Raw genomic sequence first — 108,376 nt, 5'->3', positions numbered from 1 at the left:
ACCTCCAACGATCCAACCGCTCATTTATAAACGGTCAATTACGGATTGTCGGTGGACACCTCCAAAGCCCCAGCCGCACCGCAACTACGCCTCGCACCTCCCCAGCCTCGCGGTTCGCGCTCTTCGAGCGCTCACCGCGTCCCTCGCACGCGCTCCTCACGGTCGCCGCTGGCGACCGCTCGGAGGCGCGCGCCACCGCGGCGTTCATTTATAATGTGTCGTCGGTGTCGCAGTTCTATTTAAATACTACGTCGCTGCCAGCGGTCCATGGCACCGACGAAAAAGAACTGATACTCGCGTTGTGGGGCCGTCCCTCTCTCAGAGCCGTCGCAGCCGCTCTTCGAGACACACCGTCACGACGGACTTCGCGATGGCGGCGCCGCCCTCGATCGGGTCGAGCTTCGTCTCGCCGAGGCGCTCGGCGTAGTCGATGGGGCGCTCGCGCACGTCGCGGCCGCGCATGAGGGGTCGGATGAGCAGCTCGGCGGAGAGGCCGGTGTTCTCTGTCCAGTCGATGTCCTCGACGACCTCGCGGCGGTACGCGCGCATTCCGGTGGTGGTGTCGTGGACGCGTTCGCCCATCAGGAGGCTCGCGAGCGTCGCGAACGCGTGGTTGCCGAGGCGGTTGAACGCGGGCATCGCGTCGGCGCCGTGGTAGAGGCGGTCGCCGCTGACGACGTCGGCGCCGTCGTTGATCGCCTCGAGGAACTCCGGGAGCTGCTCCATCGGGTAGGTGTCGTCGCAGTCGGTCGTGACGACGACGGGCCGATCGGGCGCGAGGATCGCCTCGCGGACGGCGACGCCGTACCCCTGCGGCTCCTGTTCGATCACCGTCGCGCCGTGCTCGCGGGCGATCTCCGGCGTTTCGTCGGACGAACCGTCGACGCAGACGACCTCGGCGCGCCCGCCGGTGACGTCGTCGATGTCCTCGAGCACCGTCCCGATCGCCTCCGCCTCGTTGTACGTCCCCATCACGACGCTGACGTCGTCGAAGGTGTAGTGCTCCTCGGCGCCCTCGGCGGCCGCGTCTCTCTCGCCGGTCGCCGCGTCGCCGTCGGTCGCGGTCGCCACCCCGTTCTCCGCCTCGTCGATCTCGTCGGCCGACCCGTTCGCGCTGAGTGATCCGCTCATTACCTCGTACGGGCCGCTCCACCCACTTGAGTTTTTAGGTTTACCTAAAACAGAATTCAGAGTCGGCGCTCGATGTCGTCGGCGACGCGTAGCGCCAGCGCGGCGATCGTGAGCGTCGGGTTCATCGCGCCGCCCGTGGGGAACACGGAGCTCGACGCGATCCAGCAGTTGTCTAGGTCGTGGGTCCGACACTCGGCGTCGACGACGCCCGCGTCGGGGTCGGCGCTCATCCGGGTGGTGCCCATGTGATGGTAGGCGGGGCCGGTGGCGTCGGGGCCGGCGACCCACTCGATCTCCGCGCCCAGCTCCTCGAGGATCGACCGCTGGACCTCGTTGGCGCGCTCGACGGTCCGGAGCGCCCGGTCGCCGACGTTCCAGTGGACCTCGGGGACGGGGTTGCCGTGATCGTCGGTGCGGTCGGGGTCGAGCCCGACGTAGCTGTCCGATCGGGGGAGCTGCTCGACGAGCCCGCCCATCGCCACGTGGGTGCCGTAGCCGTCGCGGAGCCGCCCCAACAGCTCGTCCCCCCAGTCGTCGCCGGTCAGCGCCTGCTCGACCGGCGAGGGGCCGGCGTAGTTGAAGAACTCCAGCTTGAACGGGGCGACCTCCGCGTCGGCCTCGTCGTAGAACTGATCGCAGGCGCTCGTGTAGAAGCCGACGTGGTTCTGTCGCGTCGGCTCGTCGAGGGTGCCGCCGACGCCCGCGAACAGGTGGTCCATGAAGAACTTCCCGACCGTTCCGCTGGAGTTCGCGAGCCCGTCGGGATACTCGTCCGACTCCGAGAGCAGGAGGAGCCGCGGCGTCTCCACGCCCCCGCAGGCGACGACGAAGGCGTCGGCCGCCTGCCTGTGCTCTTCGCCGTCGGGCGTCGCGTACACCGCGGCGGTGACGCGGTCGGCGTCGTGCTCCAGCCGCTGGACGGGCGCGCGGTCGATCACGGTCGCGCCCCGCTCTTCCGCGCGCTCGGCGTGGACGGTCGCGTCGTACTTCGCGCCCGCCGGACAGACGGGCTGGCAGGTGCCGTAGCCGACGCAGGCGGAGCGGTCGTCGTACGGCTCGGAGTTGCGCGCGTTCGGCACCGAGTGCATGTCGATCCCGAGCTCCTCGCACGCCTCCGCGAACAGCGAGTCGCTGTAGGAGGGCTCGAACGCCGGCATCGGGTGCGGCTCCTCGCGCGGCGGCGCGTAGGGGTTGTCCGAGGCGCCGGCGACGCCCAGCTCCCGTTCCGCCTCGGCGTAGTACGGCCGCAGGTCGGCGTACTCGATCGGCCAGTCGGGGCCGATTCCCCGAGTCGTACCGGAGTTGAAGTCGTCCTCGTGGAGCCGCATCACCATCCCCTGCCAGTGGAGCGTCGACCCGCCGACCCCCTTGACGCGGGCGTGATTCAGCGGGTAGAACCGCTCGCCGTCGTTGCTGTGGGCGTCGCGCTCGCCGCCCACGTCCCACACGTCGGGTCGGTCGTAGCTCGGGCGGATCGCCCGCTCCTGGCGCGCGAGGCGGTCCGCGGGGTCGAATCGAGGGCCGGCGTCGAGGACGACCACCTCGCGGTCGGCGGCCAGCCGGTCGGCGACGAGCGCGCCAGCGGGACCGGCGCCGACGACGCAGACGTCGGCGTTCGCGACGGGGGAGCGGTCGATGTCGCGTTCGACGCCCTCGCGTCCGGCGGCCGCCTCGCGCCCGCCCCCCGCGCTCATCGCGGCCCCCGCCGGTAGCTCTCGGCCCCGCCGGGGTGTCCCTGCGGGTTCTCCAGCCCGACCAGCTCGCCGCCCGTCGGCGAGGCGTACAGGGCGAGCAGCAGCTCGTTGACGACGTAGTAGCGCACCCGCTCCGCGAGCGTCCCGTCCGGGTCCTCCTCCGCGACGTCGGCGCCGACCTCCCGGAGGAGGCGGTCGCGGTCGCCCTCGGTGAGCTCGGTGATCGGCGCGCCGTGCCACGACCGAGCCGCCTGGTCGAGCTCGCCGACCGCGGTGCGGACCCCCTCGGCGTGGGCCGCCCCGTCGAGGCGCCCGTCGAGGAAGCGGCCGACGAACGCCTCGACGCCGTCGACCTCGCTCGGATAGAGGACCGTCGCGACCGCGGTCATCGACGCGCGGACGGCGGCCTCGTCGGGGAGCGCGTCGTCCCCCTCGCCGCCGTCGGCCGCGTCTCCCCCGGCTTCGGGACCGTCGCTCGTCCGCCGGGCCGCGAGGGCGACCCCGCCGGTCGCGCCGACGGCGGCCAGCGCGGCCGCCGCGTCGCGACGCGTCAGTTCCATATCCGATTTAGGCCTCCCTAAACTATTATATCCGTCGGACCCGATCGACGACCGGATCGGAACTGCTAACGGTCGGTGCCACGTCTCTCCGATAACGCACCCCGCCTCCCGGACCATGAGCCTGACACGCCGGATCCGCGATTTCCTGACCGACGGCGACGACCGCCTCCCGCCGGGGCTGACCCTGTTGTCCGCGGCGATCGCCGCGACGATGGTGTTCCCGCTCGCGTGGCTGGTGATCGAGGCAGTCACCGTCGAGCGAGCGCGGGCGACGGAGCTGCTCTTCAGCGCCGCGACCGCCGAGGTGCTGGGTAACAGCCTCCTCCTCATGGCCGGCGTCACGGCCTTCTCCGTTCTGTTGGGCGTCCCGCTGGCGTACCTCACCGCACGCACCGACCTCCCGTTCCGTCGGTTCTGGTCGGTCGTCGCCGCGCTCCCGCTGGTCGTGCCGAGCTACGTCGGCGCGTTCGCGTTCGTCTCCGCGTTCGGCCCGCAGGGGGAGTTCCACGACGTGCTGGCGCCGTTGGGGATCGAGCGATTCCCGGAGATATACGGGCTTCCGGGCACGGTCCTCGTCATCACGCTGTACACGTACCCGTACGTCTACCTGACGACCCGGGCGGCGCTCCTCTCGTTCGACACGACGCTGATCGAGGCCGCCCGGACGCTGAACCACGGCCGGCTCGAGGCGTTCCGGCGGGTGACGCTCCCCGTGATCCGGCCGGCGATCGCCGCCGGATCGCTGCTGGCGGCGCTGTACGCGGTCTCCGACTTCGGCACCCCGTCGATCATGCGGCTGCCCGTGTTCACCCGACAGATCTACGTCGAGTACAACGCCTTCGGCCGGGACTACGCCGCGCTGCTCTCACTCCAGCTGCTCGGAGTCGTACTCGTTGTGCTCGCGTTGGAGTGGCTGGTCCGGTCGAGCCGCGACGCGCCGGGCGACGACGCGGGCACCACCGACCGCCCCGTGAGCCTCGGCCGGTGGCGCTGGCCGGCGACGCTCCTGCCCGCGTCGGTCGCCGGGGTCGCGCTCGTCGTCCCGCTCTGGATCCTCCTGTTGTGGCTCGTGCGCTCTGAGGCCGGACGCCGCCCCTCGATGGCGTTCGAGCCGATCCAGGTGGTCAACTCCGTCTCGGTCGCCGCCGCCGCCGCGGTCGCCGCCGCGCTGGCGGCGATCCCCGTCGCGTACTTCGCCGCGAACCACGACTCGCCGCTGGCGACGCTGTTCGAGCGGGCGACGTACGTCGGGTTCGCCGTGCCGGGAATCGTGTTGGCGCTCGCCTTGGTCTACTTCGGTTCGGGGTACCTCCCGTGGCTCTACCAGACGCTCCCCCTGCTGGTGTTCGCGTACGTCGTCCGCTTCCTGCCGCAGGTCGTCGGCTCGACGCGGACCGCGATCCTCGGCGTCGACCCGAAGCTCGTCGAGGCCGGCCGGACGCTCGGCGAGTCCTCGATGGGCGCGTTCCGCCGCGTGACGTTCCCGCTCACGCGGTCGGGGATCGTCGCCGGCGCCGCCCTCGTCTTCCTCACGACGATGAAGGAGCTCCCCGTCACGCTGATCTTACGCCCGTCCGGGTTCGAGACGATCGTCACGCAGATCTGGCGCGCGCAGGAGACGGCGCTGTACCAGTACGCGGTCGTCCCGACGCTGATCCTGCTCGTCATCTCCGGGCTCTCGATGGTCGTCATCCTCGCGCAGGAGGGCGGCAGAGAGGGGCTCTGAGAGCGACGCGGACCGCGGGAACGGCGAGACCGACCGATGCGTACTTACCGACGTGAGCCGACCGGCCCGTATGCTCGACGATTCGACCGCACTCGTCACCGGCGGCGCGGGGCTCGTCGGGAGCCACCTCGCCGCCCGGCTCCTCGACCGCGGCGCGTCGGTCCGCGTCGCCGACGACCTCTCGAAGGGCGACCGCGACCGCGTCCCCGACGGCGCCGACTTCGTTGAGGCCGACCTCACCGACCCCACCGACGTCGCCGAGGCGGTCACCGACGATCTCGATATCGTCTTCCACTTCGCCGCGTACACCGACACGAACTACGACGACGACCGGGAGCTGTTCGAGGCGAACACGGCGATGACGTACAACGTCTTGGAACGCATGCACGAGGTCGGCGTCGACCGGCTCGCCTTCACCTCCTCCTCGACGGTGTACGGCGAGGCGCCTCGCCCGACGCCCGAGGACCACGGCCCCCTGGAGCCCATCTCCATCTACGGCTCCTCGAAGCTCGCCGACGAGGCGCTGATCTCGACGCACGCTCACTCGTACGGGGTGCGGTCGTGGGTGTTCCGCTTCGCGAACATCGTCGGGCCGCACCAGCGCGGCAACGTGATCCCCGACTTCATCCAGAAGCTCGACGCCGACCCGAGCGAGCTGGAGATCCTCGGCGACGGCCGGCAGGAGAAGTCGTACATGCACGTCTCGGAGTGCGTCGACGCGATCCAGTACGTCGTCGACAACGCGGACGAGGACCTGAACGTCTTCAACCTCGGGACGCGGACGACCACGTCGGTCACCGACATCGCCGACATCGTCGCCGACGAGATGGGCGTCGACCCCGACTACGCGTACACCGGCGGCGACCGCGGCTGGACCGGGGACGTGCCGAAGATGCGCCTCTCCATCGAACGGCTCGCCGACCTCGGCTGGGAGCCGGCGATCGAGAGCGACGAGGCGGTCCGGCGGAGCGCCAGCGAACTGATCGACGAGATCGTCGAATAGGGTTCGGTCGGTTCGGCGTCACTCCTCGCTGTCGCCGTCTGCGTCCCACTCCAACCGGACCTCGTGAGTCGTGCCCTCGTCGGTTTCTCGCGCCCACTCGGTGACGGAGATAGCGCCGCTCGGCGAGTTGCGTTCGGCGACGGCCCCCTCACTCGTCGGTCGCATCCCCTCGAATCGAGCGGTGAGGTCCTCGCGAAGCCGCCGGAGATAGGTCGCCGCCTCGCCGCGGGTCATCTCGGTGTCGACTACCCGCGCCTCCGCTCCCGTTTCGGCGCGGTCGCGGGCGACCGCGTTGACCGTCGCACCGAGAAGCAGGACGACGCCGCTGAAATACAGCCAGGTGACCAACAGGAGGATGCTCGCGATGAGATTGCCACCGCCGCCGCTCAGGGAGACGTACTGCTGGAAGAGCACTTGCAGCGCCGCCCAGCCGACGGCCCCGACGACCGTCCCCGGAAGCACGTCCCGCGGGGCCACGTCGAGATCCGGAAACAGGTAGTACATCGGGAAGAACGCGGCACAGAGGCCGACGACGAGTAGCAGGGGGACCAACACCCCGAGGTACGGGACCGACGAAAAGAACGCGACGACGGTCGTCGCGCCGACCATCGCGACGACCCCCAGCGTGAGGGTGAACAACACCACGAGACTCTTCTTGATCTGGCCGAGGAAGGACTCGCGGGCGGTCGTCTCGTAGACCGCCGAGAACGCCGTATCGAGCCCGCGGAACACCTTTATCGCCCCCCAGACGAGCGTGAGCACCCCGATCAGGGAGGCGCTGATCGTCGAGCCGGACCCGGCGTCGCGCTGCTGTTCGATCATCACCTCGATGACGCCACCGACCGACGGAGAGACGTTGTCGGTGGCCAGATCGATTATCTCCTGTTGGAGCTCGGGAGCGCCCAACACGGACACCGCGAGGAGAAAGAACATGACCAGCGGAACGAGAGAAACGAACGCGCTGTACGCGATACTGCCCGCGAGAAACGTCACGTTCTTCTCGCTGAACACGCTCAAAACCGGTTTCACCCGCGAGATAGCCGACTGAATGTTCATGGGGCCGTATCGCGTTCTGTCACCGTAATAGGAGTGGCTCGTTCGGGTCGGCTGACTCGGAAGAACCTCTGAACGAATCCCCTCTCTCGATCGGCCTCCCGAACGGACCCGCTGTGCAGGTCACGCCGCACTCATCGGCCTCCCGGGCGTTCAACGGCGCCGTCGGCTCGCGAATCGCCGTTGCTGGCGCGACGGCGACTCCTGGCGTGCGCTTCACGCCCGACGGGCGCTCGTCGGCACGCGCCACCTCCCGGAGAGGGGAGCCGACCCGAGTCACGTCTCCGGACCGCCGCGCCCTCCCGCGCGCCGCTTCGGAAGGGCCTTTTAGGCCGACCGACGAACGGACGGTATGTTCAGGCAGTTCCGGTCGGAGGTCGAGGCGGCGCTCGCGGACGCGCTCGCCACGCTCGACCTCCCGACCGACGACCTCGGCATCGAACGCCCGCCCGACGACATGGACGCGACGCTCGCCTCCAGCGTCGCCTTCCGACTCGCGGGCGCGGTCGGCGACGCGCCGCCGAACGTCGCGAGCGAGGTCGCCGCCGCGGTCGACGTCGCCGGCTACGACTACCTCGACTCGGTCGACACCGCGGGGCCGTACGTCAACTTCCACGCGGGCGAGCGCTACCTCGTCGACGCGCTCGACGCGGCCGCCGCCGACGCGGGCTACGGCGCGCTCCCCGACCGGGACACCTCGGTCGTCGTCGAGCACACGAGCGCGAACCCCACCGGCCCGGTCCACGTCGGCCGCGCGCGCAACCCGATCGTCGGGGACGCAGTCGCGAACCTCATGGAGTACGCCGGCTACGACGTCGACCGCCACTACTACGTCAACGACGCGGGCCGCCAGATGGCGGTGTTCACCTGGGCGTACGAGCGGTTCGACGAGTCGGACCTCGACGAGGAGCCCGCGCGCGACCGCGCCGAGTACGACCTCGTCCGCTACTACCGGAAGGGGAACGCGTTCCTGGAGGAGGCCGACCCCGACGACGTCGAGGCCGCGGAGGAGGAGATCGCCGCGATCCTGCAGGGGCTCGAGGCCGGCGACGAGGAGACGTACGAGCGCGTCGGCGAGGTCGTCGACACGGTGCTCGGCGGGATGAAGGAGTGTCTCGCGCGGCTCCCGGCGGAGTTCGACGAGTTCGTCAAGGAGACGCGGTTCATGCGCGACGGCTCCACCGACGAGATCGCCGCACGGCTCAAGGAAACCGAGCAGGCCGTCTACGAGGAGGACGCCTGGCAGCTGGAGCTCGACGAGTGGGGGATCGAGAAGAACCTCGTCTTCCTGCGCTCGGACGACACGAGCCTCTACACCACCCGCGACCTGGCGCACCACGAGTGGAAGTTCGACAACTACGACCGCGCCGTCACCGTCCTCGGCGAGGACCACAAGCTGCAGGCCGACCAGCTCGACGCGACCCTCGAACTCCTCGGCAACGACGCGGGCCGGCTCGGCCACGTCATCTACTCGTACGTCAACCTCCCCGACGGGAAGATGTCCACCCGACGCGGGACCGGCGTGATGCTCGACGACCTGCTGGACGAGGCGATCGACCGCGCCCGCGAGGCGGTCGAGAGCCGGATGGACGACCGCATCCGCGACGACGACCTCACCGAGGAGGACGTCGAGCGCATCGCCCACCAAGTCGGCATCGGCGCGGTCCGGTACGACATCGTCTCGAAGCAGCCCGCGAAGGCGATCACCTTCGAGTGGGAGGACGCGCTCGACTTCGAGGCGCAGTCGGCCCCGTTCGTCCAGTACGTCCACGCGCGCTGTGCCGGGATCCTCGACGAGGCCGCGGCCGAAGGCGTCGACGTGCCGGGCGTGACGGGCGGCGCCGGCGGCTCCGAGAGCGCGGTCGACCCCGACGCCCTCGACGTCGACGCCGCGGTCTTCGACACGGAGGCGGAGCGCGAGCTCCTCCGCGAGGTCGCCCGCTTCCCCGCCGTCATCGAGGAGGCCGCCGACGACTTAGAGCCGCACACGGTGGCGACGTTCACCCGCGAGTTCGCCGACGCGTACAACGCCTTCTACCGGGAGTGCCCGGTCGTCACGGCCGAGGACGACGAGCTCCGCGCCGCGCGCGTCGCGCTCGTCGCGGCCGCGAAGCACACGATGGCGAACGCGCTCGACGTGCTCGGGATCGAGGCGCCCGAGTCGATGTAGGATCGGGGCGACGATTCACCCGTTTCCGGTTGGAGTGCTGTCGTGGACGGTACTGTGAGATTCCCTCTAACGTTGATGGACTGGTTATAAACGATTACTGACGGATCGGCGGAACACGTTCAAAGCCCCAGTCGCGACGACTCGCGCGGCTTGCTGCGCTCCTCACTCGGTCGCTCACTTCGTTCACTCCGTCGTTGCGGTGCTTACTACGCCGTGCTTCGTCCTCGCGACTGCCCCTTTGAGCCCCGCCCCGACCACGCCTCACGCCTCCCCAACCTCGCCGCGGCCGCCATCGGCGGCCGCGGGCTCCCTCGCACGCGCTGTTCGCGCCCTCCGGGCGCTCACAGGCGCGCGCCACCGCACGCCGTTTATAAACATCCCCGTAACCGCCGGCCCGTGCGACTCGATACCGCCGCGCTAGCGGGGAGGTCAAAGCTTACTTACACGCACGCCGCCGTAGTTCAGGTAATGAGTAGCGACGCCCAAGCGGCGAGCGAGGACCGACGGAAGTACGAGTTCCGGAAGGTCATCGAGGAGCTCAAGGACTTCGAGGGCTCCGGCACGCAGCTCGTCACTATCTACATTCCCGAGGACCGGAAGATCTCCGACGTGGTGGCCCACGTCACCCAGGAACACAGCGAGGCGTCCAACATCAAGTCCAAGCAGACCCGGACGGCCGTGCAGGACGCGCTCACGTCGATCAAGGACCGCCTCCGCTACTACGACACCTTCCCGCCCGAGAACGGGATCGTGATCTTCTCGGGGGCGATCGACGCCGGCGGCGGCCAGACCGACATGGTCACCCGGACGCTGGAGTCGCCGCCACAGCCCGTCGAATCGTTCCGCTACCACTGCGACTCCGAGTTCCTCACCGAGCCGCTCGAGCACATGCTGGAGGACTCCGGGCTGTTCGGACTCATCGTCTTAGACCGCCGCGAGGCCAACGTCGGCTGGCTGAAGGGCAAGCGCATCGAGCCCGTCAAGTCCGCCTCCTCGCTCGTCCCCGGCAAACAGCGGAAAGGGGGTCAGTCCGCGCAGCGGTTCGCCCGCCTCCGGCTGGAAGCGATCGACAACTTCTACCAGGAGGTCGCGGGGATGGCCAACGACCTGTTCGTCGACAAGCGTCACGAGCTCGACGGCATCCTCGTCGGCGGCCCCTCGCCGACGAAAGACGAGTTCCTCGACGGCGACTACCTCCACCACGAGCTCCAGGACAAGGTGCTCGGCAAGTTCGACGTAGCGTACACCGACGAGTCCGGGCTGAAGGACCTCGTCGACAACGCCAGCGAGGCGCTCGCCGACCAGGAGATCGTCGAGGACAAGCGTCACATGGAGGAGTTCTTCGAGAAGCTCCACACCGGCGAGGAGGCCACCTACGGCTTCGAGCAGACCCGCCGGAACCTGATCATGGGCTCGGTCGACCGGCTGCTCATCTCCGAGGACCTCCGCTCGGACGTCGTCGTCTACGAGTGCCCGAACGGCCACGAGGAGTACGAGGTGGTCGACTCGCGGCACTCCACCCCGGACCACGAGTGCGCCGAGTGCGGCGAGCCGGCCGACGTCGACGAGCGCGACGACGTCATCGAACACCTGATGAACATCGCCGAGCAGCGCGGGACGGACACGAAGTTCATCTCGACGGACTTCGAGAAGGGCGAACAGCTGATGGACGCGTTCGGCGGCATCGCGGGCATTCTGCGGTACTCCACGGGCGTGTAAGCTCGCGGGCGTCTAAACAGACGGCCGCCCCGGCGACCGCGGACCCGACTCACTCGGACTCGACCGGCGCCATCGCGACTTCGAGGCACGCGCAGGCGTCGGTCTCGGGGTCGAAGCAGTCCGGACACTCCGGCTGTCGGTCGATGATCGTGTCGAGCCGCTCGGCGACGGTGTCGTCGATGACGGCCTCCAGCTCGCGGGCCTCGGCGCGGAACTCCTCCACGCCGAGGACGTTCGCGAGGAAGCGCTCGATGATACAGTAGGTCTGGAGCGCGTCCCGCGCTCGGATGATCCCGTCGTCGGTGAGCCGGACCCCCTTGTACTTCTCGTGTTCGGCGAGCCCGCGCTCCTCCAGCTTGCCGATCATCTCGTTCGCGCTCGCCGGGCTCACGTCGAGGGCGTCGGCTATCGACCCCGTCGAGGCCGGGCCGTCCTCCTGCTCCTGTACGACGTATATCGTTTTGAGGTACTGGTCTGCGGTGTTCACGGCTCTCCTCCGTCGGGGACCGTCGTCGGTTCGATGCGTCGGTTCATCGTCGCTCCATGACCTCCGTGACCTCGCTGACGCCCTCGGCCTCCTCCTCCCGGATCGTCCGCAGCGTCTCCAGGAGGCGTTCCCGGTCGATCGAGAACTCCGCGTCGGACGCCTCGATCGCCTCGATGAGGTCGTCGTAGAACTTGTAGGCCGTCTCCTCGTTACACAGCTGATCGTACAGGATCCCGTCGAAGTCCTCGGGCTTGGTCCGGCCGTAGCGGGCGTCGACGAGCGACTCGATCTCGTCGAACGGGACGCTGTCGACTCCGAGCCCGGAGATGAGCGATTCCAACCGCTCGCGGTGGTCGGCGGACTCCTCGGCCGCGTCCGCGAGCAGCGCCTCGATCTCGTCATCGAGATCGGCTTCGACGCCCCGATAGTGGTGATGCGCCCGCGCCTCGACCACCTCCTCCAACACGATCCCGATCTGTAACAGCCGGGCGAGCTGGTCGTCGGAGGCGATCCGCTGGCTCACGCTCACGGCCACCACCCGTCACCGCTCGATACGCCCGTTCGCATACACTCGCATTCGGGCGCAGGCCGACTTAAGGTGTTCCCCTTCAGCCCCGGGTCGTTCGCACGGGCCGGCGCGTCGGGAGGGTCGCCGACCGCCTATATCCCGAGCCAGTCGCTGTTCCGGATCTGGTGTCCCTCTCGCCGCGAGACCTTCGCCGCCTGTCGACGGATCCCCCGCGAGGTCGGGAGCTTCTCCTTGTCGCGGATCCGCTCGACGACCCAGTCGCGAACCTCCGCGATCGCCTCGTCGTCGTCGTCGGGGCTGACCCGCTCCAGTTCCTGGAAGGTCCGCTCGTAGGCGTCGTACTGCGACCCGCCGAGCTCCTCGTTCGGGAGGGCCTCGCTGGCCTCCATGATCCGCTTCATCGCCGTGGCGACCGTGGGTCGCTGTATCCGAGCCCGCACGCGGTCAGGGGAGTCGAACACCGCTAGCTCCGTGTTCGGGACCAGCTGCTCGACGGTGTACCGCTCCGTGGGGGACGCGACCTCGCGGTCGCCGATCGTCGAGACGATCTCCGCCCCCGTGACCGGGAACTCCAGCCGTTCGAGTTCGGTCTCGATCTCGCCGAGCTCCGCGTCGTCGATCTCCGGTTCCAACTCGTCGCCGCGTTCCAGCTCCGCGTCGACGTCGCGCCGTCGCTGGCGGTTGTCCTCGTTCCGCGCCTGTTTCTCTCGTCCGTCTTTGTCGTCTCCCATTTTTCGATCTACGAGATGTGTACGTATAGTCCTGTAGGTAATATGAAAATACAACAGTCTCGAAATGATGAACGTCTGCCGTCGGCCTACCCGTTTCGCGTCTCCGCGGCGTGCTCGTCGACCGCCGACCGCAGCTGCCGGGCGAACGTCCCCTCGACGCTCCGCACTCGCTTCTCGTCTGGGTCGTACTCGACGAGACCGGCGGCCTCCAGCTTGGGCAGGTCGACGTGATGCAGCCCGGTTCGGATCCGCCGCCGCTCGGCGTCCGTCACCGCGCCGTCGCGTCGGGCGTCGCTGTAGACCTCGTCGACGAGCGCGTCGAGGTCGGCGGCGTCGCCGTCGTCCCTGCGCAGCGATCGGAGGACCGCCCGTCGCCGTCCGTCGGCGATCGCAGCCAGGACCGCGTCCGGGTCGAAACGCTCCGCACCGATCGACCGCTCGCGTTTCGGATCGTCTTTCCTCACGCGATCTCCCCGATCTGTGGACGTGTCGCTCTCGATGAATTTCGCACGACAGATATACTCTCGTTATCCGTATTCCACTTTTCCATGGTACACCATGTCTCTCTCGATCGCGGGGCGACGAGGGCGGTGAGATTCAGCGCTCGGCGTCGCCGACCGGGAGCGTGTACGTGACGAGCGCCGCGATGGCGCGCCGGAGCCGCTCGGTGACGGCCTGGTCGGAGATGCCCAGCTCGTCGGCGAGCTCCTTCGTCGTACACCCTCGCGGGATGTCGTAGTATCCCGTCCGGACCGCGAGCGTGAGCGCCTCGAACTGCGGTTCGGTGACCCCGTACCACGGCTGGACGTCCGGTTCCGAGGGGTTGTACACGCGCGTCACCGCCAGCTCGATGCCGGCCTCCTCGCAGTCGGTCGAGAACGCGCTGAGCGCCTCGTGGCTCGGGAACCGGACTTCGAACGTCCACGTCGCCGGAGTCCCGACGCCGTCCAGGATCTGGCCCCCGTTCGCCCGCACCGCGCCGATGAGGTCGTCCCGGTTCGCGTCCCAGTCGAGCGTGAACAGCGTGCGGTCCTCGAACACGTCGACCGCGGTGGCCCCGTCGACGGTCGGGTGCCGTTGGACCCCGTCCACGAACGAGTCGCGCGAGGCGTTGTGGATCCAGAACAGCGGAACGGTGGTCCCTCCGAGGGGGACGAGCGTCTCGAGTTCGACGGTGGAGTTCCCCTCGACCGCGAGTATCCGTCCGAGTTCGAAGTCCCCGGACGACACCCGGAACTCACGATCACACTCATTAATCGATTCCGACTAAGTAGTTCTCGATCCCCGTATAAAGAAGACGGCCATGGTATACCATGTTTGTGCTGGGCGTGGCGTTTCAACCCCCGTTCCGTCAGGCGGTCGGCTGCTTGGCACACCATACTCGCGGGTTATCTCCGTTCGGACCGATCGGCCCGTATGGCCACGGTCATGCAGTTCACGAGCCCGGCGGACGAGTTCCCGCTGGGGACGGTGTTCGAGAACCTACCGGCGGTGACGGTGGAGTTGGAGCGACTCATTCCGGACGAGTCGTTCATCATCCCGTACTTCTGGGTGCGCGGTGCACGCGCGTCAGACATCGAAGCCGCCTTCGACGCGCATCGGGGCGTCGTGAGCATCGAGCTCATCGACGACGTCGACGGCGAGTATCTCATGCGCGCGGAGTGGAACGACGACTACTACGGCGTTCTGAACGCCCTCGCGCACGCCAACATCGTCGTGCTCTCGGGTATCGGCACCAAGGAAGGGTGGCAGTTCGAGGTCCGCGGGGAGAGCCGCGACCGGATCGGCGAGTTCCGAACGGACTGCCAGGCTCACGACATCCCGATCGAGATAACCGCCGTACACTCGCTGTTACCGGTGCAGGGAGCCGGGTACGAGCTCACGGACACGCAGCGAGAGGCGCTGGTGTTGGCGTACGAGATGGGGCACTTCGACTCGCCGCGAACGGCGTCGCTGGAGGAGGTCGCGGCGGAGCTCGGGATCTCGCAACAGTCGCTGTCTTCCCGACTCAGACGCGGCCATCGCCGACTGATCGCGAAGACGCTGATCACGCCGTGACGCGTCGCCGCTCGCTTCGGGATCGGGCGACGCCGAGAATCGCCCGTTCTCTATAAATACCTTCTGTACTATCAGTAGTACAGTTGAACCGACGCAGACTGTTACACCGTTATATGTCCATCAGAGGCCCCGGAATCATTCTCGAGTCGTTCGTTTTTCGTCCGGGGTCAGAGACGTATCTGGCACGGTACGACCGGATGAAGACATCGGCCAGTATGGCGGTCATCGCGACCCTCGCAGAGATTTTGGACGTCGATCCGACCGAGATGGACCCGCTGTTTCAATCGATCGACGTCGAGTCGCTCGACGCGCTCTTCAGGGGTTCGACCGACGGCGACGTTCGCGTCACCTCCACGGTCGCGGGACGCGAGGTCACCGTCACCGACGACGCGGTGATCGCGAATCGCACGCTCGACGACGACGGCAGCACCGGGAGCGAGGGGCTCCCGTCCGCGTGAGCTCCGAGGACGAGGCGCCGTCGGACGAGGCGGGGTTCCGCACCGAACTGCAGGCGCTGCTTCGCCGCGCGCACCGGACGGGCGTCGACGTCGAAGGCGGGTGGGAGTGCCGAAACGGCGCGGAACACCCCGACTGGGACGTCGTCGTCGCCGAGGTCGAGAAGCCGGGCGGCTCCGAGTAACGGGATCTATCTCGGCGAAAAAGCGGCGACTCCGCCTACCGGAGCCGCTGGAGGACGAGCTCCTGAACGTCGTCGCGGAACTCGTCGACCGCGATCTCCTCTAACACGGGGACGAAGAAGCCCTCGACGAGCATGTTCCGCGCCGTGCGGGAGTCGATCGAGCGGCTCTCGAGGTAGAACAGGTCCTCGGCGTCGACCTGCCCGACCGTCGCGGAGTGCGACGCCTCGGTGTCGTGGTTGTGGATGATCAGCTTCGGCGACGCGTCGGCCTCGGCGTCGTCCGACAGCATCAGCGTGTTCTCGCGCTGGTAGCTGGACGTGTTCCACGCGTCCTCGCCGACGTCCTGGACGCCCTCGTAGACGGAGCGGGCCACGTCGTCGAGCACGCCGCGCGTGACCAGGTCGGCCGTCGTGTGCTCGGCCTGGTGCCAGACGCGAGCGTTCAGGTCGAAGTGCTGGTCGTCGGTGCCGAAGAACGTCCCGACGATCTGGCTCTCGGAGCCGTCGCCGTTCAGCTCGGTCTCGACGTCGGAGCGGGTGAGCTTCGAGCCGAAGTTGCTCTCGATCCAGTCGACCGTCGCGTACGCGTCCGTCTCGCCGCGCTTCAGCGAGTAGGTGTACGAGTCGTCGTCGAGATTCTGGAGCGAGCCGAACTGGACGTTCGAGTTCTCGCCCGCGGCGATCTCGACGAGGTTCGAGAAGTACCGGTCGCCGTCGACCTCGCTGTCACCGCTCTCGATCGATTCGAGGATCGTCACCGACGACGACTCCTCGGCGACGACGAGCGTCTGGCTGAACAGCGAGCGGGAGTTCATCTCCGCGCGCACCGTCACGTCCTCGACGTCGACGCCCTCGGGGACGTAGACGAACGTGCCGGTGGTAAAGAGCGCGACCGAAAGCGCCGTGAGGTAGTTGTGCTCGGGATCGAGCACCGAGCCGAAGTTCGCCTCGATGACGTCGCCGTACTCGTCGAACGCCTCGGTGAAGGGGAGGACGACGACCTCGTCGTCGCCGGCCGCCCGCTCCGTGGCGTCGGACTGGTTCAGCGGGTCGACGAGCGACTCGAAGTCGAGCGACTCCAGGTCGGTCCAGCGGCGCCCGGGCGTCTGGATGACGTCGGGCAGGTCGGCCGTCTCCAGCGCGGCGAGCGCGTTCAGGCGGGTCTCGAGGAGCCACTCGGGCTCGTCGCGTTCGTCGGCGATGCGTCGTACCGTGTCCTCCGAGAGGCTCTCGATTGCTTTCGTGCTCATGTTATCCGAGCGAGCCCTCCATCTCGAGCTCGACGAGCCGGTTGAGCTCGACGGCGTACTCGATAGGCAGCTCCTCCGTGATGGGCTCGATGAAGCCCGAAACGATCATCTGCTTGGCGTCGTCGTCGTCGAGGCCGCGCGACTGCAGGTAGAAGATGTCCTCGTCGCCGATCTTCCCGACGGTCGCCTCGTGGGCGACGTCGACCTTCGACTCGTTGATCTCCATGTACGGCATCGTGTCCGACGTCGACTCGTTGTCGAACATCAGCGCGTCGCACTCCACGGCTGTCGAGGAGTTCTCGGCGCCGTCCGCGATGTGGACGAGGCCGCGGTAGTTGGTGCGGCCGCCGTCCTTCGCGATCGACTTCGACTCGACGGTCGACTTGGTGTCCGGCGCGTTGTGGTACACCTTCGCGCCGGTGTCGATGTCCTGGCCCTCGCCCGCGAAGGCGATGGTGATGTGGTTGTCGGAGGCGCCGCGCCCCTTCAGGATCGTCGAGGGGTACAGCATCGTCGCCTTCGACCCCATCGACCCCGAGATCCACTCCATGCGCCCTCCCTTCTCGGCGATGGCGCGCTTCGTGTTCAGATTGTACGTGTTCTTCGACCAGTTCTGCACCGTGGAGTACTGGACGTGCGCGTCCTCCCCGACGAACACCTCGACGCCGCCGGAGTGGAGGTTGAACGCCGAGTACTTCGGCGCGGAACAGCCCTCGATGTAGTGGACCTCCGACCCCTCCTCGGCGATGATGAGCGTGTGCTCGAACTGGCCCATCCCCTCGGAGTTCATCCGGAAGTACGCCTGCACCGGCATGTCGACGGTGGTGTTCTCCGGCACGTAGACGAACGAGCCGCCGGACCAGATGGCGCCGTGGAGCGCCGCGAACTTGTTGTCGCTCGGCGGGACGCACTTCGTCATGAAGTGCTCGCGGACGATCTCCTCGTGCTCCTGGACGGCCTCGTCCATGTTACAGAAGATGACGCCCTTCTCCTCCCAGCGCTCCTGCATGTTCTGGTAGACGACCTCCGACTCGTACTGCGCGCCGACGCCGGAGAGCGCGTTTTTCTCGGCCTCCGGGATGCCCAGCTTGTCGAAGGTGTCTTTGATCTCGTCCGGGAGCTCCGTCCAGTCGTCCACGCCGGCTCGGACGTCGACGTCCGGCCGGATGTACGGGATGATCTCGTCGACGTCGACCTCGCTCAGGTCCGGCTGTCCGGGCCAGTCGGTCGGCATCGGCATCTCCTGGAACTGCTCGAGCGCGCGCAGGCGCCGCTCCAGCATCCACTCCGGTTCGTCCTTGTCCTCCGAGATGACGCGGACCGTCTCCTCGGTGAGGCCCTTCTCGGTCTGGAAGGCGGACTTCTCCTCCTTCTTGAACTCGAAGCGGGCCTCGGTGTCTGTCTCTTTGAGGTCGTCTTGTTGTGAACTCATGATAATGTCTTACGTGCTCCCCCGTTTATTCCTGTTGCGTGACCATTTGTGGTTACGCCGTCTCGAACGCGTCCTCGCGGACCCAGTCGTACCCCTTGTCCTCGAGCTTCTCGGCGAGCTCCGCGCCGCCGCTCTTGACGACCTGTCCGTCTAACATTACGTGGACGTGGTCGGGCTCGACGTAGTCGAGGATCCGCTGGTAGTGGGTGATCTGGAGGACGCCCGTGCCCTGCTCGTCGCGGAGCGCGTTGATGCCCTCGGAGACGTCCTGGAGCCGGTCGATGTCGAGCCCGGAGTCGATCTCGTCGAGCACGGCGATCGCGGGCTCTAACATCGCGGCCTGCAGGACCTCGTTCTGCTTCTTCTCGCCGCCGGAGAAGCCGGCGTTGAGGTAGCGCTGCATGAACTTCTCGTCCATGTCGAGCAGCTCCATCTTCTCCGAGAGGATCTGCTGGAACTCGGCGACGCCGATCTCGCCGTCGTCGGCGGGGCCCTCCATCGGGGAGGTCTCGTACCCGTCGTCGTCCTCGTCGGCGTCGGCCTCCTCGCCCTCCTCGTCCTCGAACAGCTCCTCGCGCTCGTCCGCCTTCGCGTTGAGCGCCTGCCGGAGGAAGTTCGTCATGGTGACGCCCTCGATCTCCGCCGGGTACTGGAAGCCGAGGAAGATGCCGAGCGCGGCGCGCTCGTTCGGCTCCAGCTCCAGCAGCTTCCAGTGGTAGTCCTCGTCGTCGAGGTCGTCGTCGAGGTCGGCGACGTCCTCCTCGTCGAGGTGGAGCAGGACCTCGCCGTCGGTGACCTCGTACGCCGGGTGGCCGGCGATGACCTTCGCGAGCGTCGACTTCCCGGAGCCGTTCGGCCCCATCAGCGCGTGGATGTCGCCGGACTCGACGGTCAGATCGACCCCGCGAAGGATGCGTTCGCCGCCCTCTTCCGCCACTCGTGCGTGAAGATCGTTGATTTCGAGAGTAGCCATGTGTATTCTCGTGCCTCGTACGTTGACGGTGGTGGTTGAGGGGGTTAATGGTTACGACTTTCCCTGCCAAAACTCTCGAATTCAGTAAGAATTTTTCCAACGATCGAAAACTCCTTTCCCCGAAACGATTCGCCTACATGAACGAGCCGAGTCCGGTCTGTTCCTGGCCGGTTTTGACCTCCTCCCAGGACATGCCGAGCGCCTCGATGACGCGCTCGATGGGCCCTTTCAGCGTCTTGTCCAGCATCTTCTCCCAGTCGACCTCGAACTCGTCGGGGACCTGGTCGGCGTACTCGAAGCAGATCACGTCGGGGTCGCGCTTGAACTCCCCGTACAGGTGGTCCCGCTGCGGGTCGAGTCCCTTCTCCTCTTCCATCCGCTGCCAGAAGTCGGGGTGGACCTTCTCGATGTAGAGCCGCTTCGGCTTCGACCCGCTGCCGAAGTTGGTCCCGAGCATGCGGTTCGCGTACTTCGCGCCCCGGACCTGCGCGGTCGGGGTGTCGTAGGCGTCCAGCTTCTTGCCGATCCCGCCCGGAATCCCGATCTCGTCGAGGTCGACGTCGCCGTCGAGCACGCGCGCGATGACGTCGACGAGGTACGCCTTCACCTCCTCCATGTCCTGGTCGATGTCGTCGCCCGTCACGATCGTCTCGATGACGTTCTGCTGGACCTCCTTCGTAATCTGTGCGATGTCGGAGCGCTTGTACTCGAAGCCGGTGATGTCGATGTCGTCGACGTCTTTCCCCTCCTTCCAGATGATGTGGCCGGCGTATCGCTTCTTCTTGCCCGCCTGGAAGAACCGCCGGTAGAGCTTCTCGAACTCGATCTGGAAACGGTGGAACTCGGCGTTGAGCTCGTCGCGCGCGAAGTCGTCGTAGCGCTCGTTGATGTGGTCCTCTATCTCGAAGGAGGTCTCGATTGCCTCTTCTTTCGACATGTCAGACAGAGACAACATCACTGAATCGGTGTCACCATAAGATACCTGATAATTAAGCTCTTCTGCTGCCTCCTCCGTGAAGTCGATAACTTCCCGACCGGTCGCTGTGACGGCTGCGGCGCCCTCCTTGTCGTACAAGCGGAACCGATCCCATCCCGTCACGCCATATAACGACTGCCCGACAAATTGGAACTTCCCGTTCCGTCCCGCGAGGAGCGTGTGGTTGTCCTCGACGGTCACGCAGTAGACGCCGTCTTCGGCCTCGCTCCGCGATCCGCTCCGATGCATCCGCAGCGTGTTCTTCGCGTCTTCCGTCACGTAGATCCGCCAGCTCCCGCTGTCACGGTTGTAGCTCGCAGTCAAGCCGAGGTGTGTGCACAGTCGGAGCACGTCGTCTCGTAACTCCTCGCTCGACGTCGTGTACCGCCACGATTCCGACTGTCGATCCCCGTCGCCGTCGATCAGCGTTTCCAAGAAGCGGCGCTTCTGTGTCCGGATCGCATCGAACACGATGTCCGGAATCCGTTTCTCGAAACTGTCGCCGCCGCAGATCTCTCGGAGCAGATCTCCGAGGAGCTCCGACGTGAACTGGTAGCTGCGGTCGTCGACGTAGTAGTCCAACCCCATCCCGTCGAGCAGTTCGCCGATGCTCGCGTGGTGGCCGCCCCCGTCGGCGATGGCGTTCTGTGCGATCTTCACCGTCGTCGCGGAGCCCCGGTGATTCTCACCGAAGGTCTTCTCCTCTGAGGTGTACACGTTTCCTTCGGTGACGTACCACGCGAGCAGATTGAGGAAATCGTCGCCGTCGTAGGTCCGCGGGATCCACTTCCGGCCGGACTCGCGGTGAACGAAACTCGTCTCGCACACCGACTCGACGTACTCGCGGTGTTCCTCGAACTCCTCTGCCGTGAACACGTAGCCGGTCTGGCCGACGTCCGCTTTCGGGACACGCCGCGGCGTCCAGCCCAGCTCGGCGGTGAACGTGTGGCCGTGGACGCTTGGTCGGACCCACACCTCGTACTCGCCGTCGACGAGTTCGGTCAGATCGACCTCGTCGATCCGTTCGCCGTCCGGTCCCTCCCAATCGTGTGGCAGTTCGTAGTTTGTCGCCCGGTCGAGGTCGCCCGCCTCCACGAAACCGTACCCGTCTTCGGTGATACCGTTCGTCTTGTTCTTTCGGACGAGCATCCGGTGGTTCGGCGTCACGCGAAAGTCGATCTTCGAGGTCTCGACGTCAACGAGTTCGCCCCGATAATCAGGGTACGCGTGGGTCTCCTCGACGGTCTTGATTTCCATTTCCTCGGTGTCCGGATCGAGGGAGTACACTTCGTCGCCGACATCGAGGTCCGTGATCGACCGCACGCCGTCGGGGGTCACGACCTCGGTATCCGGCGTGAAGCAGTTCATAATCACCTTGACAGCTCCCTGCTGTCGGTCGTACTGCTCGTACGGCTCGGTGCCGGGGTCGTGGTCGTTCCGGAGCGCCTTCTTCTCCTCGCGCTCGGAGAGGAGCTCGTCGACCATCTCGCGCATGATCCCGTCCGGCTCCTTCTGGAAGTGCGTCCCGTTGGGCGCGACGTACGTCTCGCCGTCGTACGCCGCGGGGTCGACCTTCGTCTCCGGGCCCGCGTTGATCGTCACCATGCACATCGGGTAGAGGCTCTTTAAGTCTTGGACCGTCACCATCTCCTTGACGCCGGTGATCGGGTCGAAGACGGCGCCGCCCTCGAAATCCTCCGACTCCTGTTGGCCCTTCGTGGGGAGCGCGAACTTCCCGAACGCCTTGTGGAGGACGTACATGTCGACCGTGTCGCCGGGGGTCGGCGCGTCCTCGATCTTGCAGCCGACGAAGGTGCGCACCTCGTCCCAGAAGGCGATCACGTCCTGTTTTCGGTCGATCTCGACGCAGAGCTCCACGTCGCGGATGCTGTACTCCAAGAGGCGCTCGGGGTCCTGCTCCCAGAGGTCGCCGATGTCGCCCGTGTACCGCTCCTTGCCGACGCCGAGCTCGCGCTCGCCCACGGCGTCGAGGCGGTACGACTCCAGCTCCGTGAACATCGTCCGCTTGTACGCGTACAGCAGGTCGAAGACGACGCGGCCCTTGATGTCGGGGCCGCCCCAGCCGGAGCGCCACACCTCGCCGATCCGGGAGAGGCGATCGACGGAGAGGTCGTACTGGCTCCCGTCGTCGAGCACCTCCATCCGATCGAGGACGTACGGCGCGTCGAAGTCCTCGAAGTTCCACCCCGTCAGGAGGTCGGGGTCGGTGTCGTCGATGTAGTCGACGAACGCGTCGAGCATCGCGGCCTCCTCCTCGAACGTGCGGACCCTGAAATCGAGCTCCCCGCCGTCGTCGACGATCCCCTCGTAGTCGGGGAGGTCCTCGGGCGGCGGGATCTCGGCCTCGGGGGCGTCGTACAGCCAGACGACGTACTCGTCGTCGTAGGAGTCGTGGCTCGTGAGACAGATGATCGGCTCCTCGCCGTCCTCGGGGAAGCCGCGCCGGTCGTCGACCTCGATGTCGAAGGTGTTCACGCGGAGGTCGGCGTCGACCTCGGCCGGCTCCAGCTGTCCCTCGTGGACCTGCATCGTCCCGGAGCCGTCGTCGAGCCGGCGCTCCTCGACCCGCATCCCGCCGTTGATCCCGTTGTCGATCAGGAAGCGGTTCGGGAAGAGGATGTCCGCCTCGAAGCTGGTCTCGAAGTCGTCGCGGATGTTCCCGACGTCGCGCGGCGTGCGAGTGACGATCCGGGTGAGCGGCTCGCCGCGGATGCTCTCGTACGGCTCGCCGTCCGGGCCCTCCTCGCGCGTCCCGATCACGACGTCGTACGCCTCGACGGGGTCGCGGTCGAGGTCGGCGGTGGGGACGTAGAAGTACGGCTCGACGCCGAGCACGCGGACGTGCTCACGGACGTCGTCCTCGCCGTCGACGCTCTCCGCCGGGCGCCGGCCGAAGACGTGGACGACGGGGTACTCGTCGCTCCCGTACCCCTCCACGGCGTAGTCGATCTGGGTGATCATCAGCTCGACGGTCCCGGTCGACTCCGGGAACTTCGCCTCGTCGACGTCGACGACGTCGCTGACGCGGCCTCGCCCGCCGCCGGCGACGACGGCCGCCTCCCGCGCGGCGAGGTCCTCTCGTTCGGTTTCCGTGCCGCCGTCCTCGCCGTCGTCCGCGTCACCGGTCGACGGGAAGTCCGACAGCCCCGACTGAGTCATACACGTCCTTCGGCGGCACCCGGCTAAAAAACTCGGCTTTCGGGTGCGGCGAGGAGTCCCGCCACGGAAAGGCATTTAATGTGTGATGACTTACCACGGTCCATGTCTTCGGACCCACGTTCGGAACCCGCGGTGGCTCGCCCGGCCGGTCGCGACGCGGTCGACGCCGAGGTCGAGGTGTACGAGGACGACGGGAACGTGGTGTTGTTCGACGCCGCGAACCCCCTGGCGTGGGTCGAGGCGAGCCGAACGGTTCGGCTCGCAGACGCGCTCTGAGGCGGCGCGATCGGACGGAACTCCTTTGCCCCGTCCCCGCGTACGGTCGGTCGTGTTCAGCCTCGACGAGGACGACGAGGGAGAGGTCTCCTTCGGCGAGAGCTCCGACGCCGAGCGGGAGATGACGCCGGACATCCCGAAGGCGCCCTCGGTGAAGACGTTCGACGACGGCGGCGACTTCGAGGGCGCGAGCGACGTCGACTCCGACACGCTCCGCGCGTTCGTCGCCGCCGTGATCTACGCGAACGCGGCGGTGCTCCTCGTCGCGCTCGGCCCGATGGTGTGGTACTTCGAGGGGTGGTCGCGGGTCGGGCCGGTCCTCCTCGCCGCCGGGCTCCTCGCCGGCGTTCGGACCTACCAGACGTACCGCGCCTGGGAGCGCTCGCGGGACGAGTCCGACGCCGACGAGGCGACCGCAGACGATCCCGACGGCGACACCGACGGCGACACCGACGGCGACGGTGACACCGACGGCGACGACCGGGACGCACCCCCGGAAACGTAATACCTCGCGGCCGCGCTCTTTCACCCATGCAGACGGTCCGCGACGCCGACGGCGACACGTACCTCCTCGTGAAGCGCTCGGCGGAGTCGAGCCGAGTCCGCGACCCGGCCACGGGCGCGGAGCGCTACGTCGACAACGACGAGCTCCGCGTCGTCGACGGCGAGTCGCCGCTCGCGACCGCGGCCTCCGGGATCCCCGCGTCGGTCCGCAAAGCGATGCGCGCGGTCCACGACGACCGATCTCTCGGCCTGCTCGCCGTTGTCGTCGACGAGGGGCCGCTCCCCGTGATCGAGCTGCTCGACGCGACCGACCTGTGCGAGTCCGACCTCCACGGAACGGTCACGGAGCTCCGCGCGGCCGGCCTGATCGACGAGGTCGACGTCGACGGCCGGCGGGGATACGTCGCGACGGACGACGCGAGCGAGGCGATCGCACTCCTGCGGGGCGGATCCGAGGCGGACGCTGCCGCGGGGCGCGACCGCGCCGAGGGCGGCTGAGGGACGGCCGCGATCAGTCGTCCGCGAGCGACGCGACGTCGAGCTCGGCGGCGTCCGCGCGGCGGGCCGTCGAGCGGTTCGAGCGCGGCTCCTTCTCGACGGTGACCAGCTCGTCGGCGGCGCCCACCAGCTCGTCGTCGTGGCTGACGATGAGGATCTGCTCGACGCCGAAGCCGCGCATCTCCTCGACGAGCCGGACGAGTCGGGAGACGTGCCCGGAATCGAGGAAGACGGTCGGCTCGTCGAGGATGAGCGGCGGGGTCGGCGCCGCGCCCTCGATCCCCTCCGAGAGCAGCCGGTAGATCGCGCATCGCAGCGAGAGGTTGAACAGGGCGCGCTCGCCGCCGGAGAGCTGCCCGGGGTCGAGCGCCTCGCCGTCTTTCTGGTAGACGGTGAGCGCGTACTCGCCGTCGAGCTCGATGTGCGAGTAGGCGTCGTTGCCGTACACCAGATCGAACGTCTCGTTGAGGGTGCGCTCTAACTCGGCGACGTTGCGCTGCCGGAGCTCCGCGCGGAGGTCGCCGTACATCGCCTCCAGCTCGCTCGTCTCCTCGTGGAGCCCCTCGAGCGCCTCGACGGTCGCGGCCAGCTCCTCGCGCTCCGAACGGAGGTTCTCCAGCTCCCGTATCTCGCCGTTGACGCCGCCGATCGCGTTCTCCAGCTCCGTCCGCCGTTCCGCGAGCCGGTCGAGCTCCCCGTCGACGCGCTCGAGGTACTCCTCGGCGTCCTCCTTCCGCTTTTTCGCCTCGTCGACCGCCGCCTCGTCGACCGCGGCCGCGAGCTCGTCGCGCCGCTCGCGCTTGTCGGCGAGGCGGTCGCGCCGCTCGTCGTTCAGCTCCTCGAGGGTCGCCCGCCTCTCGCGGCGGCGCTCGATCGCCGACTCCGCGTCGGCGACCGCCGCCGTCCGCTCCTCGACCGCGTCCACCGCCTCGCGGGCGTCGTCGACCTCGGCGAGCGCCTCCTCGAGCTCGGTCACCCGATCCGCGGCCGCCTCGGCCTCCTCGCGCTTCTCCGCGGCGACCTCTCGGGTCTCCTCGGCTTCTTCGCGCTTCTCGGCCGCGGCCTCCCGCTTCTCCGCCGCCGCCTCTCGCTTCCGCTCCGCTTCCTCCCGCTTCTCCTCGACCCGCTCCTCGAGCATCTCGACCGTCTCGTCGATCTCGTCGAGCCGGTCCGCGGCCTTCGCGAGCCCGTCCAGTCCCTCGATCCGCTCGTCGAGTTCCGTCTCGCGTTCGCGGGCCGCCTCGAGCGCGGACTCCAGCTCGTCGACGCGCTCGCGGTCCTCCTCGATCCCGGTCGCGTGCGGCGAGTCCTCGACGGGCTGGCCGCACTCGGGACACTTCCCGGCCGCGAGCAGCGCCTCGGCCTCGTCGACGCGCTCGCGGGCGTTCTTCAGCTCCGCGGACAGCTCCGCGATCCGCTCGCGGACCTCGCCGCGTCGCTCGCGACGCGCCTCGCGCTCGTCGGCGACCCCGTCGCGGTCGACGTCGGCGGTCGCGAACCGCTCGCGGAGCCCCTCGGCCTCTGCGCGGAGCTCCTCGATCGAGAACTCGCGCTCCTCGGCCTCCTCGGCGGCCGCGTCGGCCTCGTCGGCGAGGTCGTCGGCCTCGCCCTCCAGCTCCGCGGCGCGGTCGGCGAGGTCGTCGGCCTTCCCGGCGAGGTTCGTCGCCTGATTTCGGAACGCCTCGGCGCTCACCCGCTCCTCGTCGAGCGCCTCGCGGAGCTCCGCCTCGCGGTCGTCGAGCGCCTCGCGGCGGGCCGCGACGGCCTCTTCGTCGGCCGCATCGAGGCCGGCCTCGTCGAGCCGGTCGTCGATCGCGGCCTCGGTCTCGTCGATCCGCTCGCGGGCCTCCCGGATCGCGTCCCGGTGTTCGTCGCGCTCGCGCTCGGCCTCGCGGATCGCTTCCTCGATCTCGTCGATCTCCGCCTCGACCGCCTCCAGCTCCTCGCGCTTCTCCGCGTGGGTCGAGAGCGTCTCCGCGGCGGCCTCTCGCGTCTCCCTCGCCCGCTCGCGCTGGTCCTCGTAGCGGTCGATCTCGTCGGTGACCTCGGAGAGATCGCTCTCGAGCCCGTTGAGCCGCTCGTGGAGGTCGCGCTCCTCCTTCGCCGCGATCTGATCGTCGAGCTGGTCGAGCCGCCCGCGGCGGTTCTCCAGCACGTCCTCGACGCCGAGCCGGGCGTCCCCGGCGCGCTCGCGGTACTCCTCTAGCTTCCCGAGCTGGAGCAGGTCGTCGATGGTGTCCTGCCGCTCCCGCGGGGTGGCGTCGATCAGCTCGTTCACCTCGCCCTGTCGCACGTACGCGCAGCCGACGAACGCCTCGGCGTCCATCCGGAGCAGCTCGGTGACGAACTCGCGCACGGCCCGCGCGCCGTCGCGACTCGCGTCGGTCCCGTCGGTCGATTCGAGCGTGCACTGGTGGTCGATCCGGTCGTCGTACACCCGGAGCCGCCGCTCGATGCGATACGGCGTCCCGTCGTGGGTGAACCACAGCTCGACCTCCGTCTCCTCCTCGCCCTTCGTGACGACGTCGTCGAGGGTGCCGTCGAGCGCCTTCGACCCGTACAGCGCGAAGAAGCAGGCCTCCAGCAGCGACGACTTGCCGCTGCCGTTGAGCCCGTGGATGACCGTGACCCCCTTCGTCAGCCGGAGGTCGGCGTCGCCGTACGGCTTGAAGTTCGAGAGGCGGATTCGGTCGAAGTTCACAGGTAGTCCTCCATGGACACTTGGCCGTCGGTTGCGGTCTCGCCGTCCGTCTCGTCCGCGTCGCTCTCGCCGTGCTCTCCTCCGCCGCCGGCGTCGTCTGACTCGGCGTCGACACCTCCTTCGTCGTCGCTATCGGCGTCGTCGCTGCCTGCGTCGCCGCCCGCGAACGCGTCGAGGTCGTCGATCCGATCCTCGACCCGCCCCTTCACCGTCTCTCGGACGTTGCTGTCGGGGAGCGTGTCGGCGCGGACCGCCTCGTCGACGTCGCGGGCGGCCTCGGAGAGCGCCATCTCCTCGATCCGCTCCCGCACGGCGTCCTCGGGGTCGGCGAAGCTCACGTCGACCTCGGCGTCGGTCTCGACCTCGCGGCGGTCGGTGACCCGGGCGATGAGCGCCCCCTCCTCGGTCGCGAACTCCTCGATCGCGGCCGGGGTGACGGGGTCGCCGTCGCCGGTCACGCTCACGAGCACGACGGCGTCGTCGAGGTCGTGTTGGCGGACGCGCTCGCGGACCCGCGCCGCGCCCTCACCCTCGCGGAGGTCGACGTCAACGAAGACGAACGGGCGCGTGTCGAGCGCGCGCCGGCGGATCTCCACGCGGTCGTCGCCCCCGGCGGCGTCGGCGTCGAACGTCACGAGGTTGTAGCCGCGTCCCTCTCGCTCGCTCGCGCTCGCTCGCTCGGTGGATCCCGGGTAGGTGACCCACGTGTCCGCGACCTCGGCGACGTCGGGCGTGTGGTTGTCGCCGAGGAGCATCGCGTCGAACGCGACGTCGCTCTCCGCGAGCACTTCTTCGGTGTCCCAGTCGGCGTAGCCGAACGGCTCGAAGAGGCCGTGCGCGACGAGTGCCGCGTACTCCGCGTCGTGGTCCGCGAACGCGTAGTCGAGGTCGTCACGGCGGGAGACGGGGACGTGGTCGAGCCCGTAGAAGGCCGTGTCGCCGACGACCGTCGGCCCGTCGCCGAGCCGGGTCGCGAGCCCCAGCCGCTCGAACAGGTCCAGCCACTGGCCGCCCCGCGTCGACTCGTGGTTCCCGACGACCGCGAGGAAGGGGACCCCGGCGTCGTCGAGCCGACGGAGCACGGAGATCGTGCCCATCAGGTCGTCGAGCTCGGGCCGTCGGTCGTGAAAGAGGTCGCCCGCGTGGACCACCGCGTCGACGTCGCCGTCGACCGCGTCGTCGACCACGGCCGCGAAGGCGTCGAGGAAGTCCTGTCGTCGGACCGGCGAGTGGTACTGCGCGTACCCGATGTGGGTGTCGCCGGTGTGGATCACCCGCGTCATCTGCCCGGCTCTTGGCCGGTGTCGGGTTTAGGGGTTCCGGGGGCGGGGCGGAAGTGGTCGGCGGCCCGGGGAGCGGGCGGCGGTCCGACCACCGTTCACCGGTCCCCGCCGGCCGCCGCCTCTCGAAATTCCCGGTAGGCCGCGAGCGCGGCGCGACCGCGTTCGGCCGCGGTCTCGTTCCCGTCGCGCTCCGCGGCCGTGACCGCCTCCGACAGCCGGTCGAGCCCGACCGAGTCGACGAAGGCGGCGGCGCGACGCAGGTCGGTTCGCGCGGCCTCGGCCTCGTCGATCACGGCGACGTACGGCCGGGTCGCGGTGTCGGTGCGCGTCGCCAACGCGGTCAGCGCCCGTTTGACGGCGGCGGTCGAGACCATGGCGCCTCTGCGTCGGCATCGCCGATAAGGAGGGGGATCCCGGTCGGCGACGGTGACCGCTCCGGCCGTGACCGCTCCGGCCGCGTCCGCCTCCCCGACTCACACCGCGAGCGTGTACAGCCGCTTCCGGGCGTCGGTGAAGGAGAACCGCGAGTCGACCACGTCCTCCTCCTCCAGCCGCGAGAGCGCGTACCTGACGGTCCGGGGCGGTAGCAGCGTCTCCTCGGCGAGCTCGCTCTGCGTCAGCGTGTCGTTGTAGTCGAGGACCTTGGCCACGAGCTTCGCGCTCGGGGGCAGATCGCGGACGGCGTTCCAGCGGTCCGTGACGTCCTCGTCGGCGGTGACGGCGTCGGTGGTGCTCATGCGTACCTAGCCTTATCTCATGCCGTTAGATAATATTTACTATCCTGTTTAATTACCACTAGGAATTACTCCGTCGGTTCGTCTCGCTCTACTCTCCCCCACCCGAAACCTCTTACGCGCGAGACGCCTTATTACGGACAATGACTGACACCGTCGACGACGTCGAGATGCCCTACGAGGGGTCGGCGTCGAGACAGGAGAAGATCGAGTCCCTCCAGGAGGAGCTCGACGTGCTGGAGTCGCAGAACGAGGAGATGCGCGACAAGCTCCTCGACGCGAACGCGGAGAACAACAAGTACCAGCAGAAGCTCGAGCGGCTCACCCACGAGAACAAGAAGCTGAAGCAGTCCCCGCTGTTCGTGGCGACCGTCCAGGAGATCACGCCCGACGGGGCCGTGATCAAACAGCACGGCAACAACCAGGAGGCACTCACGGAGATCACCGCGGAGATGCGCGAGAAGCTCGACCCCGACGACCGGGTCGCGGTCAACAACTCCCTCTCGGTCGTGAAGAAGCTGGAGAAGGAGACGGACGTCCGCGCCCGCGTCATGCAGGTCGAACACTCCCCGGACGTCACCTACGCCGACATCGGCGGACTCGAAGACCAGATGCAGGAGGTCCGCGAGACCGTCGAGATGCCCCTCGAACACCCCGACATGTTCGAGGACGTCGGGATCACGCCGCCCAGCGGCGTCCTGCTGTACGGCCCGCCGGGCACGGGGAAGACGATGCTCGCGAAGGCCGTCGCCAACGAGACGGACGCGACGTTCATCAAGATGGCCGGCTCCGAGCTCGTCCACAAGTTCATCGGCGAGGGCGCGAAGCTCGTCCGCGACCTGTTCGAGGTCGCCCGCGAGAACCAGCCCGCCGTCCTCTTCATCGACGAGATCGACGCGATCGCCTCGAAGCGGACGGACTCGAAGACGTCGGGCGACGCCGAGGTCCAGCGGACGATGATGCAGCTGCTCTCCGAGATGGACGGCTTCGACGAGCGCGGCGAGGTCCGCATCATCGCCGCGACGAACCGCTTCGACATGCTCGACCCCGCCATCCTCCGCCCGGGCCGGTTCGACCGCCTCATCGAGGTGCCCAAGCCGAACACCGACGGCCGCGAGATCATCTTCCAGATCCACACCCGGAAGATGAACCTCGCGAGCGACATCGACTTCGACGAGCTCGCCGAGATGACCCCCGACGCGTCCGGCGCCGACATCAAGGCCATCTGCACGGAGGCCGGGATGTTCGCCATCCGCGACGACCGCACCGAGGTCACGCTCGACGACTTCCTCGAGGCTCACGAGAAGCTCCAGCAGGACGACGAGAGCGGCGCCGACGACTCGCTCGCGTTCGCCTGATCCCGGTTACACTCCGGTTTTCCGCGCTTACAACGCCTGCACGACGAGGTACGGCACCGCGAACAGCAGGAGGAAGACCAGCCCGGTCGCGAGCGCGTAGCCGACGCCGACGCCCGCGAGCGCGCGCCAGCCGTCGTCGGTCGGGATATCGAGGTTCATACCGCCCACTCCGCGGCCCGACAATTAAAAACTGGCACCCGACGCCGCGCCTCTCCCCGCTCCCCGACGACGGTCACACGTCGCCGGCCATCGCTCGGAACAGCGCGTCGGCCAGCTCGTCCCGGTCGACCGCCTTCGGACCGTCCTCGCCCGTCGGGTCGATCCGCGGTGCGACGGTCCCGCCGCCCATCCGCGAGTGGCCGCCGCCGTCGCCGTTCTCGACGTCCGCGAGCACCGACTCGATCGCGTTGCCCATGTGGACCCGGTCGTCCCGGGAGCGTCCGGAGAGGTGGACCGTCCCGTCCCGCTCGCCGATCACCACGACAGCGCTGACCCCTTCGAGCTGGATCAGCTCGTCGGCCGCCTGCGGGATCGCGTCGACGTTGTTCACGCCGCCCACGTCGGCCACCGCGAACGAGCCCTCGACGCGGCGCCCGGCGATGGCGCGCGCCTTCACCTCCAACACCTCTGCGTCGACCGCGGGATTGGCGATGCGGTCGAGGCGGTCCTGATCGACGCCGGGGTAGACGTACGCGGCGGCCGCGAAGTCCGGCTCGCTCGCGCCGACGGTGAGGTGTTTCGTGTCGGAGAGGATCCCGTACAGCAGTCCGGTCGCGGTGTCCGTCGGGAGGGTGAGGTCGCTGTCGGTCTCGCTCGCGTGCTTGTCCGGCGGGACCGGGGTCGCGTCGTTCTCCTTGAAGTACTCGGCGACGACGGAGGCGGTCGCGCCGTAGTCGGTGCGGACGTCGGTGAACCGCTCTCCCGCGCCGTCGCCGGGGTGGTGGTCGACGACCGCGATCGGGAGCACGCCGTCCGCGCCGGCGAACCCCCGCGGTTCGTTGTGGTCGACCAGTACGACCGACTCAGCGGCGAGGTCGCTCACGTGTTCGATCGTCTCGAGCTCTAGGTCGAGCACCGTTCGGAACGCGCGGTTCTCCTGATGGCGGATCTGTCCGGGATACTGCACCGTCGCGTCGACGCCGACCTGCGAGGCGAGCGACGCGACGCCGAGGGCGGACGACATCGCGTCCGGGTCGGGGTTCGGGTGCATCAGCACCGTGATCTCGTCCTGGTCGGCCAGCAGTCGCCGGAACCGGACGCCGCTCGTCCAGCGGGCGCGGAACAGGAGGTATCCCCCGGTGACTGCGACGAGCGCGACGACGACCGCGACCGCCGTCAGCTCCGGGTTCTCTCGAGCGAGCGTCCCCGCCTGCGAGAGCCGCTCGTCTGTCGCGCTCAGGCTCCACATGTGTCCCCGAGACTCCCTCCCCCCACATGAAGGTTCGTTACTGTTCCGACCGACAGACGACGTCGGGCTCGGGGGTCGCTTACTCCTCGGCCGCGCGGAACGACCGCACCGCGTCGCGGTACCCCTCGCGGAACGTCGGGTAGGCGAACTCGTAGCCGAGCGCGCGCAGGCGGTCGTTCGAACAGCGCTTGCTCGTTCGGATCCGCCGTTCCGCGGCCGCGGAGAGGTCGCCGGCCGCGATCCGCTCGGCCTTCGACCGCTTCTCCGGCCGCGGCACGCCGCACTCGTCGGCGAGCCAGTCGGCGAACGCATGTTTGTCGACCGGCTCGTCGTCGACGACCACGACGGCCTCGCCGAGCGCGCGGTCCGCCTCGAGGAGGTACCGGATCGCCCCCGCGGCGTCGTCCCGGTGAACCATGTTGAGATACCCCGCCGTGACGGGCCCCTCGACGTACCGCTCCAGGCGATACCGGTCCGGTCCGTACAGCCCCGCGAACCGGGCGACGGTCCCGTCTATCCCGGCGTCGTCGCCCGCCTCGAGCGCGATCCGCTCCGCCTCGGCGAGGACTCGCGTCTTCTCCGTGGTCGGGTCGATCGGCGTCTCCTCGTCGACCCACGCGCCGTCGTGGTCGCCGTACACGCCCGTCGAGGAGGTGTAGACGAGCCTGTCCGGCGGCGACGGCCGCGCCGCGTACGCCTCGATCACGTTCCGGAGGCCGTCGACGTACACCTCGCGGGCCGCGTCGGCGCCGCGACCGCCCGAGCTGGCCGCGAAGACGACGGCGTCCGCGTCGGGGAGCGCGTCGATCGACGCCGGGTCGGTCGCGTCCGCGCGGGCCGCGTCCACCGTGCCGCCGCCGTCGATCTGTTCTCCGATCTCCTCGATGGCGTCGATCCCGGCGTCCGACCGCCGCACGCCCGTCACCACGTGTCCCCGCTCGGCGAGCTGCGCCGTCAATTCGAGGCCGACGTAGCCGCAGCCGACGACGACGACCCTCATCGCTTGCGGCGCTCGATGACCGCCATGACCTCCGCGAGCTGTTCCAGCGTCATCCCCGCGCGCCCCTCGAGGACCTGTTGGACCTCCTGTCCGGTGAGGTCCGCGTCGATCGCCGCCGCGATGGTGTCGACGTCGAGCACCGCCGTCGCCATCCCCATCAGCAGGTGGTCGCGCAGCTCCGCGACGAGCGCGTCGGCGTCGCGGTCGGCGGTCACCGCGACGATCGCCGCCGCGTCGGTCACGCCGAGATCCGCCGCGTCGCCCGCGGCGGCCGCCTCGACGGCCGGCTCGTCGACGCCGGTCTCGTCGACGACGCGCTCGCTCCCGGCCTCGGTCACCGACTCGCGCACCATCGCCTCGAACGCCGCGAGCAACGCGGCCGGGGTCACCTCGTCCCCGTCCGCGTCGGTGCTCTCGCCGGCGTCGGGGCTCCCGCCCGTACCGACACCGGACGCCGTCCCGCCCTCGACGACCTCGTGAAACATGGTCGCCCTCGGTCGGCGCCTCTCAAAACGGCTGCGGTCGACTCACGGAGTCGCGCACGCTTTTTCCCCTCGGTCCGAGGCCTCCGCCCCGCCCGGACAGGGCCACCCGGCCGAGCGCTCGTCACGGACTCCGTCGACGTCGCCGACTCCCGGCGGGCCGGCGGGCACCGCGACCGCGACGACGGTCCCCGTCTCGAATCGGACCGGCTCCGTCGAGCCGAGCCGAACGGTCTCTCTGTCGATCTCGATCGTCACGTCGCCCTCCTGTCGGACGTACTCGAACGGCTCGCCCGGCGTGCCGACGTCGGCGCGCAGCGCGAACCGCGGGTACTCCCCGCGGACCTGCACCCGCCAAGCGTTCACCGTCGTCACCCAGTAGCCGGGCACCGGCGCGACCGGGAGCCCCGCACCGACGCTCCGGGCGGGCTTCAGCGACCACTCCTCGCCGAGCTCCGCGGCTGCCCTCTCGCTCAGCTCCCTCGTCGCGGCCCCGCCGGCGCGCGCGGCTTCCTTCTCTATCGCCTTCTCCATGCGGTCCCTGGGCAGGAGCCGCGCGCCCTTCGTCGGCGGTTCGACGATCCGCGTCGGAACCCGAACGTCGTCTCGACCCGCCGCGTTCCGCGTCGCGACGCGGAGGTGCGCGGCCAGCGACGCCTCCGCCGCGGCCGAGAGCGAGCCGGCGGCCGCGGCCTCGGCGGCGACCCGCTCGGCGTACTCGCCCTCGCCGACCGCGGCCGCTCTGTCGCCGGCCGAGCCGTAGGACGCGGCGGCCTCGTCGACCGCGTCGCGCCGTTCCTCCCGCGACAGCGAGGTCCGGTCCCGCAGTACGCCCTCCAGTTGGCGGTCGACTTCGCGCAGCGAGCCGCCGACCCGTTCCGCGAGCGCGTCCCGGTCGTTGCGGAGCCCCGGATCCTCGTCCGCGGCCAGCGCCTCGTCGGCGAGGAGGAGCGCCCGCCCGGCGGTGCCGATCCGGACGGTGTCGCCGGCGCCGAGGATCCGGTCCACGATCCCGCTCGACAGCTCGCCGTACGGGACGGTGGCGTAGTTCACGTTGCGGACGGCGAGCGGCCGCGTCGAGCCGTCCTCCGCGGCGTCCACCCGTTCGCCCTCGACCGTCGTCCGCGGCAGGTACCCCGGAGACCCCCGCGGCGAGAAGGTCACCGCTCCCCCGGGGCCGTCGTCGGCGACCGTGTACGTGCCCGGATCCTTCGCGGCCTCGCGAGCGGCGATCGCCTCGCCGACGGAGGGGCCGCCGAACGCATCGTTCACGCCGTCGAGCACGCTGTCAGTCGCCGTCTCGCGATCGTCTGCGGCCGCCTCCAGCTCCTCGATGACGGCGTCGACGTAGGTCGCGCGGGCGGCGACCCGCGCCCGATCGGCCGCGCCGTCGTACGTCGCCGGCGCGTCGACGAGCGCCGCGCGTCGGTCGCGGACCGCATCGGCGAGGTCGGCGTACGGCTCCGCCTCGCCGACCGCCGCCGCCTCCATCGATGCGTCGGTCTCGAACTCCCGGACCTCGGCGGCGAGCGCCGCGACGTCCGCCGCCACGCGGTCCCGTCCGGCGTCCGACGGCGACCCGTGGACGACCGTCGAATCGCCGACGTCGCCGCCCTGAACCGCGTCGCGCGCGAGGCTGTCCACCCCGGTCGCCGTGTCGACCCCGAGCGCCGAGCGCGCGGCCGCCGGCGTCTCTCGCAGGTCCGGGACGCCGGTCGCGCTCGCCGCCCCGAACGTCGCAGCGGGCCGGTCCGGTGCGCCGCCTCTCGGCGCGTGCCGCCCCGTCACCGAGACGCGGACTCGGTAGCGGTCCGTCGCCTCGTCGCTCGTGGTCGTCCGATGAACGGTGCGGTCGACGACGCTCCCGTTCGGACCCCGCTCCACGACTTCCCGCTCCCACGTCGCCGTCGCGGTGCGTTCGACGGTCACCTCGCGGGTCGCGTCACCGAACGAGACCGGCTCCCCGGGGTCGACGGTACCCGCGGGGATTCCCCGCGGCACATCGCTTCCGGAGACGCCCTCCAGGCGCTCTGACCGCGACGCGTCGACGCGTTCCCACTCGCCGGCCGCCGCGCCGTCCGGAGAGGGAGGCGAGAGCCGCCCGCCGTCCGCGACCTGCGCCGTCGCGGTCGCCACGTCGGCCTCGACCCGGTACGCGCCCCCGATCACCTCGTCGAGGTCGTCGTGGACGCGAGTCGCGCCGACGTCCGCCGCGTGTCCGATCGGAACCGGCGTCTCCTCCTCCGTCCGGTTTCGTTTCACCTCGAACGCGTCGTCCTCGCTCGTCTCTCCGTTCGAGTCCCCTCCGGGGCCCGCTCGCGACGCGGCGGTACCGGTCGGCGTCGGTGCCCCGAGCACCGCGTCGGTCCACGAGGCTTCCTTGACCCCGGTGGGCGCGAGGAGGTCGCTCACCCCGGTGCGCGCCGTGGCCCGGGCGACTCCGCCGCGGGCGTCCGGATCGCTCGTCCCGAAGACGGCGCGCTGGGTCCTGACGAGCCCCGCGTTCGTCGACAGCTCCACGTGTCGGTTCGCGAGGACGTTCTCGACCGGCGCCCCGGCGTACTGCGCGTACCCCCTCGCCCACGTCATCGGATAGAGGCTCGCCGTGAGCTGTCGACCGAGACCCGGTCCCTCGACCGGCCCCCTGTCGAGCCGTTCTTCGAACCGCTCCGTCCGCTCGTGGGCGGCGAGCGTCGGGACGGCCACCACGACGGTCCTGTCCACGGTGCGGTTCACGACCGTTCGCCCGTTCCGGGTCGCGGTCGTCGCGACCCCCTCGAAGGTCACCCGGGTCGCGGTCCCGTTCGCCGCCGGCTCGACGCGGACGCGGTCGCGGGCCGACGCGAGGTCTTGCCGGTCCTCGACCGCCGGCAGCGACGCCGTCGCCCTCACCGAGCCGATCTCGGCGTCGACCGCGGAGAGCGCGTCGGCGCCGGCGACCGCGAGCCGGATCCGAAACGCGTCCGCGAAGGCCGATCCCTCGCGAACCGCTCCGGCCGCGGCGCCCGTCTCGGGCGCCCGTGTCACCGGTTCTCGCGCCGCGTCGTGCGCCGCGTCGCGCGCCGCGGCCCGCAGCGCGGCGGTGGCGTCGGCGTCGACGCGTTCGACGGCCCGCTCGACGCTCCGGTCCTCGCCGACGAGTCCTTGGTCCGCGATCCCCGCGGCGTACGCCGTGCTCGTCACGAGCAGCAGCACGCCGATCAGCGCGAACGGGACGCGCGCCCGCTCGTCGACCGTGAACCGCCGTCCGTCGCGAGCGGGCGCTCCGTCGCGGTTCGCCACGCTCACCACCTCCTCACGACGATCCGAATCGGACCCTCCGCCTCGGCGGGGTCCGGCGCCGGATGCGTGACCACCGCCGTCGCCACGTCGGCGTTCCGCGGCGGCTCGGGGCCGGCGGCGACCGTTTTCACCCGGTCCGTCGGTCGATCCGTTTCGGTTCGCGGCCCGGCGCTCCCGGTGCGCACGGTATCCAGACGGAGCGGTCGCGGCGCGTTTGGCCCGCCGGACACGGCCACCGCGCCGGCCCCTCGCCGCGTCGGTCGGCGACTCGGAACGCGTCGGTCGGACGTCGACCTCGACGGCCCGCGCTCCCGGTTCGCGGCCGCCGGAACCGTCGCGTCGATCCGCGTCCGACCGCCCAGTTCCGCGGCGACCGCCTCCGTCGCCCGCGACTCGAACGCGTCTCGGGCGACGTCTTCGCCGTCCCGCGAGGCGCGGTCGTCGTCGCTTCCGCGTCCTGCGACGAGCAGCGCGAGCAGTTCGGCGCGCGTCGCGTGCACCGTCCGGGTGTCGTTCGCCGCTCCCGGGGCGCGGTATCGGACCGTCACCGTCTCGGTCACCAGCCGATCGGCCGTCTCGTCGGCGGTCGGTCCGTTTGTCCCCGCATCCCCGCCGACGCCCCCGAGCGCGACGACGCTCGCGGACACGCAGAGAAGCAGGACCGTCACGTCGAGCACGGTGCTCGTCACCGGCGGACCACCACGCGAAGGGTCCCGCGGACGTTCCGCCCCGGGCCGACTCGCACGGTCACCGGCCGCTCGGCGACCGCGGTCGCATCGTCGCCCTCGACCGCCGCACCCTCCGGTGCGTTCGGTCCCGACTCGATCCGCCACGTCCTCCCGTCGGCGCTGGCCGTCACCGTCGTCGGATATCGGAACGCGTCGACGTCGCGGAGCCGGTCCGGTTCGACGACGCTGCCGACGGTCGCCGCCCGTTCGGCCCGGTCGAGGGATGTCTCGGCGCTCGGTCGGTCCCGATCGACCGCCGCGTCGTCGAGCGCGACGGCGTACAGTCCCAGCGCCGCTCCGACGGCCAGCACCGCGACGAGCGCGGCGAGCGGCTCGACCGCGGCGCGGTCCGCGGTCCCGCTCCGGGCGTCGGACGGCTCACCCGACGAGCGTGACATGTACCCCTCCGTAATGCACTCGCCGCACGGTGAGCCGCTCCGGCGCCGGTCGCCACCCGCGGTCGGCGTTCCGCGCGCGCTCCGCCGCCGCGGCCAGCCCGTCGGGGTCGTCGAACGCGGCGTCCGGCGGGACGCCGTCGAGCACCCGTCGGAGGCGGTCGTTATCCGTACCGCCCCGTACGCTGGGCGGGACCGGCGTTATCCGCGGCCCGTGGAGCGGCGCCCGGGCGCTTCCGCCGTCGCCGTCGAGCGAGATCGACCGAGGCGTGAGACGGAGTCGATCGGCCGCGAGTCCGTGTTCCGCCGTCGCGGGGTACTCCCCGTCGGCGACCGTCTCGATCGTGTGTGCGACACCGGCCGCGTCCGGCGGCGGCGACGCCGGGAGCGTCGCGGCGACGCCGGCCGTCGCGACGCTCACTGCGGCGAGGCCGAGCCACGCGTACGTCGCGTCGAGGTGAGTCTCGAACACGGAGCGGCTGGCCGCGGCTTGGTATTTAAACGGTCGCTCGGAGCACGCGGACCGGTCGCTACAGCAACGCTCCCGCGCCGGCGAACGCGACGAGGTACGTCGCCGTCGCGGTCGGCAGCGCGATCCCCACGCGGTAGGCCACCAGCGTCCGGTCGAAGCCGCGATCCAGCCCGGTCGCCAACGCGGTGAGCAGCGCCGCGAGGATCAGCACGTAGGCGCCGACGATCCGACCGAGCACCGGGACCGAGAGCGTTCCGGTGCCGGAGCCGGCGGCGGAGCCCGCGGTCGGCTCGGTCACACCTCCGCCTCCGGCGCCGGCGGTACCCCCGCCCCCAACCCCGACCCCGAGCGCGTCCGCACCGGCGGTCGCTCCGGCGCCCAGCCCGCCGGCGTCGACGGTGTCGATCCCCGTCGCGAGCGCGACCGTCGCCCCGCCGACGAGCGGCGCGAACACCGCGGCGGTGTTCGTCAGCGTCCCGGTCACCGTCGCGAGCTGTCGTCGCGCGTCCGTTTCGAGCGCGCGGAGCTCCTCCAGCTGGTCGGCGAGTTCGAGGAGCACGTCGCCCGCCGGGCTCCCCTCTCGCGCGGCGACGGCCAGCAGGGCGACCGCGCCGCGGACCCGCGGCGAGGGGACCGGAACGGCGGGGCCGCCGCGGCCGAGAAACGCTTCCCGAACGCCGACTCGGAGGGTCTCGCTCCGGCGTCCGGCGCGTTCGAACAGGTCGCCGGTCGCGCCGTCGAGCCGCTCGCCGGCGTTCGCGATCGCCGTCTCGACGGCGACGCCCTCGGCCACGTCGCCGCCGACGACCGTCATGGCGTCCGGGAGCCTCCGTTCGACGGCGTGGATCTCGGAGAGTGCCGCCCGCCGGCGTCGTACCCCGACGAGAAGCGCCGCCCCCGCTCCGACGCCGACGCAGGCCACCGGCGCGGCCCATCCGGCGACCAGCCGTGCGGCGATCGCGGCCGCGACGAGTCCGGAGAGCGCGCCGGCCGCGACGGCGTGTCGCCCCCGCTCCGGCACGTCCGGGTGGTCGCCGTCGATCGACGGCGGCGCGAACGCGACCGGTCTCCGCGAGAGCAGCCACGCCGACGCGGCCAGCAGCCCGGCGGGAAGCACGCCGAGGTACAGGCCGGCGACGACGCCGGACCCGACCGGCACGCCGGACGCGGCCGCCGCGGGCAGCAGGGCGATCAGGGCCAACGGGAGGAGCACGCCGAAGGCGTACAGCGCCGAGACGGGGCCGCGGACCTCGCCGACGAACGCCGCGAGCCGGTCGGTCGTCCCGGCGATCGTCGCGTCCAGCGCGCGGTCCAGACAGCGCCCCCGCCGCTCCGCCGGAGCCGACGCGGCCGTCCGGACCAGCGCGGCGGCGCGGTCGATCGCGGGGAACCACGGTCGCCACTCGCGGGCGAACGCCCGGAGCCCGCTCGTCGGCCCGTCCGCGCTCCCGCGCTCGTGGCGCGCCAGTCCGTCGGCGAGCGGTCCGTCTCCGGTGCGGGCGGCGAACCGGACCGCACGTTCCGCCGAGGGGTCCAGCCGCATCCGCAACACGAGCCGGCCGACGAGTCCGGGGGCCGCGCCGAGCGCCCGGGTCCGACGGAGTGCGGCGAGCCACACCGGCGCTCTATGGACCGCGTGGGTCGCCGCCAACCCTCCGGCGAGCCCGGCGAGCGCTCCCGGGATCGGGCCGACGAAAGCCGAGAGCGCGACGACGCAGAGGAGGCCGACGCCGATCCCGACCCGATACCCGAGCTCGACGACCCGTTCGGCCGAAGCCTCCCAGCCGAGGAACGCGACCGCGCGTCGGAGCTCGGCCGACTCGTCCGCGTCGCCGTCCTCGCTCGGGGGCGCCGTCGGCGAGCCGCCGGTCGGACCGTCGACCGTTCCCGTCATTCGATCTCACCGCTCGCGGCGACGAACTCGACGTACCGCTCCGGCTCCGTCCGACCGGTGGCGACCGCCTCGCGGATCCGCTCGCCGCGTTCCTCGACGGCCGCCTTGGCCGCGGCGTACGACTCCTCGGTCCCCGCGAGCCGCTCGACGAGCCGGCTCTCGCCGCGGTCTATCCGCCCGGTCGGGGTCAGCCCTCCGGCCGTGCGCTCGAACAGCGGGTCGAACGCGGCGCCGTCTCCGTGACCGACCACCTCGGCGATCGCGTCGACGCGGTGATCGTCGAGGAGGACGATCAGGTCGGTCGCGGCGAACGACGAGGGCGACACGCCGAGATCGGAGACGACTCGCTCTCGGACGGCGCCCGGATCCTCTCCGTGGATCGTCCCCAGCACCGTCTCGCCGGCCGCGCCGACGCGCATCGCCTCGTAGAGGGCCTGCGCCTCCTCGCCGCGGACCTCACCGACGACGATCGCGCCGCCGCCGAGCCGGAGCGCGGTCCGGACGGCGTCGCTCGGCGACGGCTCCGCCCCGTCGCCGACGCGGAGCCGCTGCGCGTCTCGGCCGGCGCCTGTCAGGGCGCTCGCCGGGAGCTCGGGCGTGTCCTCTATCAGGATCGACCGCGTCTCCGCGGGAAGCTCCCACAGGAGCGCGCCGAGCGCGGTCGTCTTCCCGGCGCCGCGCCCGCCGGCCACGAGCCCCGTCACGCCGCGCTCGACGGCGACGGAGAGGAGCCCCGCGGCGGCCGGGGTGACCGTCCCGACGTCCGCGAGCCGCGCGAGGGTCCACGCCTCGGCGTCGCCGCGGCGGAACGCGAACGAGAGCCCGTCGCTGGCGGGGTCGGTCGTCGCGGCCACGCGGACGCGGCCCGCGTCCGTCTCCAGCGTCGCGTCGAGCGTGGGGCTCGCCCGGGAGAATCCCCGCCCGCTGGTTCGCCGGAGCCGGGAGGCCAGCGTGGCGGCCCCCTCGGGCGGGAGCCGCACGTTCGTCCGGCAGCGCTCGCCGTCGACGACGACCCGGAGCGGGTTCTCGGTCACCGGCGCCGACAGCGTCGCGTCGCTCACCCGATCGTCGGCGAACACGTGCTCGAACGCGCCGTATCCGCGCGTGTGTCGCCGGAGCACCTCGGCCAGCGTCGAGACGGGGTCGCCGTCCTCGGCGGCCGCTCGCGCCGCGCGACCGGGCGCCCGCTCTCCGCCGGTCGGATCGTCGAGCAGCCGCCGCTTGGCGTCGCCGAGCCGGTCGATCGCTCCGTCGTCGAGCTCCCGGACCGGCGGCGTGAGGTGGTACGTCCGGAGCGGTCCCGACCCCTCGTACAGCCGGACGGTAGCGCCGGTGTCGAGCTCCCAGCGGTCGGCGAGCACGGCCCCGGGCGGCGGCGCGGTCGCGACCCGTGCGGCCGCGATACGGGGCCCGACGTGTGCTCGCAACGCGTCTCCGACCCCCTCGGCGCTCTCGACGACCGCTGACAGGCCCGTCTCCGCGGCGATCCGGGCCGGCGGTCCCTCCCGTCCGGCGGCCTCCCGAGCGGCGCCGACCGGATCGCGCGCCACGCGGTCGGCGAGCCGCGTCTCGTGGAATCCCACGCGCTCGCGGAACCGCCCCGCCGCGACGAGGCACGCGGCGGCCCGCCCGGCGTACGCCCGCTCTCTTCCCCGGTGACGGGTCCTGATCACGTCGGCGTCGCGCTCGGTGAGCGCCTCGACGACGGTCGCGAGGCAGTCCGGGCTCTCGGCGAGGTCGCCGCGGCCGGGACACTCCCCGGCGTCGACCGCGAGCACGACCCGGTCGCCGACGCCCGTGCCGACCGGCTCTCGGAACGACGGCTCACACCGACAGTCCCGCTCGTCGTCGGTCCACGGTAGCGATCGCAGCGACGGCTCGCCGTCGCCGCTCCGCGACAGCGAGGGGAGATCGAGGTTCACGGCGGGCGTGCTCCCGGCATCGTATATAAACGCTCACCCGACCCTGGCGATCCGGACGGTCGGCCCGCCGTCGTCGACGAGGCGGAGCACCAGTCGGCTCTCGCCGCCCGGCCGGAGCGCGATCGCGCCGCCGTCGACCGCGACCGCCGCATCGACGCCTCCGGGCGCGATCGGCGCGGTCCGTTCGGGTCCGCCGTCGATCCGATAGCGGAGCGCGACGTCCGCGTCCGTGACGCCCGACTCTACGGTCGCCGCCCCGCCGCCGTCCCCGATCTCCACGAGCGCGACGCGGTCGATCGGCGCCGCCCCGAACCCGCTCGGCGCGCGGACGATCACCGTCGTCCGCGCGGCGAGCGACGGATCCCCGACGCTCACGGAGCCCGCGACGAGGCCGCCGACGGCCCGCTCGACGCGGTCCGTCTCGGCCTCGAGCCGCTCGGCGGTCGTGGTCGCCCGGGCGTCCTCCAGCGCCGGCGTCGCGGCCGCGAGGAGGGCGACGGCGACGAGGACCGTGAGGACGACGCGGATCACGGTTCGCTCGCCGCACTCGCGATCCGCGCCGCACCCGCGGTCAGCGCCGCGCTCCCCGAACCCGTCGCGTGGTCCGCCCTACAGGGACTCACGGAGTCGGTCCAAGGGGCCGTCTCGCCGCGACTCGTTCCCGCCGTCTTCCCCATCGACAGCGTCCCGATCCGCCGCTTCCGGCGCGCGGGGATCGTCCTCCGGCACGGCGGCGTCGAGGGCGTCCTCGCTCGGCACCGCGTCGGCGGGGAGCCCGTCTCTCGGGCGTTCGGTGGCTCGGTCGGCGTCCTCGCCTCGGCTCGCTCTCGCTAACGCGAGGTCGGCTCGTCGTTCGACTTCGCGGTTGACGGCCCGAACCGATCCCACGTACCCCCGAATCGCCTGCGTGGCGGCCTCCAGCTCCTCGACGCGAGACTCGAGCTCTTCCACGCGCGACTCCAGCGCCTCGCGTTCCGCGGCCGCGGCGGCGCCGTCGCCGAGGTCGGCGACCGTCGCGTCGGACGCGGTCAGGGCCCGCTCGACGGCGCCGAGGCGCTCGTCGAGCCGGTCTCCGTTGCTCACGTCGCTCGGTCCGTCGGCGTCCGCTGTCTCGTCGGCCTCGGCGGTCGTCTCCTCTCTGCGGCCCGACGGCCGGCTTCTCTCGTCGGTGGCGTTCGACATGCTCCCGGTTGGCCTCGATTTCGTACTTAAATCTCGGGGGAAAGCGTAATACGCCGGATTGGTAACCTTCGGATCATGAAGACAGTCCTCCTCGGCGTCGGACAGGCGGGCGGGAAGCTCGCGACCGCTCTCGCGCAGTTCGACGCCGACGCCGGCTACGGCGCGGTGCTGGACGCGCTCGCGGTCAACACGGCCGCGGGGGACCTCGACCCGCTCCCGCTCGACACGGTCCTCGTCGGGCAGTCCAGGGTGAACGGACACGGCGTCGGCGGCGACAACGAGCTGGGCGCCGAGGTGATGGACGAAGACGCCGTCGAGGTGCTGGACGCGCTCGCGTCGAAGGTGACCGCGGAGGCCGAGGCGCTGTTCGTGGTCGCCGGGCTCGGCGGCGGCACCGGCTCGGGCGGCGCGCCCGTCCTCGTCCGCGAGCTGAGCCGGGTGTACGACGTCCCGGTGTACGCGATCGGCATCCTCCCCGGCCGCGACGAGGGGGCGATGTACCAGGTGAACGCGGGGCGGTCGCTGAAGACGCTGGTGCGGGAGGCGGACGCGACGATACTGCTCGACAACGACGCGTGGCGCGCCTCGGGGGAGTCGGTGGAGGGCGGCTTCGCCGCGATCAACGAGTCGATGGCGCGGCGCGTCGGGCTCCTCCTGGCCGCCGGCGAGTCGGTCGAGGGCGTCGCCGAGTCGGTCGTCGACACGAGCGAGGTGATCAACACGCTGCGGGCCGGCGGGATGGCGGCCGTCGGGTTCGCCTCGGCCCCGGCCGCCGAGGACGCCGAGGAGAACGTCACGACCGTGATGAGTACGGTCCGAAGCGCGGTGATGACGGGGATGTCGCTCCCGAGCGCGACCGAGGCCGACGCCGCCCTCGTCGCCGTCGCGGGCGACCCCGACCGCATCTCCCGGAAGGGCGCGGAGAAGGCGCGAAAGTGGCTCCAGGAGGAGACGGGATCGATGCAGGTGCGCGGCGGTGATTTCCCGCTCGACTCCGACCGGATCGCGGCGCTCGTGCTGCTCGGCGGCGTCGAGCGCTCCCGCCGGGTGGAGGAGTTCCTCGAACGCGCCCGGCAGGCGGTCCGCGACGAGCCGGAAGAGCGGGTCGACCCCGCGTCCGCGTTCGACAACGACGAGCTCGACGACCTGCTCTGACCGGGGTCGTTCGGCCGCCTTCCGCGTCGTCCGGTGTCGGGGAGGAGCGTCGCCGTCCCCGGACCGACGAGGCAGGTTCCGCACCTTTTTGGTGCCGCCCGGTGGAGTCGTTCCCGATGAGCAACCCGTGGGACGACTGGGACCACGTGCTGAAGGTCGATCCCGACAAGGAGCTGCGGGACGGCGAGACCTTCGAGGACGTCTGCCGCACCGGCACCGACGCGATCGAGATCGGCGGGACCCTCGACATCACCGCGGAGAAGATGACGCGCGTCGTCGACGCCGCGGCCGAGTACGACGTCCCGCTGTACCAGGAGCCGTCGAACCCGGGCGTCGTCATCGACTCGCCGGCGCTCGACGGCTACCTGATCCCGACGGTGTTCAACGCCGGCGGCCCCTTCTGGATCACGGGCGCCCACAAGGAGTGGGTCCGCATCGACGACCTCGACTGGGACCGGACGCACACCGAGGCGTACATCGTGCTGAACCCCGAGGCGTCGGTCGCCCAGCTGACCCAGGCCGACTGCGACCTCAGCGCCGACGACGTGGGGGCGTACGCGAAGGTCGCCGAACGGATGTTCGGCCAGGAGATCGTCTACGTCGAGTACTCCGGCACCTTCGGGGACACGGAGAAGGTCGGCGCCGCCCACGACGCGCTCGACGACGCCACCCTCTTCTACGGCGGCGGAATTCACGACTACGAGTCGGCCAACGAGATGGCCGCCCACAGCGACGTGATCGTCGTCGGCGACCTGCTTCACGACGAGGGCGTCGACGCGGTCCGCGAGACGGTGAAGGGCGCGAAGGACGCGTAAGGCGCCGGGAAAGGGGCTATCCAGCGTACCCGTCGACCATGTTCTCGACGTACTTCGCGATCACGTCGACCTCCAAGTGGATCGGGTCGCCGACCGACTTCTCCGAGAGCGTCGTCAGCTCGTACGTCGTCGGGATGATCGCGACGTCGAACTCGCCGTCGCGCTTCTCGGCGACCGTCAGCGAGATCCCGTCGAGCGTCACCGACCCCTTGTCGACGAGGTAGTCGGCGTGGCCCTCGGGGATCGCGAACGCGAACCGCCAGTCCTCGCCGACGCGCTCGATCCCCGTCACCTCGGCGACGGTGTCGACGTGGCCCTGCACGACGTGGCCGTCGAACCGACCGTCGGCGGGCATGGCGCGCTCGACGTTGACCGCGTCGCCCTCGCGGAGCTCCCCGAGGTACGTCTTCGCGACCGTCTCGCTCGCGAGGAACACCTCGAACCAGCCGTCGTCGTCGGACTCCTCGTCGCCGACCGCGTACTCCTCGACGGTCAGGCAGACGCCGCTGACGCTTATCGACTGGCCGTGGTGGAGGTCGTCGAACCCGTCGACGCCGATCCGAAGTCGGAGCCCGTCGGCGGTCTCGGTCCGGTCGCGGACCGTGCCGGTGCCCTCGACGATGCCGGTGAACATACCGGAACTGGGCGCGCGCGACACATATCGGTTCGGTGTTCGGGTGGCGTTTCGATCCGCCCCACCGGCGTCGCCGTCGCGTCGCCGCCGCGTCCCGTTTCGAGCGGTCGCCGCCGGGCCCCTTTTGAACGCCCGGCGCCAACCCGCCGCCAATGAACCTCGGGCTGATGGACATGATCGGGCTGGCGGCGTCGCTCGTGTTCGCGCTGCCGCTCGCGAACTACGCCGTCGTCCGGCTGTTCGCCGGCGAGCTCGCGCTCGGCGCCGGGCTGTTGGTCGTCGCCGTCGCGATGGTCGTGCTCCCCCAGTACTTCCTCGACCCGGGCCGGATCCTCCGCGGGCTGGTCTCGGGGCTGCTCCCCCGGCAGTTCCGGCCCGGGGACGAGTCGGTCGCCGCGGAGTCCGACGGGGAATCCGTCGAGAAGTGATCGGCGGCCGAGGCGTCCTCACTCGCGCCCGTCGCGCGCTTCCGGCACGATCCCGAACGGGTACTCCGCGAGGATCTCGTACCCGTCCTCGGTGACGACGACGAGGTCCTCCAGCCGGACGCCCCCCACGTCGGGATCGTAGACGCCGGGCTCTATCGTCACGACGTGGCCCGGCCGTAGCTCGCCCGCGCCCGACAGCGACGGCGACTCGTGGAGGCTCATCCCCACGCCGTGGCCGGTGCCGTGGGTGAACCCGGTCTCTCCCTCGTCGGCGTTCGGGTCGAACCCGTACGCGGCCAGCTCGGCGGCCGCCTCGCCGTGGACGGTCTTGGCCGGGACGCCCGGTTCGACCTCCGCGAGCGCGGCCTCCCGGGCGGCCTCGACCGCGACGTACGCACGACGCTCCCACCCGCCGTCGCCGTCGACGACGAACGTCCGGGTCATGTCGCCGTAGTAGCCGTCGGGGCCGCGCGGCGAGACGTCGAGCAGGACCGTCTCGCCCGGCCGGACCGGCTCGTCGCCGACGTAGTGGAGGTCCGCCGCCGACGGCCCGGCGCCGATCACGGTGTTGCCGGCGTCGCGGACGCCGCGGGCGGCGAGGACTGCGTTCACCTCGCGGCGGAGCCGCTCGGTCGTCAGCGGGGCGCCCTCCCAGCGGAGGACCGGTCTCCCCGCCTCGGCCTCGTCGGCCTCCGAGTCCGCCGGCACGGTCTCCGAGCCCGCCGGCACGGTCTCCGAGCCCGCCAGCACGGTCTCGGCGCGGGCCATCCCCGCGGCCGTCGCGCGCTGGACGCGGCGGAGGCGGTCGACTTCGGCGTCGGTCTTCCGGGCCCGCGCCGTCGTCACCGCGTCGGTCGACGCGAGTTCGTTGCCCGCGCGTTCGAGGTAGACGGCGGCGTCGTGGGGGATCGACGGCGGGACGAGGACGGTGGAGGCGCCCCCGGAGTCGCCGAGCAGGTCCGCGACCGCCGCGGCCGCGCGCTCCCCGGCGTGATCGCCGACGCTCTCGGTCTGCACCTCGCGGGCGACGCCGTCGTGGAAGGCGGTGTCGACGCTTCCGTCGCCACCGCCGTGTCGAGCCCTCGCGCCGGCGACGAACTCCCGCTCGGCCTGCTCGGCGAACAGGGCGGGGGCACAGCAGACGGCACGGGGGGCGTCGGTCTCGTCTCCGCTGTCGCCGCGCTCGGCGTTCCCTCTGGGGACCACCACCAACGCGTACGCCCGGTCCGGTCCGGAAAAGCGCGTGAGATACCGCAGGTCGTCGTCGAAGCGGTCGCCGACGGCGACGAACGCGTCGGCGTCGGCGGCCTCGATCGCCTCGACGATCGGGGTGAGATCGGTCCGGAGGGGTCGGAGGTGTGGATCGCTTCCGGCGGGCGCGACGTCTCGGCCGCCGCTCCCGTCGCTCACGGCTCCGGTTCGGGGACCGCCAGCTCGGCCTGGACCTCCTCGACGAGCTCCTCGGGGGTCTCGTCGCGGAGCTCGTTGAACAGCAGGACGCTGATCGGGAGCGTCGGCGCCCCGCCGATGAGGCTCTCCATGATCACGAGCCGCTCGCGGGCGCGGGACATCCCGACGTAGAACACCCGGCGCTCGTTGTCGGTGAGGACGGGGACGGGGCTCGTCGCCTTCGTGAACTCCTCGACGCCGTCGACGTCGGTCGGGTCGTCGATGGAGGCCGCCATCTGCTCGACGACCTTCTCCGTGAGGTCGGTCGCGACGAACACGTGGTCGGCCTCGCGGCCCTTCGCGGAGTGGATTGTGCCGACGCGGACGCGGGTCGGGTCCATCCCCTCGTAGTCGCCGCCGAAGTACGCGCCCATCGACTTCCGCTGGAAGCTCGTCACCTTCCGGACCATGTCGTCGGCGCTCGCGGCGTCCGGCATGAACGGGATGTGGTCGTCGAGCTCCTCGGGCGTCACCTCGATCAGCGAGACGTCGTCGGCGTCGGCGGCCTCCTCGCGGTCGTCGAGGAAGTCGTAGAACTCGTCGCGGTCGTGGGTCCCGAACGCCGAGTCCTGGAGCATGTCGGCGAGCCGGCGGGCCTCCAAGCCGTTCACGGGGTCGCCCGTCTCGGTCTTCTCGATCGCGCTGACGTAGTCCTGCACGCGGTCGGTCCACATCCGCCCGTCCGTGAGCATCGTGAACGGGATCCCGTGGTCGATGAACTCGTCGATGAAGTCGAACATCTGGTAGCGGGCGCGGAACAGGCACATCACGTCGCCCTCGTCGTCCTCGACCGTGTACCGGACGTTCCGGACGAGCTCGATCATCGACGGCGACTGGATCGCCTCGACGGTGCCGCCCTCCTTGCGCGGGTGGAGGTCCTTCTCCTGGCGCTTGTCGATGTGGCGGATCTCCGCGTTGACGACGTTGAGGATCTCGGAGGGGAGCCGGTAGGAGTTCGGGAGCACGACGTCCTCGTCGACGTCGGTGTCCAGCAGGAGGTCGGGGTCGGCGCCCTGCCACGCGTAGACGACCTGGTCGTCGTCGCCGGCGATGAGCACCTTCTCCATGTGCGGCCGCCATTCCTGGAAGACGTTGTACTGCAGCGTCGTGATGTCCTGGAACTCGTCGATGATCAGGTAGTCGACGCTGGGGACGAGCGAGCGCTGCGCGACCCGTTCGAGCATGTCCGCGAAGCCGACGAGGTCGTTGTCGCCCTTGTACGCCCGCCACGCGCGGATCGTCTCGGGGATGTCGATCCGCTCGTCGTCCGAGGGCCACGTCGGGGTGTACTTGTTCCCCTCTTGGGCGTTGGGGTCCTCCTCTGGCGGCAGCCGGACCTCCTCGACGTTCCACTGGAAGGGGACGTCGTACCAGTCGGCGACGTCGCGCTCGGTGCGCTGGAGCCACTGGGAGGTGGCGATGATCTTGTTCCCGATCGTCGTCGACCGGGCGGTCCGGCGGCCGGCGCCGCCGTGCTGGTCCTCGAACTCGATGCCGTACTCCTCGCAGAACGCCTCCTTGTCGTCCTCGCCCACGACGTCGCCCCGGGAGAGGTCCAACAGCTCGTACGCCTTCGCGTGCATGGTGCTGACGTTCCCCTGGAGGCTGCGGGGGGAGACGTCGAGCCGCTCCGCGAGGCGCTCGCGGATCTCGGCGGCGGCCGCGCGCGTGTACGAGACGACGAGCACGTCGCGGACGTCGGCCTCGTCGTCTTCGAGGATCCCCTCGACGCGGTCGAGCAGCGCCGTGGTCTTCCCGCTGCCCGGACCGCCGAACAGTCGCGTCACCGTGGGCTCGGTCATTGTGTATCCCTGATCCCGGTTCTCCTTAAACGCCGTGGCTCGGGGTCGTTCCGGTCGAAACGCTACGATCCGTCGCCTGACAGGTCAGTTGCTTCGCGTCGCGCGCGCCTCCCGAACGTCGGCGCCGTCGCGGACGAGGTCCTCGCAGGCGGGGCAGACGCGGGGGCGATCGACCTCGTTCGGGGTGAACACCCGAACGTAATCGGTCGTGACGAACGAACCGCAGTTCTGGCAGGTCGGCATGGTCGTCACTATCGATTGATACTACATAATACTGCCGCCGAGTGTAACCGAAAGAAAACCGCTAACCGCCCGTGAGCCGGCGTCAGCGTCAGGTCGGGCGCCAGTCGCAGACCTCACACCGCGCCGTTCCCTCGGGGTGGAGTGCACCGCACTCCGGACACTGGAGTTTGTTATAGGACCGCTCCCAGCGTACGATCTCGGTCTCGTGGCCGCGATCGGACAGGAACTCGTCGAGCACGTCGTCGTCCGAACTGGGTGCACTACTAGACATGCGTGCTAACGAATGGCACGCGAGTATATATATCTTCCCGTGGTTCTCACTGAACCGTCACATCGACCACGAACGATCGGTTATCTCGTCAGATCGTGTGCACGTCTCTACGTCGGCGTGCTGTGTCGTGTTTATTGTGAACTATTCACGTAGTACGGCCGCGAGCGGAGCGCGCCGGTGGCGACTGGCGGCGAGTTCGACGGTCGCGGTCGGGCCGGACGCGCGCCCCTCCGCAAGCGACGGGCCGACCGCCTCGCCTACCAGGGCTCGTTCTTCAGCCCGAGGAGGTAGGCGCCGACGTTCGTGACCACGTGGAGGACGGGGGTCATCGCGAGGACGACGACGAGGACGGACGGCGTGAACGTCGCCAGCGCCCAGTCGGTGTCGACGACGAAGACGGCCAGCAGCGCCCCGGCGACGAAGTCGAGCTGGTCCAGTCCGGGGAACGCGGCGCCGCGCTCGCGGCCGGAGCGGCGCTTGAGGAAGGAGGCGCCGATGTCGCCGCACATCGCGCCGAATGCGAGCGCGACCGCCGCGGGGAGCGCGAACGTCGGGAGGTCGACGCCGAGGGCGGCGCTCGCGGGGCCGTTGACCGCGTTGAGCGCGACCGCGAGGACGACGCCGACGAGGGTGCCGACAGCCGTGCCGCGCCACGTCTTCCCGTCGCCGAGCAGGCGCGCCCCGCGCCACTCGCGGCCGCCGTCGATGGGGCGGCCGCCGCCGGCGAGCACCGCGGCGTTGTTGGGCACGTACGCGGGCACCATCGCCCAGAACGCCGTCGCCACGAGCGAACCGATCATACCCGGTCCACTCCCGTCGGGAGTATATAAACCACGGATCCGTCTCGCCGATCCACGAGACCCGCGCTTCGACAACAGTGAAGTCGTCGCCGCCCTCAGATCCGGTATGATCCCTCCGATCGCGCGGCGGTTCGTCGCCGGCGAGAGCGTCCCGGAAGCCCTCGACCACGTCCGGGCCTGCAACGAGGACGGTATCGCCGTCGTCGTCAACCTGCTCGGCGAGCACTACGACAGTCCCGCCGACGCGCGCGCCGACGTCGACGCGTACCTCTCGCTGTTGGACGACATCGCCGACAGCGGCCTCGATGCCTGCGTCTCGGTGAAACCCTCACAGATCGGGCTCGACGTCTCGAGCGACCTGTTCGAGGAACACTATCGCGAGATCGTCGCCCGTGCCCACGAGCGCGACGCCTTCGTCTGGTGTGACATGGAGGGCGCCGACACCACCGACGCCACGCTCGACGCCTTCGAGTCGATCGCCGCCGACTACCCGTGGAGCGTCGGGCAGTGCGTGCAGTCCAACCTCAGGCGCACCCGCGAGGACCTCGAGCGCCTCGTCGACGTCCCGGGAGCGATCCGGCTCGTGAAGGGGGCGTACGACGAGCCGGCGTCGATCGCGTACGAAGAGCGGTCGCGCGTCGACGAGGCGTACCGCGAGGACCTCCGCTTCCTCTTCGAGCGCCGGGACCGGGGCGTCGCCGTCGGCAGCCACGATCCCGCGATGATCTCGCTGGCCGACCGCCTCGCGCGCGAGCACGGCACCGACTACGAGGTCCAGATGCTGATGGGCGTCCGCGAGGACGCCCAGCGCGACCTCGCCGCGCAGGGCGTCGACGTGGTCCAGTACGCGCCGTACGGCGACAGGTGGCTCTCCTACTTCTACCGTCGCGTCCGCGAGCGCAGAGAGAACCTGACGTTCGCGCTGCGCGCCGTCGCGGGTCGGTGAGCCCGCGATCGGTGTGCTCGTCGCCCGCCTCTCCCCGTCCGCCTCGCCCGGCCCGTCGCCTCGCCTCGCCCGTCTCCCCGCCCGTCATCTCGCCCGCCGGCCGCTCCGGTAGAAGCCCTCTTAAGGGTCGCCGCCGCATACCCACCCGATAGATGTCCACGTGGAAACGCGACTTCGCCAGCGGGCTCATCGTGTTGGCGCCCCTCCTAGTCCTCCTCCTCGTCATCCAGTGGATCTACCGCTACATCGCCTCGATCCCTCTCATCGAGGGGCTGCAGCCGGCGATCATCCCCGGTCCGCTGGAGCCGATTTCCCGCGTGATCATCGCGCTCGCGGTGTTCGCGACCGTCGTCCTCGCGGTCGGCTACCTCATGCGGACGACGTTCGGACGGATCGCGGAGTCCGCCGTCGACGGTGCGATAAACCGGATCCCGGCGCTGCGCGTGGTGTACAACGCCTCCAAGCTCGCGATCGAGACGGCGGTCTCCGGGACGGACGAGCTCCAGAGCCCGGTGTACATCGAGACGTGGCCGGGGATCCGCATGACTGCGTTCCGGACCGGGAAGAAGACCCGCGACGGGAAGATCGTCTTGTTCATGCCGACGGCGCCGAACATCACCACCGGCTTCGTCATCGAGGTCGAGCCGGAGCGCATCGAGGAGACCGGCGAGACCGTCGAGGAGGGGATGACCCGCGTCCTCTCGGCCGGCTTCGCCGAGTCCGCTCACCAGGTCCCCGTTCAGGAGGAGGCGCCCCCCGACGACCGCACCCGGCGGCCGGGCGGCGTCGGCGGCGTCCGCACCGACGGTACCCCCGGAGAGACGGAGCGCCCGTCGACGGACGGCGGGAACGACTGAACGTGGGGCGGCGGCGATAATTTCAGGCGCGGCGGAGAGGCTCCGACCGAGAGCGTACCACCTGCCTACAGGTACGTGAACCAGTCGTCGTGGTCGTCGGTCCGGCGCTCGACGAGGTCGAAGAAGGCGCCCTGGAGCTCCTCGGTGACCGGACCGCGGGTGCCCGCGCCGATCTCGGTGTCGTCGACGGAGCGGATAGGGGTGACCTCGGCCGCGGAGCCGGTGAAGAACAGCTCGTCGGCGGTGTACAGCTGGCCGCGGGAGATGACGGCCTCGTCGTGGACCTCGTAGCCGCGCTCCTCGGCGAGCGCGATGACGGTGTCGCGGGTGATCCCCTCGAGGATGGACTGGGCCGGCCCGGTGGTGTAGATCTCGCCGTCGTTCACCATGAACACGTTCTCGCCCGGCCCCTCGGCGACGTTCCCCTCCTTGTTCAAGACGATCGCCTCGACGTAGCCGTTCCGCCGGGCCTCCTCGCCCGCGAGCATGGAGTTGACGTAGAGGCCGGTGGTCTTCACGTTCGTCGGCACCTGCGAGGAGGCGTGCTTCCGCCACGAGGAGACCATCACGTCGACGCCCTCTTCGAGGGCCTCCTCGCCGAGGTACGCGCCCCACGGCCACGCCGCGAGCACGAGGTCGGTCGGGCAGTCCCTCGGCGAGACGCCGAGCGAGTCGTACCCGTAGTAGGCGATCGGGCGGATGTACGCGGAGTCGAGGTCCTGCCGGTCGAGGAGTTCGAGGGTTGCCTCGGTGATCTCCTCGCGGGAGTGCTCGATCTCCATGTCGTACATCTTCGCGGAGTCGAACAGCCGGTCGAGGTGTTCCTCCCACCGGAACACCGCCGGCCCCTGCTCGGTGTCGTAACAGCGGACGCCCTCGAACACGCCGCTCCCGTAGTGGAGCGCGTGGGTCAGAACGTGGGTCGTCGCGTCCTCCCAGTCGAGGAACTCCCCGTTCTTCCAGATCGTGTCGACGTCCATCTCGTCGAATCCCATACCCGGAGGTTGCGGCCGTCGGTCTTAAATCTGCGACATGCGGAGAACGCGACTATTACGAGTCGAATGCTGCCGGAGTCCTCGCTGTTCACTTATATCTCGTAGATACTGGGGCGACGGAGAACACCACCAAAGCCCCAGCCGCGAGAGGCACGGACGCTCGCTGCGCTTCTCAGTCAGTCGCTACGCTCCTTCCTTGCGGTGCTTGCGTCGCCTCCGTGCCTCTCGCGGCTGCCCCTTTGAGTCCCACCCCGACCGCAACCGCACCTCACGCCTCCCCAGCCTCGTCGCTGGCGCCGAGGGCGCCAGCGACTCCCTCGCACGCGCACCTCGCGGCCGCCGAGGGCGGCCGCTCGGAGGCGCGCGCCACCGCATCGTTCGCTTATTTAAGCGCCTCGACGAGCGCGGCGCCCTCGACGTAGGGAATCTGTCGCCGGCGGGCGTACGCCTCGGCATCCGCGGGCGCCAGCGCGGCGCCCGTCTCGTCGTCGAGCATCTCGCAGACCACGGCGGCGGGGGCGGCGCCGATGGCCTCGGCCATCGCGAGTCCGAGCTCCGTGTGACCGGTCCGGCCGCCGAGCCCGTCGCGGTCGCCCCGGAGCACGTGGACGTGGCCGGGCGCGCGGAACTCCGCCGCGAAGTCTTCGGGACCGTACCCTGCGGGGTCGGCGTCGACGTCGGCGGCCGCGCCCGCGAGCTCGACGATGGTCCGCGCGCGGTCCTCGTCCGTGATCCCGGTGAACGTCTCGCGGTGGTTCACGGGGAGGGAGAACGAGGAGCGGTCGTCGTAGTCCGGGTCGTCGTCGACCGCGGGGTGGTCGAGCGCGTCGGCGAGGAACGGGAGCCCGAACGCGTTCGCGACGGGGTCTGCGACCGCGACGCAGATCAGCCCGCCGGCGTCGTTGCGCATGTGCGCGACCGCGGCCTCGTCGACGGCGCCGGCCGGGTAGACGATGTCCGTCTCCCCCTCGCGGTCGGCGAAGTCGTGGACGCAGACCGGGTCGCCGGCGCGGAAGGCCGCGAGCGCGCGCTCGACAGACTCGGCCGCGTCGGTGGCCTCCGCGTCGGCGGTCGTTCCGGCCTCGGCCTCGGGGGCGACCTCCGCGTCGCCGTCGGCGTCGACGTCGGCGCGCATCAGGCCGCCTCCGTCTCGGGGGCGTCGGGCTCGGCGGCGTCGTCCGCGCCCTCCGCGTCCTCCGCGGGCTCGTCCGCCCGGCTCGTCGCCGCCACCCGGACCTCGACATCGTGGCCGTCGTCGAGCGCGAGCGCGTCGCGGAGGCGCTCGGGGGCGATCAGCTCCAGCTGGTCGTCGTCGTGGTGGGTGCGGTCGGGGACGATCGCGTGGACCTCCTCGTAGCGGTCGTCGCCGGCGACGAGGGTGACGCCGTAACACGAGGCCGCGCCGTAGGTGCGGTCCTCGTCCTCCCACGCGTCGATCGGGACCGCGTCGATGCCGGCCATCTCGCCGCGCCGCCGGACGCTCTCCTCGGTCAGGTCGACGTTGAGCGTGCCCGGGAACGGTTCGTAGCCGAGGCGCTCGCGGAACTGCTCGGCGTAGCCGGAGAGGGTGATGTAGTGGCGTCCCTCACCCATCCCGCCGGTGACGGCGCCGCGGAGGACGAGCTCGACCTCGCTCTCGAACAGCCGGCGGTAGTCGGCGTACTCCGCGCGGAGGGCCGCCTCGCCCGCGTCGGTGACGCGCACCCACTGGCCGTCGCCGACAACGTCGCGCTCGATGTACCCCGCGGATTCGAGGGTCTGCAACCGCCGGGAGGCGGTCTGCGTCGAGGCGTCGAGGCGGTCGCCCAGCGCCGCGCACGACACCTTCGTCTCGGTCAGGCCGCCGACGAGCCCGACGTGTTTCAGGGCCGCGATCGCGGCCGGGTCGGGGTCCGTCGTCGCCGTCGCTTCTGCCATGCTCGGATCTGGGTCGCCCGCACGCAAAAGAGTAACGAATGTGGGATGCGTCTCAAAAACGTTAAACAGGTTAAGAAGTGGAATCGACGCGCAAGGGGATCGTTTCGACTGCACGTCGCGCGGCCGGCTATCTAATTCCGTCGGTATCGGCGGTGCTCGTCGCGAGCTGTGACGGGCGTCGTCGCCTGCGAACCACCCGCGTGCGGGTCGTCGAAAGGTAAGGTACAAATACGAACGGCGATTGGTTCCGGGTGCGGGCTCGTAGATCAGCGGCAGATCGCTTCCTTCGCAAGGAAGAGGCCCGGGGTTCAAATCCCCGCGAGTCCACTCACTTCGTTCTTTCCCTCGCGTGGTCCCGTTTGCTGACATCCATGATTCATGCGAGTCTGTATCTTTAGGTATGAGCGAACCCGGCGCGATCTGGACCGGATCACAGAGATGGTAACTCACTACTGCGACGAGTCGGGATCGAAGATTCGGCTGGCACGGGACGTGTGGGAGTCGGCAAGGAACTCGACTAGTGCAGTCCCTCGTGAGTGGCGTTGCAAAGTGAATTACAGTGCGATGTGGGCGACACCATCTTGGTACAGTTCAGTAGCTCTGTAACATCGTATGTCTCTAACTACTGTATTGAACGCGAAATAAAAAAAAACCGATGACGGTAGAATTGATTACTTATGCTGCGCTGAGAGGGAAACTGTCTCCAATATTGACAGAACCAGTCGTGTCAATTGTTCGGTCAAGAAGAACTGAACCACTGCTTTCATGAATAATTCGGATACGAACTTCCTCATCTGCGTTAGCGGTTACAGTAGTACCGGGGCTTCCAACTTCTCCCACGAACTGGTCGCCCACAGTCAGCCTTTCACTGTATGCTCCGTTGGACTGGTAGCTGCTGCCGTTGTAGTTGACAATCATAGTCATTTCGCCGGCTGCAATCGGATCTCCGCCACCGTGTTCGACTGTAATATTATTATTACTGTAGTCGATGCTGGCATCTAACTGCGCCGTCGGCTGACTGTCGCCGAGCGAGTCACCCAGACCGAGCACGAACGTCCCGATGACGGCGGCCAGGATCACGGTGATTGCGACCATGAGTATGACTCCGATAACGGGACTCACGGCACGGTCGTCCGAATTGAACAGGTTGCTTGGTTTCATAGTTTGAACCCAGCGGTCCACCGACGAAACGGCCGTCCGTTCCGATCGGTTAGCTGGTTACTCTCTGATTAACGGAGCCACCTTATGTACTTACTGGCATAAATATCAGCGCCGAAAATTAGGCACACACGGTCAAAATCATTGACTTGTGCGCGATGCGTACGGAACCCACTAGTCCGGTCCTCGCCCGGACCTACAGCGATCGCGTGTCTCCGGACTCCGACGACGAGACGGTCGCGCCCGTTCCGTTGGAAGCCATTAAATACTCTCGGCGAATCGGTCGGGATATGGGCGTCTCAGAGATCCTCGAGGGAACGAACCTCTCGCATCGCCAGATGGGCGCGATCATGATCGGCTGGCTGGTGCTCGTCATCGTCGTCTCCGTCGCGCTGCTGCTGTACACCTCGTTCAACTTCGTGTAACGCGCGGGCGGGTCCCGCGAACCCGGTCCTCTTTTTGTCGGTCGTTCCCCTCGGTACGCGGTATGGTTCGCGACACCGACGCGCACGACCGCGGGAGCTCAGACGCGACCGACGAGCGAAATCCGACCGCCGCGACCGACGGCGGCGCCGACCGCCGGCTCGTCGCCGGCTGGGAGGGCCGGTACTACGAGGACTTCGCGGTCGGCGACGTGTACAAGCACCCGTACGGGCGGACGGTGACCGAGACGGACAACGTCTGGTTCACCAACCTCACGATGAACGTCAATCCGATGCACTTCAACGAGGCGTACGCCGCCGAGACGGAGTTCGGCGAGCGCCTCGTCGACGGCACCTTCGTCATCGCGCTGGCGGTCGGGATGAGCGTCGTCGACGTGAGCGCCAACGCCACCGCGAACCTCGGCTACGACGAGATCCGCCACCACGCGCCCGTCTTCCACGGCGACACGCTGTTCGCGGAGTCCGAGGTGCTCGACAAGCGCGAGTCCGACTCCCGCGACCACGTCGGGATCGTCACCACGGAACTGCGCGCGTACAACCAGGACGACGAGCTCGTGCTCTCCCTGGAGCGCACGCCGATGGTGCTGAAGCGGTCGCACGCCGAGCCGAGCGCGGCGCAACCGACGGGCTGGCCGGAGGGGGTCGGCACCCAGCCGTCGGATCTGGAGTGACGCGGGCGTCCGGGGGTCGTCCGGGGCCGTCACTCCCGGCAACCCCGGCAGCAACCACCGGAGCTATGCCCGGTCGCGGGGAACGGTCGGCCGATGGACCGCGCCGAGAGACGGATCGTCGCCTTCACCGCCGGCTCGCACGGGCTCGTTCACACCTACGAGCTCTCGATCCCGATCCTGCTGACGGTGTGGATCGCGGAGTTCTCGACGACCGCGGCCACGCTCGGGCTCGTCTCCACCGTCGGCTACGGGCTGTTCGGGGTCGGCGCGCTCCCCGGCGGCATCCTTGTCGACCGGTTCGGTTCCAAGCCGCTCATCCTCGCGTGTCTCGGCGGGATGGCGGCGTCGTTCCTCCTCGTGAGCGTCGCCCCGAACCTGCTCGCGCTCGCGCTCGCCATCGGCGTGTGGGGCGTCACCGCGAGCGTCTACCACCCCGCGGGGCTGTCGCTGCTCTCCAAGTCCGTGGAGCAGCGCGGGACCGCGCTCGGCTACCACGGGATCGGCGGCAACCTCGGCATCGCCCTCGGCCCGCTGGCGACCGCGCTGCTCCTCCTGGCGTTCGATTGGCGGATCGTCGCGGCCGCGCTCACGGTTCCCGCCGTCGCCGTCGCCGCGTACGGCGTCACCGTCGACGTCGACGCGGCGCTCCCGGCGTCCGCGGCCGCCGACGGCGGGGATGAGGGAGGGAGCGCCGCCGGAAGCGGCGGCGCCAAAGGCGAGGTGTCGCCGGCCACGATCGTCGACGACACGCGGGTCCTGCTCGCCGGGGGGTTCCTGATCGTGTTCGCGTTCGTCACGTTCAGCGGGCTCTACTACCGGACGTTCCTCACGTTCCTGCCGGACCTCCTCGGGGACGCCCTCGGCGGGCTGATCGACGTCCAACTCATCGACCCCGAGAGCCCGTACGCCGAGGAGTTCGACCTCGCGCGGTACGTGTACGTCGCCGTCCTCACGGTCGGCGTCCTCGGGCAGTACCTCGGCGGGCGGATCGCCGACCGGATCCGCCCGGAGCGGGGGCTGATCGCGCTCATGTCCGTCCTCGCGGTCCTCGCGCTGCTGTTCGTCCCCGCCGGCGCGACCACCGCGTCGTTCCTCGCGGTCTCGCTCGCGCTCGGCGTCGCGCTGTTCACCGTGCAGCCGCTCTCGCAGGCGACGGTCGCGGCCTACTCGCCGAGCGAGGCGCGCGGCATCTCGTTCGGCTACACGTACCTCGGCATCTTCGGCGTCGGCTCGCTCGGCGCCGCGCTCGCGGGGTGGGTCCTCACCCGCGCCGGTCCCCGCGAGCTGTTCCTCGTCCTCGCCGGCATCGCGGTCGCGGGCGCGCTCTCGGCGGCCGCGATCGCCCGCTTCGCGACCCGGCGGGACTGACGACGAGCGTCGCGCGCGCCGGTCACTTCCCGGACCGGTGGTCGTCCTCGCCGCCCTCGTTGTCCTCGCCGCCTTCGTTACCCTCGTCGTCCTCCTCCCCGACTTCGATCCGCACCGGTCCGTCGTCTCCATGATCGTCGCCGGCGTCGTCTCGGCTGCCGCCCGCCACGCGATCCGGCCCGTCGCCGGTCGCGTAGTCGTCGAGCGTCGTCTCGTGAGGGTCGTCGCGCTTCCCCTCCAGTTCGCTCAGCGCGTAGCCAACGGCGTAGCCGGTCGATCCGCCGAGGAAAGCGCCGATCCCGGCGCCGATCGGACCGCCGCGGGCGCCGAGGACCGCTCCCGTGAACCCGCCGACCGTGGCGGCTCGCTCCGCGTCCCGCTCGGCCGGCGTGCGGTCCCGGTCGGCGATCCGATCGGCGGCGCGGCGCTCGTCGTGGTCGTGATGGGTCATGTCGAACGATAGGGACTCCGACGGTCTATACGCTTCGGCGGGGCGGGTGAGGGAAGGTGAGACGGGTGGGGGGAGCCGAGGCGGGGAGAGGGGAGTCGCGAGGGGAGGCGGGCGAGTCGAGGCGTTAGACCGTGTGTTTCGCTTCCTCGGCGTCGTCGACGACCTCGATCCCGCGGTTGTTCACCGCGTGGGGATCGAGCCCCTGCTCTTGGAGGAACTGCTTGTATATGCGTTCGACCGTCTCGCCGTCCTTCTGTCGGTCGCTGGCGTGGTCGCACAGCTCGACGAGGGTCTCCGGCACGTCGTTCTCGTGGACGATCCAGTGGTTGATCGTGTCCGAGAGCCGGCGGATGGGCGAGGTGAAGTGGCCGTAGATGTCGAAATTGAGCGCGTGGTGGCCGCCGAACGGGTCGTTCATGTACTTCGCGCGGGGCATCACCTTCAGCACGGCGCGCTGGATCTTGTTGAGCTGGCGCCCCGGAGACTCTTCGAGGGCGGCGTTGACCGCCTTGCGCGGGTCGTCGCCCCACGCGTCGCCGGGGATGGAGACGCCGTTGAGCTCCTGGATCTCCTTCAGCGCCTCGCTCCACTGGTCGGGGGTCGGCTGCGGGTGGACGCGGTACATCGCCTCGACGCCGCGGTCCCACATCAGGGTGTGCGTCACCGCCTTGTTCGCCTTCAGCATCGACTCCTCGATGATGGTGTGCGCGCGGTCGCGGCGCGGGTTCAACACGAGCGATCCGTCCTCCTTGCGCTGCTCGTGCATCCGGTCGGCGAGCTCGAAGGCGAGCGCGTTCTCCTCGCCGAGGGGGAGCGAGGGATCTTCGAGGCGGTTCTCACACTCGGAGTAGGTGAGCCGCTCGTCGGAGTTGATGACGGACTTGTAGATGTCGATGTCCTCGAACGAGAGCGTCTCGTCGTCGATCTCCATCTCGACGGTGTGCGCGAGCCGGTCCTCGTTGGGGACGAGCGAGCAGACCGTCTCCGCGAGCACCGGCGGGAGCATGTGGATCGTGTAGTCGGGCAGGTAGACGGTGTTCGCGCGCTTCACCGCCTCCTCCCACATCGCCGTGTCGGGCGTGACGTAGTGGGTGACGTCGGCGATGTGGACCCACAGCCGGTAGGCGCCCTCCTCGCGCTCGATGGAGATCGCGTCGTCGAAGTCCTGCGCGTCGACCGGGTCGGTGGTCCACGTCGTCAGGTCGCGGAGGTCCTCGCGCTCGTCGATCTCGGCTTCGATCTCCTCGTACACGCCCTCGGTCCGAGTCTCGGCCTCGCGCAGGACCTCGTTCGGGAACTCGTCGGGGATCTCGAACTCCTCGAACAGGTCCGCCCGCTTGTCGGCGAGGCGGTCCGCCAGCTCCGGCGTGATCGTCACGGGACCCTGGTCCTCGGCGGACCCCGGTTTCGGCTCGTCGTCTGACATACCGGGACCAACGCGGGTCCGTTAGAAAGGCCTGTCGGGGTCGGAAAGCCCCGTCGGGGGGCGGGAGGGGCCGTCGGACGCGGTGCGCCGGCGGAGCGCGCTAGCGGTCGCGGTCCGACGGCTCCCGGTCGCGGTCGGATCGGCCGCGAGACCCGGTCGCGTCGTCGTCGCTCCCGTCGAGCGCCACTGCGTCGGCGTAGCGGCCGAGGAACTCCTCGCGCGAGAGCCCGTCGCCCTCGATGGAACAGACGAGCGACTCGAGCCCGTCGCGGGGCTGGTGACAGAGCTCGTCGTCGCAGTCGGTACAGAGGTACTCGAACTCCTTGTCGCGCCGGTTCCAGCGGTCCCCCTCCTTGTCGTACTCGCGCGCGTCCTCGCGCAGCAGCGAGTCGCCGCACGCGATACAGGTCACCGTCCGCCGGTCCCGGCTCCTCCGGGATCCCCACATGGTCGACCTCTCGGTCTCACCCCACTTAGCGTTTGGTGCGGGGCGGTCGCGCGTCGGGGGCGTCCGGTCGCACGCGCGTCGCACGATCGTCGCCCGAGCCCGGCGCCCGCGACGTGTACACCTATTACGCTGGCACCGCTCCCCTCGGTATGACGATCCGCGAATCCGACCTCCCCGGCGTCGGGAAGAAGTTCGAGATCGAGCTCGACGACGGCGAGATGGTCGTCGTCATCCACAACACGGGCAAACGCGAGCTGTTCCGCCGGCCCGACCCGGACGCCGACTCGGAGAAGGTGTTCGAGTTCGGCGACGACCTCGCCCGGACGATCGGCTCGATCGTCGAGGGCGCGTACTTCCAGCCGGTCGAGCCCGACACGCAGGAGACGACCCTGCCCGGCGGCATCCTCCTGGAGTGGTACGAGCTCCAGCCGGGATCGCCGCTCATCGGCGAGACGCTGGAGAGCGCGGACATCGGCAACCGGACCGGACTCGCCGTCGTGGCGATCCAGCGCGACGGCGAGGTCATCGACAGCCCGAGCGCCGACACGACGCTCCGCGAGAGCGACACGGTCATCGGAGTGGGGACGCCGGAGAACTGCGCGGCGTTCGAGGAGCTCCTCACCGGATGAGCGGCCGCGACGACGCGGTCGGGGCGATCGCTCCGATAGCCGGCTCGACCGCTCCGATAGCCCGCCCCGGAGGTGGCCGGTAGTGGCGCTGCTCGACGTCGGCGTCATGTTCGCCGCGGTCGCGGTCGCCGGCGGGCTCGCGAACCGCGTCGGCCAGTCCGTGATCCCCTTCTACATCGTCGCCGGGATGCTGCTCGGGGAGTTCGTCCTCGGGCGGCTCGCGCTGCCGGCGGTCGGGACCGTCTACGTCCCCGAGACGGAGTTCATCGCGCTCGGCGCGGAGCTCGGGATCGTCTTCCTCCTCTTTTTCCTCGGGCTGGAGTTCAACCTCGACCGCCTGCTCGCGCGGCGGCGCCAGATCGGGACGGCGGGGACGATCGACCTCGCGAACTTCGGGGCCGGGCTCGTCCTCGGCTGGCTCGTCTTCGGGGCGCTCCTGCCCGCGTTCCTGCTCGCCGGGATCGTGTACATCTCCTCGTCGGCGGTGATCACGAAGTCGCTCATCGACCTCGGCTGGATCGCCAACGACGAGGCCGAGCCGCTGCTCGGGACCCTCGTCTACGAGGACCTGTTTATCGCCGTCTACCTCGCCGTGGCCTCCGCACTCGTGCTCGGTGGCGGCGATGTGGTCGCGGCCGCGGTCGACGTCGGGATCGCGGTCGGGTTCATCCTCGCGCTGCTGGCCGCGGTCCAGTACGGCACGCCGGCGTTCGACCGGCTGGTGGCGACCGACAACCCGGAGTTCGTCGCGCTCCGGTCGATCGCGACCGTGGTGCTCGTCGCCGGCGCGGCGCTCGCGCTCGGCGTCAGCGAGGCGGTCGCGGCCTTCTTCGTCGGGATGGCGTTCGCCTCGACGGAGTACGCCCACGAGATCGAGACGCTGCTCGAACCCGTCCGCGACACGTTCGCGGCGGTGTTCTTCTTCTGGATCGGGCTCGTCACCGACCCGCTGCTGTTCGGCGGCGTGGCGGCGCTGATCGCGCTCGCGGTGCTCGTGACGACGCCGACGAAGCTCGTCACCGGCTTCTTCGCCGGGCGGGCCTTCGATCTCGACACCCGGCGGTCGACCCGCGTCGCGCTCGGGATGACGACCCGCGGGGAGTTCTCGCTGATCATCGCGACGGTCGCCGTGAGCGGGGCCGAGGCGGGGACGTTCGACCCGGCGATCGCCCAGACGATCAACGCGTTCGCGGTCGGCTACGTGCTCGTGATGGCAATCCTCGGGACGACGCTGATGCAGTACTCCGGGCCGTTCGAGTCGGTCGCGGTCTCGTGGCTGGATCGAGGCGTGGATGACGGCGGGACGGATCGGCTGTGATCGATCGACTCGGGACCGTCGGCGGGGACATCTGACGGTCCGGTCGCTCGTTTATATATAGCTGACCTGAGATCGTCGGTGACAGCCTCCAAAGCCCCAGCCGTGAGCGGGGCGCACGCTCGCTGCGGTCCTCTGTCGGTCGCTACCGCTCCCTCCCTGCGGTCCTTAGGTCGCCTGCGCCCCGCTCACGGCTGCCCCTTTGAGTCCCACCCGTCCGCGGCCGCTCCGCACCTCACGCCTCCCCAGCCTCGGCGGACGCTCCGGCGCGGGCGCGGCCGCGCCGGACCGCCGCCTCCCTCGCGCTCGGTTCGCGCCCTCACGGGCGCTCACCGGCGCGCCACCGCACCGGCCGTTTATATACTGGACTCGTCGATCTCGGACCTCTTTAAAAACATCGTCGCGGAGACGCCGTCGCCGTCGACTACTCCGCCAGCTCCGCGAACACCGCGTCGACCATCTCGCCGGTGTCCTCGATTATCGCGTCCATCTCCTCGTCGTCGACGGGCATGCCGAGGAGGCGCGCGATCTTCATGATCGAGACGTGGTAGACGACCTGCTCGCCGGGCGACTCCTCCCAGACGATCATGTTGCAGGGGAACAGCCCGCCGATGCGCTTGTCGGTCGCGTCGAGCGCGCGGTCCGCCATCGCCGGGTTGCAGGCGCCGAGGACGTAGTACGGGTCGCGGTCGGCGTCGACCTTCTCGTTCAGCATCTCGGACGGGGAGAACTCGACCGGGATGCCGAAGCCGGCGTCGAGACACACCTCGCGGACGCGCTCGATCGCGGACTCGTGGTCCATCGACAGCGTCGCGCGCGTCTCGCCGTACTCCTCGGGGTCCAGCTCGTGCGGATCGAAGGGGATCGCCATACGTCGACTCCGCGTCGTCGGAACAAAAAGGCCGCGGCGGAGGAGCGGGTCGGAACGAAGCGGGGCAGGATCGGGCGGGACGGACCGGGCGGGACGGACCGGGCGGGACGGACCGACGATGCTACTCGGTCGCGACCGGACCGCGCCCGACGAGCTCCTCGACCTCCGCAACGAACTCGCTGCGGCTCTCGAACAGCGGCACGTCGGAGTCCGCGAGGACGTCGTCGAGATCGCGAGCGCCGTTCGGGCTCCGGACCGTCGCGTCGCCCTCCTGTGCGGCGACGTCGCTGCGCTTCGCGGGCCACGTGAGCCGGGACGCGACGCGGGCGATCGGCTCGCCCGCCACGTCCGGTCCCTCGCCGAGCTCGACGGCCGGTTCGCTCTCCTCGGCCTCGTCGTTGTCGCTCATACCCCGCGGTTCCGCTCCGGCGACACTAATGGTTTCGATGCCGAGCGGCCGCCGATCCCCCGCCGCGGAGCGCCGCTCGATCGCCCGAAAGATCGGCTTTCGTTCTCTTCCGTCCGGAATAATTACCGATACGTTCGTCTCCCCGCGACTGACGACCGACTCCGGAAACCGAAATAATTCGGTATCACAACTATAGGATTCGGCAATAACCACCGATTGCGGAGCAGGCACACGGCTCCCGCATCTCGCGTCGGGCCCCCGGCGCGCCGGTTTTCGGCGCGCCTCTCCCCCACGCTCCCCTTTTTCGTCTCTCTTCGCGCGGTCCTCACTTCACGGATACGGACCCCTCGACGCCGCGACCGGACGGACCGGTCACCGCCAGCCGCGGTCGGTGTCGTTCAGGCGCTCCCGACCGTCGGCCGTGACGACGACGAGGTCTTCGATCCGGCAGCCGAACCGCCCGTCGAGGTACACACCCGGTTCGACGGAGAAGACCATCCCCGGCTCGAGCTCGCGCTCGTTGCCCGCGACGAGATACGGCTCCTCGTGGACGTCGAGCCCGACCCCGTGGCCGGTCCGGTGGACGAACGCGTCGCCGTACCCCGCCGCCTCGATCACCTCGCGCGCGGCCCGGTCGACCGCGGCGGCCGTGACGCCCGGCTCGACGGCGTCGACCGCGGCCGCCTGCGCCTCCCGGACCGTCTCGTGGACGCGCTCGTACTCCGCGGGTGGGTCACCGTCGAAGACGAGCGTGCGCGTCTGGTCGGAGGGGTAGCCGTCGACGCGCGTCCCGAAGTCGAGCACGACGGGCTCGCCTGCCCGGATCTCGCGGTCACCGTGGCCGTGGTGCGGCTTCGCGCCGTTCGGACCGGACCCCACGATCGTCTCGAACGAGACGCCGGTCCCCCCGTGCGCGGCCAGCCGGTCGGCGATCCACTCGGCGAGCTCGCGCTCCGTCGTCCCGACCGCGTCGGCGCCCAGCTCGCGGAGGTCGCGGACGGTCGCGTCCGCGGCGGCGGCCGCCTCGCGCAGCGCCGCCAGCTCCGCGGCGTCCTTGCGGACCCGGAGGTCGGCGAGGGCCTCGCTCGCGAGTCCCCACGTCGCGTCCGGCGCCGCCGCCCGGAGGTCCTGGGTGAACGTCGCCCACATCGCGTCGTCGACGAGCAGGCGCCCCTCGCGGAGGCCGCGGTCGGCGAGCAGGTCGCGCGCGGCCGCGACCGGATCGTCGCCGTCGGCCCACGTCCGCACGTCGGCGACGCTCGTCTCCTCGCGCACCTGCGATTCGTACAGCGACGGGACGAGGAGGGCGGGCGCGTTCCCGTCGCCCGTCGCGTCGCCTCCGTCGGCGCCCCCGTTCCCGTTCTCCGCCGCCGGCACCGCGAGCAGGAAGTGCCGCTCGCTCGGCTCCTCGTCGAATCCGGTGAGGTACTGGAGGTTCCGGCTCGGGAAGCAGACGAGCTCGTCGGCGTCGACCGCTCGGAGCCGCTCGGCGGCGCGCGCCCGTCGGTCCGCGTGGATGTCGTCGGCCATGGCCGTCTTCGGCCCGGCGGTCGTTTATAAGTAGAGCCTCGTTGACGGCGCGGCAGGCGGCGCGTAACCATATGGGTCGCCGTGCTACAGTGAGACATGAGCATCGAGAACGCGTCGACGTTCGACTGCCCGGAGTGCGACGTGACCGCCCCCTCGGCGTCCGTCCCGTACGACACCCTCGGCTACGCCGTCTGCCCGGTCTGTTCGCACACGACGGGCCCGGTCGACGAGGCGTAGACCGTCGTACCGGGCCCCCACCCGCCGCGCGCCCGAACCGGGCCGTTTTAGCCGCCGCGCCCGCCCCCTGAGGTATGAACTGGTCTCTGGGACGCGAGGACGACACGATCACCGAGTGGGAGCGCTCCGACGGCTACGCGACGGTCCGCGTCCGCGAGCGCGCCGACGGCGGGTTCGTCGTCCGCCTCGACGTGATGGAACAGGCCGCCGACGCGTCGGCCTACGAGCGCGAGCGCTTCGACGACCGCGAGACCGCGCTCGACCGCGCCGCTGAGTGGCGCGAGGAGCGGGCGCTCGACGACTGAACCGGTCGGTTCGGCCCCGTTCGCCCGCTTCGTCTGGCCTTCTTAAATCGGTTCCACGTCGTCGCCGAGGAACGCCTGACACTCGACGGTCCGGCCGTCGGGGTCCTCGGCGAAGAACTGGTAGATGTCGTACCGCTCGTTCTCCCTCGGTTCCTCGACCGCGCCGGGCGCGCTCTCGTCGTCCCGGCAGTCGCTCGCCTCGACGAGGCACTCCCGCACGTCGTCGACCGCCTCGCGGTCGGGGTAGACGAATGTGAACGTCCCGCACGTCTCGGTCTCGTCGCGGTCGCAGAAGCCGAACAGGAGGTTATCGTGGCGGAGAATCGTGCAGTCGGGCTGTTCGAGCCACGTCTCGGCGTCCAGTTCCTCGCGGTAGAAGTCGACGACGCCGACTCGGTTCTCCGTTCCGTGGAAGACGATCCCGGACATGGCCGATGGGTCGCGTCCGGCCCACTTCACCGCTCCGGGTGGATCGGCGCGTCGAACCCGCCCCGCACGAGCGGCTTCGCGACGTGGCGCCGGGCGCTCGGGGGTACCTCGTACCAGCCGGGCTCCAGGTCGCGGTCGACCTCGCGGTCGACCTTCCCGGGCGCGGCGGTGTCGCAGTCACGGCAGCGGTACCCCTGTCCCCGCCCCGCCGACGACATCGACCGCCCGCAGCCCGGGCAGGTCGGCACCGCCGGCTCGGTCCGCACGAGGTCGCGAACCGCGAACTTCTCCAGTTTGAGCGTCGCGGTCGGTCCCCCTGCCTCTGGTTTCCTCGCGTTGCCTCTCGCTGAGCCGCGCCGCTCGTGCTCGCCGCACAGGGTCACCCGGTCGCCGGGTCGAAGGGCGCGCACGCGGTCGCGGAAGCGGCCGGTCGGCGCGAAGGCGACGCACCTGAGGCGGGCCGTGTCGTCATCGGTCGCGCCGGCGTCGTCGCCCTCGTTCGCCCCCGGCGCCGCCACGTCGACGTGGACGTGACCCCCCCGTTTCGTCTCCGGTTCCCCTGTGACCGCGCCAGCGACGCGGTAGCCCGCGCCGTCGCGGAGGGCGCCGATCCGGCCGGGCACGAGGTGGGCGTCGGTGCCCTGGTTCGTGAGGAAGGTCGCGGCGCGCTCGACCGGCTCGCTCTCGATCGCCTCGGCGACCTCTCTGCACGTCGCCGGGTCGTCGCCGCGGATCCCGTGGAGGATCGGGCCGGGGGCGTTGGGGACGCAGACTGGCGCGCCCGTCTCGCGGTCGACGGTGTCCCAGACGGTCGGGTACCCCGCGTCGGCCGCGGCGAAGACGCTCTCGACGTCGACGTCGCGGGGGGTCCCGCAGCGGTCCAGTTCGCGGTAGGAGATGCGCTCCGCCGTCCAGTCGTCGGACGCGGCCGGGGCGCCGACCGCGGCGAGCGCGCCGATCCGCCCGCGACCGGCGACGGCCGCCGCCTCTGTCTCCCCGCCCGCCCCGAACGCGGCGTGCCGGTAGCCGTGCGCCTCGGCGAGGTCGAGGGCCTCGTCGATCCCGATCCGGTGCCGGAGCGCGCGGCGGGCGAAGTCGGCGACGGCGTCGGGGATCCGCGACGGCGTCGCCGATGCGTCGCCGGCGTCCTCCGAGGGGTCGGCGGGGGCGACCGGCGCGAACGGGTCCCCCGCGACGTCGACGTCGGCGACGACGACGCCCGGGGAGGTCCGCGGGTCGTCGACCGCGGCGAACTCCCGGACCGCCTCCGCGGCGAGGTCGAACGCCGCCGCCGGGTCGACTTCGGAGACGTGGACCGCGACGGCGGCGTTCCCGCGCGTCTTGTGTTTCACGGCGGGGTTCAGCCGGACGAGGAGCCGGCGGCGGACCCGCCCCCCGGCCGCTTCGAGGCGCTCCGCGAGCCGCGCGCCGACGTACGTCGTGCACATCCCGCGCTCGCGGGAGTCGGTGTCGTCGACGGCGACGATGGGCATACGCGCCCTTGCCCGGTCCGGGACAAACCCGTTTCGGCCGGGCGCTCGGGGGCGCGTTCGCGACGGTCGTCCGCCGCGGTCCGGCGCTCTATCCCCGCATCGGTACTTAACCGCACCGCCGGATCGGACGGGGAAACCGCAAGCGGGCGGCGCTTTCGCGCGAGTGCAAGTGACACAACGCATATATACGGCGAACCGCTTATCTCGGGTATGTCCCGGACTGCGCTGATCGAAAACGTCACCGCGATGCTGGAGGACGCGGGCTTCCTCGTCAGCGACCGGTGTGCGGTCCGGCCCAAGAGCTTCGACGTGGCGGCCCGGCGCGACGAGGACCTCCTCCTCTTGAAGATCCTCGGCAACGTCGACGCACTGGACGCGGAGACCGGCGCGGAGATGCGCCGGCTCGGCGAGTACCTGCGGGCGACGCCGATGGTGATCGGGATCCGGACCCGCGACGAGGAGCTGAAGCCCGGCGTCGTCTACTTCCGGCACGGCGTCCCGGTGATCAACCCCGACACGGGGTACGACCTGTTCGTCGAGGGGATGCCGCCGCTCATCTACGCGGCGCCCGGCGGGCTCTACGTGAGCCTCGACGGTGACCTCCTCGCCGACGAGCGCGAGGAGCGCGGCTGGTCGCTCGGTCGGCTCGCGACCGAGCTCGGCGTCTCCCGGCGCACCGTCTCGAAGTACGAGGACGGGATGAACGCCTCCATCGAGGTCGCGATCCAGCTGGAGGAGCTGTTCAACGAGCCGTTCTCCAGCCCGGTCGACGTGCTGGAGGGGGCAGACGAGGTGCGCGACGCCGACCCGACCCCCTCGGCGCCCGAGACTCACCCCGACGACGAGCACGTCCTCCACGTGCTCACCAACGCCGGCTTCACGGTCCACCCGACCGCCCGTGCACCGTTCAAGGCGGTCTCGGAGGACGAGCAGCGCGCCGAGACCCGCGTGCTCACCGGCCACTCGGCGTTCACCCCCGCCGCGGAGAAGCGCGCGCGGATCATGTCCTCGATCGGCGAGGTCGCCCGCACGCGCTCCGTCTACTTCACCGAGGAGGACGAGAAACGCGAGTCGGTCGACGGCACCGCGCTAGTCTCCTGCGAGGAGCTCGCGGGCATCACCGACCCCGAGGAGATCCGCGAGCTCATCCGCGACCGGGCGGAGGCTCCCTCCGAGGCCTGAGGTCGCGGGCGCGTCCCGACCCGCCTACCGCCCGAACAGCCGACTGAAGAAGCCGCCGCCGCTGCCGTCGTCCCTCTCATCGTCGTCCTTCTCGCCGTCGTCCGCCGTCTCGCTCTCCGCGTCCTCCGTCTCCTCCGCGTCTCCGTCGCCCTCGGAGAGCACGGTGTTCATACCGCCGGTGTCGTCGTCGCGGAACGGGACGCTCCCCGCGAGCTCGTCGTCCGGATCGGCCTCTTCCGCCTCGTCGGTCTCTGCCTCGTCAACCTCCGAGACCTCGTCGGCCTCTGCCTCGTCAACCTCCGTACCGTCGGTCGCTTCCTCGTCGTCTGCGGTCGCTTCTTCGGTGTCCTCCGGCGTCGCCTCTTCGACGTCGTCAGCCGTGGACTCGTCGTCGAGGCCGGAGTCGTCCGCCGCGGACTCGTCGTCGAACGCCTCGGCCTCGTCCGCGTCCTCCTCGATCATCGCCTCGAGGTCGTCGCCGTCGACGCGCTCCTCGCCGACGGTCTCCGTCTCGCCGGTCGCCCCCGCGTCCGCGTCGCCCTCCTCCGGGACGGGGCCCTCGTCGGCGACGATGATCTCCTCCTCGTCGCCCGGATCGCTCAGCCCGCCCGACTCGGCGTCGGCGACGATGATGTCCTCGTCGGCGTCAACGGGGTCTCCGGCGTCGTCCGCCGGCCCGTCTTCGGACTCGGCGGTCGCCTCGGCGTCTTCCGCCTCGTGGGCGTCGTCCTCCTCGTCGGTGTCATCGGTCTCCGCGGAGTCGTCCGCTTCCTCGTCTTCGTCGGCCTCGCCGGCCTCGTCGGTCCCGCCGGACTCGCCGACCCCGGCGCCCTCGACGGTCGCGCCCGTCAGGGCCCGCGTGAGGTCCCGGTAGGCACGGGTGGCGGGCGCGTCCGGCGCGAACGTCGGGAGCGGGCTGTTCGCGGTCGCCGCCCGCACCACCGCGTCGTCCTCCGGGATCCGGCCGAGGACCGGCGCGTCGAGCACGCCTCCGACGTCGCCGAGCCCGTCGGCGCCGACCTCGTCGGGGTCGGCGTCGGGGTCGACGCGGGTGATCGCGGCGCCGGCGACTTCGCCGCCGAGCCGCTCGGCGAGCTGTCGGGTCTTCTCGGTGTCGCCGAGGGCGCTCCGCTCGGCGGTCGAGACGAGCAGCGTCTCGTCGGCGATCGCGAGCGGGAGGCTGGAGTCGTGCGAGAGCCCCGCGCCGGCGTCGACGAGGACGTAGTCGGCGCCCTCGAAGGCGTCGACCACGTCGCCGAGTCCGGCCGGGTCCGCCGACGCGTACGCGTCGAGGTCGTCCGAACCGGGGACGACGCGGAGCCCCTCGGGCCCCTCGTGGACCGCGTCGAGCGGGTCGGCTCGCCCCGCGAGCACGTCGTGGAGCGTCGTCTCGCCGGGCGTCACGCCCAGCGCGCCCGCGAGGTTCGCCATACCGATGTCGGCGTCGATCGCGACGACGTCGGCGCCTGAGCCCGCCAGGATCGTCGCCATCGCCGCGGTCGTGGTGGTCTTCCCGACCCCACCTTTCGCCGACGCGACCGCATACACCGTTGCCATACGGTGACGGTCCGGCGACTGGTACTTAAATGTAGGCGGCGGGCACCGCTGGACGTCGCCGGACGCCGGACCGAGGGGGTCGGCCGCCGCCGATCCCTCGTCGACCCCCGCCGATACCGGGGGCGACGCCCGCCAACTTTCGCAAACACCTTATACGTCGCTTGTAGAGTTTCAGGCGATTAGTAGCATGGCCAGACCAGAGGTGCTCGACCGGATCAAGGAGGCTGAACGGGAGGCGGACGAGATCATCGCGGAGGCGGAATCGGACGCCGACGAGCGCCTCGCCGAGGCTCGGGAGCGCGCGGAGGCGATCCGCGAGGAGGCCGCGGAGGAGGCGGAGTCCGAGGCCGAAGCGCGGCTCGAAGCGGCCCGCGAGGAGATCGAGGAACGCCGCGAGGAGATCCTCGAGTCGGGTCGGTCCGACCGCGACGAGCTCGAACGCGAGGCCCGCGAGCGCGTGGATTCGGCCGTCGACTACGCAGTCGAACGGTTCGAGGAAGCGGTGAACCAACAGGCCGAGGAGGCGGTGGATGCTCAGGCCTGAGCGGATGAGCAAGGTGTCGGTGACGGGCTCGAAGCGCGTCATCGACGACGTCATCGAGGCGGCGTACGCGCACCACTCGCTGCACGTCACGGACTACGACGAGCGCTACGAGGGGTTCGAGCCCGGCGAGTCGCTCGAAGGCGCCGAGACGGTGAACGAGCGGCTCGTCACCGTCCGCTCGCTGGAGAGCGTGCTCGACGTCGAGGGCGACGAGGCCGACGCGGTCCGCGCGCTCGACGACGAGGAGCTCGAACGCGAGCTCGAAGACGTCCGAGAGCGCGTCAACGCGCTCAACGACCGGCGGGACGAGCTCCAGGCCGAGATCCGCGACCGCGAGGAGGAGATCGATCGGATGGAGCCGTTCGCGGACCTCGGCATCGAGCTCGACCTGCTCCGCGGCTACGACTCGCTGGAGGTCGTCGTCGGCGAGGCCAAGCCCGACGCGGTCGAGGCGACGCTCGCCGACGCCGACGGGATCGACGCCTACGAGGTGTTCGCCGGGAGCGACGTCGTGGCGATCTTCGCGAAGCCCGCCGAGGGGGCCGAGGCGGGGGTCCTGCAGGACTCGCTCGTCGGCGTCGACATCGCGCTGCTGGAGGTCCCCGAGGCCGACGCCAGCCCCGCCGACTACGTCGCGGAGCTGGAGCGCGAGCGCGAGGAGCTGCGGGCCGACCTCGAGTCGGTCGAGGCCGACCTCGCCGACGTGAAGGAGGAGGCGGCCGGCTTCCTGCTTCGCGCCGAGGAGCAGCTCACCATCGAGGCCGAGAAGAAGGAGGCGCCGCTCTCGTTCGCGACCACGGAGAACGCGTTCGTCGCCGAGGGGTGGATCCCCACGGACGCCTACCCCGACTTCGAGGCGGCCATCGCCGACGCCGTCGGCGACCACGTCGAGGTCGAGGAGCTCGAGCGCGCCTCGTTCACGCCCGACGGCGACCACCACACCGAGGCGGTGGGCGGCGACGGGGGCGGCTCCGCGAGCGCGACCGACGACGCGGCGGACGCGACAACCGAGAAGGCGGCCGCCACCGACGGCGGCCACGCGATGCACGGCGACGACGAGCCGCCGGTCGTCCAGGACAACGGGAGCGCGGCGGGCCCGTTCGAGCTGCTCGTGCAGGGGTTCGGCCGGCCGAAGTACTCGGAGTTCGACCCGACGCTCCTCGTGTTCCTCACGTTCCCGCTCATGTTCGGGTTCATGATCGGCGACGTCGGCTACGGCGTCCTCTACGCCGCGATCGGCTACTTCATGTACAGCCGATACGACGGCACCTTCCGCGAGCTCGGCGCCGTCGCGATGTGGGCCGGCGGCTTCACGATCCTGTTCGGGATCTACTTCGGGATCGACGTGTTCGGCTACCACGCCTACCAGCTGCTGCCCGGTGACGTCCACTGGCCGGTCGCCGGGAAGGGGCTCTCGCCGGCCGACCTCGACTGGGCGCTGTCGTTCCTCATCGTGAGCGTGCTGTTCGGGATCGTTCACCTGAACGTGGGTCACGCCCTCTCGTTCGTGAGCAACTACCAGCAGCACGACCTCAAACACGCGCTGTACGAGGGCGGGTCGTGGCTGCTGCTGCTCAACGGCGCGTGGATCTGGATCTTCAGCCAGCACCTGCCGGGTCCGAAGCCCGACTTCCTCTTCGAGTCGTTCTCGATTCTCACCTTCGGGGCGGTGTCGTTCGCCGGCTTCCCGGTCGCGGTCGGGATCGGCGGGGTCGTCGCCGCCGGACTCGGCGTGGTGCTGCTCGCGATCGGCGAGCCGCCGGAGCTCGCCGAGGTGCTCTCGCCGATCGTCAACGTCATCTCGTACGCCCGGATCATGGCGGTGCTGCTCGCGAAGGGCGGGATGGCGCTCGCGGTGAACCTGCTCGCGTTCGGCGCGTACATCGACGGCGGCGGCGACGGGAGCTTCCACTTCATCTTCACGCCGGAGTACCTCTCGTACGTTCAGGAGCACTCCGTCGCGAACGGCGGCGAGTACGAGCTCGTCTTCGCCGGGCTGACGACGGCGTTCGAGCCCGGCCTCGTCGGCGTCATCGCGCTCCTCGCCGGCATCGCGGTGGCGTTCGTCGGCCACGTCGTGGTCCTCCTGCTCGGCGTCACGTCGGCCGGCATCCAGGCCGTGCGTCTCGAGTACGTCGAGTTCTTCGGGAAGTTCTACGAGGGCGGCGGGGAGACGTACCTCCCGTTCGGCTACGACCGGGAGTACACCGCCGACGATCGGTAGCCGCGGTATCCCTCCGTCCGGTCGGATTTTCTCGGAGCGGAACGCGCCGAGAGGCGTCTCTTCGCCCGCCGTCGCGGGCGTTCCGTTCGGTCGTTTTGGGAAGCTTTATGACTACTGTGGCGGCAACTAGCTACTGTTCGGAGACGAGCAACCGGAACTACTACCAATGCTTGAAGCTACCAACGCACTCGGGAACGCCGTACTGTCCACCGGAGGAACACTGACTGATCCGAGCGCCGCCGCGGCGCTCGCCGTCGGTCTCGCGGCCCTCGGTGCCGGCTACGCAGAGCGTGGGATCGGCTCGGCCGCCGTCGGCGCGATGGCCGAGGACGACGACCTCTTCGTCAACGGGCTCATCCTGACGGTCCTTCCCGAGACGATCGTTATCCTCGCACTCGTCGTCGTCTTCATCGTCTAAGCGGTACCCCCCTTTACACCAATGAGTTTGGACACTGTCGTTGAGGACGTTCGAGACGAAGCCCGCGCGCGTGCAGAGGAGATCCGCGAAGCGGCGGAGTCCGAGGCGGACGAGATCGTCGCCGAGGCGGAGACCGACGCCGAGCGCATCCGCGAGGAGCGGCTCGCGGAGGTCGACCGACAGATCGACCAGGAGCGCGAGCAGACGCTCTCGTCGGCCAAGCTCGAGGCCAAACAGGAACGGCTCGGCGCCCGCCGCGACGTCCTCGAAGACGTCCGCGACGACGTCGAGGCCGCCATCGAGGGGCTCGACGACGACCGCCGGCGCGAGCTGACCGAGACGCTGCTCGACGCGAGCCTCGCGGAGTTCGACGACGACGAGGACGTCGCCGTCTACACCCGCGCCGAGGACGTCGAGCTCCTCGAGGAGCTCGTCGCGGACCGCAACGCCGAGGTCGACGGCGAGGTCGACTGTCTCGGCGGCGTGGTCGCCGAGAGCGACACCTCTCGCGTTCGCGTGAACAACACGTTCGACTCGGTCCTGGAGTCCGTCTGGGACGACGAGTTGAAGAACATCTCGGAGCGGCTGTTCGACCAATGAGCGCCGTCGGGAGCTCGAACCCGGAGTACGTCGTCGCGCGGGTTCGCGCCCGCCGCGGCAGCCTCTACGGGGACGAGGAGTACCGCAAGCTGACCCGCATGGGTCCGGCGGAGATCGCCCGGTTCATGGAGGAGTCCAGCTACGGCCGTGAGATCAACGCCCTCGGGAGCCGCCACGGCGGCGTGGACCTCATCGAGTACGCGCTGAACCGGAACCTCGCACAGCAGTTCGAGGGGATCTTAGAGTGGAGCGAGGGAACGCTGTACGACCAGATAGCCCGCTACCTCCGCAAGTTCGACGCGTGGAACGTGAAGACGGTCATCCGCGGCGTCTACACGGACGCGGACCAGTCCGACATCGAGGTCGACCTGATCCGCGCCGGGGAGTTCGACGACCGTCTGATCCGGCGCCTGCTGGAGGCCGACTCGATCGACGCCGTCGTCGAGGTGCTGGAGGACACGATCTACGGGCCGCCGCTCCGCGAGGCGTACGCCGAGTACGAGGAGACGGACGTGCTGGTCCCCCTCGAGAACGCCGTCGACCGCGCGTTCTACGAGCGGCTCCTCTCGGGGCTCGGCAACGACGAGCCGACCCGACAGTACGAGGCGTTCCTCAAGGCGGAGGTCGACTTCCGGAACGCGACCAACGCCCTCCGGCTCGCCCGGTCGGGCGCGGACATCGACCCCGCCGCGTACTTCATCGAGGGCGGCGAGCTCTTTACTCGCGGGTCGCTCGCGCGGCTCGCGCGGAACCTCGACGAGCTCGTGGAGTACATCGCGGACAGCCAGTACGCCGACGAGCTCGGCCCGGCGCTGCGCGAACTCGAGGAGGCGGACAGCCTCATCGCGTTCGAGCACGCGACCGACGCCGCGCTGCTGGCGTACGGCGACCGGCTCGGGACGATCCACCCGGTGTCGGTCACCCCGGTCATCTCCTACATCCTCGCGAAGGAGCGCGAGGTGGAGAACATCCGGGCGATCGCCCGCGGGAAGGAGGCCGGGCTGTCGGCCGACGAGATCGAATCGGAGCTGGTGATAACATGAGCCAGGAGATCGCCGTCGTCGGCAGCCCCGAGTTCACGACCGGGTTCCGGCTCGCCGGCGTGCGGAAGTTCGAGAACGTCCCGGACGACGAGAAGGACGAGCGGCTCGACGACGCCGTCGAACGGACCCTCGACGACGAGGACACCGGCATCATCGTGATGCACGACGACGACCTCGACCACCTCTCGCGGGGGACCCGCGAGTCGGTGGAGGGGAGCATCGAGCCCGTGCTCGTCACGCTCGGCGGCGCCGGCGCCGGCAGCGGCGGGCTGCGCGACCAGATCAAACGAGCCATCGGGATCGACCTGATGGAGGAGGACTAACATGAGTAAAGCAGAATCCACGGAGACCACCACAACCGAAAACGGTGTCATCCAAAGCGTGAGCGGTCCGGTCGTGAGCGCCCGCGACCTCGACGCCCGCATGAACGACGTCGTCTACGTCGGCGACGAAGGCCTCATGGGGGAAGTGATCGAGATCGAAGGCGACATCACGACCATTCAGGTGTACGAGGAGACCTCCGGGGTCGCCCCCGGCGAGCCCGTCGAGAACACGGGCGAGCCGCTGTCGGTCGACCTTGGTCCGGGCATGCTGGACGCCATCTACGACGGCGTCCAGCGTCCCCTGGACGTGCTGGAGGGCAAGATGGGCAGTCCGTACCTCGACCGCGGGGTCGACGCGCCCGGCATCGACCTCGAGGAGGAGTGGGCGTTCGAGCCCACCGTCGAGGTCGGCGACGAGGTCGGCCGCGGCGACGTCGTCGGCGTCGTCGAGGAGACGGTCACCATCGACCACAAGGTGATGGTGCCGCCGGACGCCCTCGAAGAGGACGAGACCACCGAGGTCACCGCCGTCGAGTCGGGCTCGTTCGACGTCACCGAGACGGTCGCCGAGCTCGCCAACGGGACGGACGTCTCGATGCACCAGGAGTGGCCCGTCCGCGAGGCGCGTCCCTCCGCGAACAAGAAGACGCCCCGGACGCCGCTGGTGTCCGGCCAGCGCATCCTCGACGGCCTGTTCCCCATCGCGAAGGGCGGGACGGCCGCGATCCCGGGCCCGTTCGGCTCCGGGAAGACGGTCACCCAGCACCAGCTCGCGAAGTACGCCGACGCGGACATCATCGTCTACGTCGGCTGCGGCGAGCGCGGCAACGAGATGACCGAGGTCATCGAGGACTTCCCCGAGCTGGAGGACCCGGCCAACGGCAACCCGCTGATGGCCCGCACCTCGCTCATCGCGAACACGTCGAACATGCCCGTCGCGGCGCGTGAGTCCTGCATCTACACGGGGATCACGATCGCCGAGTACTACCGCGACATGGGGTACGACGTGGCGCTGATGGCCGACTCCACCTCGCGGTGGGCGGAGGCGATGCGCGAGATCTCTTCCCGGCTAGAGGAGATGCCCGGCGAGGAGGGGTACCCCGCGTACCTCGCCGCCCGGCTCGCGCAGTTCTACGAGCGCGCCGGCTACTTCGAGAACGTCAACGGGACGGAGGGCTCCGTCTCGGCGATCGGCGCGGTGTCGCCGCCCGGCGGCGACTTCTCCGAGCCGGTCACCCAGAACACGCTGCGCATCGTGAAGACGTTCTGGGCGCTCGACGCGGACTTAGCGGAGCGCCGCCACTTCCCGTCGATCAACTGGAACGAGTCGTACTCGCTGTACAAAGACCAGCTCGACCCGTGGTTCGAGAGCGAGGTCGCCGACGACTGGGCCGAGAAGCGCCAGTGGGCGGTCGACGTGCTCGACGAGGAGACCGAGCTGCAGGAGATCGTCCAGCTCGTCGGGAAGGACGCCCTGCCCGACGACCAGCAGCTCACCCTGGAGGTCGCCCGCTACCTGCGCGAGGCGTACCTCCAGCAGAACGCGTTCCACCCGGTGGACACGTTCTGTCCGCCGGAGAAGACGTACCTCATGCTGACGACGATCGAGACGTTCAACGACGAGGCGTTCAAGGCGCTCGAGGCGGGCGTCCCCGTCGAGGAGATCGTCGACACCGAGGCCGCCCCCCGGATCAACCGGATCGGCGTCCAGGAGGAGTACGAGGAGTACGTCGAGGAGCTCAAAGCGGAGATCACCGAGGAACTCCGGAGCCTCTACTGACCATGAAAGAGTATCAGACAATCACCGAGATCAGCGGCCCCCTCGTGTACGCCGAGGTCGACGAGGCGATCGGCTACGACGAGATCGTCGAGATCGAGACGGCACAGGGGGAGACGCTGCGCGGACAGGTGCTCGAATCCTCGGAGGGCGTCGTCGCCATCCAGGTGTTCGAGGGCACCTCCGGTATCGACCAGAACGCGTCCGTCCGCTTCCTGGGCGAGACGATGAAGATGCCCGTCACCGAGGACCTCCTCGGGCGGGTCCTCGACGGCTCCGGCCGCCCGATCGACGACGGCCCGGAGATCGTCCCCGAGGAACGCCAGGACATCGTCGGCGCGGCGATCAACCCGTACTCCCGGGAGTACCCCGAGGAGTTCATCGAGACGGGCGTCTCCGCGATCGACGGGATGAACACCCTCGTCCGCGGCCAGAAGCTCCCGATCTTCTCCAGCTCCGGGCAGCCGCACAGCGAGCTGGCGATGCAGATTGCCCGGCAGGCGAGCGTGCCGGAAGAGGAGGAGGGCGACGACGAGGAGAGCTCCGAGTTCGCCGTCATCTTCGGCGCGATGGGGATCACCCAGGAGGAGGCGAACGAGTTCATGGAGGACTTCGAGCGCACCGGTGCGCTGGAGCGCTCCGTCGTCTTCATGAACCTCGCGGACGACCCCGCCGTCGAGCGGACGGTCACCCCGCGGATGGTGCTCACCACGGCCGAGTACCTCGCCTTCGAGAAGGACTACCACGTCCTCGTCATCCTGACGGACATGACCAACTACTGCGAGGCGCTCCGGGAGATCGGGGCGGCCCGCGAGGAGGTCCCGGGTCGCCGGGGTTACCCCGGATACATGTACACCGACCTGGCGCAGCTGTACGAGCGCGCCGGGCGGATCCAGGGTCGTGACGGGTCGGTGACGCAGATCCCGATCCTCACGATGCCGGGCGACGACGACACCCACCCGATCCCGGACCTGACCGGGTACATCACGGAGGGGCAGATCTACGTCGACCCCGACCTCAACAGTCAGGGCCTGCAGCCGCCGATCAACGTGCTCCCCAGCCTGTCGCGGCTGATGGACGACGGCATCGGCGAGGGGCTCACCCGCGAGGACCACGCCGACGTGAAAGACCAGATGTTCGCGGCGTACGCGGAGGGCGAGGACCTGCGCGACCTCGTGAACATCGTCGGGCGCGAGGCGCTCTCGGAGCTCGACAACAAGTACCTCGACTTCGCGGACGCGTTCGAGTCGGAGTTCGTCGACCAGGGCTTCGACACGAATCGCGACATCGAGGAGACGCTGGAAATCGGCTGGGACCTGCTCTCGATGCTTCCGACGGACGCCCTCAACCGGATCGACGAGGAGTTCATCGAGGAGCACTACCGCGAGGACGACTCCGAGCGCGAAGTCGTCGAAGCGGCCGACTGACGCGGCTTTCTTTCCGCTTTTCGCCCTCGGCTAGCGGCGGCGTCGGCGGGCGCCGCTCGCGCGCGACACGTCACGACTGAAAAGAATTATCCGCCTCGGAGCGGAACGTTCCCCCAATAAGATGGCCAAGGACGTCAAACCGACGCGGAAGAACCTGATGGCGATCGAGGACCGCATCGAGCTCTCCGAGCGCGGTCACGACACCCTCGAACAGAAGCGCGACGGCCTCATCATGGAGTTCATGGACATCCTCGATCAGGCGCAGGACGTCCGCTCCGACGTGTCCGAGAACTACGAGACGGCCCAGCGCAAGATCGACATGGCCCGGGCGATGGAGGGCGACGTCGCCGTCCGCGGCGCGGCCGCGGCGCTGAAAGAGCACCCGGAGATCACCACCCAGTCGAAGAACATCATGGGCGTGGTCGTCCCGCAGATCGAGTCGTCGAAGGTGAAGAAGAGCCTCGACGAGCGCGGCTACGGGCTGCTCGGCTCCTCCGCCCGCATCGACGAGGCCGCCGACGCCTACGAGGAGCTGTTAGAGAAGATCATCCTCGCGGCGGAGGTCGAGACTGCCATGAAGAAGATGCTCACGGAGATCGAGACCACCAAGCGCCGCGTGAACGCCCTGGAGTTCACGCTCCTCCCGACCCTCTACGAGAACCAGGAGTACATCGAGCAGAAGCTCGAAGAGCAGGAGCGCGAGGAGATCTTCCGCCTGAAGAAGATCAAGGCCAAGAAGGAGGAAGAGGAGAAGGCGGAGGCGGAAGCCGAGGCCGCCGCCGAGGCGGCCGCGACCGAGGAGCCGGAGCCCGCGGACTGACCGCTTCCGTCGACTCGCGCCGTCCTACCGGTCGAACCCGTCGTCTCATCCATCTCGCTTCTCATGTCCTGTCCCCGCTGTGACGCCGACCTCGTCGCGTTCGCCGTCCCGTCCGCGATCCGCGAGCACGCGCCGGCCGCGAGGACGGCGATCTGCACCCGCTGTCTGCGGACGTTCGCCGCCGACGGGAGCGACGACGGGGTCGATATCGACGAGGGCGACATCGATGCCGACGGCTCTCCCGCCGACCTCTCCGCGGTCGACCCCGCGTTCCCCGCCGGCGAGGCCGGCGTCGCGCTCGCGCTCGTCTGCGGCCAGTTGGAGTCGTTCGCGCTCAACCGCGCCTCGATCGAGGCGCTCGTCGAGCACGCGGAGCGGTCGGGCGCCGACGTCTTCGCGTTCCTCGAGCGGCTCGACGCCGCGGACGCCGCGTTCGACCTCGACCGGCGGCGGGCGGCGCTGCTGGACGTGCTGTGAGTCGCCGCGGTCGGCCCACCGGCCGGCGCGTCAGTCCTCGTCGAGGTCGACGCCCGGGGGATCGTCCCACTCGTCGTCCTCGTCCGCCTCGTCGTCGGCCTCGGTTCCCGCCGGGCCGAGCGGCTTCTCGCCGCGCCGGTTCTCGTGGACCGCGAGGCCGGCCTTTCGCGCGTCGCTCCCGCCGGCGTACGGGTCTTCGGAGGGGTCGTACGACTGCTCGTCGCGCTCGAAGAGGTACGCGAAGAGCCCGAACAGCGGGACGACGAAGGCGATGAGCGCCCACTTCCGCCGGTCCATCCCGTGTTTCGGCGCGTCGACGTAGACGTACGCCGCGAAGCCGACGAGCCACGCGAGCGGGACGCCGACGAGGATGGCGACGACGAGCGGTTCCATACCCCCGCTTCGGGCTCGTCGGCTTAAGCGCACGGGTGAATTTCGGGTGGAACGCGGTGCGATCGTCCTCGGCTACCCGCACCCGATCGTCGACCGCGAGAGGGGACGAGCGCGCGCAGCGGCTCTTCGAGGAGGCGCTCGGGAAGCGGTGAGATCCTCATTCGGCGGCTTCCCGCGGCGGACGGAACGGTCCGCTGCGACCCCGCTTCCCACCCGAGCCCTTTTGAGCCGATCGCGCGAACACCGCCGTCATGTCCTCCGTCACGCTCGCGGACGTCGAGGCCGCCGCGGACCGGATCGCCGCGACCGATATCGTCCAGCGGACGCCGGTCGAGCGGAGCCGATCGCTGAGCGATCGGTGCGGCGCCGACGTTCGGCTGAAGATGGAACACCTCCAGCGTAGCGGCTCGTTCAAGACCCGCGGCGCGTACAACGCGATCTCGCTGGCCGTCGAGGGGAACGCGTCGGCCGAGGGGGACGCCGACGACGGCCCCGGGATCGACCGCGTGGTGGCCGCGAGCGCGGGCAACCACGCGCAGGGGGTCGCCCTCGCGGCGGCCGACGCGGGGATCGACGCGACGATCGTGATGCCGGAGTCGGCGCCGGCGGCGAAGATCGAGGCGACCCGCGGGTACGGCGCGTCGGTGGTCCTCCGGGGGAGCGCGTTCCCGGAGGCGATGTCACACGCCCGGACCTTGACCGACGAGCCCGGGGTCCGGTTCGTCCACGCGTTCGACGACCCGGACGTCGTCGCCGGCCAGGGCACGCTCGGGCTGGAGGTGCTCGAACAGGTGCCCGAAGTCGACACCGTCCTCGTTCCCGTCGGGGGCGGCGGGCTCGCGGGCGGGGTCGCCACCGCGGTCAAGGCCCGATCGCCGGAGACGCGGGTGGTCGGCGTTCAGACCGAGGGGGCGTCGACGCTCTCGGAGAGCCTGCGGGCGGGCGAGCTCGTGACGCGGGAGGAGCCGGACACCATCGCGGACGGGATCGCGACCGGCGGACTGAGCGAGCTCACCTTCGGGCTCCTGCGGGAACACCTCGACGAGACGGTCGTCATCAGCGACGACGACGTGGCGAACGCCATCCTGCTCCTCTTGGAGCGCGCGAAGCAGATGATCGAGGGTGCGGGCGCGACCGCGGCGGCCGCCCTCCTCGACGACGACGCCGTCGACGAGCTCGGTATGGCCGGCGAGACGGTCGTTCCGCTGCTCTGCGGCGGCAACATCGACGTCACGACGCTGAAGGAGGTGGTGACTCACGCGCTGGTCGACCGCCATCAGCTGATCGAGCTGTCCGTCCGGATCGACGACACGCCGGGGACGATGGGGGAGATCGCCACCCTGATCGGCGCGGAGCGCGCGAACATCCGGACGGTGCGCCACGAACGCAGCCGGCCGGACCTGCCGGTCGGCGACGCCGACCTCGTGTTCGAGGTGGAGACCAACGGTCCGGCCCACGTCGATCGGGTCCTGAAGGCGGTGCGCGACGCGGGCTACGACGCGGCGTGGACGACACAGGAGGAGTGACGACGGCGTATTAATCGCATGCGGCGGTGCGTGGCGCGCGCCTCCGAGCGGCCGGAGCATCGGGAGGGCTCGTCCCCGTACCTTCGCGCGATCCGACGATTTAAAAGTCTCACCCCGGCAATCACCCGCTAATGAGTCTCGTCGTTACCGACACCCTGGCAGACGAGCGCGTCGAGTTCACGGCCGACGGCGACGTCACGCTGTACGTCTGCGGGCTGACGGTGTCGGACGACCCCCACCTCGGCCACGCCCGGCTGTGGTTCCACGCCGACGTCCTCCACCGGTGGCTGGCGCACCTCGGCTACGACGTGCGTCACGTCGAGAACGTCACCGACGTCAACGAGAAGATCACGGCCCGCGTCGGCGAGCGCGACGAGTGGGCCGCCGAGCGCGACGTGGCAGAGGCGTTCACCGCGACCACCTTCGACGCGATGCGCGGGCTGAACCTCCTGCGCGCGGAGGTGTACCCCCGCGTCACCGAGCACGTGCCGGAGATCCGCGACCTCGTCGAGACGCTCGTCGAGAAGGGGTACGCCTACGAGTCGAACGGCTCCGTCTACTTCGACGTCACGACGTTCGAGGAGTACGGGAAGCTCTCGAACCAGGACGTCGACGAGCTGGAGGCGCAGGGCGAGCCGGACGAGCGGTCGGAGAAGCGCAACCCCTCGGACTTCGCGCTGTGGAAGGCCGGGGGCGTGAGCGAGACCGCCGCGCGCGAGCACGCGAAGCACGACCACGGCGACGCCGTGCCGGAGGGCGAGACGTGGGACTCCCCGTGGGGCGAGGGGCGCCCGGGGTGGCACGTCGAGTGCTCGGCGATGTCGACGACGCACCTCGGCGACACCCTCGATATCCACATGGGCGGGCGCGATCTGGTCTTCCCGCACCACGAGAACGAGATTGCGCAGTCGGAGGCGGCGACCGGCGAGACGTTCGCCCGCCACTGGCTCCACGTCGGCCTCCTGGAGATGGAGGGCGAGAAGATGTCCTCCTCGATCGGCAACTTCTGGACCGTTCCGGACGCCTTAGAGGAGCTCGGCGTCAACGTGATCCGCACCTTCTACGCCGGCGCCGCCTACCGCTCCGAGCAGGCGCTCACCGAGGAGACGATCGCGGAGGCCGAGGAGCGCTGGGAGCGCCTCTCCCGGACCTACGACCGCGCCGTCGACGCGCTCGACTCGGTGAACGCCCGCGCGAAGGCCGAAGACGGCGAGCTCCGCGAGACGGTCGCGACCGCCCGAGACGAGTTCGCCGCGGCGATGAACGACGACCTGAACCTCCGAGAGGCGACCGCCGCGCTGCTGGAGCTGACGGACGCCGTGAACCGGCACGTGGACGGGGTGGACGGGAGTGGAACCGGCGACGACGGACCGGGCGACGCCTACGACTACCGCGGCCTCCGCGAGGCGGTCGAGGCGTTCGAGGCGCTCGGCGGCGACGTGCTGGGGCTCCAGTTCGAGACGGAGAGCGACGGCGACGTGGAGCTGGCCGGCGAGCTCGTCGAGCTGATCCTGGACGTGCGCGAGGCCGAGCGGGAAGCCGGCAACTACGAGCGCGCCGACGAGCTACGCGACGCGCTCCGCGAGGTCGGCGTCGAGATCGAGGACGGGCCGGACGGGGCGACGTACCGGTTCGAGTAGGGTGGGGCGGGCGGAGGCAGAAGAGAAGACGGCGGCGTCAGTCCCAGGTCACGTAGACGAGGAAGGCGATCCCGACGAACTCCAGGATCTGGAGGTACATCATCGCTCTGACCGCCGGCGTCGACATCTGGGGCGGGTTGAGGTAGTAGAACAGCGCCAGCGCGTTCTCGGCGAGCAGAAAGAGCGCGAACAGCGTCGATCCGAGGGTGTGCTTCGAGCGGATCTCGAGGTAGTTCCGTCCCCAGATTCCGACGAGGACGAGCAGCAGCAGGATGTTCACCGCCGCGGCGACTCGCGCCACGTCGAGCGTGAGGGTCATTCCGCGCCCCCGTCGATTCCGCTGTCGGCCGTTGCGTTCCAGGTTCGGGTCATGCTCACTCCACTTGGTCGATGATGTTCTCGACGGTCTCCCAGTGATTCCGGGTTCGGTCGGTCGGCAGATAAACCGCACCGTAGCTCTGTTCGGTGCTCTCGACCACGCCGTTCTCCTCGAGCACCTCGAGGTGGTGTCTGACGGTCTTGTACGCGAGATCGAGGTCCTCGGCGAGCTGGTTGGCGTTCCGCGGCCGTTCGTCGAGCGCGCGGAGCAGGCGGGCCCGATTGGGGCCGCCCCGCGTCCCGGCCAACACCTGCCAGAGAACCGGCTCCATCGACCGAATTCAACGGCGGTGTGATACATAAACGCGCGGATACCCGTACCGCGGCGGAGGGAGGGCGCGTCACGTCGTCGGGGACCATCGGACTGCGGGGCCCGCTACGGCAGCAACACGCCGTCGATGACGTGGATGAAGCCGTTCGACGCCTCGATGTTCGTATCGACGATATCGGCCTGGTCGCCGTTGAGGTTGGTCCCCTCCACGTCGACCTTCGCGCCGTTCAGCGTCGGCAGCTCGTCCGACGTGGTGACCGACTCCGCGTCACGGCGACCGGGCGTGACGTGATAAGTGAGGACGTCGAGCAGGAACTCGTCGTCCACTTCGTCCACGTTGTCGACAGTGATGTTGGCGGCGTTGAACGCCGCGTCGGTCGGCGCGAACACGGTCAGCTGCCGGTTCCCGCTCAGCGTCTCGACGAGGCCCACCTCCTGGACCGCGGCGACGAGCACGTCGAAGCCGTCGGCCGCGGCGGCCACGTCGACGATGGTGTCGCCCTCGCTCGGCGGCCTGGCCGCGGCCGCACCGACCCCGCCGAGTAGCGTTGCTGTTCCCGCGCCGACGCCCCTGAGTACCGTCCGTCTGTTAGCGTTCATGGGATATACCCACGCGTACGAACGCCACAGTATGCAATCAACTATTTTGTGAAAGTAACCATATTTCCGCAGTAAAGAGGCCCAAATCTCCGTCGATATTGCCGGTTTCGGTCGATCGTCGGGACGAGAGGAACGGGTTCGGAACGGACCGAAACCGGACGGAAAGCGCTACTCCAGCACGTGTTCGGTGTCGTACGAGCCCAGCACGCGCACCCACCCGTTGTCGGCGATCGCCTCGACGTCCTCGACCGCCTTCGCCATGTGGTCCTCGTAGAGCCCGGCGTCGACGTCGAAGTGGAACAGGTAGTCGCCGAGGCGCTCCCCGCTCGGGCGCGACTCGATCCGCGAGAGGTTGAGGTTGCGGTCGGCGAACGCCTCCAACAGCTCCAGCAGGAGCCCGGGGTAGTTCGCGTTCGGGTAGACGATGAGAGTGGTCTTCCCGCCGGCGTCCGAGCGCGCGGACGCGGGCGCGACGACGAGGAACCGGGTCGCGTTGGAGGTGCGGTCCTGGATGTCTTCCGCGAGGATGGTGAGGTCGTCGCCGGCGTTGTCCGGGTGGCCGATCCCGGCGATGCGGGCGTCCTCGCGGGCGCGCTCGACCCCGCGGGCGGTGGAGGCGACCGCCTCGAGGCCGGCGTCCGGGTAGTGCTCCTCGAGCCAGTTCCGGCACTGCGCGAGCGCCTGCGAGTGGCTGGCGACGACCTCGAACTCGGACCCCTGCGCGAGGAGGGCGTGCCGGATCGGGGTGACCACCTCGCGGGTGACCGCGACGTCGTACTCCGCCAGCGCGTCGAGGCTCTCCGTGACGGAGCCCTCGATGCTGTTCTCGATGGGCACGACTCCCCGCTCGAACTCGCCGGAGGCGACGGCGTCGACGATGGCGGTGACCGACTCGCGGAACGACACCTCGGCGGCGACGGCCCGCGCCGCACGGTGTGAGTACGTGCCGGCGGGACCGAGCGTGACGGCGTTCATCGCCCCTACCTATCAGACCGCGTTAGAAAAGCGTGCGGGGTCTCATCCGTCCGCGCCGGCGGCGCCGTCGGTCGGCACCGCCGTCAGCGCGTTCTCGGCGACCCGCACCGCCGTCGCGCCGTCGCGCCGCCCCACGACGACGACGAGGGCGTCCCCGGCGACTCCCGCCGCCGCGACGTCGACGTCGGCGGCGTCGAGGCGGCGGAGGACGGTCGCGAGCACCCCGGCGTCGACGTCGCCGGTCGCGAGGACGGCGGTGTCGCGTCCCTCGGAGACGACCGCCGCGCCGCCGACCCGGAGGAGGGAGTCGGCGCCGTCGCCGGCGGCGTCTCGCTTCCCCTCGAGCACCCCGACCCCGCTCCGCATCGACACGCTCGCCGCGCGCTCGGCGGTCGCGTACGCGGGGAGATCCTCCCGGAATCGGCGGAGCGCGGTCGCGATCGCGTCGGTGTCCGCGTCGGCGTCACCGCCGCCGAGGTCGGCCTCGTCGGCGAGCCACGCGGCGGCGGCGCTGTGGTTCAACACGCCGGCGCGGAGCGCGTCGAGGACGAACGGGCGGGCCCGGGCCGCTTCGCGGGTGTCGGCTGCCAGCGACATGGTCGGGAGTGCGGCGCGGGCCGCCATGGCGATTTCGGTCCGGATCGGCGACCGTCATCCCGCCGGAGCGCGGCGGAGCGCGCGGCCGCCGCGTTCCCGCCGCGCCGCACGTGCCGAAGTCCCTAAGAGCGGCGCGCCCCCAGCGTGGGTATGCAGTCGCTCGTCATCGTCGCACACGGCTCGCACCTCAATCCGGAGTCGAGCGCGCCGACGTACGACCACGCGGACACGATCCGCGCGACCGGCGCGTTCGACGAGGTGAAGACCGGCTTCTGGAAGGAGGAACCGCACTTCCGGGAGGTGCTCCGCACCGTCGAAGGCGACGAGGTCTACGTCGTCCCGCTGTTCGTCTCGGAGGGGTACTTCACCGAGCAGGTGATCCCGCGCGAGCTCCGGCTCGACGGCTGGGACGTCTCAGCGTGGGACTCGGACGGCCTCTCGGCCGACCAGGCAACGCTCGTCGCCGAGGACATCGACCGCGAGGTCCACTACTGCGGCCCGGTGGGGACCCACCGCGCGATGACCGACGTGATCGTCCGGCGCGCGGAGTCGGTCACCGGCGACCCCGACGTGGGCGACGGGTTCGGCCTCGCCGTCGTCGGCCACGGCACCGAGCGCAACGAGAACTCGGCGAAGGCGATCGAGTACCACGCCGACCGGATCGCCGAGCGGGACCGCTTCGACGAGGTGGAGGCGCTGTACATGGACGAGGACCCCGAGGTCGACGACCTCCCCGACTTCTTCGAGAGCGACGACGTCGTCCTCGTCCCGCTGTTCATCGCCGACGGCTACCACACCCAGGAGGACATCCCGGAGGACGTCGGGCTCTGCGAGGACCACACGGAGGGGTACGACGTGCCGACCGCGGTGGACGGGACCCGAATCTGGTACGCCGGCGCCGTGGGCACCGAGCCCCTGATGGCCGACGTCGTCATGGAGCGCGCGGCCGACGCCGGCGCCGACCTCGGAGGCGCGCTCGACGACGTGCGCGAGACCACCCGCGTCGCCACGGGGGACTGACGATGTCAGAACCCGCCGCGGAGTCGGCAGACTCCGGAAGCGATCCCGAGGTGCCCTCGATCGACCTCCCGAGCGACGCCTTCGACGCGGTCCTCGACGCGCTCTCCGACAAGACGCCCGGCGACCCGCTCCGGTTCGAGGGGTTCAGCGTCGCTCCCGACCTGCGCGGCGACATCGACGAGGACCGGTACGTCTTCGCCGACGGCGACCGCCGCACCGGGCTGACGGAGGGCGAGCTCCACGAGGCGCTCGCCGAGCGCGCCCCCGCGGTCACGGACTGGTACACCTTCGAGCGCGTCGTCGGCGAGTTCGGTCCCCGCCGGGCGTTCCTGCGCTGGTTGGAGGACGCCGACGGCGCGACGGTGGCGACCCGCTACGCCGCGCTCGCGGAGGGGATCGAGCGCGCGTGGGGCGAACTGAAGATCACGGCCACGATAACCGACCGCGGGGAGCGCCGGTACGACGTGCGCCACGCCGACGACGCCGGCGTCCCGGTCGACGAGCTCGACGCGTACGAGGACCCGCTCGACGCACGCGAACTCGTCACGTACGACGAGAAGGGACGCTACCGCCCCCTCAAGACCGCGCCGTCGCTCGCGGGCGGATGGGTCTTCCCGGAGCTCGGCCCCCGGGACGCCTACGAGGCGGTCGAGACGATATACCCCGCGACGGTCGCCAACTGGCACCGCGAGCGGGAGGGCGAGCTCGACGTGAGCCACTGGCGCGAGACGATGGAGCGCCAGTCGGGCATCTACGGGGTCGTGAAGACGTGGGACCGCGGCGAGGGCCACGAGCACGTGAACTGGGTCGCGGAGGCGTGCTGCGACGACTCGCAGTGTCTGAAGCGCCGCGAGTGGGAGTACGACGACGAGACCGACCTCGACGTCGACGGCGGCGACGGCGTCTTCCCCTGCCGTGAGCCCTGCTCGGTCGTCGTCTCGGCCGCCCGCAAGTGGACGCGGCTGGAGAGCGAGCAGCCGCGGACGTACGAGTTCGAGCTGACGCCGAGCGAGAAGGAGCAGGTCGAGGACATCGTCGACGCGGTCGCGGACGGGCGGATAGACGAGATCCGCGAAGCGGACACGAAGGAGGGCGCGAACCGCTACCGCGCGCGGTTCCTCCGCACCAAGCTGTTCGACGAGGAGGGGAACCTCGCGGGCGTGCCGACCGAGGAAGACGAGGAAAGCGAGGAGTAGCGGGACGACGAAGCCGAGGGGAAGCGCGCGGACGGAGACCGACGCTCGTCTCACGCGCGTGCGGGCGATCTTAACTTGTGTCACGAAACCTTTAGACGGAGGACCCGCCTATCCCGGGGCAATGAGTCGCGGCCCCGAGCTGATAATCACGGAGAAGGACAACGCGGCGCGCCGCATCGCCGAGATCCTGAGCGGCGAGTCCGCGACGACGGAGCGGCGGAACGACGTCAACGTGTACAAATGGGGCGGCAAGCGCTGTATCGGCCTCTCGGGCCACGTCGTCGGCGTCGACTTCCCGGCCGAGTACAACGACTGGCGCGACGTCGAGCCGGTCGAGCTCATCGACGCGCCGGTCACGAAGGAACCCACCCAGGAGGGGATCGTCGCCGCGCTCCGGACGCTCGCACGGAACGCCTCCCGGGTCGTCATCGCGACCGACTACGACCGCGAGGGCGAACTGATCGGCAAGGAGGCGTACGAGCTGGTGCGCGAGGTGAACGAGGACGCATCCATCGACCGGGTCCGGTTCTCCTCGATCACCGACAACGAGGTCAACGAGGCGTTCGCGAACCCCGACGAGCTCGACTTCGACCTCGCGGCCGCCGGCGAGGCCCGCCAGGTGATCGACCTCACGTGGGGCGCGGCGCTCACCCGCTTCCTCTCCTTATCGGCCCGCCAGCTCGGCGACGACTTCATCTCGGTCGGCCGGGTGCAGGGGCCGACGCTCAAGCTCATCGTCGACCGCGAGCGCGAGATCCAGGCGTTCGACCCCGAGTCGTACTGGGAGCTGTACGGGAACCTGACGAAGTCCGGCGGCGACCCCTTCGAGGCGCGCTACTTCTACCTGAACGACGAGGGCAACGAGGCCCAGCGCGTCTGGGACGGCGACGTCGCCGAGGTGCTCACGGAGGCGCTGGCGGCGGCGGACGAGGCCGTCGTCGACGACGTGAACCGCCGGACGCGCACCGACGAGCCGCCGACCCCGTTCAACACCACGGCGTTCATCCGCGCCGCCGGGTCGCTCGGCTACTCCGCCCAGCGCGCCATGTCGCTCGCGGAGGACCTGTACACCGCCGGCTACGTCACCTACCCGCGGACGGACAACACGGTGTACCCCGAGGACTTAGAGCCCCGCGAGCTGATAGAGGAGCTCTCGGCCGCCTCGACGTTCGGGAAAGACGCGAAGAGCCTGCTCGACCGGGAGGAGATCGAGCCCACCGAGGGCGACGAGGAGACGACCGACCACCCGCCGATCCACCCGACCGGGGAGCTCCCGTCCGCCTCGGACCTCTCGGAGGACGAGTGGGAGGTGTACGAGCTGATCGTCCGGCGCTTTTTGGCGACCTGCGCCGAGCCGGCGACGTGGGAGCGGCTCCGCGTCGTCGCGCTCGCGAACGGCGGGGCGACCGCGATCGCCGAGGGCGCGGACGGGCTCGCCGCCCTTCGCAATCCCGAAGACGCCGACGGCCCCGCCGACCTCGTCGCCGACGGCGGGCTCCGGCTGAAGGCGAACGGCAAGCGGCTCCTGGAGGCGGGCTACCACGACGTCTATCCGTACCGCTCCAGCGACGAGCGGATCGTCCCCGACGTGGAGGTCGGCGAGACGCTCGCGCTCGACGACCGCCGCACCGACGCGAAGGAGACCCAGCCGCCCCGCCGCTACGGCCAGTCGCGGCTCATCGAGGAGATGGAGAAGCGCGGCGTCGGCACGAAGGCGACCCGCCACCGCACCTTAGAGAAGCTGTACGACCGTAACTACATCGAGAGCGACCCGCCGCGGCCGACCCGGCTCGCGGAGGCGGTCGTCGAGGCGGCCGAGGAGTTCGCCGAGCACATCGTCAGCGAGGAGATGACCGCGCAGCTGGAGCGCGACATGCAGGCGATCGCGGCCGGCGAGAAGGGGTACGACGAGGTGACGGAGGCGTCCCGCGAGCTGCTCGACCGCGTATTCGACGACCTCACCGAGTCCCGCGACGCCGTCGGCGACCACCTGCAGAAGTCGCTGAAGGCGGACAAGACGCTCGGCCCCTGCCCCGAGTGCGGCGCGGACCTCCTCGTTCGGAAGTCCCGACAGGGGTCGTACTTCGTCGGCTGCGACGGCTACCCCGACTGCGAGCACACCCTCCCGCTCCCCTCCACGGGCAAGCCGCTTATCTTAGACGAGAGCTGCGAGGAGCACGACCTCCGGCACGTGAAGATGCTCGCGGGCCGGAAGACGTTCGTCCACGGCTGCCCGCAGTGCAAGGCCGACGAGGCCGACGACCAGGAGGACGAGGTGATCGGCGTCTGCCCCGACTGCGGCGACGAAGACGGCGGCGAGCTGGCCATCAAGCGCCTCCGCTCCGGCTCTCGGCTCGTCGGCTGCACGCGCTACCCCGACTGCGACTACTCGCTGCCGCTCCCCCGCCGCGGCGAGATCGAGGTCACCGACGAGCGCTGCGAGGAGCACGACCTCCCGCACCTCCGGGTCCACTCCGGCGACGAGCCGTGGGAGCTCGGTTGTCCGATCTGCAACTACCGCGAGTTCACCGCCCGGCAGGAGGGGTCGGAGCTCCAGACCGTCGAGGGGATCGGCGAGAAGACGGCCGAGAAGCTGCAGGACGTCGGCGTCGACGGCGTCGACGACCTCAAGTCCGCGGACCCGGACGACCTCGCCGCCGACGTCGACGGCGTCGGCGCAGACACCGTCCGGGACTGGCAGGCGAAGGCGGACTGACCGGCCGGTTCCGTCTCGGCGACCCGATCCATAAACACATAAACGAAGGACCCGTCAGCCCGCTTACGTATGGGACGCGATCGCGAGACGGACCGAGACGCGGACGGCGCCCCTCCGCCCGGAGACGGCGACCGCCCGGTCGAGGAGCGGCCGCCGAGCGCACCGGACGGCGACGCGGTCCCGGCCGTCCTCCGCTCGTTCGTCGACGCGGTCCCGACGCCGACGCTCGCGTGCGACCCGGAGAGCCGCGCGATCCGCGCGGCCAACGCGCCGGCGGCGGACCTGCTCGACCGCGACCGCGGCGCGCTGACGCTGACGGGGCTCGACGACCTCGGCGAGTCGGAGACGACGGCCGGCGGCGACCCGGTCGGCGCGGCCGTCGACGCCGCGCGCGACGTCGATGGCGTCACTCGCTTCGAGTGGACCGTCGCGAGCGCCCCGACGCGGCGCCTCGAACTCGCCGTCCGCGCCGCGACGGTCGCCGGCCGCGAGTGGCTGATCGTCGGCCTGACCGACGTCACCGACCGGGTCACCGCCGAGGAGCGGCTCCGGTCGCAGCTCCGGGTCACCGACGCGATCGCCGCGACGGTCCCGGCCGCGCTGTTTCAGTGCACCGCGCGCGGCACCCTCTCGCGGTGGAACGACCGGCTCGCCGCCGACGCCGGCTACGAGGGCGAGGAGCTCTCCGGGACCGCGCTGACGTCGCTGTTCGACGACGAGACCCGCGACGCCGTCGCCGACGCGCTCCAGTCGGTCTACGGCGAGGGGCGGAGCGCGGAGTGCGAGGCGACGCTCGTCACCCGGTCGGGGGAGCGCGTCCCGTACCGGCTCTCGCTCGGCCCGGTCATCGACGGCGACGATGTCGTCGGCGCGGTCGGGGTCGGCGAGGACGTCACCGAGGCGTCCCTCCGTGAGGAGCGGCTCGCCGTGTTGACCCGGGTGCTCCGCCACAACTTCCGGAACGACCTCAACGTCGTCACGGGGTTCACGGAGCGGGCGATCGACGAGGTCGACGACCCCGAGCTCGTCGCCGAGCTGGAGCGCGTCGTCGACACCGCCGAGCGGCTGCTGCGCGTCGGGGAGACCTCGCGCCGAGTCGAGCGGCTGCTCGCCGACCGGCCGACCCCCCGGCCGACGGATCTCGCAGACACGGTCGAGGAGGCGCTGGTGACGGTCCCGCCGGAGCTCCGCGAGCGCGCCGACATCGCGGTCGACGTTTCGGAGGGGATCGCGGTGTCGGCGGTCGGCTACCTCGCCGAGGCGATCGCGGAGCTCGTCGACAACGCGATCCGGCACAGCGACGCGGCCCGTCCCTCGGTGAGCGTCACGGCCGCCGAGCTCCCCAGCGAGTCGTGGACCTCCCTGGTCGTCGCCGACGACGGGCCGGGGATCCCGCCCGCCGAGCGCGCGGTGCTCACCGGCGAGGAGACGCCGCTGGAGCACGCCAGCGGGCTGGGGCTCTGGTACGTCAACTGGATCGTCAGCGCCGGCGGCGGCGGCTTCGACATCGGCGAGAGCAAGGCCGGCGGCACGCGGATCGAGATGGAGCTCCGCACGGCGGACGGCGGGTAGGGTTCGAAGGACGAGGAGTAGGGTCGACTCGTCGCGGCTCGGATCAGTCGACGAGCCGGACCTCGTCGCCGACGGCGACGTCGGCGGCGGCGCCCGCGGGGAGTTCGACGACCGTGTCGGCCCGCCCCCGAGCCAGCCCGACGAACGGGGCGAGCCGCTTTCGCTTCCGCACCTCGCCGTCGACGAGCCACAGCGCGTCGATCGCGAACGGGACGAACAGCATGTGGAGCCACTGCGCGCCGGCCTCCTCGAACGGGAAGACGAGCGCGTAGCCCTCGGAGATCGAGCGTCTGAACATCAGCCCGCGGCCCTGTTCGAGCGTCGACCGGGCGACGTCGACGTCGTCGGCGAGGACGGTCGGCTCGCGGTCGCCGTCGGCGAGTTCCGCGTCGGCGACGGTCGCCGCGTCGCTCTCGGCCTGCGCGCTGCGGTGGACGAGTCGCACGCTCCGCACGTGGCGACCGTCGGATAAATAGCCTCGCGATCGAAATCGCGAGAAGCCGGCCGTTACCGGGACTCCCGCCGCCGGCTCAGCTCGCGCTCCCGTACGTCTCGTCGAGGTATTCGACGATGTCGTCGCTCTCGGACATGCCCTCGATCCCGTTCGCCTCGTCGACGAGGACGGGCACGCCGGTCTGCCCGCTGACTTCCTCGACCTCGGTGCGCTCGGAGTGCGAGCGCGGCACCATCACCGACTCGTACTCGAGATCGAGCTCGGCGAGCTTGGTCTTCACCTTCGCGCAGTACGGGCAGCCCTCCAGTTCGTAGAGCGTCAGATTTGCCATCACCCTCCCTTAGGCGTAGACGCGTAAAGAAGTACGGCGGGAGATGCGCGCGGCGCGCACGGCCGGCGGTTATGTTTAAAAGGAGCCGCGACGGCGACGCGCCTCAGAGGATGACACCGCGCGTCTGCAGCACGTAGTAGGCGGCGAGCAGCGCCGCGATGACGTACTGACCGAGCGCGACCTCGTCGTACTCGCCGACCGCGACCTTGATCAGCGGGTAGGCGACGATGCCGGCGGCCAGCCCGTCAGCGATCGAGTAGGCGAACGGCATCACGGTGACCGTGAGCCCCGCGGAGACCGCCCACGCCGGGTCCGACCAGTCGACCTCGACGAGCCCCTGCAACATCATCACACCGACGACGATCAGCGCGATGAAGGAGGCGTACTCCGGGATGGCGGCGACGACGGGGATCACCGCGAGCGAGGCGACGAACAGCAGCGCGATGACGAGAGCCGTCAGGCCGGTGCGACCGCCCTCCTCGACGCCGGTCGACGACTCGATGTACGTCGTCACCGTGGAGGTGCCGAGCACCGCGCCGGCGGTCGTCCCCACCGCGTCGGCCATCAGCGGCTTGTCCATGTCGGGGAGGTCGCCGTCCTCGTCGAGGAAGTCGCCGAACTGCGAGACGCCGATGAGCGTCCCGGCGGTGTCGAAGAAGTCGACGAAGAAGAACGTGAACACGACGAGGACGAACGTGAGCGGCTCGATCTGCCCCAGCCCGTCGACGAACGCCCCCGCGAGCGGCGAGATGTCGTACTGCGCGCTCGGGAGCGTCTCCGGCGTGATCGTGCCGCGGTCGAAGAATCCGGCGAAGGTGAGCCCCCAGCCGACGACGGAGGTCGTCAGGATCCCGATCACGATCGAGCCCGTGATACCGCGCGCCCAGAGCCCGAAGGTCAAGACGAGCCCGGCGATTCCGAGGATCGCCCACGGGTTCCCGAAGATCCCGCCGAGCGTGACGAGCGTCGCGTCGTCGGGGACGACGATCTGGAGCTCCTGAAAGCCGATGAACAGGAGGAAGAGGCCGATACCGGCGCCGACCGAGCGCTTCACCGGCTCGGGGAACAGCCGGATGACGTACTCGCGCGCGCCGACCGCGGTGAGCAGCATGAACAGGATCCCCTCGACGAACACCGCGGCGAGGGCCGTCTGCCACGGGATCCCGAGCCCGAGCACGACGGTGAACGCGAAGAAGGCGTTGAGCCCCAGTCCGGGCGCGAGCCCGAACGGGCGGTTGGCGTACAGCGCCATCACCAGCGTCGCGAGCGCGGACGAGAGGATCGTCGCGATGGCGATCATCTGGACCACCTCGAAGAACTCGTAGCCGGGGATCTGGATCGCCTCCGCGAGGATGAACGGGTTCACGACGATGATGTACGACATCGCGAGGAAGGTCGTGAGCCCCGCGACCAGCTCCGTACGGACGTCGGAGTCGTGCGCCTCCACGTCGAACCGCGCAGCCAGCGTGTCTGAAAGCCCCATTGAACGGATGTGTCTACTTCCGTATCGGATGATAAGCCTTGCTGAACGAACGCGGAGAATGTACAGAAACGTGTATTGTTATCTCGTTATAGCCGTCAATAATTTAAAAGAAATGCGAGAACGTGCCTACTTTCGCACCGGCGCACCCGCGGTCCACGCGAGCGCGCCTCTCCGAGGGTCGTCGACGCGCCCACCGGCGCGTTACTCGAACGTCGTCAGCGCGCCGACCGGCGCGTCCGTGATCTCTCTCGCGCGCTCCATCCCCTCGTCGCCGACGGCGATGAGGGCGAAGACGCCGGTGACGTCGGCGTCGGCCTGGAGGGCGATGTCGAGGAGGAGCTCCTGCGTCTCGCCCGACCGGATCAGGTCGTCGACGACGAGCACGGTGTCGCCGGCGTCGACCGCGCTCGCGGGGAGGTAGTAGGTGAGCTCGATGCCGGAGGCGAGCCGCTGGCGCGACTCGATGAACTCCTCGACGGCGGTCTCCTTCGACTTCTTGGCGTACGCGAGCCGCGCGTCGAAGAAGGAGGCCATCGCCGCGCCGAGGGTGATCCCGTCGGTGGCGGCGGTGAGGACGACGTCGGGCGACTCGAACGCGAACGTCTCCGCGGCGACGGGCGCGACCAGGTCGAGGAACGACTGGTCGAAGACGACGCCGGAGTTGTCGACGTACCCCTCCTCGTCGAACTCGACGCGGGCGATCAGCTCGTCGGCGAGCGCGTCGCGGCCGACCGCCTCGACGACCTCGCTCGCCCGGTCGGCGCCGGGCAGCACGTGACCGTTCACGTACCGGTTCAGGTCGCCGGCGGGGAGGCCGGTCACCTCGGAGAGCTCCTCGTACGTTCGCGTCTCCTTCAACATCCGCAACACGGCGACCGCCTGCAGCTGGAGGGCCGCCTTCTCTGCTCGGTTCATGGGAATGATCGTGATCGCACAAGTATGAATACGTCGAAGTGTTCTCCGACCCAGATACACATGATATTGCGTGCCACGGGCGCGGCGGTCGATCACGGTCGCGGCACGGCGGTCGAGCAAGGGGTCCGTCGCCGCGCCGGACGGCCCGTCTCAGGCGTCGGTCGTCCCGTCGAAGAAGACCGTCGGGTCGGTCACGTCGATCTCGACGACGTCCCGGTCGTCGAGGGGGCGGAGTCGGACCGTGAGCGCGCCGGCCGCGTCGGCGCCCGCCCGGAGCGAGTCCAGTTCGTCGACGCCGAGGTACGTCGGCACGCAGACGGCGATCTCGGCGTCGCCGTCCTCTGCAACGATGAGGCGGTATTCGACCCCCTCGGCCGCCGCGGCGTACACCCGGACCGTGTCGACGTCGGCGTCGCCGACGACCGCGCTCGCCTCCTCGAACTCCGAGCCGGGGAGCAGCACGTCGATCCGCGCCGCGTCGGCGACTGGATTCACGTCGCCGGGATGGGCGGCGACCGCCGTCCAGCCCCGCTCGCGGTACTCCGTCGCCGTCGCGTCGGTGTCGGCGACTACGTCTCCCCACCGCTCGCCCGGATCGGTCCGTCGCATGTACCCGTGGTTCCGTCGGAATCGTAAATACCTGTCCAGTCGCTGTGGATACTTGTCCAGTTACCGTGACAGAAACCGGCGGGAGCGACGGCCGACGGGGCCGTTCGCGTCGTTAAGTTCATAACGTTCCCTCGTATGAGGTATGCTATGAGTTCTGACAACGACGATCAGATCAACAGGCGGACGATGCTCACGTACGCCGGCACCGCGGCCGCGGTCGGCCTCGCCGGCTGTTCCGGTAACGGCGGCGACGGCGGTGACGGTTCGGACGGGTCCGACGGCGACGACGGCATGGACGGGTCCGACGGTTCGGACGGGTCGGACGGCGGCGACGACGCCTTCGAGATCGGGGTCACCATGGGCCAGATGGACTCCGGGCTCGACCCGCAGGACCACGCCGAGACGAACACGGAGATCATCGTCGGACAGGTGTACGAGGGCCTGCTCGACCGCGACAAGGAGGGCGGCATCATCGCCGGGCTCGCCACCGATTGGGAGCGCACCGAGGAGGGCGACGTCCGGTTCGTCCTCCGCGAGACCTCCTTCCACAACGGCGACCCGGTGACGTCCGAGGACGTCAGATTCAGCATCCGCCGGATCGTCGACGAGGACGTCGGCATCGCCAGCCCGCAGTCGAACGACCTCGGGTCGGTCACCGAGGTCGTCGCCGGTGACGGCGAGGTGACGGTCTCGTTCGAGGGGTTCAATCCGATCGCCTTCCAGCTGTTCGCGACGAACGGGCCGATCATGCAGCAGTCGTGGGTCGAGGAGAACGACGGCAACTACATCAACCGGAACACGAACGGCACCGGGCCGTTCATGGTCACCGAGTACGACTCCGGGAACCAGGTCGTCTACGAGCCGAACGAGGACTACTGGGACGGCGACGTCCCGGTCGACGAGCTCACGATGGAGGCCTCCAGCGAGTCGAGCACCCGCGTGAACCGCCTGCTCGCCGAGGAGACGGACATCGTGACGAACGTGCCGCCGCAGGAGGTCTCGCGCGTCGAGAGCTCCGACGTCGCCGGGATCAACTCCGTGCCGAGCGCCCGGATCATCTTCCTGCAGATGCGGTACGACGTCGAGCCGTTCTCCAGCCAGCAGTTCCGGCAGGCGATGAACCACGCCGTCGACGTCGAGAGCATCATCGAGAACGTCCTCAACGGCTTCGGCAACATCACCGGACAGCCCACCTTGGAGGGCCACGTCGGTCACAACCCCGACATCGAGCCGTACCCGTACGACCCCGACGAGGCGGAGCGGCTGGTCGAGGAGTCCGGCCACGCGGGCGTCGAGATCACGCTCCAGACCCCGATCGGTCGCTACCTCGGCGACGTCGAGATCGCGCAGGCCGCGGCGAGCCAGATCGACTCGCTGTCGAACGTCTCCTGCGAGCTCGAACAGCGGGAGTTCTCCTCGCTCGTCCAGGACATCACGACGGGGAACATCGAGGACAAGCCGCACTTCAACCTCCTCGGCTGGGGGAACGGCGAGTTCGACGGAAGCCAGACCATCACCCCGCTCATGACGACCGACGGGGCGCTCACCATCTTGGAGAACGAGGAGCTCGACCAGCTCATGGTCGACGCGGAGAACACCGAAGACCCCGACGAGCGCGTCGAGATCCTCCAGGAGGCGAACCAGCTCGCTCACGACCTGGCCCCGTGGGTGTTCCTCCACCAGCAGTTCAGCGTCTACGGCGTCTCCGGCGACATCTCGTGGGAGCCGCGGGCCGACGAGTTCATCGACCCCGACACGGCCACTCAACAGTAACGCGCGCCGACCGCGCACATCGCTATCAATGTCATTCGGCAGATTCGTACTCAAAAGAAGCCTCCAGGGACTCGGCGTCGTCTGGGGGGTCGTCACCGTCGTGTTCGCGCTCCGGTTCGTCACGCCCGGGAGCGCGATCAACGCGGTCGCCCCGCTCGACGCGAGCCAAGAGACGCGACAGGCGATCGCCGCAGAGCTCGGCTTAGACCAGCCGCTGTACATCCAGTACGGGCAGTACATCTTCGACCTCCTCCGCGGCGACATGGGGTTCTCGTACATCCGCGGCCAGGAGGTCGTCGGGCTCGTGTTCTCGCGGCTGCCGGCGACGGTCGAGCTCGCGCTCGCCGCGAGCGTCGTCGCGATCGCCCTGTCGATCCCGCTCGGCGTGCTCAGCGCGACCCGGCGCAACCAGCCGGTCGACTACGGCGCGACGCTGTTCTCGCTCGGCGGGATCAGCACGCCGAACTTCTGGCTGGGGATCATGCTCATCCTGATCTTCGCGGTGGAGTTCGACGTGTTCAACACCAGCGGCCGCGGCGTCGACGTCGGCGACGTGGCGCTGTCGGTGATCGGCTCGGAGCCGTTCGTCGGCACGCTGCTCGCGTGGCTCGCGTACATCACCCTCCCCGCCATCGCCTTGGGGACGTACTTCATGGCGCTCATCACGCGGCTCACCCGCTCCGGAATGTTAGACGAGCTCAGTAAGGGGTACGTCCAGGCCGCGCAGGCGAAGGGGCTCCCGCAGACGCTGGTCCGGTACAAGCACGCGCTCCGGAACACGCTCATCCCGGTGATCACGGTGCTCGGCCTCCAGCTCGGCACGCTGATCGGCGGCGCGGTGATCACCGAGGCGGTGTTCTCGTGGCCGGGGCTCGGCACCCTCGTCATCGACAGCATCAACCGCCGCGACTGGCCGGTGTTACAGGGGAGTCTCATCGTCATCGGCACGAGCTTCGTGCTCGTGAACGTCCTCGTCGACGCCGTCTACGCGTATCTCGACCCCCAAGTGGTGAACGACTGATGGTTTCCGCACGTGTCATCCGCAATCTCAAATCGGAGTTCAGGAACAGCGCGCTCGCGAAGATCGGCTTGCTGCTCGTGGTCGGTATCCTGTTTACCGCCGCGTTCGCGCCGTTCATCGCGCCGCACGACCCGACCGAACAGCAGCTCGACCAGAGCGAGCTCCCCCCGCTCGGCTTCAGCGAGACCACCGAGCGGACGACCTCGCAGATGGTCGACGGGGAGCTCCAGACCGTGACCGAGACCGTCGAGGTCACCCCCGACGCGGCACACCCGCTCGGCACCGACAGCCTCGGCCGCGACATGCTCTCGCGGATCGTCTACGGCGCCAGGACGTCGCTGGTCGTCGGCGTGCTCGGGACGCTCCTCGCGGCGTTCGTCGGCGTCCCGGTCGGGCTGTTCGCCGGCTACCACCGCGGGAACGTCGACGACCTCCTGATGCGCATCGCGGACGTGAGCCTCGCGTTCCCGTCGCTCGTGCTCGCCGTCGCGCTCATCGGGCTCTGGGGACGCGCGGCGATCAACGTCCCCGACCCCTTCGTCGTCGCCGGGCTCGCGCCCGAGATGCCGGAGAGCTTCGTGTTACCGATAACCGTGGTGATCGTCGTCGGCCTCGTCAACTGGGTGTGGTTCGCCCGCGTCGCCCGCGGGGAGGCGCTCTCGCTACGGAGTCAGGAGTACGTCAAGGCGTCCCGAGCGCTCGGCGCCGACGACACCTCGATCATCTGGAACCACGTCCTCCCGAACGCGATCACGCCGATCATCGTCCTCGCGACGGTGCAGGTGGCGGCGATCATCCTCCTGGAGAGCTCCCTCTCTTTCCTCGGCTTCTCGGGGACGACGCTCTCGTGGGGCTTCGACATCGCGCAGGGGCGCGACTACGTCTCGTCGGGGCAGTGGTGGATCGCGTCGCTCCCCGGCCTCGCGATCATGTTCTCCGTGATCGGGATCAACCTCCTCGGAGACTGGCTCCGCGACTCGCTGGACCCGGGCATCGAGGGTGAAGGGGGTGCCGCATGAGCCAGGGCGTGCGGGCCGGCTCCGCGCTGCGGAGCGACGACCTGCTCTCGGTGTCGGACCTCTCGACCCGCTTTTTCACCGAGGAGGGGCAGATCAACGCCGTCGAGTCGGTCTCGTTCGACCTCCGCGACAACGAGATCCTCGGGATCGTGGGCGAGTCCGGCTCCGGGAAGTCCGTGACCGCGCTGTCGCTCATCGACCTCGTCGAGTCGCCCGGCCGGATCACCGAGGGCGAGGTGTGGTACCGGAATCCCGACCTCGCCGACGAGTTCCGCGCGAACGACGCGGTCGGCGTCGACGGCGACCACGTCGACCTCCGGACCGTCCCGCCTCGCGTCCGGCGGTCGCTCCGCGGCCCGTCGTTCAGCACCATCTTCCAGGACCCGATGAGCAGCTTCAACCCCTCGATCACGGTCGGCGAGCAGATCGCCGAGGCGGTCGAGGTCCAGCGGCGCGCGACGGCGAACCCGCGGTCGACGCGGTCGCGGACGCAGGGATACGGGCTCGGCCAGTACCTCCTCGACGGGATCGTCCCCGGCCGCGGCTACACCAGCGAGGAGAGCGTCGACCGGGCGATCGAGCTGCTCGAACAGGTCGGGATCCCCGACCCCGCCGAGCGCGTCGACGAGTACCCCGGGGAGTTCTCCGGCGGGATGCTCCAGCGCGCGATGATCGCGCAGGCGCTGGCCGGCGAGCCCGACGTGCTGATCGCCGACGAGCCGACGACCGCGCTCGACGTCACGATCCAGGCGCAGATCCTCAACCTCCTCACGGAGATCCAAGAAGAACGCGGGATGAGCATCGTCCTCATCACCCACGACCTCGGCGTCATCGCGGAGATGTGCGACCGGGTCTGCGTGATGTACGCGGGCGAGGTGGTGGAGCGCGGGACGCTCGACGCGGTGTTCGACGACTCGGTCCACCCGTACACCGAGGGGCTCCTGGGCTCGATCCCCGACCTGGAGGACCCGCGACCGCGGCTCCAGCCGATCGAGGGGAACGTCCCCGGGCTGGTCGACGCCGAGATGGACGACCGGTGTTACTTCGCCGACCGCTGCCCGAAGGCGATGGAGTCGTGCTTGGAAAAGCCCGCGGAGCGCGTCGTGGACGCCGACGCCGAACACGGGGCGAAGTGCGTCCTCGCGGACCGCCCGTACGATCCGAGCGAGGCGCTTCCCGAGGACCACTTCGGAGGTGACGCGGAATGAGCGACGCCGACCGCGGGGACGGCGACGGCACGGCCTCCGCCGCCGCCGACCCCCTCCTCTCAGTCGAGGGGCTCCGGAAGTACTACGCGGACGAACAGTCGCTGCTCGACCGCGTGCTCGGCGCCGAAGAGCAGAGCGTGAAGGCCGTCGACGGCGTCTCCTTCGAGGTCGCCGAGGGCGAGACGCTCGGGCTCGTCGGCGAGTCCGGCTGCGGCAAGTCGACCACGGGCGAGACCGTGCTCCGCCTGCGCGAGGCCACCGACGGCCGGGTCTCCTTCGACGGGGCGGACTTACTGGAGATGACCGACGCGGAGCTGACCGAGTTCCGGAAGCGCGCGCAGATCGTCTTCCAGGACCCGTTCTCCAGCCTCGACCCGCGCATGACCGCCGGGGACATCGTCACCGAGGGGCTCCGGATTCACGGTATCGCCGACCGGGCCGAGCGGCGCGACACCGCAAAGGACCTGCTCGAACGCGTCGGCCTCTCCGCCGACCAGATCGACCGCTACCCGCACGAGTTCTCGGGCGGCCAGCGCCAGCGCATCGGCATCGCACGGGCGCTCGCCGTCGACCCGGAGTTCATCGTGCTCGACGAGCCGGTCTCCGCGCTCGACGTCTCGGTGCAGGCGCAGATCCTCAACCTCCTCGACGACCTCCAGGAGGAGTTCGGGCTCACCTACCTCTTCATCGCGCACAACCTGGGCGTCGTCCGGCACATCTGCGACCGCGTCGCCGTGATGTACCTCGGCGAGATCGTCGAGACGGGGCCGGTCGACGAGATCTTCGCGGACCCGGCGCACCCGTACACGCGGGCGCTGCTGTCGAGCGTCCCGCGGGTGACGACCGAGGACCGGGAGGCGGAGTTCGAGACGCTCCGCGGCGACGTACCGTCGCCGCGGAACCCGCCCGCGGGCTGCCGGTTCCACACGCGGTGTCCGGAGGCGCGGGCGGCCTGCCGCGAGTCGTCGCCGGCGGCGTACGACGTCGGCGAACGCCGCTCGGCGACGTGTTTCCGCGCCGACGAGGACCACCCCTACTGGGAGAGCGAGCCGATCGAGGAGAACGCCCGAACGGCGGCCGACGGCGCCGACGACTGAGGCGGTCTGCGCCGTCGCCCGATAGTTCGACGAAACGGTTTTTCCGCTGACCTCACCGTTTAATTCGCGTTAAACCGCCGAAATTCAGCGCCACGGCTTCCCCGACTTATGTGGGTCCCGGTCGTTCGTCCGGTCGCAATGTCAGTCTCAAAATCCCTGCTGGCGGTGCTGGCGGTCCTGCTCGTCGCCGGAAGCGGTGCCGCGGTGACGGGCGTCGCACAGACGGACGCGGGCGCGTCGTCGGCGTCCGTCTCCGACCTCGAGATGGACGCGACCCTGGACAACGAAACCGTCGCGGTGACCGTGACCGACGGCGGTGACCCCGTCGAGAACGCCTCGATCACCGTCGAAGGCGACGAGGAGGTCACCGTCGCGACCGACGCGAACGGAACGGCAACCGTCGACCGCTCGGCCCTCAGCGAGGACGACGAATCGCTCGAGGAGCTCGAAGTCGAGTACGAGTCCGACCACGCGGAAGGCGAACTGGAGTACGTCGTTTCGGACGGCTCGCTCACCCTCGTCGAGGAGAAGTACGAGTACGAGGTCGATGAGGAGAACGACGAGTCGGACGAGGATGAATCGGACGAGGACGAGTCAGATGAAGACGAGTCGGACGAGGACGAATCGGACGACGACGAGAGCGAGATAGACGACGAGGCCGAGGGCGACGACGAGGAGGAATCGGACGACGACGAGGAAGACGAGGAAAATGAGGACGACGAGGAAAATGAGGACGACGAGGAAGATGAGGAAGACGAACACGACGATGACGACGATGACGACGAGGACGAAACGGACAGCTAACCACGCCTGAAGCCTCTCGTCCCGCTAGCGGAGCGCGATTCTCCGACGAACTCTCGCTTTTCTCGCAGCGAACGAGCGTACTCGGTACGCGGAGCGGATCGTGAAAAACGCGTGCGACGGCTTCGACGAGTCGCGGGCGCTACCGCTCGCGCACGACGACGAACTCCGCGAGGTCTCGGAGGTACTCGATCGCCTCCGTCTCCGGCGGGTCGGCGTCGTCGAGCGCGGCGAGGGCGAGCTCCGACTGCTCGCGCGCCCGCTCGTCGATCTCCTCGGGGGACAGCGAGGTGACCTGCAGGACGGAGGGCCGGTCCATCTCTGCGTCCTGGCCCGTCGGCTTGCCGAGGTCGTCGGCGTCGGCGGTCGCGTCGAGCACGTCGTCGCGCATCTGGAACGCGACGCCGACGCGCTCGGCGTACTCGCCGAACGAGTCGATCGCGTGGGAGTCGGCGCCGCCGGCGACCGCGCCGAGCTCGGCGGCGGCCCGGAACAGCGCGCCGGTCTTCCGGCGCGCGAGCTCCATGTACTCCGCCTCGGTCGTCGGGCGGTCGGCGAGCTCGGTCGCCTCGCCCTCGCCGAGCTCGACCATCGCCTCGGCGACGGTCCGCATCGCGCGCGGCTCCCCGGAGAACAGCCCGAACGCCTCGCCGAGCAGGCCGTCGCTGGCGACGATCGCGGGGCCGTACCCGAACTCCGCCCACGCGGAGGGGGTGCCGCGCCGGACCTCCGAGCGGTCGATGATGTCGTCGATCACGAGCGACGCGTTGTGGACGAACTCGATCCCGGCCGCGAAGTCGACGGCGTCGTCGGGGTCGCCGTCGAACGCCTCGCAGGCGAGGATCGTCACCGCCGGGCGGACCCGCTTACCGCCGGCGAGGACGACGTGACCGACCTCGTCGGACAGCTCGTCGGGCTCGACCTCGTCGATGACGGCCTCCAGCCGGTCTTCGACCAGCGCGACCCGGCGCTCCAGGTACTCCATCTATCGTCCGGAGGGACCGGTCGCGCAAAGGCCTAACGGAACGACGGTCGCGGGCGCTTACGTGAATCGAACGCCGAGGTCGTGGAGGCCGTCGTTGTTCTCGGCGACGTTGATAAGCAGGGGGGTGAGCCCCTCGATCTCGGGCGCGTTGGCGATCCCGCCGGCGTCGAGCGCGCGGAGCCCCTCGATTCCCTCCGCGACGTCGGACACCGTCCGCTTCGCGTCCTCGTCGTCGCCGATCACGAGCGTGTCGATCCCGAGGTCGGCGTCGAGGTTCGCGAGCCGGGCGGCCGCGAGGTTGTGAAACGCGCCGACGACGTCGACGCCCTCCGGCGCGGCGTCGGCCGCGATCCGCGTCACCGACCCCGCGCCGGGTCGGTGGTAGTGGAACCCCTCCTCGTCGCGCTTCATCCCCGTCGCCGGCGAGACGAGGACGTCGCCCTCGTCGAGTTCCTCCGCGATCGCCTCCACCGTGTCGCCGACGTGGTAGGGCGGGACGGCGAGGACGACGACCTTGGCCGCGGCGGTGACGGCGGCGTTCTCGTCGCCCTCGACAGTCGCGTCGAGGCCGCGGCTCGCCAGTTCGGTGGTGTACTCCTCGGCCTTGTTCTCCGCCTTCTCCGCCTCCCGCGAGCCGATCGAGACGCGGTGAGACGTGTCGGCCGCCAGCCGGAGCGCGAGCCCCTCGCCGATGTCGCCGGTGCCGCCGAGTATCGCGATCTTCATGGGTTGTGTGGGGTCGCTCGCGTCTTAGGGGTTGCGTGACCGGCCGTCCTCGCCACGGGTCGGGCGGGCGCCCTCTCCCGGATCGGGAGCTTCTTTTTCGACCGCACGGAGGCGACGCCCATGGACGAGCAGGACCGCGTCGCCGCGTTCGTCGCCGAGCACGGGCTGGAGACCGACCTCGCGTACCGCGTCCTCGACTTGGAGAGCGAGGTCGGCGAGGTCGCGAAGGAGGTCGCGACCTCGACGGAGTACGGGAACGACCCGGAGGCCGCCGCGATCGCGAGCGACGAGCTCGGCGACGCCCTCTTCGCGCTGCTGGCGCTCGCCGAGGCGGCCGACGTCGACGCCGCCGCCGCGCTCGACGAGTCGCTGGCGAAGTACGAGGCGCGGATCGACGCGTCCGGCGACGCCGGGTCCGGCCGGTAACGTCTCGGCGGGTGACGTCGGTTCAAGTGCGCCGGTCGCCTACCGCACTCATGGCCGACACTCCGTCGCTCGCGCTCCGCTACGTCGCCTGCGACGCCTGCGAGACGGTGTTCGCGCTGCCCGACGATCCGGACGAGCCGGACGCCTGCGGTCGGTGCGGCGCCTCCCCGCTCCGCGAGCTCCGCGGCCTTCGCGGGCCGGACGCGTATTTCGTGTGACCACGCCGGCGCCGGGGTGTGGGTTATCCCTCCTCCGCCGCCTCTCGCCGGTCCAGCGTTCCGTTGATCGCGAGCGGCGCGACCACCCCGCCCCCGATGAACAGCGCGAGCGGGACCCACTCCGGATACGCCAGGTTCAGCGATTCGATCGCCAGGGCGGCGGCGACGGTGAGGGCGATACACGTCCCGATGACGGCGTTCTCGCGGGAGACCATGCGCGACCCGTCGGCGGGAAGCGACAAGGAGATTTCGCCGCGAGACCCGGTCAGCCGAGGTCGCCGAACCCGATCGCCGCGAGGTCGACGTTGTCGGCGACGAGGTCGGCGGCGCGGTCGTACGGGGAGCGGTCGTCGGTCACGCCGACCGCGTCCCCGTCGCCGTCGCCCGATCCGACCGCCGGCCGCGATTTCCCCGCCGCCGCGAAGACGCGCTCGACGAACGCCGTCCGGACGCCCTTGTTCTCGAAGAGGCCGTGGAGGTAGGTCCCGAGCGCCCGGTCGGTCGCCGCGCTCTCCGGTCCCAGCGGGGAGGCGACCGCCTCGGTCGGCGACGACCGGCCCATGTGGATCTCGTAGCCCGTCGCGGTCCCCTCGGCGCCAGCGAGCGGGCCGACGCCCTCGACCGAGCGCGTCACGCGCTCCACGCGCTTGTCGGTCGCGAACCGCGTCTCGACCGGCAGGACGCCGACGCCCTCGACGTCGGTCGCCGACCCGGTCCCCTCGACGTCGGCGTTCGTCAGCCGCTCGCCGAGGATCTGGTAGCCGCCACAGAGGCCGACGACCGGCCCGGAAAAGTCCCGGAGCGCGTCGTCGAAGCCGGCCTCACGGAGCGCGAGCAGGTCGTCGACGGTGTTCTTCGACCCGGGGAGGACGACCGCGTCGGCGTCGCCGAGGGGGTCGGTCCCGCCGTCACGGGACGCGTCCAGCGGGACGTACGCGACCCGGACACCGGGCTCGCGCGCCAGCGGCTCCATGTCCGTGAAGTTCGAGATGCGCGGGAGCCGAGGGACGGCGACCCGGACTGCGTCGGCGTCGGGGACGCCGTCGTCGTCGCCGAGGACGCCGGGATCACCGCCCTTCCGACCGGCGCTCCCTCGCCCGTCCCCGCC

111 protein-coding genes and 1 tRNA gene (1 of these 112 only partly in view) are annotated in these 108,376 nt (G+C 70.0%); 49 read left to right on the top strand and 63 right to left on the bottom strand.

The genetic code is table 11. From position 1 onward, the window contains the following. Positions 1–318 precede the first annotated feature (318 nt). The 3 genes from FGM06_RS14375 to FGM06_RS14365 all read right to left on the bottom strand — a co-directional run bounded on the left by FGM06_RS14375 (position 319) and on the right by FGM06_RS14365 (position 3,385). Positions 319–972 (bottom strand): dolichyl-phosphate hexose transferase, encoded by a 654-nt coding sequence (locus tag FGM06_RS14375; protein WP_241662588.1) that lies wholly within the window; start codon positions 970–972, stop codon positions 319–321. Positions 973–1,187: 215 nt separating this feature from the next. Next, on the bottom strand, positions 1,188–2,825 hold the full coding sequence (locus tag FGM06_RS14370) for a GMC family oxidoreductase (RefSeq protein ID WP_144799914.1): 1,638 nt from the start codon (positions 2,823–2,825) through the stop codon (positions 1,188–1,190). Continuing rightward, on the bottom strand, positions 2,822–3,385 hold the full coding sequence (locus FGM06_RS14365) for a gluconate 2-dehydrogenase subunit 3 family protein (RefSeq protein WP_144799913.1): 564 nt from the start codon (positions 3,383–3,385) through the stop codon (positions 2,822–2,824). The genes FGM06_RS14370 and FGM06_RS14365 overlap by 4 nt, the downstream gene beginning before the upstream one ends. A gap of 115 nt (positions 3,386–3,500) precedes the next feature. On the opposite strand from FGM06_RS14365, the gene FGM06_RS14360 reads away from it, so the two are divergent. Both FGM06_RS14360 and FGM06_RS14355 read left to right on the top strand, forming a co-directional pair. Next, a complete protein-coding gene (locus FGM06_RS14360) occupies positions 3,501–5,111 on the top strand; it encodes an ABC transporter permease (RefSeq protein WP_144799912.1) in 1,611 nt (536 codons plus the stop codon). 70 nt (positions 5,112–5,181) lie between these two features. Next, the gene (locus tag FGM06_RS14355; protein ID WP_144799911.1) at positions 5,182–6,114 is read left to right on the top strand and encodes an NAD-dependent epimerase/dehydratase family protein; all 933 of its coding nucleotides are present in this window, start codon (positions 5,182–5,184) and stop codon (positions 6,112–6,114) included. 18 nt (positions 6,115–6,132) lie between these two features. Here the strand turns inward: FGM06_RS14355 and FGM06_RS14350 are convergent, their stop codons facing one another. Further along, entirely contained in the window at positions 6,133–7,170 is a 1,038-nt protein-coding gene (locus FGM06_RS14350) for a YihY/virulence factor BrkB family protein (protein ID WP_144799910.1), read from the bottom strand. A gap of 349 nt (positions 7,171–7,519) precedes the next feature. Between FGM06_RS14350 and argS the strand changes: the two genes are divergently transcribed. Both argS and prf1 read left to right on the top strand, forming a co-directional pair. Beyond that, on the top strand, positions 7,520–9,337 hold the full coding sequence (argS, locus tag FGM06_RS14345) for an arginine--tRNA ligase (RefSeq protein WP_144799909.1): 1,818 nt from the start codon (positions 7,520–7,522) through the stop codon (positions 9,335–9,337). Positions 9,338–9,805: 468 nt separating this feature from the next. Continuing rightward, on the top strand, positions 9,806–11,056 hold the full coding sequence (prf1, locus tag FGM06_RS14340) for a peptide chain release factor aRF-1 (protein ID WP_144799908.1): 1,251 nt from the start codon (positions 9,806–9,808) through the stop codon (positions 11,054–11,056). A gap of 49 nt (positions 11,057–11,105) precedes the next feature. On the opposite strand, the gene FGM06_RS14335 is transcribed toward prf1, so the two are convergent. The 5 genes from FGM06_RS14335 to FGM06_RS14315 form a co-directional block, all read right to left on the bottom strand. After that, positions 11,106–11,543: a metal-dependent transcriptional regulator gene (locus FGM06_RS14335; protein ID WP_144799907.1), complete on the bottom strand. Its 438-nt coding sequence runs from the start codon at positions 11,541–11,543 to the stop codon at positions 11,106–11,108. 43 nt (positions 11,544–11,586) lie between these two features. Next, on the bottom strand, positions 11,587–12,072 hold the full coding sequence (locus FGM06_RS14330) for a ferritin-like domain-containing protein (protein ID WP_144799906.1): 486 nt from the start codon (positions 12,070–12,072) through the stop codon (positions 11,587–11,589). Between the two features lie 131 nt (positions 12,073–12,203). Beyond that, positions 12,204–12,803 (bottom strand): DUF5789 family protein, encoded by a 600-nt coding sequence (locus FGM06_RS14325; RefSeq protein ID WP_144799905.1) that lies wholly within the window; start codon positions 12,801–12,803, stop codon positions 12,204–12,206. Between the two features lie 86 nt (positions 12,804–12,889). Beyond that, on the bottom strand, positions 12,890–13,267 hold the full coding sequence (locus FGM06_RS14320; RefSeq protein WP_144799904.1) for a DUF7344 domain-containing protein: 378 nt from the start codon (positions 13,265–13,267) through the stop codon (positions 12,890–12,892). Between the two features lie 133 nt (positions 13,268–13,400). Further along, positions 13,401–14,033, bottom strand: coding sequence for a helix-turn-helix domain-containing protein (locus FGM06_RS14315; protein ID WP_241662579.1), 633 nt, complete (start codon positions 14,031–14,033; stop codon positions 13,401–13,403). Positions 14,034–14,219: 186 nt separating this feature from the next. Between FGM06_RS14315 and FGM06_RS14310 the strand changes: the two genes are divergently transcribed. The 3 genes from FGM06_RS14310 (at position 14,220) to FGM06_RS14300 (ending at position 15,501) form a co-directional block, all read left to right on the top strand. Continuing rightward, a complete protein-coding gene (locus FGM06_RS14310) occupies positions 14,220–14,861 on the top strand; it encodes a helix-turn-helix domain-containing protein (protein ID WP_144799902.1) in 642 nt (213 codons plus the stop codon). A 113-nt stretch (positions 14,862–14,974) separates the two neighbouring features. Beyond that, on the top strand, positions 14,975–15,319 hold the full coding sequence (locus FGM06_RS14305) for a HalOD1 output domain-containing protein (RefSeq protein WP_321167645.1): 345 nt from the start codon (positions 14,975–14,977) through the stop codon (positions 15,317–15,319). Continuing rightward, complete coding sequence (locus FGM06_RS14300; protein WP_144799900.1) at positions 15,316–15,501, top strand: hypothetical protein; 186 nt, start codon at positions 15,316–15,318, stop codon at positions 15,499–15,501. Before FGM06_RS14305 ends, FGM06_RS14300 begins: the two co-directional genes overlap by 4 nt. A gap of 35 nt (positions 15,502–15,536) precedes the next feature. Here the strand turns inward: FGM06_RS14300 and sufD are convergent, their stop codons facing one another. The 4 genes from sufD to FGM06_RS14280 form a co-directional block, all read right to left on the bottom strand. Beyond that, positions 15,537–16,751: a Fe-S cluster assembly protein SufD gene (gene sufD / locus FGM06_RS14295; RefSeq protein ID WP_144799899.1), complete on the bottom strand. Its 1,215-nt coding sequence runs from the start codon at positions 16,749–16,751 to the stop codon at positions 15,537–15,539. 1 nt (position 16,752) lies between these two features. Beyond that, a complete protein-coding gene (gene sufB, locus FGM06_RS14290; protein WP_144799898.1) occupies positions 16,753–18,183 on the bottom strand; it encodes a Fe-S cluster assembly protein SufB in 1,431 nt (476 codons plus the stop codon). A gap of 52 nt (positions 18,184–18,235) precedes the next feature. Next, positions 18,236–19,156: an ABC transporter ATP-binding protein gene (locus FGM06_RS14285; RefSeq protein ID WP_144799897.1), complete on the bottom strand. Its 921-nt coding sequence runs from the start codon at positions 19,154–19,156 to the stop codon at positions 18,236–18,238. Between the two features lie 133 nt (positions 19,157–19,289). Then, complete coding sequence (locus FGM06_RS14280; RefSeq protein WP_144799896.1) at positions 19,290–23,312, bottom strand: DNA polymerase domain-containing protein; 4,023 nt, start codon at positions 23,310–23,312, stop codon at positions 19,290–19,292. Between the two features lie 102 nt (positions 23,313–23,414). Here FGM06_RS14280 and FGM06_RS16130 point away from each other — a divergent pair, with 102 nt between their 5' ends. Genes FGM06_RS16130 through FGM06_RS14270 form a run of 3 tightly spaced genes read left to right on the top strand, consistent with a single transcriptional unit; the run spans position 23,415 to position 24,590 of the window. After that, positions 23,415–23,588, top strand: coding sequence for a DUF7331 family protein (locus tag FGM06_RS16130; RefSeq protein ID WP_186311030.1), 174 nt, complete (start codon positions 23,415–23,417; stop codon positions 23,586–23,588). A 52-nt stretch (positions 23,589–23,640) separates the two neighbouring features. After that, complete coding sequence (locus tag FGM06_RS14275; protein WP_144799895.1) at positions 23,641–24,093, top strand: DUF7322 domain-containing protein; 453 nt, start codon at positions 23,641–23,643, stop codon at positions 24,091–24,093. A gap of 26 nt (positions 24,094–24,119) precedes the next feature. Next, positions 24,120–24,590, top strand: a complete 471-nt coding sequence (locus FGM06_RS14270) for a DUF7346 family protein (protein ID WP_144799894.1) — start codon at positions 24,120–24,122, stop codon at positions 24,588–24,590. Between the two features lie 13 nt (positions 24,591–24,603). On the opposite strand, the gene rad50 is transcribed toward FGM06_RS14270, so the two are convergent. The 4 genes from rad50 to FGM06_RS14250 form a co-directional block, all read right to left on the bottom strand. Next, a complete protein-coding gene (rad50, locus tag FGM06_RS14265; protein WP_144799893.1) occupies positions 24,604–27,291 on the bottom strand; it encodes a DNA double-strand break repair ATPase Rad50 in 2,688 nt (895 codons plus the stop codon). Next, positions 27,288–28,574, bottom strand: coding sequence for a DNA double-strand break repair protein Mre11 (mre11, locus tag FGM06_RS14260; protein ID WP_144799892.1), 1,287 nt, complete (start codon positions 28,572–28,574; stop codon positions 27,288–27,290). The genes rad50 and mre11 overlap by 4 nt, the downstream gene beginning before the upstream one ends. 95 nt (positions 28,575–28,669) lie before the next feature. After that, a complete protein-coding gene (locus FGM06_RS14255) occupies positions 28,670–28,948 on the bottom strand; it encodes a hypothetical protein (protein WP_144799891.1) in 279 nt (92 codons plus the stop codon). Positions 28,949–29,047: 99 nt separating this feature from the next. Further along, complete coding sequence (locus FGM06_RS14250) at positions 29,048–29,311, bottom strand: MarR family transcriptional regulator (protein ID WP_144799890.1); 264 nt, start codon at positions 29,309–29,311, stop codon at positions 29,048–29,050. 140 nt (positions 29,312–29,451) lie between these two features. On the opposite strand from FGM06_RS14250, the gene pan1 reads away from it, so the two are divergent. After that, a complete protein-coding gene (pan1, locus tag FGM06_RS14245) occupies positions 29,452–30,666 on the top strand; it encodes a proteasome-activating nucleotidase Pan1 (protein ID WP_144799889.1) in 1,215 nt (404 codons plus the stop codon). Positions 30,667–30,693: 27 nt separating this feature from the next. Here the strand turns inward: pan1 and FGM06_RS16385 are convergent, their stop codons facing one another. From FGM06_RS16385 to FGM06_RS16125, 12 genes are all read right to left on the bottom strand, one after another. After that, positions 30,694–30,825: a hypothetical protein gene (locus FGM06_RS16385; protein ID WP_277752408.1), complete on the bottom strand. Its 132-nt coding sequence runs from the start codon at positions 30,823–30,825 to the stop codon at positions 30,694–30,696. A 73-nt stretch (positions 30,826–30,898) separates the two neighbouring features. Then, positions 30,899–32,074, bottom strand: coding sequence for a DHH family phosphoesterase (locus FGM06_RS14240; RefSeq protein ID WP_144799888.1), 1,176 nt, complete (start codon positions 32,072–32,074; stop codon positions 30,899–30,901). 79 nt (positions 32,075–32,153) lie between these two features. Further along, on the bottom strand, positions 32,154–33,074 hold the full coding sequence (locus tag FGM06_RS14235; protein ID WP_144799887.1) for an NAD-dependent epimerase/dehydratase family protein: 921 nt from the start codon (positions 33,072–33,074) through the stop codon (positions 32,154–32,156). Continuing rightward, positions 33,071–33,559 (bottom strand): DUF5791 family protein, encoded by a 489-nt coding sequence (locus tag FGM06_RS14230; protein WP_144799886.1) that lies wholly within the window; start codon positions 33,557–33,559, stop codon positions 33,071–33,073. Before FGM06_RS14230 ends, FGM06_RS14235 begins: the two co-directional genes overlap by 4 nt. Positions 33,560–33,601: 42 nt before the next feature. Beyond that, complete coding sequence (locus FGM06_RS14225; protein ID WP_144799885.1) at positions 33,602–36,847, bottom strand: DUF7286 family protein; 3,246 nt, start codon at positions 36,845–36,847, stop codon at positions 33,602–33,604. Then, positions 36,841–37,527: a DUF7284 family protein gene (locus FGM06_RS14220; RefSeq protein WP_144799884.1), complete on the bottom strand. Its 687-nt coding sequence runs from the start codon at positions 37,525–37,527 to the stop codon at positions 36,841–36,843. The genes FGM06_RS14225 and FGM06_RS14220 overlap by 7 nt, the downstream gene beginning before the upstream one ends. Further along, complete coding sequence (locus FGM06_RS14215) at positions 37,524–37,964, bottom strand: DUF7285 family protein (protein ID WP_144799883.1); 441 nt, start codon at positions 37,962–37,964, stop codon at positions 37,524–37,526. The genes FGM06_RS14220 and FGM06_RS14215 overlap by 4 nt, the downstream gene beginning before the upstream one ends. After that, the gene (locus tag FGM06_RS14210; protein ID WP_144799882.1) at positions 37,945–38,433 is read right to left on the bottom strand and encodes a DUF7283 family protein; all 489 of its coding nucleotides are present in this window, start codon (positions 38,431–38,433) and stop codon (positions 37,945–37,947) included. The genes FGM06_RS14215 and FGM06_RS14210 overlap by 20 nt, the downstream gene beginning before the upstream one ends. A gap of 58 nt (positions 38,434–38,491) precedes the next feature. Next, positions 38,492–40,327 carry a type II secretion system protein gene (locus tag FGM06_RS14205; RefSeq protein WP_144799881.1) on the bottom strand — a complete coding sequence of 612 codons (1,836 nt, stop codon included), beginning with the start codon at positions 40,325–40,327 and terminating at the stop codon, positions 38,492–38,494. Then, positions 40,324–42,249, bottom strand: coding sequence for an ATPase, T2SS/T4P/T4SS family (locus FGM06_RS14200; RefSeq protein WP_144799880.1), 1,926 nt, complete (start codon positions 42,247–42,249; stop codon positions 40,324–40,326). Before FGM06_RS14200 ends, FGM06_RS14205 begins: the two co-directional genes overlap by 4 nt. Positions 42,250–42,282: 33 nt before the next feature. After that, entirely contained in the window at positions 42,283–42,780 is a 498-nt protein-coding gene (locus FGM06_RS14195; protein ID WP_144799879.1) for a DUF7311 family protein, read from the bottom strand. 78 nt (positions 42,781–42,858) lie between these two features. Next, a complete protein-coding gene (locus FGM06_RS16125) occupies positions 42,859–43,431 on the bottom strand; it encodes a DUF7310 family coiled-coil domain-containing protein (RefSeq protein ID WP_186311029.1) in 573 nt (190 codons plus the stop codon). A 75-nt stretch (positions 43,432–43,506) separates the two neighbouring features. Between FGM06_RS16125 and FGM06_RS14185 the strand changes: the two genes are divergently transcribed. Beyond that, on the top strand, positions 43,507–44,586 hold the full coding sequence (locus FGM06_RS14185) for a tubulin/FtsZ family protein (protein ID WP_144799878.1): 1,080 nt from the start codon (positions 43,507–43,509) through the stop codon (positions 44,584–44,586). Between the two features lie 116 nt (positions 44,587–44,702). Beyond that, positions 44,703–45,401: a phosphoglycerol geranylgeranyltransferase gene (locus FGM06_RS14180; RefSeq protein WP_144799877.1), complete on the top strand. Its 699-nt coding sequence runs from the start codon at positions 44,703–44,705 to the stop codon at positions 45,399–45,401. Between the two features lie 16 nt (positions 45,402–45,417). On the opposite strand, the gene FGM06_RS14175 is transcribed toward FGM06_RS14180, so the two are convergent. Then, positions 45,418–46,035: a riboflavin synthase gene (locus FGM06_RS14175; RefSeq protein WP_144799876.1), complete on the bottom strand. Its 618-nt coding sequence runs from the start codon at positions 46,033–46,035 to the stop codon at positions 45,418–45,420. A gap of 152 nt (positions 46,036–46,187) precedes the next feature. Here FGM06_RS14175 and FGM06_RS14170 point away from each other — a divergent pair, with 152 nt between their 5' ends. Beyond that, positions 46,188–46,463, top strand: coding sequence for a DUF7533 family protein (locus tag FGM06_RS14170; protein ID WP_144799875.1), 276 nt, complete (start codon positions 46,188–46,190; stop codon positions 46,461–46,463). A gap of 18 nt (positions 46,464–46,481) precedes the next feature. Here the strand turns inward: FGM06_RS14170 and FGM06_RS14165 are convergent, their stop codons facing one another. From FGM06_RS14165 to FGM06_RS14150, 5 genes are all read right to left on the bottom strand, one after another. After that, entirely contained in the window at positions 46,482–47,873 is a 1,392-nt protein-coding gene (locus FGM06_RS14165; protein WP_144799874.1) for a M24 family metallopeptidase, read from the bottom strand. Beyond that, complete coding sequence (locus FGM06_RS14160; RefSeq protein ID WP_144799873.1) at positions 47,870–49,714, bottom strand: UvrD-helicase domain-containing protein; 1,845 nt, start codon at positions 49,712–49,714, stop codon at positions 47,870–47,872. The genes FGM06_RS14165 and FGM06_RS14160 overlap by 4 nt, the downstream gene beginning before the upstream one ends. 84 nt (positions 49,715–49,798) lie before the next feature. Next, on the bottom strand, positions 49,799–49,957 hold the full coding sequence (locus tag FGM06_RS16120) for a DUF7563 family protein (protein ID WP_008002314.1): 159 nt from the start codon (positions 49,955–49,957) through the stop codon (positions 49,799–49,801). Between the two features lie 88 nt (positions 49,958–50,045). Next, on the bottom strand, positions 50,046–50,228 hold the full coding sequence (locus tag FGM06_RS14155; protein WP_144799872.1) for an HVO_0416 family zinc finger protein: 183 nt from the start codon (positions 50,226–50,228) through the stop codon (positions 50,046–50,048). A gap of 257 nt (positions 50,229–50,485) precedes the next feature. Next, a complete protein-coding gene (locus FGM06_RS14150; protein ID WP_144799871.1) occupies positions 50,486–51,028 on the bottom strand; it encodes a CDP-2,3-bis-(O-geranylgeranyl)-sn-glycerol synthase in 543 nt (180 codons plus the stop codon). A gap of 106 nt (positions 51,029–51,134) precedes the next feature. Between FGM06_RS14150 and FGM06_RS14145 the strand changes: the two genes are divergently transcribed. Beyond that, on the top strand, positions 51,135–51,974 hold the full coding sequence (locus FGM06_RS14145; protein ID WP_144799870.1) for a proline dehydrogenase family protein: 840 nt from the start codon (positions 51,135–51,137) through the stop codon (positions 51,972–51,974). Between the two features lie 152 nt (positions 51,975–52,126). Continuing rightward, positions 52,127–52,831, top strand: a complete 705-nt coding sequence (locus tag FGM06_RS14140; RefSeq protein WP_144799869.1) for a DUF502 domain-containing protein — start codon at positions 52,127–52,129, stop codon at positions 52,829–52,831. A 65-nt stretch (positions 52,832–52,896) separates the two neighbouring features. Here the strand turns inward: FGM06_RS14140 and FGM06_RS14135 are convergent, their stop codons facing one another. From FGM06_RS14135 to FGM06_RS14125, 3 genes are all read right to left on the bottom strand, one after another. Continuing rightward, positions 52,897–53,826, bottom strand: a complete 930-nt coding sequence (locus tag FGM06_RS14135) for a branched-chain amino acid transaminase (protein ID WP_144799868.1) — start codon at positions 53,824–53,826, stop codon at positions 52,897–52,899. Positions 53,827–54,208: 382 nt separating this feature from the next. After that, positions 54,209–54,961, bottom strand: coding sequence for a 3,4-dihydroxy-2-butanone-4-phosphate synthase (gene ribB, locus FGM06_RS14130; protein WP_144799867.1), 753 nt, complete (start codon positions 54,959–54,961; stop codon positions 54,209–54,211). Next, complete coding sequence (locus FGM06_RS14125) at positions 54,961–55,743, bottom strand: DUF120 domain-containing protein (RefSeq protein WP_144799866.1); 783 nt, start codon at positions 55,741–55,743, stop codon at positions 54,961–54,963. The genes ribB and FGM06_RS14125 overlap by 1 nt, the downstream gene beginning before the upstream one ends. Positions 55,744–55,998: 255 nt before the next feature. Between FGM06_RS14125 and FGM06_RS14120 the strand changes: the two genes are divergently transcribed. Next, positions 55,999–56,070 (top strand) — tRNA-Ala (locus FGM06_RS14120). Positions 56,071–56,418: 348 nt separating this feature from the next. On the opposite strand, the gene FGM06_RS14115 is transcribed toward FGM06_RS14120, so the two are convergent. Further along, a complete protein-coding gene (locus tag FGM06_RS14115) occupies positions 56,419–56,838 on the bottom strand; it encodes a type IV pilin (RefSeq protein WP_449405049.1) in 420 nt (139 codons plus the stop codon). 353 nt (positions 56,839–57,191) lie between these two features. Here FGM06_RS14115 and FGM06_RS16380 point away from each other — a divergent pair, with 353 nt between their 5' ends. From FGM06_RS16380 to FGM06_RS14105, 3 genes are all read left to right on the top strand, one after another. Continuing rightward, complete coding sequence (locus FGM06_RS16380) at positions 57,192–57,326, top strand: hypothetical protein (protein ID WP_277752407.1); 135 nt, start codon at positions 57,192–57,194, stop codon at positions 57,324–57,326. A 62-nt stretch (positions 57,327–57,388) separates the two neighbouring features. Then, positions 57,389–58,015, top strand: coding sequence for a MaoC family dehydratase (locus FGM06_RS14110; RefSeq protein WP_144799864.1), 627 nt, complete (start codon positions 57,389–57,391; stop codon positions 58,013–58,015). A gap of 93 nt (positions 58,016–58,108) precedes the next feature. Beyond that, positions 58,109–59,383, top strand: a complete 1,275-nt coding sequence (locus FGM06_RS14105) for an MFS transporter (RefSeq protein WP_144799863.1) — start codon at positions 58,109–58,111, stop codon at positions 59,381–59,383. A gap of 22 nt (positions 59,384–59,405) precedes the next feature. Here FGM06_RS14105 and FGM06_RS14100 read toward each other — a convergent pair whose 3' ends face one another. The 3 genes from FGM06_RS14100 to FGM06_RS14090 form a co-directional block, all read right to left on the bottom strand. Further along, complete coding sequence (locus tag FGM06_RS14100) at positions 59,406–59,834, bottom strand: hypothetical protein (RefSeq protein WP_144799862.1); 429 nt, start codon at positions 59,832–59,834, stop codon at positions 59,406–59,408. A 124-nt stretch (positions 59,835–59,958) separates the two neighbouring features. After that, complete coding sequence (locus FGM06_RS14095) at positions 59,959–61,260, bottom strand: RNB domain-containing ribonuclease (RefSeq protein WP_144799861.1); 1,302 nt, start codon at positions 61,258–61,260, stop codon at positions 59,959–59,961. Between the two features lie 100 nt (positions 61,261–61,360). Beyond that, positions 61,361–61,708, bottom strand: coding sequence for a DUF7562 family protein (locus tag FGM06_RS14090; protein ID WP_144799860.1), 348 nt, complete (start codon positions 61,706–61,708; stop codon positions 61,361–61,363). 149 nt (positions 61,709–61,857) lie between these two features. Here FGM06_RS14090 and FGM06_RS14085 point away from each other — a divergent pair, with 149 nt between their 5' ends. Beyond that, complete coding sequence (locus FGM06_RS14085) at positions 61,858–62,337, top strand: cation:proton antiporter regulatory subunit (protein ID WP_144799859.1); 480 nt, start codon at positions 61,858–61,860, stop codon at positions 62,335–62,337. Between the two features lie 82 nt (positions 62,338–62,419). Further along, positions 62,420–63,655 (top strand): cation:proton antiporter, encoded by a 1,236-nt coding sequence (locus FGM06_RS14080; RefSeq protein ID WP_144799858.1) that lies wholly within the window; start codon positions 62,420–62,422, stop codon positions 63,653–63,655. 421 nt (positions 63,656–64,076) lie between these two features. Here FGM06_RS14080 and FGM06_RS14075 read toward each other — a convergent pair whose 3' ends face one another. From FGM06_RS14075 to FGM06_RS14065, 3 genes are all read right to left on the bottom strand, one after another. Then, complete coding sequence (locus FGM06_RS14075; RefSeq protein WP_144799857.1) at positions 64,077–64,523, bottom strand: DUF302 domain-containing protein; 447 nt, start codon at positions 64,521–64,523, stop codon at positions 64,077–64,079. Positions 64,524–64,644: 121 nt separating this feature from the next. Beyond that, complete coding sequence (locus FGM06_RS14070) at positions 64,645–64,932, bottom strand: DUF5789 family protein (RefSeq protein ID WP_144799856.1); 288 nt, start codon at positions 64,930–64,932, stop codon at positions 64,645–64,647. Positions 64,933–65,304: 372 nt separating this feature from the next. After that, positions 65,305–66,462: an aminopeptidase P family protein gene (locus FGM06_RS14065; RefSeq protein ID WP_144799855.1), complete on the bottom strand. Its 1,158-nt coding sequence runs from the start codon at positions 66,460–66,462 to the stop codon at positions 65,305–65,307. A gap of 96 nt (positions 66,463–66,558) precedes the next feature. On the opposite strand from FGM06_RS14065, the gene FGM06_RS16115 reads away from it, so the two are divergent. After that, positions 66,559–66,699 carry a hypothetical protein gene (locus tag FGM06_RS16115; protein WP_186311028.1) on the top strand — a complete coding sequence of 47 codons (141 nt, stop codon included), beginning with the start codon at positions 66,559–66,561 and terminating at the stop codon, positions 66,697–66,699. Between the two features lie 74 nt (positions 66,700–66,773). Beyond that, on the top strand, positions 66,774–67,004 hold the full coding sequence (locus FGM06_RS14060) for a DUF7543 family protein (RefSeq protein WP_144799854.1): 231 nt from the start codon (positions 66,774–66,776) through the stop codon (positions 67,002–67,004). Positions 67,005–67,046: 42 nt separating this feature from the next. Here the strand turns inward: FGM06_RS14060 and FGM06_RS14055 are convergent, their stop codons facing one another. Both FGM06_RS14055 and FGM06_RS14050 read right to left on the bottom strand, forming a co-directional pair. Continuing rightward, entirely contained in the window at positions 67,047–67,433 is a 387-nt protein-coding gene (locus FGM06_RS14055) for a VOC family protein (protein WP_144799853.1), read from the bottom strand. Positions 67,434–67,459: 26 nt separating this feature from the next. Next, complete coding sequence (locus tag FGM06_RS14050; RefSeq protein ID WP_144799852.1) at positions 67,460–68,926, bottom strand: tRNA(Ile)(2)-agmatinylcytidine synthase; 1,467 nt, start codon at positions 68,924–68,926, stop codon at positions 67,460–67,462. A 210-nt stretch (positions 68,927–69,136) separates the two neighbouring features. Here FGM06_RS14050 and FGM06_RS14045 point away from each other — a divergent pair, with 210 nt between their 5' ends. Next, positions 69,137–70,108 carry a transcriptional regulator gene (locus FGM06_RS14045; RefSeq protein ID WP_144799851.1) on the top strand — a complete coding sequence of 324 codons (972 nt, stop codon included), beginning with the start codon at positions 69,137–69,139 and terminating at the stop codon, positions 70,106–70,108. A gap of 24 nt (positions 70,109–70,132) precedes the next feature. Here FGM06_RS14045 and FGM06_RS14040 read toward each other — a convergent pair whose 3' ends face one another. Then, positions 70,133–71,665 (bottom strand): nucleotide-binding protein, encoded by a 1,533-nt coding sequence (locus FGM06_RS14040; protein ID WP_144799850.1) that lies wholly within the window; start codon positions 71,663–71,665, stop codon positions 70,133–70,135. Positions 71,666–71,852: 187 nt separating this feature from the next. On the opposite strand from FGM06_RS14040, the gene ahaH reads away from it, so the two are divergent. From ahaH to FGM06_RS13990, 10 genes are all read left to right on the top strand, one after another. Then, positions 71,853–72,209, top strand: a complete 357-nt coding sequence (ahaH, locus tag FGM06_RS14035; RefSeq protein WP_144799849.1) for an ATP synthase archaeal subunit H — start codon at positions 71,853–71,855, stop codon at positions 72,207–72,209. A 4-nt stretch (positions 72,210–72,213) separates the two neighbouring features. Then, the gene (locus tag FGM06_RS14030) at positions 72,214–74,433 is read left to right on the top strand and encodes a V-type ATP synthase subunit I (RefSeq protein ID WP_144799971.1); all 2,220 of its coding nucleotides are present in this window, start codon (positions 72,214–72,216) and stop codon (positions 74,431–74,433) included. A gap of 166 nt (positions 74,434–74,599) precedes the next feature. Then, the gene (locus tag FGM06_RS14025) at positions 74,600–74,851 is read left to right on the top strand and encodes an ATP synthase subunit K (RefSeq protein ID WP_066412079.1); all 252 of its coding nucleotides are present in this window, start codon (positions 74,600–74,602) and stop codon (positions 74,849–74,851) included. 21 nt (positions 74,852–74,872) lie between these two features. Next, positions 74,873–75,451 (top strand): V-type ATP synthase subunit E, encoded by a 579-nt coding sequence (locus FGM06_RS14020; RefSeq protein WP_144799848.1) that lies wholly within the window; start codon positions 74,873–74,875, stop codon positions 75,449–75,451. Beyond that, positions 75,448–76,494 (top strand): V-type ATP synthase subunit C, encoded by a 1,047-nt coding sequence (locus FGM06_RS14015; RefSeq protein WP_144799847.1) that lies wholly within the window; start codon positions 75,448–75,450, stop codon positions 76,492–76,494. Before FGM06_RS14020 ends, FGM06_RS14015 begins: the two co-directional genes overlap by 4 nt. Continuing rightward, on the top strand, positions 76,491–76,817 hold the full coding sequence (locus FGM06_RS14010; RefSeq protein ID WP_144799846.1) for a V-type ATP synthase subunit F: 327 nt from the start codon (positions 76,491–76,493) through the stop codon (positions 76,815–76,817). Before FGM06_RS14015 ends, FGM06_RS14010 begins: the two co-directional genes overlap by 4 nt. Before the next feature lies 1 nt (position 76,818). Beyond that, a complete protein-coding gene (locus FGM06_RS14005; RefSeq protein ID WP_144799845.1) occupies positions 76,819–78,597 on the top strand; it encodes an ATP synthase subunit A in 1,779 nt (592 codons plus the stop codon). A gap of 2 nt (positions 78,598–78,599) precedes the next feature. Further along, the gene (locus tag FGM06_RS14000) at positions 78,600–80,021 is read left to right on the top strand and encodes a V-type ATP synthase subunit B (RefSeq protein WP_144799844.1); all 1,422 of its coding nucleotides are present in this window, start codon (positions 78,600–78,602) and stop codon (positions 80,019–80,021) included. A 121-nt stretch (positions 80,022–80,142) separates the two neighbouring features. Next, entirely contained in the window at positions 80,143–80,841 is a 699-nt protein-coding gene (locus FGM06_RS13995) for a V-type ATP synthase subunit D (protein ID WP_144799843.1), read from the top strand. A gap of 63 nt (positions 80,842–80,904) precedes the next feature. Next, positions 80,905–81,318, top strand: coding sequence for a DUF6276 family protein (locus tag FGM06_RS13990; protein WP_144799842.1), 414 nt, complete (start codon positions 80,905–80,907; stop codon positions 81,316–81,318). Positions 81,319–81,348: 30 nt separating this feature from the next. On the opposite strand, the gene FGM06_RS13985 is transcribed toward FGM06_RS13990, so the two are convergent. Further along, on the bottom strand, positions 81,349–81,711 hold the full coding sequence (locus FGM06_RS13985) for a hypothetical protein (protein WP_144799841.1): 363 nt from the start codon (positions 81,709–81,711) through the stop codon (positions 81,349–81,351). A 251-nt stretch (positions 81,712–81,962) separates the two neighbouring features. Between FGM06_RS13985 and ilvA the strand changes: the two genes are divergently transcribed. Next, positions 81,963–83,237 (top strand): threonine ammonia-lyase, encoded by a 1,275-nt coding sequence (ilvA, locus tag FGM06_RS13980; protein WP_144799840.1) that lies wholly within the window; start codon positions 81,963–81,965, stop codon positions 83,235–83,237. A 131-nt stretch (positions 83,238–83,368) separates the two neighbouring features. Beyond that, positions 83,369–84,877, top strand: coding sequence for a cysteine--tRNA ligase (gene cysS / locus FGM06_RS13975; protein ID WP_144799839.1), 1,509 nt, complete (start codon positions 83,369–83,371; stop codon positions 84,875–84,877). A gap of 37 nt (positions 84,878–84,914) precedes the next feature. On the opposite strand, the gene FGM06_RS13970 is transcribed toward cysS, so the two are convergent. The 5 genes from FGM06_RS13970 to FGM06_RS13950 all read right to left on the bottom strand — a co-directional run bounded on the left by FGM06_RS13970 (position 84,915) and on the right by FGM06_RS13950 (position 87,698). Beyond that, complete coding sequence (locus FGM06_RS13970) at positions 84,915–85,196, bottom strand: hypothetical protein (RefSeq protein WP_144799838.1); 282 nt, start codon at positions 85,194–85,196, stop codon at positions 84,915–84,917. Positions 85,197–85,251: 55 nt separating this feature from the next. After that, positions 85,252–85,527, bottom strand: a complete 276-nt coding sequence (locus FGM06_RS13965; RefSeq protein ID WP_144799837.1) for an ArsR/SmtB family transcription factor — start codon at positions 85,525–85,527, stop codon at positions 85,252–85,254. 104 nt (positions 85,528–85,631) lie between these two features. Beyond that, on the bottom strand, positions 85,632–86,126 hold the full coding sequence (locus tag FGM06_RS13960; RefSeq protein ID WP_144799836.1) for a fasciclin domain-containing protein: 495 nt from the start codon (positions 86,124–86,126) through the stop codon (positions 85,632–85,634). A gap of 168 nt (positions 86,127–86,294) precedes the next feature. Next, a complete protein-coding gene (gene pheA, locus FGM06_RS13955; RefSeq protein ID WP_144799835.1) occupies positions 86,295–87,101 on the bottom strand; it encodes a prephenate dehydratase in 807 nt (268 codons plus the stop codon). 42 nt (positions 87,102–87,143) lie between these two features. After that, the gene (locus FGM06_RS13950) at positions 87,144–87,698 is read right to left on the bottom strand and encodes a DUF7523 family protein (RefSeq protein ID WP_144799834.1); all 555 of its coding nucleotides are present in this window, start codon (positions 87,696–87,698) and stop codon (positions 87,144–87,146) included. Between the two features lie 150 nt (positions 87,699–87,848). Here FGM06_RS13950 and FGM06_RS13945 point away from each other — a divergent pair, with 150 nt between their 5' ends. From FGM06_RS13945 to FGM06_RS13930, 4 genes are all read left to right on the top strand, one after another. Next, positions 87,849–88,718: a CbiX/SirB N-terminal domain-containing protein gene (locus FGM06_RS13945; protein WP_144799833.1), complete on the top strand. Its 870-nt coding sequence runs from the start codon at positions 87,849–87,851 to the stop codon at positions 88,716–88,718. Between the two features lie 2 nt (positions 88,719–88,720). Further along, complete coding sequence (locus tag FGM06_RS13940) at positions 88,721–89,914, top strand: DR2241 family protein (RefSeq protein WP_144799832.1); 1,194 nt, start codon at positions 88,721–88,723, stop codon at positions 89,912–89,914. A 121-nt stretch (positions 89,915–90,035) separates the two neighbouring features. Next, entirely contained in the window at positions 90,036–92,630 is a 2,595-nt protein-coding gene (locus FGM06_RS13935) for a DNA topoisomerase I (protein WP_144799831.1), read from the top strand. Positions 92,631–92,699: 69 nt separating this feature from the next. Further along, positions 92,700–94,202, top strand: a complete 1,503-nt coding sequence (locus FGM06_RS13930; RefSeq protein ID WP_144799830.1) for an ATP-binding protein — start codon at positions 92,700–92,702, stop codon at positions 94,200–94,202. A gap of 43 nt (positions 94,203–94,245) precedes the next feature. Here FGM06_RS13930 and FGM06_RS13925 read toward each other — a convergent pair whose 3' ends face one another. The 5 genes from FGM06_RS13925 to FGM06_RS13905 all read right to left on the bottom strand — a co-directional run bounded on the left by FGM06_RS13925 (position 94,246) and on the right by FGM06_RS13905 (position 97,994). Next, on the bottom strand, positions 94,246–94,656 hold the full coding sequence (locus FGM06_RS13925) for a DUF192 domain-containing protein (protein WP_186311027.1): 411 nt from the start codon (positions 94,654–94,656) through the stop codon (positions 94,246–94,248). Between the two features lie 76 nt (positions 94,657–94,732). Continuing rightward, complete coding sequence (locus tag FGM06_RS13920) at positions 94,733–94,987, bottom strand: glutathione S-transferase N-terminal domain-containing protein (protein WP_144799828.1); 255 nt, start codon at positions 94,985–94,987, stop codon at positions 94,733–94,735. A gap of 103 nt (positions 94,988–95,090) precedes the next feature. Next, positions 95,091–96,470 (bottom strand): NCS2 family permease, encoded by a 1,380-nt coding sequence (locus FGM06_RS13915; RefSeq protein WP_144799827.1) that lies wholly within the window; start codon positions 96,468–96,470, stop codon positions 95,091–95,093. Between the two features lie 201 nt (positions 96,471–96,671). Then, positions 96,672–97,385 (bottom strand): phosphoribosyltransferase family protein, encoded by a 714-nt coding sequence (locus tag FGM06_RS13910; protein ID WP_144799826.1) that lies wholly within the window; start codon positions 97,383–97,385, stop codon positions 96,672–96,674. A gap of 150 nt (positions 97,386–97,535) precedes the next feature. After that, positions 97,536–97,994 (bottom strand): DUF7529 family protein, encoded by a 459-nt coding sequence (locus FGM06_RS13905; protein WP_144799825.1) that lies wholly within the window; start codon positions 97,992–97,994, stop codon positions 97,536–97,538. A 147-nt stretch (positions 97,995–98,141) separates the two neighbouring features. Between FGM06_RS13905 and FGM06_RS13900 the strand changes: the two genes are divergently transcribed. From FGM06_RS13900 to FGM06_RS16110, 6 genes are all read left to right on the top strand, one after another. Beyond that, complete coding sequence (locus FGM06_RS13900; RefSeq protein WP_144799824.1) at positions 98,142–99,767, top strand: ABC transporter substrate-binding protein; 1,626 nt, start codon at positions 98,142–98,144, stop codon at positions 99,765–99,767. Between the two features lie 28 nt (positions 99,768–99,795). Next, the gene (locus FGM06_RS13895; RefSeq protein ID WP_144799823.1) at positions 99,796–100,788 is read left to right on the top strand and encodes an ABC transporter permease; all 993 of its coding nucleotides are present in this window, start codon (positions 99,796–99,798) and stop codon (positions 100,786–100,788) included. Next, positions 100,788–101,807, top strand: a complete 1,020-nt coding sequence (locus tag FGM06_RS13890; RefSeq protein ID WP_144799822.1) for an ABC transporter permease — start codon at positions 100,788–100,790, stop codon at positions 101,805–101,807. The genes FGM06_RS13895 and FGM06_RS13890 overlap by 1 nt, the downstream gene beginning before the upstream one ends. After that, a complete protein-coding gene (locus FGM06_RS13885) occupies positions 101,804–103,015 on the top strand; it encodes an ABC transporter ATP-binding protein (protein WP_144799821.1) in 1,212 nt (403 codons plus the stop codon). The genes FGM06_RS13890 and FGM06_RS13885 overlap by 4 nt, the downstream gene beginning before the upstream one ends. Continuing rightward, the gene (locus tag FGM06_RS13880; protein WP_144799820.1) at positions 103,012–104,112 is read left to right on the top strand and encodes an ABC transporter ATP-binding protein; all 1,101 of its coding nucleotides are present in this window, start codon (positions 103,012–103,014) and stop codon (positions 104,110–104,112) included. The genes FGM06_RS13885 and FGM06_RS13880 overlap by 4 nt, the downstream gene beginning before the upstream one ends. Positions 104,113–104,250: 138 nt before the next feature. Beyond that, on the top strand, positions 104,251–104,916 hold the full coding sequence (locus FGM06_RS16110) for a hypothetical protein (RefSeq protein ID WP_186311026.1): 666 nt from the start codon (positions 104,251–104,253) through the stop codon (positions 104,914–104,916). A 139-nt stretch (positions 104,917–105,055) separates the two neighbouring features. Here the strand turns inward: FGM06_RS16110 and FGM06_RS13870 are convergent, their stop codons facing one another. Next, on the bottom strand, positions 105,056–105,898 hold the full coding sequence (locus tag FGM06_RS13870; RefSeq protein WP_144799819.1) for a polyprenyl synthetase family protein: 843 nt from the start codon (positions 105,896–105,898) through the stop codon (positions 105,056–105,058). Positions 105,899–105,955: 57 nt separating this feature from the next. Further along, positions 105,956–106,624 (bottom strand): NADPH-dependent F420 reductase, encoded by a 669-nt coding sequence (gene npdG / locus FGM06_RS13865; RefSeq protein WP_144799818.1) that lies wholly within the window; start codon positions 106,622–106,624, stop codon positions 105,956–105,958. Between the two features lie 120 nt (positions 106,625–106,744). Between npdG and FGM06_RS13860 the strand changes: the two genes are divergently transcribed. Both FGM06_RS13860 and FGM06_RS16105 read left to right on the top strand, forming a co-directional pair. After that, positions 106,745–107,050, top strand: a complete 306-nt coding sequence (locus tag FGM06_RS13860) for a MazG-like family protein (protein WP_144799817.1) — start codon at positions 106,745–106,747, stop codon at positions 107,048–107,050. Positions 107,051–107,100: 50 nt separating this feature from the next. Next, a complete protein-coding gene (locus FGM06_RS16105) occupies positions 107,101–107,268 on the top strand; it encodes a hypothetical protein (RefSeq protein ID WP_186311025.1) in 168 nt (55 codons plus the stop codon). Positions 107,269–107,291: 23 nt separating this feature from the next. On the opposite strand, the gene FGM06_RS13855 is transcribed toward FGM06_RS16105, so the two are convergent. Beyond that, positions 107,292–107,483 carry a hypothetical protein gene (locus FGM06_RS13855; protein WP_144799816.1) on the bottom strand — a complete coding sequence of 64 codons (192 nt, stop codon included), beginning with the start codon at positions 107,481–107,483 and terminating at the stop codon, positions 107,292–107,294. A 50-nt stretch (positions 107,484–107,533) separates the two neighbouring features. After that, positions 107,534–108,376 carry the 3' portion of a cobyric acid synthase gene (locus FGM06_RS13850; RefSeq protein ID WP_144799970.1) on the bottom strand. It continues 744 nt past the right edge of the window, so 843 of the gene's 1,587 nt are visible here — the last part of the coding sequence; its start codon lies off the right edge, out of view; its stop codon occupies positions 107,534–107,536.

It is taken from the genome of Halorubrum depositum (genome assembly GCF_007671725.1).
In the GTDB taxonomy this organism is placed as follows: domain Archaea; phylum Halobacteriota; class Halobacteria; order Halobacteriales; family Haloferacaceae; genus Halorubrum; species Halorubrum depositum.
The sequence above is the reverse complement of the archived record's forward strand: the minus strand, read 5'-3'. Positions and strand labels throughout refer to the sequence as shown.

Excerpts from the sequence above, each read along its gene's own strand:
- sufB (WP_144799898.1), bottom strand. The coding sequence starts at position 18,183 with ATGAGTTCACAACAAGACGACCTCAAAGAGACAGACACCGAGGCCCGC.
- FGM06_RS14045 (WP_144799851.1), top strand. The coding sequence starts at position 69,137 with ATGTCCCGGACTGCGCTGATCGAAAACGTCACCGCGATGCTGGAGGAC.
- FGM06_RS13885 (WP_144799821.1), top strand. The coding sequence starts at position 101,804 with ATGAGCCAGGGCGTGCGGGCCGGCTCCGCGCTGCGGAGCGACGACCTG.
- FGM06_RS13960 (WP_144799836.1), bottom strand. The coding sequence starts at position 86,126 with ATGAACGCTAACAGACGGACGGTACTCAGGGGCGTCGGCGCGGGAACA.
- FGM06_RS16120 (WP_008002314.1), bottom strand. The coding sequence starts at position 49,957 with ATGCCGACCTGCCAGAACTGCGGTTCGTTCGTCACGACCGATTACGTT.
- FGM06_RS14150 (WP_144799871.1), bottom strand. The coding sequence starts at position 51,028 with ATGATCGGTTCGCTCGTGGCGACGGCGTTCTGGGCGATGGTGCCCGCG.
- FGM06_RS14060 (WP_144799854.1), top strand. The coding sequence starts at position 66,774 with ATGAACTGGTCTCTGGGACGCGAGGACGACACGATCACCGAGTGGGAG.
- FGM06_RS14085 (WP_144799859.1), top strand. The coding sequence starts at position 61,858 with ATGACGATCCGCGAATCCGACCTCCCCGGCGTCGGGAAGAAGTTCGAG.
- FGM06_RS14235 (WP_144799887.1), bottom strand. The coding sequence starts at position 33,074 with ATGAGGGTCGTCGTCGTCGGCTGCGGCTACGTCGGCCTCGAATTGACG.
- FGM06_RS14050 (WP_144799852.1), bottom strand. The coding sequence starts at position 68,926 with ATGCCCATCGTCGCCGTCGACGACACCGACTCCCGCGAGCGCGGGATG.
- FGM06_RS13855 (WP_144799816.1), bottom strand. The coding sequence starts at position 107,483 with ATGGTCTCCCGCGAGAACGCCGTCATCGGGACGTGTATCGCCCTCACC.
- FGM06_RS14305 (WP_321167645.1), top strand. The coding sequence starts at position 14,975 with ATGTCCATCAGAGGCCCCGGAATCATTCTCGAGTCGTTCGTTTTTCGT.
- ribB (WP_144799867.1), bottom strand. The coding sequence starts at position 54,961 with ATGCGCGCCGACGTCGACGCCGACGGCGACGCGGAGGTCGCCCCCGAG.
- FGM06_RS14135 (WP_144799868.1), bottom strand. The coding sequence starts at position 53,826 with ATGGGATTCGACGAGATGGACGTCGACACGATCTGGAAGAACGGGGAG.
- FGM06_RS14255 (WP_144799891.1), bottom strand. The coding sequence starts at position 28,948 with ATGGTCTCGACCGCCGCCGTCAAACGGGCGCTGACCGCGTTGGCGACG.
- FGM06_RS14115 (WP_449405049.1), bottom strand. The coding sequence starts at position 56,838 with ATGGTCGCAATCACCGTGATCCTGGCCGCCGTCATCGGGACGTTCGTG.
- FGM06_RS13860 (WP_144799817.1), top strand. The coding sequence starts at position 106,745 with ATGGACGAGCAGGACCGCGTCGCCGCGTTCGTCGCCGAGCACGGGCTG.
- FGM06_RS13950 (WP_144799834.1), bottom strand. The coding sequence starts at position 87,698 with ATGTCGCTGGCAGCCGACACCCGCGAAGCGGCCCGGGCCCGCCCGTTC.
- mre11 (WP_144799892.1), bottom strand. The coding sequence starts at position 28,574 with ATGACGCGGGTGATCCACACCGGCGACACCCACATCGGGTACGCGCAG.
- FGM06_RS14010 (WP_144799846.1), top strand. The coding sequence starts at position 76,491 with ATGAGCCAGGAGATCGCCGTCGTCGGCAGCCCCGAGTTCACGACCGGG.
- FGM06_RS14230 (WP_144799886.1), bottom strand. The coding sequence starts at position 33,559 with ATGTTTCACGAGGTCGTCGAGGGCGGGACGGCGTCCGGTGTCGGTACG.
- FGM06_RS13920 (WP_144799828.1), bottom strand. The coding sequence starts at position 94,987 with ATGGCAAATCTGACGCTCTACGAACTGGAGGGCTGCCCGTACTGCGCG.
- FGM06_RS13990 (WP_144799842.1), top strand. The coding sequence starts at position 80,905 with ATGTCCTGTCCCCGCTGTGACGCCGACCTCGTCGCGTTCGCCGTCCCG.
- FGM06_RS13870 (WP_144799819.1), bottom strand. The coding sequence starts at position 105,898 with ATGGAGTACCTGGAGCGCCGGGTCGCGCTGGTCGAAGACCGGCTGGAG.
- FGM06_RS14350 (WP_144799910.1), bottom strand. The coding sequence starts at position 7,170 with ATGAACATTCAGTCGGCTATCTCGCGGGTGAAACCGGTTTTGAGCGTG.
- cysS (WP_144799839.1), top strand. The coding sequence starts at position 83,369 with ATGAGTCTCGTCGTTACCGACACCCTGGCAGACGAGCGCGTCGAGTTC.
- FGM06_RS14090 (WP_144799860.1), bottom strand. The coding sequence starts at position 61,708 with ATGTGGGGATCCCGGAGGAGCCGGGACCGGCGGACGGTGACCTGTATC.
- FGM06_RS13970 (WP_144799838.1), bottom strand. The coding sequence starts at position 85,196 with ATGACCCTCACGCTCGACGTGGCGCGAGTCGCCGCGGCGGTGAACATC.
- FGM06_RS14070 (WP_144799856.1), bottom strand. The coding sequence starts at position 64,932 with ATGAGCGACAACGACGAGGCCGAGGAGAGCGAACCGGCCGTCGAGCTC.
- FGM06_RS14000 (WP_144799844.1), top strand. The coding sequence starts at position 78,600 with ATGAAAGAGTATCAGACAATCACCGAGATCAGCGGCCCCCTCGTGTAC.
- FGM06_RS14160 (WP_144799873.1), bottom strand. The coding sequence starts at position 49,714 with ATGACCGAGCCCACGGTGACGCGACTGTTCGGCGGTCCGGGCAGCGGG.
- FGM06_RS13915 (WP_144799827.1), bottom strand. The coding sequence starts at position 96,470 with ATGGGGCTTTCAGACACGCTGGCTGCGCGGTTCGACGTGGAGGCGCAC.
- FGM06_RS16385 (WP_277752408.1), bottom strand. The coding sequence starts at position 30,825 with ATGAACCTCGATATCCCGACCGACGACGGCTGGCGCGCGCTCGCGGGC.
- FGM06_RS13905 (WP_144799825.1), bottom strand. The coding sequence starts at position 97,994 with ATGCGACGGACCGATCCGGGCGAGCGGTGGGGAGACGTAGTCGCCGAC.
- FGM06_RS14030 (WP_144799971.1), top strand. The coding sequence starts at position 72,214 with ATGAGCAAGGTGTCGGTGACGGGCTCGAAGCGCGTCATCGACGACGTC.
- FGM06_RS13985 (WP_144799841.1), bottom strand. The coding sequence starts at position 81,711 with ATGGAACCGCTCGTCGTCGCCATCCTCGTCGGCGTCCCGCTCGCGTGG.
- FGM06_RS14280 (WP_144799896.1), bottom strand. The coding sequence starts at position 23,312 with ATGACTCAGTCGGGGCTGTCGGACTTCCCGTCGACCGGTGACGCGGAC.
- FGM06_RS14110 (WP_144799864.1), top strand. The coding sequence starts at position 57,389 with ATGGTTCGCGACACCGACGCGCACGACCGCGGGAGCTCAGACGCGACC.
- FGM06_RS14365 (WP_144799913.1), bottom strand. The coding sequence starts at position 3,385 with ATGGAACTGACGCGTCGCGACGCGGCGGCCGCGCTGGCCGCCGTCGGC.
- FGM06_RS14170 (WP_144799875.1), top strand. The coding sequence starts at position 46,188 with ATGAACCTCGGGCTGATGGACATGATCGGGCTGGCGGCGTCGCTCGTG.
- FGM06_RS14180 (WP_144799877.1), top strand. The coding sequence starts at position 44,703 with ATGAGCAACCCGTGGGACGACTGGGACCACGTGCTGAAGGTCGATCCC.
- FGM06_RS14095 (WP_144799861.1), bottom strand. The coding sequence starts at position 61,260 with ATGTCAGACGACGAGCCGAAACCGGGGTCCGCCGAGGACCAGGGTCCC.
- FGM06_RS14075 (WP_144799857.1), bottom strand. The coding sequence starts at position 64,523 with ATGGCGATCCCCTTCGATCCGCACGAGCTGGACCCCGAGGAGTACGGC.
- pan1 (WP_144799889.1), top strand. The coding sequence starts at position 29,452 with ATGACTGACACCGTCGACGACGTCGAGATGCCCTACGAGGGGTCGGCG.
- FGM06_RS14065 (WP_144799855.1), bottom strand. The coding sequence starts at position 66,462 with ATGGCCGACGACATCCACGCGGACCGACGGGCGCGCGCCGCCGAGCGG.
- FGM06_RS14140 (WP_144799869.1), top strand. The coding sequence starts at position 52,127 with ATGTCCACGTGGAAACGCGACTTCGCCAGCGGGCTCATCGTGTTGGCG.
- FGM06_RS13890 (WP_144799822.1), top strand. The coding sequence starts at position 100,788 with ATGGTTTCCGCACGTGTCATCCGCAATCTCAAATCGGAGTTCAGGAAC.
- FGM06_RS14145 (WP_144799870.1), top strand. The coding sequence starts at position 51,135 with ATGATCCCTCCGATCGCGCGGCGGTTCGTCGCCGGCGAGAGCGTCCCG.
- FGM06_RS14005 (WP_144799845.1), top strand. The coding sequence starts at position 76,819 with ATGAGTAAAGCAGAATCCACGGAGACCACCACAACCGAAAACGGTGTC.
- FGM06_RS14215 (WP_144799883.1), bottom strand. The coding sequence starts at position 37,964 with ATGTCACGCTCGTCGGGTGAGCCGTCCGACGCCCGGAGCGGGACCGCG.
- FGM06_RS14240 (WP_144799888.1), bottom strand. The coding sequence starts at position 32,074 with ATGTGGAGCCTGAGCGCGACAGACGAGCGGCTCTCGCAGGCGGGGACG.
- FGM06_RS13940 (WP_144799832.1), top strand. The coding sequence starts at position 88,721 with ATGTCAGAACCCGCCGCGGAGTCGGCAGACTCCGGAAGCGATCCCGAG.
- FGM06_RS16380 (WP_277752407.1), top strand. The coding sequence starts at position 57,192 with ATGGGCGTCTCAGAGATCCTCGAGGGAACGAACCTCTCGCATCGCCAG.
- sufD (WP_144799899.1), bottom strand. The coding sequence starts at position 16,751 with ATGAGCACGAAAGCAATCGAGAGCCTCTCGGAGGACACGGTACGACGC.
- FGM06_RS14355 (WP_144799911.1), top strand. The coding sequence starts at position 5,182 with ATGCTCGACGATTCGACCGCACTCGTCACCGGCGGCGCGGGGCTCGTC.
- FGM06_RS13930 (WP_144799830.1), top strand. The coding sequence starts at position 92,700 with ATGGGACGCGATCGCGAGACGGACCGAGACGCGGACGGCGCCCCTCCG.
- argS (WP_144799909.1), top strand. The coding sequence starts at position 7,520 with ATGTTCAGGCAGTTCCGGTCGGAGGTCGAGGCGGCGCTCGCGGACGCG.
- FGM06_RS14270 (WP_144799894.1), top strand. The coding sequence starts at position 24,120 with ATGCAGACGGTCCGCGACGCCGACGGCGACACGTACCTCCTCGTGAAG.
- FGM06_RS14360 (WP_144799912.1), top strand. The coding sequence starts at position 3,501 with ATGAGCCTGACACGCCGGATCCGCGATTTCCTGACCGACGGCGACGAC.
- pheA (WP_144799835.1), bottom strand. The coding sequence starts at position 87,101 with ATGAACGCCGTCACGCTCGGTCCCGCCGGCACGTACTCACACCGTGCG.
- FGM06_RS14100 (WP_144799862.1), bottom strand. The coding sequence starts at position 59,834 with ATGACCCATCACGACCACGACGAGCGCCGCGCCGCCGATCGGATCGCC.
- FGM06_RS14185 (WP_144799878.1), top strand. The coding sequence starts at position 43,507 with ATGAAGACAGTCCTCCTCGGCGTCGGACAGGCGGGCGGGAAGCTCGCG.
- FGM06_RS14175 (WP_144799876.1), bottom strand. The coding sequence starts at position 46,035 with ATGTTCACCGGCATCGTCGAGGGCACCGGCACGGTCCGCGACCGGACC.
- ilvA (WP_144799840.1), top strand. The coding sequence starts at position 81,963 with ATGTCCTCCGTCACGCTCGCGGACGTCGAGGCCGCCGCGGACCGGATC.
- FGM06_RS14250 (WP_144799890.1), bottom strand. The coding sequence starts at position 29,311 with ATGAGCACCACCGACGCCGTCACCGCCGACGAGGACGTCACGGACCGC.
- FGM06_RS13910 (WP_144799826.1), bottom strand. The coding sequence starts at position 97,385 with ATGAACCGAGCAGAGAAGGCGGCCCTCCAGCTGCAGGCGGTCGCCGTG.
- npdG (WP_144799818.1), bottom strand. The coding sequence starts at position 106,624 with ATGAAGATCGCGATACTCGGCGGCACCGGCGACATCGGCGAGGGGCTC.
- ahaH (WP_144799849.1), top strand. The coding sequence starts at position 71,853 with ATGGCCAGACCAGAGGTGCTCGACCGGATCAAGGAGGCTGAACGGGAG.
- FGM06_RS13895 (WP_144799823.1), top strand. The coding sequence starts at position 99,796 with ATGTCATTCGGCAGATTCGTACTCAAAAGAAGCCTCCAGGGACTCGGC.
- FGM06_RS14015 (WP_144799847.1), top strand. The coding sequence starts at position 75,448 with ATGAGCGCCGTCGGGAGCTCGAACCCGGAGTACGTCGTCGCGCGGGTT.
- FGM06_RS14020 (WP_144799848.1), top strand. The coding sequence starts at position 74,873 with ATGAGTTTGGACACTGTCGTTGAGGACGTTCGAGACGAAGCCCGCGCG.
- FGM06_RS16130 (WP_186311030.1), top strand. The coding sequence starts at position 23,415 with ATGTCTTCGGACCCACGTTCGGAACCCGCGGTGGCTCGCCCGGCCGGT.
- FGM06_RS13995 (WP_144799843.1), top strand. The coding sequence starts at position 80,143 with ATGGCCAAGGACGTCAAACCGACGCGGAAGAACCTGATGGCGATCGAG.
- FGM06_RS14125 (WP_144799866.1), bottom strand. The coding sequence starts at position 55,743 with ATGGCAGAAGCGACGGCGACGACGGACCCCGACCCGGCCGCGATCGCG.
- FGM06_RS13935 (WP_144799831.1), top strand. The coding sequence starts at position 90,036 with ATGAGTCGCGGCCCCGAGCTGATAATCACGGAGAAGGACAACGCGGCG.
- FGM06_RS16105 (WP_186311025.1), top strand. The coding sequence starts at position 107,101 with ATGGCCGACACTCCGTCGCTCGCGCTCCGCTACGTCGCCTGCGACGCC.
- FGM06_RS13945 (WP_144799833.1), top strand. The coding sequence starts at position 87,849 with ATGCAGTCGCTCGTCATCGTCGCACACGGCTCGCACCTCAATCCGGAG.
- FGM06_RS13965 (WP_144799837.1), bottom strand. The coding sequence starts at position 85,527 with ATGGAGCCGGTTCTCTGGCAGGTGTTGGCCGGGACGCGGGGCGGCCCC.
- FGM06_RS14370 (WP_144799914.1), bottom strand. The coding sequence starts at position 2,825 with ATGAGCGCGGGGGGCGGGCGCGAGGCGGCCGCCGGACGCGAGGGCGTC.
- FGM06_RS14205 (WP_144799881.1), bottom strand. The coding sequence starts at position 40,327 with ATGACGGGAACGGTCGACGGTCCGACCGGCGGCTCGCCGACGGCGCCC.
- FGM06_RS16110 (WP_186311026.1), top strand. The coding sequence starts at position 104,251 with ATGTCAGTCTCAAAATCCCTGCTGGCGGTGCTGGCGGTCCTGCTCGTC.
- FGM06_RS16115 (WP_186311028.1), top strand. The coding sequence starts at position 66,559 with ATGAGCATCGAGAACGCGTCGACGTTCGACTGCCCGGAGTGCGACGTG.
- FGM06_RS14105 (WP_144799863.1), top strand. The coding sequence starts at position 58,109 with ATGGACCGCGCCGAGAGACGGATCGTCGCCTTCACCGCCGGCTCGCAC.
- FGM06_RS14325 (WP_144799905.1), bottom strand. The coding sequence starts at position 12,803 with ATGGGAGACGACAAAGACGGACGAGAGAAACAGGCGCGGAACGAGGAC.
- FGM06_RS14375 (WP_241662588.1), bottom strand. The coding sequence starts at position 972 with ATGGGGACGTACAACGAGGCGGAGGCGATCGGGACGGTGCTCGAGGAC.
- prf1 (WP_144799908.1), top strand. The coding sequence starts at position 9,806 with ATGAGTAGCGACGCCCAAGCGGCGAGCGAGGACCGACGGAAGTACGAG.
- FGM06_RS14025 (WP_066412079.1), top strand. The coding sequence starts at position 74,600 with ATGCTTGAAGCTACCAACGCACTCGGGAACGCCGTACTGTCCACCGGA.
- FGM06_RS14285 (WP_144799897.1), bottom strand. The coding sequence starts at position 19,156 with ATGGCTACTCTCGAAATCAACGATCTTCACGCACGAGTGGCGGAAGAG.
- FGM06_RS16125 (WP_186311029.1), bottom strand. The coding sequence starts at position 43,431 with ATGTCGAACGCCACCGACGAGAGAAGCCGGCCGTCGGGCCGCAGAGAG.
- FGM06_RS14055 (WP_144799853.1), bottom strand. The coding sequence starts at position 67,433 with ATGTCCGGGATCGTCTTCCACGGAACGGAGAACCGAGTCGGCGTCGTC.
- FGM06_RS13900 (WP_144799824.1), top strand. The coding sequence starts at position 98,142 with ATGAGTTCTGACAACGACGATCAGATCAACAGGCGGACGATGCTCACG.
- FGM06_RS14155 (WP_144799872.1), bottom strand. The coding sequence starts at position 50,228 with ATGTCTAGTAGTGCACCCAGTTCGGACGACGACGTGCTCGACGAGTTC.
- FGM06_RS13880 (WP_144799820.1), top strand. The coding sequence starts at position 103,012 with ATGAGCGACGCCGACCGCGGGGACGGCGACGGCACGGCCTCCGCCGCC.
- FGM06_RS14310 (WP_144799902.1), top strand. The coding sequence starts at position 14,220 with ATGGCCACGGTCATGCAGTTCACGAGCCCGGCGGACGAGTTCCCGCTG.
- FGM06_RS14040 (WP_144799850.1), bottom strand. The coding sequence starts at position 71,665 with ATGGCAACGGTGTATGCGGTCGCGTCGGCGAAAGGTGGGGTCGGGAAG.